Here is an 84,166-nt window from a genome sequence, read left to right on the forward strand (position 1 = left end):
GGCTGCTCGGCGGTGCCCTCCGAGCGCGGGAAGAACTCGTACCAGGAGCCGTACAGGGCGCGTTCCCGCTCGACCAGCAGCGGCATCGGATCGGAGGCCGTCACCAGCTCCCGCAGCGGATACCGGGCGAGGACCGCCTCCACCTCCGGGGCCAGCGCCGCCTTCAGACGGTCGTTCACCGACAGGGAGTCGTCGCCGAGCGCGTGCGCGGCGGCCAGCACCAGGTTCCGCTCCGGGCCCTTGGGCACTCCGGCGGCCGCCCGCTCGTACAGCTCCGCGCCCTCCTCCAGGACCAGGCCGGTGTCGATCCCGGCCGGCACCTTGACGGACGCGGTGTGCCGCCAGGTCGCCAGCGGATGGCTCCACGCCTCCACGCGGAACGTCCAGCGGCCCGTCGCGTCCGGGGTGATCTCCGCTCCCCAGCGGTCGCTGCCGGGGGACAGCTCCCGCATCGGTGTCCAGGGGCCACGGCGGCCCTTGGGATCGCGCAGGACCACATTGGCGCCCACGGCATCGTGCCCTTCACGGAACACGGTGGCCGTGACCTCGAAGGTCTCCCCGGCCACCGCCTTCGCCGGGCGCCTGCCGCACTCCACGGCCGGCCGGACGTCACGTACCGGTACACGGCCGATGGCCGGGGTCCTGCGCATGTATCTCACCTCCGCCGTGCGCAAAGCCGGGCACGGGGCCCGGCTTCGCGATCCGTGTGGGGGCCGACCGCGTCGGTCCCCCGGGGGAACGCCTTGTACGGTGCCAGGTCAGGGGCTTGGCGCCGTGGATCGCCGCTCCGGTGGCGACGTTCTTCTGGCCGCCCGGCGTGGCTGCGGCCGTCCGTCCTGCTCGCGCAGGTAGGTGACCAGGCTCGTGCGGAGATAGCGCTCGGCGGCGTCCGCGGCCTCGCGGGCGCAGCGTTTGCCCATCAGAACGCACAGCGTGTACCCCGAGTCCTCGAAGGTGGCCCGGACCGTGCGGTCGTGGGGCGAGGCGAGCATCGCGCGCTCCCAGGCCCGGTAACGCCGCAACTGCCGGGCCACTTCGGCCTTGGCGGGTAGCAGCATCGCCCTCTTCACCCTCCACGCTCTCGACTGGGCGCGTTCCCGACGGTCGGGTGGTGTCCGCGCACGGGGAGGCGCGGCACCGTTACGGCGATCGAGGCTTTCACTTATGGTGCACGTACGATGACGCAGCGTCTTGTTGGAGCTTCAACCATTGCGGGTGTCGGGTGCTCGTGTTGCACGAATGGCGTAGCGGCCTCACCGTGGAGGTGACTCAGAAGCGATCAACGCTCACGCTATGTGTCCGGGATCCCTCCCGGCCGGGCGAGGGGAGCGAGAGCTTGGCCGGTGAGGAGCAAGCGACGATGAAGACCGCAGTGCCCTGCTACTACCACCTCGATGTGGAAGTCAGCCCGGAACGGGTGGTACAGGTCAGCCGCATCCTGGCCGCCCACCTCCGCTACTGGGACCTCGAGAACCTCACGGATCCCGTCTGCCGCGGCGCGGAACTGCTGCTGCGGGCGATCGACGAGCACGCCAGCGACAAGCACACCTCCATCGAGATGTGGTGGAACGGCCAGCACCTCATCACCGCGTTCGGTGACGACGACCCCGATCTGCGCCCCGACCAGGATCTGCGCGCCTGCCTGGCCGACATCGCCGCGATGAGCGACGGCTGGGGCTGCTGCGCCTCGGACACCGGCAGCAAGATCATCTGGTTCTCGCAGCGGGCCCGCGCCGGCGAGCGCGTCCCGTTGGTGCCCCTCGCCCCCGACCCCGCCCTGCGCACGGGTCTGAAAGTGCCGCGCGCGGAGCCGGTCGCCGTACTGGCCGCGCCGGCGCCCGCCGGTGACGACGCCCTGGAGGGCAGCCGGTGACCGCGCGCAAGAGGCGCAAAGGGGTGCCCGTGTGGAGCGGGCACCCCTACCCGTTGGGTGCCGTGTTCGACGGACAGGGCACCAACTTCGCCCTGTTCAGCGAGGTCGCCGAGCGGGTCGAGCTGATCCTGGTCGACGACGCCGGCACCGAGACCTCCGTCCCGCTGCACGAGGTCGACGGCTTCGTCTGGCACGGCTGTCTGCCCGGCGTCGGCCCCGGCCAGCGCTACGGCTACCGGGTGCACGGACCCTGGCAGCCCGCGCTCGGCCACCGCTGCAACCCCGCGAAGCTGCTGCTCGATCCGTACGCCCGTGCCGTGGACGGCCAGATCGACAACCACGCCTCCCTGTACGAGCGCGCCCCCGACGGCCCCGCCCCGGCCGACAGCGCCGGCCATTCCATGCTGGGCGTGGTCACCGACCCGTACTTCGACTGGGGCGACGACCGCCCGCCGCGGACACCGTACGCGGACTCGGTGATCTACGAGGCCCATGTGCGCGGCCTGACCCGCACCCACCCGGACGTCCCCGAGCGGCTGCGCGGCACCTACGCAGGCCTCGCCCACCCCTCGGTGACCGGGCACCTGACCTCGCTCGGCGTCACCGCGGTGGAGCTGATGCCGGTTCACCAGTTCGTGCAGGACGGTGTGCTGCAGGACCGCGACCTGTCCAACTACTGGGGCTACAACACCGTCGGCTTCTTCGCCCCGCACAACGACTACGCCGCCTTCGGCAGCCGGGGCCAGCAGGTCGACGAGTTCAAGGCCATGGTGAAGGCGCTGCACGCGGCCGGCCTCGAAGTGATCCTCGACGTGGTCTACAACCACACCGCCGAGGGCAACGAGATGGGCCCCACCCTCTCCCTGCGAGGCATCGACAACGCCTCCTACTACCGCCTGGTCGACGGCGACTGGGCGCACTACTACGACACCACCGGCACCGGCAACAGCCTGCTGATGCGGCACCCCTACGTGCTCCAGCTGATCATGGACTCGCTGCGGTACTGGGTCACCGAGATGCACGTCGACGGCTTCCGCTTCGACCTCGCGGCCACGCTGGCCCGGCAGTTCCACGAGGTCGACCGGCTCTCGGCGTTCTTCGACCTGATCCAGCAGGACCCGGTGATCAGCCGCGTCAAGCTGATCGCGGAGCCCTGGGACGTGGGGGAGGGCGGCTACCAGGTGGGCAACTTCCCGCCGCTGTGGTCGGAGTGGAACGGCAAGTACCGGGACGCGGTACGGGACTTCTGGCGGGCTGAGCCCGGCTCGCTCGGCGAGTTCGCCTCCCGGCTGACCGGCTCCTCCGACATCTACCAGCACAGCCGGCGCCGGCCGCGTGCGAGCGTCAACTTCGTCACCGCGCACGACGGTTTCACGCTGCGCGACCTGGTGTCGTACAACGACAAGCACAACGAGGCCAACGGCGAGGACAACCGGGACGGCGAGAGCCACAACCGGTCCTGGAACTGCGGCGCCGAGGGCGACACCGACGATCCGGCCGTCCTCGAACTGCGGTCCCGCCAGCAGCGCAACCTGCTGGCCACACTGCTGCTCTCGCAGGGCATCCCGATGCTGTGCCACGGTGACGAACTCGGCCGCACCCAGCGCGGCAACAACAACGCCTACTGCCAGGACAACGAGATCTCCTGGATCGACTGGGAGCTGACCGACGAGCAGCGCAGCCTCGCCGACTTCACCCGGCGCGTGATCGCCCTGCGCGCCGCGCACCCGGTGCTGCGCCGCCGGCGCTTCTTCCGCGGCGAGACGGTGACCCACGCGAAGCAGCCGCTGCCCGACCTGCTGTGGCTGCGGCCCGACGCCCGCGAGATGACCGACCGCGACTGGCAGCGCGGCGACGCGCACTCGGTCGGCGTGTTCCTCAACGGCGACGCCATCGCCGAACGCGACTCCCACGGGCGCCGGATGGTCGACGACTCCTTCCTGCTGCTTGTCAACGGCTACTGGGAGCCGGTCGTCTTCCGGCTGCCCGACCACTCCTTCGGGGAGCGCTGGACCACGTTGATCGACACCGCCGAGCCGGACGGCGTCCCCGACGAACGCGAACGCAAGGCCGCCACGAAGGTCCGCGTGGAGGCCCGCGGCCTGATCCTGCTGTCGCGGCCGTCACGTGCCGCGCGGTAGCCGGCCGGCCACCGGGGGCGCCGGCTCCCGGCGGCCGGCCGGCGCCCCGCGCCGTTCGCGCGGACTCAGCGGATGCGTCGTGACGTCACCGTGAACTGCGCCCCGTCGGCATCCCGCAGGATCGCCTCGGTCTCGTCCTCCTGCAGCACACTGCCACCGTGCTTCTCCGCGGTGCGGGCACAGCCCGGCACGTCGGCCACGGCGAAGTGGATCTGCCAGTGCGGGCGCACGGACGGGTCCGGGGCGGCCTCCACCGCGCCCGAGTCGATCCGCGCCACGATGTCGCCCTGGCTGCGCAGCACCACCTCGCCGCCGTCGTACTCGACCTCGCAGCACCCCGGCTGCCCGGAGGCCCAGTCGAGGATCTCGCCGTAGAAGATCGCGGAGTCGAAGGCGTTGCGGGTGTGCAGCCGGATGAACGTCGGCGCGGCCCGCCGCCACGCCTCCCAGTTCGAGACCAGCTCGCCCTGCCAGATGCCGAAGGTCGCCCCGTCCCGGTCGGCGAGCAGCGCGGCCCGGCCGGGCGGGAAGGACAGCGGGCCGACGGCCGCCGTGCCGCCGCGCTCCCGGGCCCGCGACACGGCCACGTCCGCGTCCGGCACGGCGAAGTACGGCGTCCAGGCCACCGCCATCTGCCACATGGCGGCGACCGCGGCGATCCCGGCCACCGGAACCCCGTTCGCCAGGGCGATGCGGAAGTGCTCGCCGAGTTTGGCACCGCGCCAGCGCCAGCCGAGGACGGCCGAGTAGAAGTCCTGCGTGGCCTGCAGATCGCGGCTGGTCAGGCTCACCCAGCACGGCGCACCGAAGACGGAGTCCGTGGAGACGACCTCTCTTCGCCTCGGTCCCGCCGGTTCGTCGGCGCTCGGTCCGCTGACAGGCGTGTCTTGGTTCATGGCAGTCGCGTCCTGCTCTCGGGGCCTGGCGGCCACCGGTCTCGACCAGTGTCCGACCGGAAGGGGGTCGGGTGCCTGTCGAGTACCCCGGGTGGCAGATGTCCAGGCCGCTCGCGCACGATGGAGGCATGGCAGAGAGCGAACCGGACCGGATCGCCGAGTTGCAGACACAGATCGACCAGCTGAAGGAGGCCGTGACCTCCCACGCGGTCGTCGACCAGGCGATCGGGATGATGGTGGCCCTCGGCCGGGTGACCCCCGACCAGGGGTGGGAGGTGCTCAAGGAGATCTCCCAGCACACCAACATCAAGCTGCGCAACATCGCGGAGCTGATCCTCATCTGGGGGCGCCGGGGCGACATCCCGCCCGAGATCCGCGCCGCGCTCGAGGACGCCCTGGACCGGTACGGCCCCACTCAGGTGCCCGGCACCGCGGAGGACTGAGACGCGACGGGTTGCGAGAGGGCCGCTCGGAGGCGCCACAGGGGTGGCCGGAGCGCCGCTCAGCGGATCTCCGCCAGCAGCTCCTCGCGCAGCCGGTCGAAGCAGCCGCTGAGCAGCCGCGAGACGTGCATCTGCGAGATGCCGAGCTGCTCGGCGATCCGGCTCTGCGTCATGCCGCGGAAGAACCGCAGATAGAGGATGACGCGCTCGCGCTCGGGCAGCGCCTCCAGGCACGGCTTGACCGCGGCCCGGTCGACCACCAGGTCGAATCCCGGGTCGGAGGCGCCGAGAGAGTCGCCGAGGGCGTAGCCGTCCGTACCGGCCACCTCGGCGTCCAGCGACAGCGCGGAGAAGCACTCCAGCGCCTCCATGCCGGTGCGCACCTCCTCCTCGCTCAGCCGGGTGTGCGCGGCGATCTCGGCGACGGTGGGGGCCTGGCCCGACGTGGTCTGCGCCAGCTCCTTCACGGCGGAGCGGACGCGGTTGCGCAGGTCCTGGACCCGGCGGGGCACGTGCAGGGTCCACATGTGGTCACGGAAGTGGCGCTTGATCTCGCCGGTGATCGTGGGCACGGCGTACGCCTCGAAGGCACGGCCGCGCTCCGGGTCGTAGTGGTCCACGGCCTTGACCAGGCCCAGTGCGGCCACCTGGTACAGATCCTCCAGCGACTCCCCGCGGCCGCGGAAGCGTACGGCGATCCGCTCGGCCATGGGCAGCCACAGCTGGACCAGCTCGTCCCGCAGCGCCTGGCGCTCGGGGCCGTCGGACAGTTCCGCGAGCCGCTCGAAGGACTCCACCGTGTCGGGGGCGTCGTCGTGCGGGTGCGGGTGGGACTTGGTGCTGCCGCTGACACGCATCGTGCGCACCTCTCTCAGCAGGTGCTGGGTGGACAGACACCGTGGGAGGTGCGCTCGGGACCTGGGAACGGACAGGGGCGCCCGGCGATGCCTGCTCCCGCGGACGTGCCTCCTGTCCGAAGCACACGGGTTCGTTTTCCCATTCTAGGTCGTCTCAAAACAAATGAGGACATAAGGGGCGGACTCGAGGCGTGGAGGGGACGACGGGTGACAACGCCGGCACGCCCCGGACGCCTCGCCCGCCGATCTAGCCTCGGACGTGATGTGCGGCACGCGCGCGCACCCGTTGCGAAGGGGCCCTGAACGGATTCTTCCTGCGCAGCGCTTGATCACCGATCAAAGCGGGTGAATCCCCTGGCCACAGCGCATTCTGCTCATTTGACAGTGCGCTCGGCGCACAGATAGACAGCACCTCTCGAAGGTCGAGAGGGGCACTGTGTACGAGCCGAACGTGGTCGGGGACTGGCACGAGTACGACGAACATGCCGGTCTGCGGGTCCGCGTCCACCGCCTGGAGGCGGCCGAGCCGCCGCGCGGACGCGACGACGCCGCCGTCGGGCTGACGTACTTCAGCGTCCGGGTCACCGTCGAGAACCGCGGCACGCGGCACTACGGCATCCATCTGGAGGACGGCCAGATCGACGTCCGGGTGGGCCCCGACGGCGAGGGCGCCTTCATCGACTGGCGCAACTCCCAGTTCATCGAGGGCTTCGACGTCTACCCGCTGCGCCGGGCCACCGCCGTCGTCTACGCCGCCGCCCCCGAGGCCGCCCTCACCCACGTGGACGTGCAGGTGCAGCTGCGGGTGGACGAGGAATGGGCCGACCGCCGAGTGTGGGCGGGCGGCATCGGCGTCCTGGAGGCGACCTCCGCGCCCGCCCCCGCCGGCACCGGCCAGGGCGGCCTGGCCCACCAGGTCAGCGCCTTCCTGAAGGAACAGACGGAGCCCGGCACCGCCTGACGCGAGCGGCTTCGCCGCCGCACGACCGGTGCGGCGGCCGCTCAGTGCGGGATGCCGTCGATGATCTCCCGCGCGCCCTGGCGCAGCAGCGCCACCGCGACCGAGGTGCCGAGCGTGGCGGGGTCCAGCCGGCCCGCCCACTCGTGGGCGTTCAGCCGGGTCTTGCCGTCGGGTGTGAAGACGCAGGCCCGCAGCGAGAGTTCCCCGCTGCGGTCCACGCGTGCGTAGCCGGCGATCGGGCTGTTGCAGTGACCTTGCAGCACGTGCAGGAACATCCGCTCGGCCGTGGCCTCGCGGTGGGTGGCGGGGTCGCCGAGCCCGCCGACCGCGTCGATCACCTCGGTGTCGCCCTCCCGGCACTGCAGGGCGAGGATGCCCGCGCCGATCGGCGGCATCATCGTCTCCGGGGAGAGCACCTCGCTGATCACGTCCGTGCGGCCGATGCGCTCCAGACCGGACACCGCCAGCAGCAGCGCGTCCGCCTCCCCGGCGGCCAGTTTCTCCAGCCGGCGGTTGGCGTTGCCGCGGAACGGCACGCACTCCAGATGCGGGTGCGTGGCGGCCAGCTGGGCGACCCGGCGCACCGAGGAGGTGCCGATCCGGGTGCCGGCCGGCAACTCGTCCAGGGTGAGCCCGCCCGGGTGCACCAGCGCGTCACGGATGTCGTCCCGCCTCAGGAACGCGGCGAACACCGTCCCGGCGGGCAGCGGCCGGTCGGCGGGCACGTCCTTGACGCAGTGCACCGCGAGATCCGCCTCCCCGGCCAGCAGGGCCGCGTCCACCTCCTTGGTGAACGCCCCCTTGCCCTCGACCTTGGACAGATCGCCCATCCACTTGTCACCGGTGGTCTTCACCGGGACGACCTCGGTGCGCACGCCCGGGTGCAGTACGGCCAACTCGGCGCGGACCCGCTCGACTTGGGCCAGGGCCATGGGTGAGTCGCGGGAGACGATACGGATCAGTTCCGGCACAGACATGGGGGACACGATAGACCCTGGGACCGCACGATCCCGCGACCTGTCACAGCATGACGTGCTTGACCTGGGTGTAGTCGAGCAGACCGGCGAGCGACAGGTCGCTGCCGTAACCGGAATGCCGTACGCCCCCGTGCGGCATCTCGGACACCGTGGTGCCGTGGGTGTTGACCCAGACGATGCCGGTGTGCAGCGCCCGGCTCGCGCGCATCGCCCGGTCGTGGTCCCGGGTCCAGACACTCGCCGCGAGCCCCTGGGGGACGTCGTTGGCCAGCTGGAAGGCCTCGGTCTCGGTGGTGAACGGCTGAACGGTGACGACCGGGCCGAAGACCTCGCCGCGCACGATCTCGTCCTCCTGCCGCACGCCGGCGACCACCGTCGGCTGGTGGAAGAACCCGGGGCGGTCCAGTGCGGCGCCGCCCGTGACGATCTCGGCGTGGTCCGGCAGGCCGTCCAGCACGCCGCGTACACCGGCGAGTTGGCCCGCGTGGGCGAGGGGGCCGAAGTCGGTGCGCGCGTCGTCGGGGGAGCCCGGCCGCAGCCGGGCGGCCCGGTCGGCGAAGTCGGTGACGAAGGCGTCGTGGATCCGGTGGTGCACCAGGAGCCGGGTGGCTGCCGTGCAGTCCTGGCCCGCGTTGTAGAAGGCCAGGGACGACAACCGCTCCACCGCGTCCTCGAGATCGGCGTCCTCGTGCACCAGCACCGGTGCGTTGCCGCCGAGTTCCAGGTGCAGCCGCTTGAGGTCGGCGGCCGCCGCGGCGGCGATCTCCCGCCCGGCACGGACACTGCCGGTGACGGCCACCAGCCGGATGCCGGGATGGGCGACCAGCAGGCGCCCGGTGTCGCGGTCGCCGCACACCACGTTGAGCACACCGGGCGGCAGGTGCTCGGCGGCGAGCCGGGCCAGCAGCGCCGCGGAGGTGGGTGTGGTGTCGGACGGCTTCAGGACGACCGTGTTCCCGGCGGCCAGCGCCGGGGCCACCTTCCACACCGCCATCATCAACGGGTAGTTCCAGGGCGTGATCTGCGCGCAGACCCCGACCGGCTCGCGGCGCAGCACGGAGGTGCGGCCCGGCGTGTACTCGGCGGCGGCGGCGCCCGGCAGGTTCCGCGCGGCCCCGGCGAAGTACCGCACCACGTCGGTGATCGCGGGCAGCTCGTCCGCCAGGAACAGGGCGCGCGGCTTGCCCGTGTCGGTGACCTCCGTGCGGGCCAGGGCGTCGGCGTTCCGCTCCAGGGCGTCGGCGATCCGCAGCAGCGCGGACTGGCGCCCCGCCGGGGTGGTCGCCGACCAGCCGGGGAAGGCGTCGCGCGCCGCGCGCGCGGCGGCGTCGACGTCCTCGGCGCCCGAGAGCGGCGCGGTGCCGTGGACGCGTCCGGTGGCCGGGTCGACCAGGCGCAGGACGGCTCCGGAGGCGGCCGGCACGTCCTCGCCGCCGATGTGGTTGAGCACGGGGGACGACGGAAGGTGTTCAGCCACGGCGCAGGGCCTCCTCGGCGGCGGCACGGCCGGTGCGGACGGCGCCCTCCATGTAGCCGGCGACCCACTGGTCGGAGCCGCAGACGTAGAACGGGGGTTCGTGGGTGCCGTGCAGCGGGCCCACCGCCATGACCTCACCGGGCGGCCACTGGGTGACATAGCCCCGGGTCCACGGGTCGGTGCCCCACAGCCGCAGATGGCAGGAGACCGGGCGGCGGGCCGCCTCGCCGAACATCGCGGCCATCTCGCCGAGCAGTTCGGGGGTGCGCAGGTGCGGCGGGATGCCCAGCAGGACGCCGTAGCGCTCGGGCGGTACCAGCGCGGACAGGACGCCCTCGCTCTGCGGCCAGGTGCTGCCGAGCACCCCCTCGGCCTCGGACAGGCCGTTCAGCCCGCCCGCGCGCCAGAAGGGCGTGCCGTAGACCGCGGCGAACTTGGCCGCGACGGCGTGGCGTTGCCGGTGCAGGGAGGCGAGACGTTCCTCGCTCACGCCGGTGACGGACACCGACCGCAGGGGCCCCACCGGCAGGGCGCTCACCACGGCGGCAGCGGTGAGGGTCTCGCCGGTGACCAGACGCACGCGGCAGTGGCCGGGCCGGATGCCGACACCGGCGACGGGCGAACCGAGGCGGATGCGCCCCTCCAGCTCGCGGCCCATGACCTCGGCGAGGGTCGCCGAGCCCTCGGCGATCCGCAGCCCCTCCCAGTCCTCGTAGTCGTAGTCGCCCGTGCCGGAACCCGGTACCGCCGCGCTCTTGCGCAGCGCGGCCAGCAACGAGATCCGCTCGTACGATCCTCCGGCCAGGGCGAGCTGGCCGATGTCCCACAGGCGTACGACGGCGGGCGTGGCGTGCCGGGAGCGCAGCCAGTCGGCGACGGACAGCCGGTCCAGGGCGGTCGCCTCCGGGTGCGACCAGGGGTCGTCCGGGTCGACGGTGGCGGCCAGTGCCGTGAACTCGGCGCCGAGCCGGTCGTGCACGGCCGGGTCGCCGGGGCCGAACCAGTGCGGAGGGTCACCCGCCGACCGCCCCTCCGGGGTGGCCCGGGTGAGGAGACCGGGTTCCTCGACGTAGCTGGGTACCAGCTTCAGGCCCAGTTCGTCGGCCAACCCGAGGTAGGCGGTGTGGGCACGGCCCACGACCTCGCCGCCCAGCTGGACGGTGCGGCCGTCGGGCGTGCGGATCTGCTCGACCCGGCCGCCGACGCGGTCCCGGGCCTCCAGGACGAGCACGTCGGTGCCGGCGGCCGTCAGGTCCCGGGCGGCGGCGAGCCCGGCAAGACCGGCGCCGAGCACGATCACGTCGTGATGCATCAGCTTCGCTTTCGTCGGGGGCGGGGGTCAGGCCAGGACCAGGCAGTGTTCGGGCCGCCAGCCGAACTCGACGGTCTCGCCGCCGCTCCAGCGGTCCTCCATGCGCGCGCGGGCCGTGTTCTGCTCCAGCACCGACAGGGTGACGCCGGGGGCGAGTTCGATGAGATAGGTCGTGGTCGGGCCGCTGTAGACGGTCTCGCGGACCACACCGCTGAGCATCGACATGCCCGGTTCGAAGTCGGACAGCCAGATCTTCTCGGGGCGTACGGAGACACTGACGGCGGTGCCGTCCTTGATGCCGGTCCGGGGCCCGACCGGGAGCGCGGGGCCCTGGTCGAGGGCGACCTCGCCGCCGCGGTAGGTGCCGGCCATCAGGTTGGAGGTGCCCATGAAGGAGGCCACGAAGCGGGTGGCCGGGTGCTCGTAGACGTCCTCGGGGGTGCCGCACTGCTCGACGCGGCCGGCGTTCAGCACGGCGATCCGGTCGGACATGGTGAGCGCCTCGTCCTGGTCGTGGGTGACGAAGACGAAGGTGATGCCGACCTCGCGCTGAATCTGCTTCAGCTCCACCTGCATCTGCCGGCGCAGCTTCAGATCGAGGGCGGCCAGCGGTTCGTCGAGGAGGAGCACGGCGGGCCGGTTGACGAGGGCGCGGGCGAGGGCCACGCGCTGCCGCTGGCCCCCGGAGAGGGTCCGGGGCCTGCGGTCGGCGAGGCCGCCGAGCTGGACCAGGTCCAGCATCTCGCCCACGCGCCTGCGTATCCCGGCCCGGTCCACGCCCTTGCGTCTGAGGCCGAAGGCGATGTTGTCGGCGATGCTCAGATGGTCGAAGAGGGCGTAGCTCTGGAAGACGGTGTTGACGTTGCGCTTGTCGGGCGGCAGCCCGGTCACGTCCTCACCGGCGAGCAGCACCGAGCCCTCGGTGGGGTCGGTGAACCCGCCGATCATGCGCAGCGAGGTGGTCTTTCCGCAGCCGGAGGGGCCCAGCAGCGAGAAGAAGTGGCCGGCCTCGATGTCGAGGTCCAGGTCGCGTACGGCGTAGGAGTCCGCGTACTGCTTGGAGACGCCGTCGAGCCGGACGGCCGGGGTCGCGTCGGTCACGTCCATGGAAGTCACTCTCCGGAGAGGATGTCGAGGCCGCCGCGGCGGCCGAAGAGGCGCGGGATGAACAGCGCCAGGGCGATCAGGCAGACGGAGCCGGCGAGCATCAGGGTGCCGACGGCGTTGATGGTGGGCTGCACCCCGAAGCGGATCGCGGAGTAGATCCGCACCGACAGCGGCTGGGGGTCCACGCCGGTGGTGAAGTAGGCGAGCACGAAGTCGTCGAAGACGAGCGCGAAGACCAGCACGGCACTGGCGAGCACGGCGGGCAGCAGGGCCGGCAGGGTGACCAGGCGGACCGCCTGCCAGCGGGTGGCGCCCAGATCCATCGCGGCCTCCTCCACCTCGGGGTTCAGCGCCGCGACCCGGGAGCGGAGGATGACGGTGACGTAGGAGATGGAGAAGGTGATCTCCGACAGCGTCACCGTGACCGTGGACAGGGCCACGCCCAGGCCCTTGAAGAGCAGCATCGACGCGACGCCGGTGACGATCTCCGGGGTGATCAGCGGCACGAGCATGACGAGGCCCGCGAGCGAGCCGAGCCGGGTCCGGCAGCGCACCAGTCCGAGCGCGAGGGCCACGCCCAGCAGGACGGAACCCGCCATCGCCACCAGGGAGATGCGCAGGCTGGTGCCGAGCGAGGAGAGGAGCACGTCGTCATGGGCGAAGGCCCGGTACCAGCGCAGGCTGAACCCGCCGAAGACGGTCAGGGACTTCTTGGAGTTGAAGGAGAACAGCGCGACGACGGCGATGGGCAGGTAGAGCAGCGCGAAGAAGAGGGCGGTGACGGCTATGAGGACGCGGGGCTTGCGGTCGGCCCGGCCGCGCCGCGAGCGGGAGCGTACGGCGGGCCGGTCGGGGGCGGGGGCGGCGGCCGAGGGCAGACGCGGCCGGGTCATCGGCGGGCCTCCGCCTCGTCCTTGCGGGTGCGCCGCAGGTAGCCGAACATCCCGACCAGCAGCACCCCCATCAGCAGCATGGTGAGCGCCGAGCCGAGCGGCCAGTTCTGGCCCTGGAAGAACTTGTCCTGGATGAGGTTGCCGATCATGATCTGGTCCGGGCCTCCCATGAGCTGCGCGCTGACGAAGTCGCCCATGGCGGGCAGGAACACCAGGACCAGTCCGGCCGCCGCGCCCTGCCGGGTGGCGGGCAGGGTGACGAAGAGGAAGGTCCGCACCGGGCCGCCGTACAGGTCGCGGCCGGCCTCGATGAGGGAGACGTCCAGCCGCTCCAGGGCCGCGTACAAGGGGATGATCATGAAGACGACGAAGCCGTAGACGAGTCCGGCGATCACGCCGAAGCCGGTGTTGAGGATCTTCGTGTCGCCGTCGGCCAGGCCGATCGCACGCAGCGCGCGCAGCACGGGCCCGTCGTCGGAGAGGACCACCGACCAGCCGTACATGCGGACCAGGTAGTTGGCGAAGAACGGCACCACGATCGCGGCGATCAGCGCGTTCTTGTACCGGCCGCCGTACAGGGCGATGGTGTACGCCACCGGGTAGGCGATCAGCAGGCAGACGACGCAGGTCAGCAGGGCGTAGCCGAGGGAGCGGGCCAGGACCTCGGTGTAGGCGGGGTCGGCGAGGGCGCGGATGCAGGCGAGGTCGAAGCCGAAGCGCGGGTTGCCGAGTTCGTCGGTGGTACCGACGGCGAGGACGGCGACGAGCACCAGTGAGGCGATCAGGAACCCGGTCATCCACAGGGTGCCGGGCAGCATGAACCACGCCCACATGCGGTTGCCGTCGCTGTCCGTACCGCGCGGCCGGGTGCGCGAGGAGTGGCGGAGCAGCGCCATGGCTCAGCCCGCCTTCACATGGGTCCAGGCGGTGTCGCGGGCGTCCTCCGCCGCGCGGCCGCCGTTGCGGAAGAACAGGTCGGCCTCGAGGTCGGCCTCGGTGACCAGGCACTCGGGGAAGGGCTCGACGAGGTCGGCATAGACCTTCTCGGACCCGGCCACCGGCATCGGATAGCCGATGTACTCGATGTTCTTCTTCACGTTCTCCGGCCGGAGCATGTAGTCGATGAAGAGCATCGCGGTGCCGGGGTGCGGGGCGTTCCAGGGGATGGCGTAGCAGTCGGAGTTGATCGGCGTGCCCTCCTTGGGGGCCTGGAAGCCGAAGACGGAGGGGTCCTTGGCCTGGTTGAGCATGGCGGCCATGTCGCCGCTCCAGGCCTGGGTCATGACCGCGTTGCCGTTGAGAAGGTTGTTGTAGCTGTCACTGGAGAAGCCGCGCAGCCGCGGGCGGAGGGTGCCCAGCAGGGAGGTGATGCGGTCCAGGTCGTGGGGGTCGCCGGTGCTGACGTCGAGGCCGAGTGCCAGGGCGCCCATGCCGAGGACCTCGTCGCGGTCGTCCAGCAGGAAGACCTTGCCCCGGGCCCGGTCGTTCCACAGGTCCCGCCAGGAACCGGTCAGTTCCCCGATCCGGTCGCGGCGCCAGCCGATGCCGGTCTTGTAGGCGGTGAAGGGGACGGTGTGCGCGGAACCGGGGTCGTACCAGGGGTCGGCGAAGTAGGCGTACGTACCGAACACGGCGTGCCCGTGGGCGAGCCGGCTGTGGTCGATGCGGCGCAGCCGGCCGCCGCGGACCAGGCGCTGGGCCCATTTGGCGGTGGGGAAGACGATGTCGTAGCGGTTGCCGGCGTTCAGTTTGGCGACCATGCCCTCCATGGAGTCGAAGTTCGACTGGACGACCCGGACGCCGTACTCCTTCTCGAATCCCTTGAACACGGAGGGGTCGACGAAGTCGGCCCAGTTGAAGTAGACGAGATCGCCGTCGACGCGGGGCCGGACGGGCGCGAGGGCCCTGGCGTCGGGTTTCTTCGCTGGCATGAAACCGCAGCCGGCGGTCGCGGTGCCCAGCAGGCCGCAGGCGCCGGCCCGGAGCACGGCGCGGCGGCCCGGTGGGGCGGACAGATCGGGGGACATGGAGCGTCCTCTCCGTCGAGGAACGGCACAAGTCCAGGGCGGACCGGCTGGTCGGCTCGCTACGGGCCCTGACGCCGTAGCGAAGACCGGTCTGGGGAGGGTGCGAACGCGGGTCAGCGGGGGAGGGGTAAGCCCGACGGGAGGGACACGGGGCTGGGGTGCGGTCCGGCGGGCGTCACCGGGCGTCCTGAGCCAGGTCGTCCCGGACCCGGCGGGCGAACCAGCCGACGGCGGCCTCGCGGCTGGAGAGCGGACCCGGCTCGAAGCCCGGCGTGGACAGGCCGGCCTGGACCCGCTCCACCAGCTCGGCGTCCTCGTCGTTGGTGACCCAGCCGATGTGGATGTTCAGCCGCCGGGCCAGCCGGGTGCGCAGGCCCTCGCCGTGCCGGGTGTAGAAGGCGCCGGGGATCGCCGCCCGGTCCTGGGCGGTGGGGAGCGCGGTCCACGCGAGCACGTGGTCAGGGTAGAAGTCGATGAGCGTGTTCGGATAGATCACGGCGTACCGCCACACCCGCCGGTCGGCCTCGGTCAGCCCCGGCATGGGGGTGGCGAGGCGCTGGTAGAGCCGCTCGGTCCAGTTCGAGGACGGCTTGTCGCGCAGCGGCGACTCGAACAGGACGTAGTTCTCCTGCACGTCCACCGTGTACGCCTGGTAGTCCAGCAGGCGCATCAGCGCGGGGTGGGCGACGGGGACGTGGTAGCCCTCGAGGTAGTTGTCGACGATCACCTTCCAGTTGGCGTGCTGCTCCTCCCCGCCGGCGAGGTCGTGGATGCGGTGCCTTCCGACCGGTACGAGACCGGGTCCGGCGTAGCGGCCGACGGCGTCGGCGAGTTGGGCGCAGGTCTCGGCGAGGGGTGCCGCCTCGAGGTGGAGGTTGACGAAGACGAACCCGAGGAACGACTCGACGTTGACGGGGTGCAGCCCGAGCCGGGGCTTGTCCAGGCAGGGGATCCGGCGTGCCTCGGGAGCGCCGACGAGCCGTCCGTCCAGCTTGTAGGTCCAGCCGTGGTACGGGCAGCGGATCGCCTTGCCCGAGGGTTCCGGGGCGGTGACCAGGCGGGTGCCGCGGTGGCGGCAGGCGTTGAGATGGGCGGCGAGGCCGCCGTCCTCGGTGCGCACGACCAGGACTTCCCGCCCGGCGACCGTGGCGGTCAGCCGGGCGCCCGGCCCGGGGAGGTCGGATTCGTGGCAGACGAGCTGCCAGGACCGGGCGAAGATGCGCTCGGTCTCGGCCTCGGCGAGGGCCGGATCGGTGTAGTAGCGCGCGGGCAGCGCTTCCCCGGGGTCTTCCGGGGGCGCCGCCGGCGGGGCGGCGGACGCGGTGTCCGCCCGGGTGGTCGAGGGATGCATGGGGTCCTCCTCCGCGCCGCGGCGACGGCGATGGGCGGTGAGGCTGCGGGCGGGACGGCGGGCTGGTGCCACGGGTGAGAGCCACGGCGTCCCGGCTGACTAATTGGTTAGTCAGAGTGAAGCCGACCTCGCGGCAAGTCAAGACTTGTGGGCTGACTAATTAGTTAGTTAGTCTGATGGCAGGTCGGACGCGTCGGCTCCAGCAGAGGGCTGCCCGGGCGCGTCCCGAGATTCCGCGGCCCCTGTCCGCCGCCCCGCTCCCCCCCCGCGACGGGCACCGGAGCACCTTCTCACCCACCATCGCCGCGCCACCCCGTTCCCCGAAACCCCGGAACGGCGCGCCCCCGGAGGCACGCATGAGCGCTCGCCGAAGTCTGGTCTGGCTCGGCCTCACCCCGGAGCCCGAGCAGGAGCTGCCCGCAGCGGTGGCCGCCCTGCGGGCCACGAAAGACCCCCCGCCACCGGCCCTCGTCGCCGCCGAGCGGCACCGCGTCGAGCGGCTGGTGCTGCGCGGCACCCGACGCGGCTGGCTGCGCTACCTCCGCGAGGTCACCGACCTGGTCGTGGCCGCCGCGGCGGGACCCGCGACCGCCGATCCCCGCCCGGCCCTGCTGGCCGGCGAGGTCGTCCTCGACCACCACCGCATGCTGATCGGCCTGCCCGGCACCGGCTACGCCCGCACCGCCACCCAGCGGCGAAACCTGGAACGCGCCCTGGCACGCCTGCGATCCGGCGACGGCACACCTGCTCCCGGCACCGCACACCCCTTCGGACACTCCGAGCCCAGGAGCACCGCATGACCGGCGTCTTCTCCCTCCTCCCCGACGGACGGCCCGGCCTCCTCGACCCGCTGCTCCGCGCCGCCCGGCTGCCCGGTGGCGGCGAGGACGCCCCCCGCTACCTGGCCGCGGGCGGTTACGCACCGCTGCCCGCGCCGGACCGGTTGCTCGACCGGATCGCCGCCGCGGGACTGCGCGGCCGCGGCGGGGCCGGCTTTCCCGCCGCCGTCAAGCTGCGGGCCGTCCGCTCCGCCCCGGGCCGGCCCGTCGTCGTCGCCAACGGCGAGGAGGGCGAACCGGGCTCCGTGAAGGACCGCTGGCTGCTGCGCCACCGGCCCCACATGGTCCTGGACGGTCTCCGGCTGGTCGCGGCCATGACCGGCGCCGCACACGGCTGCGTGTACCTCTCCGACGCCCCCGCCGAACGGGCCGTACGCCGGGCGCTCGCCGAGCGTCCCGCCGGGCCGCGCACCGACGTCGTACGGACGGAGCACACCTACGTCGCGGGCGAGGAGACCGCGGTCGTACGCCGCATCGACGGCGGTCCGGCGCTGCCCGCGTCGAAGCCTCCACGCCCCTTCGAAAGGGGCGTCGGCGGCGCGCCCACCCTCGTGGCCAACGTGGAGACCCTCGCCCGCATCGCGTTGATGCACGCGCGTCCCGAGGCCGCGGCCGCCGTCGCCGGGGCACACCTGGTGACCCTCTCGGGCACGAGCCGCGCGGGTACGGCCGCCGCGACCGGGGCAGCGCTGGCCGAGGTGCCCGCCGGGACCCGTCTGAAGGCCCTCGCCGACCTGTGCGGGCACGGCACAGCGGAGTCCGTGCTGCTGGGCGGCCTGTTCGGCGGACTGCACCGAGCGGGCTGGACGGACCTGCCCCTCGACCACGACCGCCTGAGCGCGGCCGGCGGGGCCCTCGGCTGCGGGGCGCTGCACTTCCTGCACCCGGAGGACTGCCCGGTCGCCGTGGCCGCCGAGGCCGTCGCCTACCTGGCCGCGCAGGCGCCCGGCAGTGCGGGGTGTGCGTCTCCGGCACCGGGGCGCTGGCCCGCACCCTCGCCACGGTCGCCCGCGGCGAGGCGGGCAGCGACACGTCCGACCAGCTGCACCGCTGGTCGCGGCAGCTGCCCGGGCGCGGGGCCTGCGGGCTGCTGGACGCCGCAGCCCGCATCGCCGGCAGCCTGCTCGCCCACTTCCCCGACCGCGTCGACGGCCACCGCCGCTCCGGCTGCCCCGCCTGCGCGGGCACGGCACCCGAGGACGGGCGCCGGTTCACGGTGCCGGTGCCCTGACCCGCCTCCCGGCCACCTCGCGCACCCTCACCCCCGCCGCACCGAAAGGACCGCACCATGAAACTCCTGCTGGACTCCACCCGCTGCCAGGGCTACGGCCTGTGCCAGGAACCCGCGCCCGAGCTGATCGACCTCGACGAATGGGGCTACGCGCGGGTGCGCGTGACCGACGTCCCGCAGGACGGCGAGGAAGCCGCCGCTGCCGCCGTCACCGCCTGCCCCAACACCGCCCTGCGGCTGGTGAAGTGACATGGGACGCGATCTCTCGGCGCTCTTCGACCCCCTGTCCGTGGCCGTCGTCGGAGCCAGTGACGACCCCGCCAAGTACGGCCACGCCATCGCCGCGCAGGCCGTCCGCGCGAACGGCCGCCGTCCCCTCCACCTGGTCAACCGGCGCGGCGGCACGGTGCTCGGACGCACTGCCGCCCCCAGCCTGACCGCGATCGGCGAGAGCGTCGACCTGGCGGTGATCTCCGTGCCCGCCGCCGGCTTCGAGGACGCCGTCGACGAGGCCCTCGCGTGCGGGGCCCGGGCGATCGTCGCCATCACCGCCGGCTTCGCCGAGACCGGCGACGCGGGCCGGGCACGCCAGCACGCCGTCGCCGAGCGGGTGCGCGCCGCCGGCGCCGTGATGGTCGGGCCCAACTGCCTCGGGATCGCCGACAACACCACCGACCTCTTCCTGGCCTCCGACACCTTCACCCCCGGCGGCATCGCACTGCTCAGCCAGAGCGGCAACCTCGCCCTCGAGCTCCAGCTCCGCTTCGGCCCGCACGGCCTCGGCTTCTCCCGCTTCGTCTCCCTCGGCAACCAGGCCGACGTCACCCTCGTCGACCTGCTCGCCGACTGCGCCCGGCACGAGGGCACCCGTGCGATCGCGGTCTACGCGGAGGACTTCGCCGACGGCCGCGCCTTCGCCGAGGCCGCCGCCGACGCCGGGAAACCCGTGGTGCTGCTGACCGCCGGACGCGGCGACGCCTCCGCGCGCAGCGCCCAGTCGCACACCGGCGCGCTGACCACGTCGGCCGACGTGGTGACCGCGGCCTGCCGCGACGCCGGTGTGCACCTGGTCGGCACACCCCGCGAACTCACCGTCGTGCTGGCCGCGCTGCACGGCCCACGACGGGCGGCGGGCCGGGCGGTCGCCGTGCTCACGGACGGCGGCGGCCACGGGGTCGTCGCCGCCGACTGCGCCGAGGCGGCCGGCCTGACCGTGCCCGAACTGCGGGAGCCGACCCGGCAGCGCCTGCGCGCGGCCCTGTGGGAGCAGTCGGCCGTCGCCAACCCGGTCGACCTCGCCGGCATGGGCGAACAGGACCCCGGCTCGTACGCGGAGACCGTCGCCGCGCTGCTGGCCGCCGAGGAGGCCGACGCCGTCCTGATGACCGGCTACTTCGGCGGCTACGCGGCCGCCGAGGGCGGGCTCGGCGGCGGGGGTACGGCGCTCGCGGACGGCGAACGGGCGGCCGCCCGCCGCATGGCGGCACACCACCGTGCCACCGCGAAACCGCTCGTGGTGCAGTCCATGTACCCCGAGTCGCCCAGCTGCCGCACCCTCGCCGAGGCCGGCATCCCGGTCTTCGCCGCCACCGAGGACGCCGCCCGCGCCCTCGCCGCCACGGCACCCGGCACCCCGCACACCGGCGTCACCCCCCTCCCCCCGCCCGCGTCACCGATCCGGGAGAGCGGCTACCTGGAGATCCGGACGGCCCTCGAAGCGGCCGGACTGGCCTTCCCCGCCGCCCGCGAGATCCACGACGAGACCGAACTGGTCGCCGTCGCCGGGGAGTTCCCCGGCCCCTACGTCCTCAAGGCCCTGCACCTGCTGCACAAGTCCGACGCGGGCGGCGTGGCACTGAACCTGGCCGGCCCCGGCGAACTGCTCGCCGCCTTCCGGGAGATGCACGCCCGGCTCGACGCCCCCTCCTACTCCGTGGAGGCCATGGCGGACCTCTCCGACGGCATCGAGCTGATCGTCGGCGTCAACCGCGACCCGCGGTTCGGGCCGGTGGCCATGGTGGGCCTGGGCGGAGTCCTGGCCGAGGCACTGCACGACGTCGCCTTCTCCCTGGCCCCCGTGCCCGCCGAACGCGCCGAGAGCCTGCTGCGCGGCCTGCGCACCGCCACCCTGCTGGACGGTGTGCGCGGCAGGCCGCCCGTCGACATCGCCGCGGCCGCGGCCGCCGTCGAGACGATCACCGCCTTCGCCGCCGCCCACCCCGAGATCGCCGAGATCGAGGTCAACCCCCTTCTCGTACGGCCCCACGGGGTCCTCGCCCTGGACTCCCGCGCCGTACTCGCCTGACCGGACCCCCACCCGCCGTTCCCCGACCGAAGAGGCCCCCATGGACATGCGCTACACCCGCGAGCAGGCCGACCTCAAGCGCCGTGCCGCCGACTACGCCCGGCTGCTGATGCGGTACGAGGACCAGTCCGAGCAGGCCGGCGGACCCCTGCCCCGGCACCTCGTCGACGAACTGACCCGGGCCGCCATGGACGCCGGTGTCTACGCCATCAACATGCCCGCCGAGTGGGGCGGTGCCGGGCTGAGCCTGCTCGACCAGGTCATCGTCGAGGAGGAGTTCGGCAAGGTCACCAACTGTCTGTGGGACATCCCCTGGCGGCCCGCCAACGTCCTGGCCCACGGCGACGAGCGGCAACGCGAGACGTACCTGCTGCCCGTGATCCGCGGCGAGAAGTTCGACGCGTTCGCCGTCACCGAGCCCGGCGCCGGATCCGACCCGTCCTCCGGCACCTCCACGGCCACCCGGATCGACGGCGGCTGGCTGCTGAACGGCGAGAAATGGTTCGTCACCTGCGGCGACGTTGCCGACTTCCTGCTGGTGCAGGCGGACGCCGGCCCCGAGCGGCTGCCCACGCTCTTCTTCGTCGACAAGGCCGCGCCCGGCGTCGAGCTGACCCGGCTGCCCCGCTTCATGCACTCCGCGGTCAACGGGCACCCCGAGTTCACCTTCACCGACGTCCTCGTCGCCGACGAGGACGTGCTCGGCGGCGTCGGCAACGGCTACGAGCTGACCAAGGAGTGGTTCACCGACGAGCGCCTGATGATCGCGGCGCGCACGGTCGGCGCGGCCGAGCGCTGCCTGCAGCTGGCCCGGGACTGGGCGGTGGAGCGCGAGCAGTTCGGGGCGCCGATCGCCTCGTACCAGCTGATCCAGGGGATGCTCGCGGACTGCGCCGTCGACATCGCCGTCAACCGCGCCTACACCCACCAGGTCGCCTGGGAGGCCGACCAGCCGCACACCGACCGCAAGACGCTGCACGCCAAGGCCTCCACCGCCAAGCTCGCAGCCAGCGAGGCCGCCGGCCGGGTCGCCGACCGCTGTCTGCAGATCTTCGGCGGTCGCGGCTACGAGCGCGGCCACCCCGTCGAGCGCATGTACCGCGAGCTGCGCGTCGACCGGATCTGGGAGGGCACCTCCGAGATCCAGCGGCTGATCATCGCCAACGAGCTGATCAAACGCGGCACCCGCGCCCTGGCACTGCCCACGCCCTGACCTCGTACCACCCGCCACGTCCTGCCCCCGTACGAGCCCGTCGCACCCCCATCACCTTCACAGCGAGGACTTCCATGGACTTCCGCCTCACCCCGCGCCAGGTACGCCTCAAGGCCGACGCGCGTGCCCTCACCGACCTCATCGCCGCCTACGAGCTGGAGTGCGAGGAGAACAACGGCCTGCCCGCCGAGGCCCACACGAGGATCCGGGACGCCGTCCTCGACTCGGGACTCCAGGCCGTCAACATGCCGGCCGAATGGGGCGGCGCCGGCCTCACCATCGCCGAACAGGTCACGGTCCAGGAACAACTCGGACGCCTCACGGGTGCCCTGTGGGACATGGTGTGGCGGCCCGCCAACGCGCTGCGGTTCTGCACCCCCGAGCAGCGCGAACGCTTCCTGGTCCCCGTGATCCGGGGCGAGCGGCGGGACTGCTACGCCGTCACCGAGCCCGGCGCCGGTTCCGACCCGCAGAATCTGGCCACCACCGCCACCAAGAACGACCGGGGCTGGATCCTCGACGGCGAGAAGTGGTTCGTCACCGTCGGCGACCACGCCGACTTCCTGATCGTCCTGGCGGCGGCCGGCCCCGAACGCGCCCCGACCCTGTTCCTCGTCGACAAGGACACGCCGGGCGTCGAGATGACGCGCATACCCCGCTTCATGCACACCTTCGTCTACGAGCACCCCGAGTTCACCTTCACCGACGTCCAGGTCGACGAGGACGCCGTGCTCGGCGGCATCGGCGAGGGCTACGACATCACCCGCTCCTGGTTCACCGAGGAAAGGCTGATGATCGCGGCCCGGACCACCGGCGCGGCCGAGCGAGCCCTTGAACTCGCCCGGGACTGGGCGGTGGAGCGCGAGCAGTTCGGGGCGCCCATCTCCTCGTACCAGCTGATCCAGGGGATGCTCGCGGACTGCGCCGTCGACATCGCCGTCAACCGCGCCTACACCCACCAGGTCGCCTGGGAGATCGACCAGGCCACGGCCGCGGACCGCAAGCGGCTGCACGCCAAGGCGGCCATCGCCAAGCTCTCGGCGAGCGAGGCCTCGGGACGGGTGATCGACCGGTGCCTGCAGATCCACGGCGGCCGCGGCTACGACCGCTCGTACGCCGTCGAACGGCTCTACCGCGAGCTGCGCGTGGACCGCATCTGGGAGGGCACCTCGGAGATCCAGCGGCTGATCATCGCGGGCGAACTCGTCCGGCGCGGCGCCGGAGTCCTCGACCTGCCCACCGCCTGACCCGCCGGCCGACACAGATCGAAGGGACGCTCGGATGACCGACATCGAACGCGTCGGAGTCGTCGGCTGCGGCCTGATGGGCGCGGGCATCGCCGAGGTCTGTGCGCGGGCCGGCCTGCCGGTGACCGTGGTCGAACGCGACGCGCGGGCGGCCCGGGCCGGCCGCCTGCGCATCGCCCGCTCGCTCGACCGGGCCGCCGCACACGGCAGACTCCCCGACGAGCGACGCGAGGCCGCATCCGGCCTGATCACCGTGACCGACCAGATCGAGGCACTGCACGACCGTGACCTGGTCATCGAGGCCGTGGCGGAGGACGAGCGCCTCAAGGCCGACGTCTTCACCCGCCTCGACGCCGTCCTCACCGACGACCACGCCCTGCTGGCGACCAACACCTCCTCCATCCCGGTCATCCGGCTCGCCGCCGCGACCGGCCGCCCCGAACGCGTCGTCGGTGTGCACTTCTTCAACCCCGTACCGGTCCTGCCGCTGGTCGAACTCGTCCCGTCCCTGCTCACCGCGGCCGACACCGTGACACGGGCCGAGACCTTCGTGACCGGCAGGCTCGGCAAGGAGGTCGTGCGCACCCGGGACCGGGCCGGGTTCATCGTCAACGCCCTCCTCGTGCCCTATCTGCTGGCCGCCGTCCGCATGGTCGAGGCGGGCGGCGCGAGCGTCGAGGACATCGACCGGGGCATGGTCCTCGGCTGCGCGCACCCCCTCGGCCCGCTGGCCCTGACGGACCTGATCGGCCTGGACACCACGCGGGCCATCGCCGAGTCGCTGTACGCCGAGTTCCGCGAGCCGCTGTACTCGCCACCGCCGCTGTTGTCCCGCATGGTGGAGGCGGGCCTGCTGGGGCGCAAGTCCGGGCGCGGGTTCCACACGTACCCGGCCGGGCCGCACAGCGGGACGGCCGCACCGGGGGAGCGGTCGTGAGGGAAGATGGTTCTGGCGTACGACCACCGAACGAGGGGAGCCGCAGGGTGTCGACCAAGGTGCGCAGCACGGCGGAGACGCGCGAGCGCATCCTGACCGCGGCATGCGAGGTCATCGCAGAGATCGGCTTCGAGAAGATCCGGATGCGCATGGTCGCCGAGCGGGCCGGGGTGTCCACCGCGCTGCTGCACTACCACTTCGACACGCGCGAGAAGCTGTTCACCGAGGCGATGACCCACTCCTTCGCCCACACCGCCCTGGACGCCGAACGTGACGCGGACACCGTGCCGGCGGCGGTCGTCCTCGCCCGCATCCTGCGCAACCTGCTGCCGACCGACCCCGAACTGCACCAGGACTGGCGGCTGTGGCAGGAGCTGTGGGTGCGGGCGCTGCGCGACGAGACGACCCGTGCCTTCGCCGTCGACCTGTACGCCCAGCTGCACGAGTGGGTGGCCGGCGCGGTGCGCCGCGGCATCGCCTCGGGCGAGTTCACCCCGACCGACGTGGACGATCTCAGCACCCTCGTGCTGTCCCTCAGCGACGGCTACGGCATCCGCCTGATGCTGCTCGACCCCACCGTCACCCTGGACACGGCGCTCACCGCCATCTGGCGTCACGTCGCGGCGGCGCTCGGCCTGCCGGAGGCTCTGCCGGCCGGGTGATCCCCGGCCGGCCGCCCCCGGGACACCGGCTCAGGCGTTGGGGTCGAACGGGATCCCGGACGGCTTCGCGGAAGCGAGATGGGAGGCGAAGCTGTCGTCCTTCAGGCCGAAGTGGGCGCTGCCGAAGTCATAGGCGCTCAACTTCTCGCGCACGCCCGCCGGATAGCCGTTCCAGCCGACCAGGGGCGGGTACTGCCAGGTGTGCTTGTGGTTCTCCGGCGGCTCGTCTCCCGAGTTGGCCAGCCGGAAGCAGTGCGTGCCGATGCCGTCCTTGTGGTACACGACCTTCGGGTGCGTGCCCTCGAAGCGGACCTCGGAGACCGGGTGCACGGTGAACGAACCGTGGTTGGACGTCGACACGTACCGGACCTGCCCGTCCTGCACCCACACCGCCACGTGCTCCCAGTCGTGCCGGTGCCCGCCGATGCTGCTGCCCGCCACCGCCTGGTCCTTCTCGAAGTACAGGCCGTACAGGTAGGCGCACCAGCCGTTGTTGCACTTGGCGCGCGAGTAGCTGTTGGTGTTGTCCAGGTCGGAGGCGTCGCGGCAGTTGCCGTTCAGGGCGCCCGTCGGCTTCAGACCTTCGTTGACGGTGCCGTCGGGGCCGATGGCGGGCGTCGCGTAGCAGCCGTCCGTGTCGTAGTCGAAGGCCGGCTGGTACGTCAGTTCGGCGGACTCGGCGTTCCGCGGCAGCGCCAGGGGAGGGGCGGCGAAGGCGGCGGTGGGGAAGGCGATGACGAGTGCGGCGGCACCGGCCAGTACGGCCGGCCATCTGCCGCGCCGGACGCGTGCGGCGAGTGGGGACATCGAACCTCCAACAGCGGTGGGGCGCAAGGGAGTTCAGCATCCCGGCTGTACGCGTCGCTGCCAAGGGTCACAGGGGTCACAGGAGTGAAGCGCGGCCGAACACCTGTGGCGACCTGCGTCGGTTGTGCGTGCCGGTGCGAATTCATCGGCGCGTCAGGGCGGTCGGTCATGCCTCATGTGAGTCCGGGCTACTCCGAGCCCTCCGGCAGATCCGCCGCCGACTCCTCAGGGGTGAGGTCCGGACGCAGGCGCAGCCAGGACGGCTGGCGCAGCAGCCCGGCCCGGGTACGGGTGCTGTAGCTGACCTCGCCCACCAGCCGGGGCAGCACCCAGCGGGCGTCCGGGATCCGCGGCACCGGCTCGAAGGGGCACCGGCTGCTCCCGGCGGCCCGCAGCAGCTCCGCCAGCTCCGTCCGCTCCGCCTCGCTCCAGCCGGTGCCCACCCCGCCGACGTACCGCAGCCTGCCCTCCGCCCGCTGGCCGACCAGTACGGCGCCCGGCAGCCCGGTCAGCCGCCCCTTGCCGGGCAGCCAGCCGCCGACGATCACGTCCTCGGCCCGCATGTTCCGGATCTTGATCCAGGCGCGGGAGCGCACCCCGGGTTCGTACACCGAGTCCAGGCGCTTGCACACCAGGCCCTCCAGACCGTGCTCCCTGGTGGCCGCGAGCGCCTCGGCGCCGTGCCCGGTCACGGCGCCCGGCGTCGACCAGTGCGGCCCGGCCAGGCCCAGCTCCTGCAGCCGGGCCCGTCGTCGCGCGTACGGCAGCCGGATCAGGGGTCCGCCCAGGAGCGGCACGTCGAACAGCACCAGGTGCACCGGAACCTGGCCGGCCCGGCGCGCGGCTCGCGCCGGGGAGTGCGCGAGGCCCATACGGCTCTGCAGCAGCTGGAAGTCGGCCCGGCCCCGCTCGTCCAGGGCCAGCACCTCACCGTCCAGGACGGCGGGCGTGCCGCTCAGGGCGCCGCCCAGGGGCCGGAGTTCGGGGTAGGCCGCGGTGATGTCCTCGCCCGAGCGGGCGCGCAGCAGCACGCTGCCGTCGCCCGGCAGGTAGACCATCACCCGCTGGCCGTCCTGCTTGGTCTCGTACGCCCACCGTTCGTCCTGGGCGGCGGGCGGCAGCCTGCCGGGGGTGGCGAGCATCGGCGGGATGAGCGGCAGGGTCACGGCGGTCACGGCTGAAGGTCTCGACCGCTCCCGGTGACCTCACGCGCCCCGGGGTGCCGGTTCGCCTGAACGGGCCTGCCGCGAGCGACGGCCGGCGGGGCGGACACCGAGAGTCGCCGGCCGGGTGCGCCGCGCGGACGCGCGCCCGGCCGGTGCCCGGCGAGGTCCGCCGCACAGCGCCGGGCGCGGCCGAGGCAGGCCCGTTCAGGCGACCGTCTCCGCCGACGGCTCGGCGGCCGCCGGGGCCGGCGCCGGGCCGGCCGGGCGGTGGCGGGGGAGGAAGGAGGCCAGCAGGAAGGCGAGCAGGGCCGCGCCCGCACCGATCGCCATGACGACCTTGAAGCCGTTCTCCGACGGCAGCGCGTGACCGCCGAGGCTGATCGTCATCTGCGCCAGGAGCACGCCCGTGACCGCGCTGGCCACCGAGGTGCCGATGGACCGCATCAGCGTGTTGAGGCTGTTGGCGGCCGCCGTCTCCGACGGCGGGACGGCGCTCATGATCAGGGCGGGCATGGCGCCGTAGGCGAAGCCGACGCCCGCGCCGATGACGCAGGACACCAGGACCAGGTGCCAGACCTCGCTCATCAGCACGATGTTCAGCCCGTAGCCGGCCGCCACGATCACCGCGCCGATCATCAGCGTGATCTTCGGCCCCCGTGACCTGGTGATCATGGCGGAGACCGGGGCCGTGGCCATCATCACCAGGCCCTGCGGGGCCATGACCAGGCCCACGGTGAGCATGGACCGGCCGAGGCCGTAGCCGGTCTGTGTCGGCAGCTGGAGCAGCTGCGGCAGGACCAGCGACATCGCGAACATGGAGAAGCCGAACGCGATGGAGGCCAGGTTGGTGAAGAGCACCTGACGGCGGGCCGTGGTGCGCAGGTCGACCAGCGGCTGCGCCGTCCGCAGTTCGAACAGGCCCCAGGCCGGCAGGACGACGACCGCGAGTGCGAACAGGCCGAGGGTGGTGCCGCTGCCCCAGCCCCAGTCGGCGCCCTTGGAGACGGCGAGCAGCAGCGAGACGAGCCCGACGGCCATGCCGAGCGATCCGACGAGGTCGAAGCGGCCGCCGGTGCGCACGCCGGACTCCGGTACCAGGCCCAGCACGAGCCCGAAGGCGACGACGCCGACGCTCGCGGAGGTCCAGAACAGCACGTGCCAGTCGAAGTGGTCGGCGATGAGGGCCGCGGCCGGCAGGCCGAGGGCGCCGCCGACGCCGAGCGAGGCGCTCATCAGCGCGGTGGAGCCGGCCAGCTTCTCCGGTGGCAACTCGTCGCGCATGATGCTGATGCCGAGCGGGACCACGGCGGCGGCGAGACCCTGGAGCGCACGGCCGACGATCATCGGGATCAGCTGGTCGCTGAGGGCGCAGACCACCGAACCCGTCACCAGCAGCACCAGGCTGACCAGCAGCAGCCGCCGCTTGCCGAACATGTCGCCGAGCCGGCCGGCCACCGGGGTGGCGACGGCGGCGGCCAGCAGCGTGGCCGTGACCGCCCAGGCGGCATCGGAGGCGGAGGCGTGCAGATAGCCGGGCAGCTCCGGGACGATCGGGATCACCAGGGTCTGCATCAGCGACACGGTGATACCGGCCAGGGCCAGCACCGCGACCACGGCACCCGGCCGGGACGGAGCGGACCGGCCGGCCTCGGCGGGCCTGGCGGGGGCGTCGGACATGAGAACGGAACCTTCCGAAGAGGGCGGGAGGGGCGGACCGGCCGGGAACCGGCCGTGTTTAAGTCAACTGCTTGACTTACTTTAGCGAGGCGGCGGGGCGGCTCTCGCGGGGCCTGTCAGAAGCGGGCGGGCGCGCCCCGTAGGCTTCCATGGCTGGACCTCGCCGCCCCGGTCGAGGACCTGGGGCGGTGCGCGGGACTGGCGCCCCGGGGCGGTGCGCAGTCCCGGAGCGGTGGTGAGCATGGCGCGCAGGACGGCGCGGGCCGAGCAGGTGAGCGCGACGCGGGGGGCGATCCTGACCGCGGCGGAACGGCTGTTCGCCGAACACGGCGTGTACGCCGTCTCCAACCGTCAGGTCAGCGAGGCCGCCGGGCAGGGCAACAACGCCGCGGTCGGCTATCACTTCGGCACCAAGGCCGACCTGGTCCGCGCGGTCGCCCGTCGGCACGCCGAACGCATCGAGGCGCTCCGGGAACGGGCCCTCGCGGCGGCCGGTGACTCCACGGACGTACGCGACTGGGTCGACTGCCTGGTACGCCCGGTCACCGAGCACCTGGCCGCGCTCGGCAGCCCCACCTGGTACGCCCGGTTCTGCGCCCAGGTGATGACCGACCCGGCACTGCACGACATCATGGTGGAGGAGTCCATGGCCTCGCCCGCGCTGCGCGGGGCCGTCGAGGGGCTCAACCGCACCCTTCCGGAACTGCCGCCCGCGGTCCGCGCCGAACGCGGTCAGATGGTCCGGCTGCTGATCCTGCACACCTGCGCCGAGCGGGAACGCGCCCTCGCCGAGGGCACGCCGACCCCGCGCGCCACCTGGAGCGAGGTCGCCACGGGGCTCGCCGACGCCGTCGTCGGCCTGTGGCTGGCACCGGTCAGCCCCACCCGCTGACACGCCCGCGTCGCCGAGGCGGCCAGGCCGTTGAACACGCCGATGCGGGCGGTTCCGGGCGGTTCCAGGGGGATCGGCGGCCGGTTGTCGCCGTATGCCCCGTGGGCCGGGCGCGGCGGCTTCACCGCGCCCGGGCCGGCCGGTTGCCGATGGCTCCGCGGCGGGAGCCGGCTCACGGGGACCGGGGCGATCTGGCCCACCCCAGGGACCGTTCGACGGCCCGCTGCCAGTTGTCGTACTCCGACTCCCGCAGCGCGGGGTCCATGTCGGGCAGCCACTGGGCGGCCCGGTGCCAGTTGCGGCGCAGCACCTCCAGATCGGGCCAGTAGCCGGCGGCGAGACCGGCCGCGTAGGCGGCGCCGAGGGAGACCGTCTCGGCGACCATGGGCCGCACCACGGGCACGTCGAGCACGTCGGCCACGAACTGCATGAGCAGGTTGTCCGCGGTCATGCCCCCGTCCACCTTGAGCTGCTGCAGGGAGACCGAGGAGTCGGCGTTCATGGCGTCGACGACCTCTCGCGTCTGCCATCCCGTCGCCTCCAGGACGGCACGCGCCAGATGCCCCTTGGTGATGTACGAGGTGAGGCCGACGATGACCCCGCGTGCGTCGCTGCGCCAGCGGGGCGCGAACAGCCCCGAGAAGGCGGGGACGATGTAGCAGCCCCCGTTGTCCTCCACCGTCCGCGCGAGGGTCTCGATCTCCGGAGCGCTGCTGATCAGGCCCAGGCGGTCACGGAACCACTGGACGAGGGCGCCGGTGATGGCTATCGACCCTTCGAGGGCATAGGCCGGCTGCTGGTCCCCGATCTTGTACGCGACGGTCGTGAGGAGTCCGTGCCGGGACCGCACGAGGTCGCTGCCGGTGTTGAGCAGCAGAAAGCTGCCCGTTCCGTAGGTGCACTTGGCCTCGCCCGGGGAGAAGCAGGTCTGCCCGAAGAGCGCGGCCTGCTGGTCGCCGAGCGCGGCGGTGATCGAGACACCCGGCAGCAACGAGCGGGCCTCGCCGTACGTCTCGGCGGACGACCTGATCTCGGGCAGCATCGAACGGGGCACCCCGAAGAAGGCCAGCAGCTCGTCGTCCCAGGCGAGCGTGCGGATGTTCATCAGCATCGTGCGGCTGGCGTTGGTGGCGTCGGTGATGTGCAGGCCGCCGTCGGCGCCCCCGGTGAGGTTCCAGATCAGCCAGCTCTCCATCGTGCCGAACAGCACCTCGCCGTCGTGCGCCCGCTGCTCGACACCCTTGACATGGTCGAACAGCCACCGGATCCGCAGGGCCGAGAAGTAGGTCGAGGGCGGCAGCGCGCACCGTTCCAGGAAGAACGCCTCTCCGGGGTGCTGTCCGAGGTCCTCGACGAGCGGCGCGGTGCGGGTGTCCTGCCAGACGATCGCCCGGCTCAGCGGGGTGCCGGTCCGCCGGTCCCAGAGCACCGTCGTCTCACGCTGGTTGGCCAGGCCGATGGCGGCGACCTGACTCGTGTCGACGCCGGCGTCGGACAGGGCCTCGGGCACGACACGTCGTAGGTTCTGCCAGATCTGCATGGCGTCGTGTTCGACCCATCCGGGCTTGGGGAAGTGCTGCTGGTGCTCCTTCTGCGCGACCGAGACCAGCCGCCCACGGTGGTCGAACAGGATGCATCGGGTCGAGTTGGTGCCCTGATCGATGGACATTACGTACCGTTCGGCCATGATCGGGTCTGCCTTCCGACAATTCGAGGGGCGGCTGTCCTGGCCTACCAGCGGGCGGCTCCCAGGTCTCTGGAGATCGCCCGTGAGGCTTCACGGATCAGGGTGATCAGACTGTGGCGGGGGCGGCCGTGGCCGTCGCAGATCCGTTCGACCGGTCCGGACAGCCCGATGGCGCCGACGACGAGGCCGCCGTGCCCGCGGATCGGCGCGGCGAGCCCGGCCTCGCCCATGCTCATCTCCTGGATCTCGGCGGCCCACCCGAGTTCCCTGATCTCGGTGAGCGCCCGGGCGAGCTGCTCGGGATCGACCAGGGTGTGCCGGGTGTACGCCTCCAGGCCCGGCTCGGCGGTCGCGGTCCCGTAGGCCAGCAGTACCTTGCCGAGCGAGGAGGCGTGCAGGGGCAGCAGCGCGCCCACGTCCAGGGTCTGGAAGGTGTCGTCCGGCCGGAACACGTGGTGGACGATGAGGACGCTGCCCTCCAGGGGGGTCCCCAGGCGTACCGCCTCCCCGCTCCGGGCGGCCAGGGCATCGGCCCAGTTCAGGGAGCGCGAGCGCAACTCGTTGACGTCCAGGTAGCTGGTGCCGAGGTGCAGCAGGGCGGCTCCGAGCTGGTATTTCCCGGTGGCCGCGTCCTGCTCCACGAAGTCCACGTGCTGGAGCGTGCGCAGAATGCCGTGGGCGGTGCCCTTCGCCAGCCCGAGCGAGGCCGCCACCTCGCCGAGCCCGAGCCGCCGGGGCCCACCGGCGAGCAGGCGCAGGATCGCCGCCGCCCGTTCGATCGACTGGACTGGGCCGGTCATGAAGCGAGCCTATTACCGCCACGGAGGCTTTGCCCCGCGGACGGAGGGGCGCTCAGTCTCGAGGGCGTTCGGTAATGCCGACCGCTGTTCATTGACCGGCCCGATTTGTCTTCATAACGTGCATGGGAGTCAGGTATGCGCCGGGACATCGGCGGCGGGACCGGCAGTACACACGGATCGGGAGTGAACATGGCGGCACAGCTGAACACGCTGCTTCGGGCGGCCTGCGAACACGTGTGCCCGGTTCCGCCCGTCGCAGGCGCCGTCTCGGCCGTACGGCGACGAGTGGCCGCGGTCCTCGCCGAGTGGAGCGTGGGTCCGGAGATCGCCGAGGAATCGCTGCTGGTGGTGTCGGAACTCGTCACCAACGCGATCGTCCACGCCCGGCCTCCGGCCGTGCTCCGGCTGTCGTGGGTGAGGGGCGACGCCGGCGGCACCCTGCGCGTCGAGGTCACCGACGCGGGACCCGCGCTTCCGATGGGCCGGCCCGTCGTCGGGATCGACCCGGACGAGCACGGCCGCGGCGAGGCGATCGTCCATGCCCTGGCCACGCGTCACGGCATACGCGTCCACCCCGGCGGGATCACCCGGTGGGCGGAGCTGGCCGCGGTCCAGGTCTGACAGTACGAGGACTTCCGCCTTCCGCCTAGCGCCTTCCGCCCGGCACGCCGAGAGCACGCACCGGACGCCGCGGGGCCGCCCTCCGGGCGGCGACGGGAATGTGACGGCAGGCCCTGGAAAGCACCCGGCACGCGTGTCACCGACGTCCCGGGACAGCACACCTAGAGCGCGGCCTGCGACCGGGACGGCACGCAGAGCGGCGCGTCCGCGGTCTTCTTCCGCAGCAGGAGCAGGGCGGCGTCGTCGTGCAACCGGCCGCCCACATGGGCCAGCAGCTCGTCATGGAGCGCGGTGAGCGTGCGGGCCGGTTCGTCGGACACATGACGGGCCACGCCGTCGGCCAGCGGATAGAACGCGCGCGCGTGATCGCGGGCCTCGGTGACCCCGTCGGTGTAGAGCAGCAACTGGTCTCCCACCGTGAAAGGCAGCCGCTGGAGGCGTGGGGCCTGGCCCGAGAGGGCTCGCAGCCCGAGGGGCGGAGCGGGATGGACGGGCTCCACCGCACCGACCTCTCCGGACGCGGATATCAGCAGCGGAGGCGCGTGTCCGCAGTTGACGACCTCCAGATGACCCGAGGGGTGACATCCGGCGACCACGGCGGTGACGAAGTCGTCGGGGCCGAGGTTGCGCGCCAGGCTCCGCTCGATACGGCCGACGACGGCGAGCAGGTCGGGCTCGTCGTAGGCGGCCTCGCGGAACACCCCGAGCACGAGTGCGGCGGTGCTCACGGCGGGCAGCCCCTTGCCGCGCACGTCGCCTACGATCAGCCTGATCCCGTGCGGGGTGGGCACCAGGGCGTAGAGATCTCCGCCGATCCGGGCCTCCGCCGCCGCGGCGCTGTAGCGGACGGCCACCTGGAACGAGCCGACGGTCTCGGGGACGGGCTGGAGCAGGGCGTGCTGGGCCGCCTCGGCGACCGAGCGGACGGCCGCGAGGACCCGTTCGCGACGGCCACGCAACGCGCTGGCCAGGCAGCTCGCCGCGGTGACGGCCAGCAGGGCGGAGACCACGGCCGCCGGCTCGCGGGCGGGAGCCGCGTGCCCGATGGCCAGCGCCAGGCCCATCGCCACGGCGAGGAGGCCGACGCAGACCACACCGCGCGGCCCGTTCGTGGCGGCCGCCAGCGCGGGGCCGGCCGCCAGCAGCGGCAACCAGGGCAGTCCCGCCCCGGCGACGACGTCGATGAGTACGACGACGGCGACGACCACGACGGGCAGCAGAGGCATGCCCGCGGCCAGCCGCCCGGCGGCACGTCCGCGCACCGAGCCCCGGGCGCCGGCCGCCGCACGGTCCCTGAACAGCCGTATCGGTGCGTGGGCTCCGCCATGGTGTCGGGCCTGGCTCATGTCTCGTCCGCAGTCCTCGCCTGTAGGGGGTGCATACCCGGAACGTCCGTTTCATCCAGCAAACGGGGTGGGCGAGGCAGCCACAAGGAGAGCTATTTCAGATAGTGAGCGACAGACTCCTGGTCACGCGGCTCGCGATCGGGAGCAGCCGGGCCCGGACCTCCTGGAGCCGGGCCTGCCGCTCCACGGGCAGGGAGACGCCGAGCGAGCCGAGCGTGTCCCCGCGGTAGACGGGCACGGCGACGCACACGGTGCCGAGCGCGTACTCCTCCAGGTCCGTGACGGCCGGAGCCAAGGGGGGAGACTCGAGCCTGCGGAGCAGCTCCGGAAGACTGGTGATCGTCCGTGGCGTGAGATCGGCGAGGTCGTGCCTGGACAGGTAGTCCCGGCGGGCCTCCTCGTCCAGCTCGCGCAGCACGGACTTGCCCAGCGCGGTGGCGTGTCCGGCGTCCTCGAACCCCACCCAGAGATCCACCCGTGGTGTTCGGGGACCGTCCACGATCTCGGCGACCGTGATCTCGCCCTCCTCGTAGAAGGTGAGGTAGGTGGCGGTGGACAGCTCGTCCCGCAGCGCGGTCAGCGCCGGACGGACGCGGCTGAGCAGCGTCTGCGCGCGGCCGGCGCCGGCGGCGTGCAGAGAGTTCAGTTTGTCGCCCAGGACGAAACCGCCGTCGTCCAGTTTCCGCACGTAGCCGTCGTGGACCAGGGTCCGCAGCAGGTGGTACGCGGTGGCCAGGGGCAGCCCCGTCTCGCGCGCCAGCTGTTTCGCCGGCGCGCCGTTCTCGTGCGCGCTCACCGCCTCCAGCAGACGGAACGCCCGCTGCACGGATGTGATGAGGGTGGGGCCGTCCTGAGCGCCCATAGCACCAGAGTGCGCCGGGCCGCCGACACGGGCAAGACCGGAATCGCCACGCCGGGCCCGACCCCACGGCACGCTCGGGAGCCACGAAGACGCCGGTAGGTCCGGGGCATGGGGCATGCAGCGGTGCGATGGGCCGATGGTGTGTCGGCGGTCCCTTGGGCCGGGGGGTGCCGGTGGTGCCGGGGGCCGGGGGTGCTGGTGGTGCCGGTCGTGGTCGATGGTGCCCGTTGTGCTGGTGGTGCCTGTTGTGTCGATGGTGCCCTGTTGTGCTGGTGGTGCCTGTTGTGTCGATGGGGCTGGTGGGTCGGGTGCGGGGAGCGAGTGGTGCCGGTGGGCCGGTGGGCCGGTGGGTCGGGGGTGCCGGTGGTGATGATGGTGCCGTTGGGCCGGGGCGCCGGTTGCCGGTCGTGCTGGTGGGCCGGTCGTCCCGGCGGTGCCGGTGGCCCCGCGGGTGCGGTGGGCCGGGAACGGCGGCTGCGTCGGGGGTCCGTCGTGGTGACCGGGACGCCCGGCCCCCTGGCCCCGGCACGACCGGGACGCCCGGACCGCCTGACTACCGGTCCCGACCGATACCTTCACACCGGCGGCGCCACCGGACGGCCGGACCACCCCGGCCCACTGGACCGCCGGGCCCACCGGCACGACGGAGACTGCCTGTACGACGAAGACCACCAGCACGACGGAGACCACCGGCACCATCGGACGACCGGACCGCCATCCCGGCCCACCGCACCGTCGGGCCCACTGCACTGCCGGACCGCCATCCCAGCACACCGCACCGCCGGGCCTACCGCACCGCGGGACCACCGGCACAACGGCGACCACCGGCACCACCGACAGGCCCGGCACCACCGCCATGGCCCGCCAGGTCGTCGTCAGTGGCGTCCGGTCGCGAGGCTCACCGCGTTGGCCGCCACCACCGCACCGATGCCCGCCCACTCGGCGCCGCCCAGGCTCTGGCCGAGCACCACCTGTCCGACCAGGGCGGCGAGGACCGGGTTGACACTCATGAACAGGCCGAACGCCTGGGCGGGGACATGCCGCAGCGTCAGCAGGTCGGCCAGGTACGGCACGGCGGAGGACAGGACACCGGCGGCCACCGCGCACAGCACCGCCCCGGCCGTCGGCGGGTGGCGCAGCGCGACGCCGATGCCGAGGGGCAGGAAGGCCAGCGCCGACACGGCGGACGCCGCCGCCGCTCCCTGCGCGCCCGGGACGCGCTGCCCGACAAGGCGATTGAGCAGGATGTACGACGCCCAGCAGCACGCGGCGACCAGGCCGAGGGCCATCCCCGTGTAGTCGGCCGACGGGCGCGGCCGCATCAGGACGACGACCCCGGCTCCGGCGAACACCGCGCATCCGGCGTCCAGCCGGCGCCGCGACGCGGCCAGCGCGATCGTCAGCGGTCCCAGGAACTCCAGGGTCACGGCGAGGCCCAGGCCGATCCGGTCGACGGCGCTGTACAGGCTGAGGTTCATCGTGCCGAACACCCCGCCCAGCAGCACTACGGGCCACCACTGCCGCCAGGTGAAGCCGCGCAGCCGCGGCCGGCCGACGGCGAGCAGGACGAGTGCGGCGACGTACTGCCGTATCGCCACCACACCGAGCGGACCGAGGACGGGGAAGGCCAGCGCCCCGACGGCGGCGCCGGTCTGGTTGGAGAGCCCGCTGCCGACCATGGTGGCCACTGCGGCCGCCCGCCCGCGTCGCGGCGGGGGTGCGGTCGGGGCCACGGGCCCGGCCGCGGCCGGGAGTTGGAGAACGCGTCGCATGGCCGGATCATGTGCCGCCCGTCCTCTTGCGCAAAATGCATGGAGGACTTGATCTATACGCTCAGCGTATGCACGACATCGATCTGCGGCAGCTGCGCTGTCTCGTGGCCATCGTCGACGAGGGCACGTTCACGGACGCGGCGATCGCCCTGGGTGTCTCCCAGGCCGCCGTCTCCCGCGCCCTCGCCTCCCTCGAACGCGCCCTGGGGGTGCGGCTGCTCAGGCGCACCTCCCGCGAGGTGACCCCCACCGCGACCGGACTGCGCGTGGTGGCACAGGCCCGCCGGGTGCTCGCGGACGTGTCCGACCTGGTCCGGGAAGCCGGCTCCGGGTACACCCGGCTCCGCGTCGGGTACGCGTGGTCGGCGCTCGGCCGGCACACGGTCGCCTTCCAGCGGCGCTGGAGCGCGGCCCACCGGGACACCGACCTGCATCTGGTGCGGGTCAACGCACCCTCCGCCGGTCTCGCGGAAGGCGCCTGCGATCTCGCCGTCGTCCGCCGGCCGCTGGAGGACCGCCGCTTCGACACCGCCATCGTCGGCCTGGAGCGGCGGCTGTGTGCCCTCGCCGCCGACGACCCGCTGGCCCGGCGCCGTTCGGTCCGGCTCGTCGATCTCGCCGGCCGTGTCCTGCTCGTGGACCGTCGTACCGGTACGGCCACCCCCGAGCTGTGGCCGCCGGACGCCCGCCCTGCCACCGAGGAGACGCACGACGTCGACGACTGGCTCACCGCCATCGCCGCCGGACGCGGGATCGGGGTGACGGCCGAGTCCACGGCGCACCAGTACCGCAGGCCCGGGGTCGTCTACCGGCCGGTGCGGGACGCCGAGCCCGTCGCCGTACGGCTCGCCTGGTGGCGCGACGACCCGCACCCGGTGCTCCGCTCCGTCCGTGAACTGCTCATCGAGCTGTACCGCACGGAGTGAGAGAGGGGTGCGGCGCAGGCCCGTCTCATCGCCGGGCATCCGGCTCGACGTCCAGCCCCGTACACGCCAGCTCCCCGTCGACCTCGGCGCACGCCTCCACGCCCCGGGGCGAGGACACCGAGAGCATCGGGCTGCTGTCGCCGGCGGAGTCGTCGGCCGGGTAACTCGCCGAGAGCACGTCCTGGCCCGCCCGGACCGACACCTCGCGGGCCCGCCGGGAACGGGTCCGCACCTCGGACCAGGCCGTGCCGCAGGCCGGCGAGTAGCGCAGCCGGACGGCGTAGGCCGGGTCGGTGACCGTGCTGCGGGTCTGCGCGTCCCGGGCGCATGCCGAGGCGTCGGGCAACACGCCCTGGCAGGAGTGCCCGTGGCAGCGGGGGGCCGTCGGCAGGGTCCGCGCGGCGGGCACCGCCCCCCGGCCCCCGGACAGAGCGAAGGCGGCGGCGAGCGCCGCCGCCGCGCCGCACACCACGAGCGCCGACAGCGGAAGCCAGGCCCGCCCGCGGTGCCGGACCGGCGCCTCCTCGGACGGTTCCGGGCGCGGCCGTGCGGCGGCGGCGTCCCACAGAGCCAGTACGGCACCGGGGTCCGCGCCGGCCAGACGGCACAGCGCCTCCACCGCCGGCCGGGGCGGCCGGTGGGCGCCGGACAGATAGCGGTGCCAGGCGGACTTGCTGTACGGGGTGCGCGCGGCCAGCGCCGCGAGGCTCAGCCCCGTACGGTCCTTCAGTTCGCGCAGTCCCACCGTCAGTGGCTCGTCCGGCGCGGTCGATCCTTGGGGGTGCCGCATCGTGCGTTCCTCGACTCCCGATCCGCTATAGGCCATTTCGCCCCTGTTGCCGGAATGGCTTCCCGTGCGGGCGGCGCCCGGAACGCCGGTGAGGTAGGAGAAAGGTGAGGCAGGGGTGTACCGAAGGCCCGTTCGGTGGTTGTCGAACGGGCCTTCGGCGGTCAGGACGGGCGGTGGTGAGGGGCCGTCAGCACCAGGGGAGGACGCGGCCGGCGCGCACGTAGCGGGCGGAGACGTAGCCCCGGTGGTGCGGGAGGCGGTACCAGATGTGGTTGCCGAACACCCCGGAGCCGCGCGTCCGGCACGCGAGCCTCAGGAGCCGGTGGGCGTGGCGGTGGCCGATCACCCGGTAGCCGGTGCCCGGACCGGAGCGGACGTTGAGCCGGACGCGGTGCGTGACGACGCGGCCGGTGGCGGGGGCGACGACACGGTGCGGCGCTCGGTACGCGGTCAAGCGCGACGGAACCCCGAGTACGGCGAAGCGCGGCGGCACTCCGGGCGTGGCGACGCGGTACGGCATTGCGAGCGCGGGAAAGAGGTGCCGGCGCCGGTGGCTGACGAGATGGACGGCGCGGTGGGCCTGGTGCGTGCGGTGCGTGCGGTGCGTACGGTGACGGATGGGGCGGGTGCGGTGCTGGGTGTGGCGGTGGTGCGCGGTGGTGCTGGGCGCCGGCCGCGGGGCCGCGGCGCTCGCCGAGGCGGCCCCGGCCGCCGTCGGCAGGAACGCGAGCACCGCCACCGTGGCCAGCAGGCCGCCCCTGAGAGTCCGTCGGATCATGGAAACCTCCGGCTGTCGTTCTCGTGACCACGAGCAGTGATCACGACAGCCAGCGTTGCCACGACGGGCCGCCGGAATGCCGTTCCCGCGTCCCCCGGGACGCCCGGGACGTCCCCCGGGACGCGCGCCGAAGCCCCGGTGAACACCGGGTTCAGGATCCGCGGCCGCGTGTCCCCCACGGCGCGATCGCTCGCGGACCGGGGGACGGGCCACCACGGCACCTACCGTCGAGTAATATCCGGCGGCAGGTCACCAGAGGAGGAACCGTGTCCCGGTCCGAACGCTCACCCCTGCTGCTCGCCGGCCTCCTGGCCGCCGCCGGGGTCGCCCACTTCGCCGCCCCACGGCAGTTCGACGCCACCATCCCCCGGAAGCTGCCGGGCTCACCCCGGGCATGGACGTACGGCAGCGGCGCCGTCGAACTGGCCCTGGCGGCCGGGATCGCCGCGCCCCGCACCCGCGCGGTGGCCGCGAAGGCGGCGGCGGCCTTCTTCGTCGGGGTGTTCCCGGCCAACGGCCAGATGGCCGTGGACTGGCGGCACCGGCCCGCGCCGCTGAGGACGGCCGCCCTGGCGCGGCTGCCGCTCCAGGTGCCGTTGGTGCTGTGGGCCCGCGGGGTCGCCCGGAACGGGGAGGGACGGCCGTGACCGAACGCATCGAGACCGGGGACAAGGTCGAGGACTTCGCCCTGCCCGACGAGACCGGCACCAGCCGCCGGCTCACCGAGCTGCTGGCCGACGGACCGGTGGTGCTCTTCTTCTACCCGGCCGCCCTCACCCCCGGGTGCACCGCCGAGGCCTGCCACTTCCGTGACCTCGCCGCCGAGTTCGCCGCCGTGGGCGCCCAGCCCGTCGGGATCAGCGGTGACAGCGTCGAGAAGCAGCAGGAGTTCGCCGGGCGCCACACCCTCGGCATGCCGCTGCTCTCGGACGCCGACGGCGCGGTCCGCGAGCGCTTCGGCGTCAAGCGGGGCTTCTCCCTCGCCCCCACCAAGCGCGTCACCTTCGTCATCGCCGAGGACCGCACGGTCCTGGAGATCGTCCGCAGCGAACTGCGCATGAACACCCACGCCGACCGCGCCCTCGCCGCCCTGCGCGCCCACCGGGGCTGATGCGGGCCGGTTCCACGCTCCGGGCACCGGCTGACCCGGACGCCGCAACCCGGTGGTCCGGGCTCAGCCGGCCGCACGCTCCGCCACCCCGGTGAGGACGCGGAACCTCACCGCGCCCCGCCGGCCGCCGCGACCTGGGCGAGGGTGCGTCCGGTGCGCACCGAGCGGGCCCGCCGCGGGTCCGGTGTGCCGCGTCCCTCGGACCGGGCCGGTCCCTTGCGCACCAGCTGCCAGGCCTCCTCGTCGTCCTCGCCCGCCCGGAAGCGGGTCAGGGCATACTCGCCGTGCAGCTTGGTGCCGTGCAGCCGGAACGTGGCGTGTCCGCGCTCCAGCGACTCCGCGAAGTCCACCGGGCGTCCCCGGCGGTCGTGGCTCAGCGGCTCGTAGGTCCCGTGGTCCCACACGATCACGGTGCCGCCGCCGTACTCGCCCTTCGGGATCACGCCCTCGAAGTCCTCGTAGTCCAGCGGATGGTCCTCGGTCGGCACGGCCAGCCGCTTGTCCCCGGGGTCGGAGGACGGCCCCTTGGGGACCGACCAGGACTTCAGCACGTTGTCGACCTGGAGCCGGAAGTCGAAGTGCATCCGTCGCGCGTCGTGGATCTGCACCACGAACCGGGGCTCGTCACCCCCGGCTCGTCACCCCCGGCCCGGGCCGCCCGGCCCGACGGCTCGCGGGTCCGTTCGAAGTCGCGCCTGCCGCGGTACGTCCGCAGCCGGTCCTCCGCTGCCACGTGCGGCTCCTTCCCTGCCTCCGCCTCGGGGGCCCCGAGTACCCCGCACAGCGGCGCTCAGCCCGCGATGCCGTCCAGCTCGGCCCTCGCGTCGTCCGGCAGGACCAGACTCGCGGCGGCGATGTTCTCCCGCAGGTGCTCCGGCGACGAGGTGCCGGGGATGAGCGCGATGTTCGGCGAACGGCGCAGCAGCCAGGCCAGCGCCACCTGCTGCGGCGAGGCCTCCAGCCGGGCGGCGACCTTCGCCAGCGTCTCGGACTGGAAGGGGGTGAAGCCACCGAGCGGGAAGTACGGCACGTAGGCGATGTTCTCGGCCGCCGTGCGCTCCAGCAGAGCGTCGTCCTGCCGGTTGGCGAGGTTGTACAGGTTCTGCACGGTCACCACGGGCGCGATCGCCCGGGCCTCGTCGAGCTGGGCGGCCGACGCGGTGCTGAGTCCCAGGTGCCGGATCAGGCCCCGCTCGCGCAGTTCCGCCAGGGCGCCGAACTGCTCGGCGATGGAGTCCTCGTTCGGGGTGTCCATATCGCCGAGCCGCAGATGGACCACGTCCAGCACCTCCACGCCGAGGTTCCGCAGGTTGTCGTAGACCTGCGCCTTCAGGTCCTCGGGGTGGCGCGACATGATCCAGCCGCCGTCGGCTCCCCGGCGCGCACCGACCTTGGTGACGATGTGCAGGCCGTCCGGAAAGGGGTGCAGAGCCTCCCTGATGATCTCGTTGACGACGACCGGCCCGTAGAAGTCGGCCGTGTCGATGTGGGTGATGCCCGCGTCCACCACCGCGCGCAGCACCGCCACCGCCCGGTCCCGGTCCCCGGGCGGCCCGAAGACGTGCGGCCCGGCCAGCTGCATGGCGCCGTAGCCCATGCGGGTCAGGGTCAGGCCGTCGGCCGGGGTGATCGTGCCACCGAGCTGTGCAGTCATGGCGTACCTCGCGTCGTCTCGTCGTCTCCAGGCCCCGGAACCGTTCCGGTGGCCCTCGGTCTCCACCCTGCGCCCCCCGCGTCCGACGTGGCAGAGCCCCGGCGATCCTGGGAGTGACAGGGCCAGTCACCGGCTCCCGGACGGCCGTACGGTGGGGCCATGGACGCAACCAACGCGCTCGGTGAGTTCCTGCGCGCCCGCCGGGCGCTGGTACGGCCCGAGGACGTGGGGCTCCCCGGCGGCGGACTGCGCCGGGTGCCCGGGCTGCGCCGCGAGGAGGTCGCGCTGCTGGCCGGCATCAGCTCGGACTACTACCTGCGGCTCGAGCAGGGCCGCGACCGCAACCCCTCCGTGCAGGTCCTCGAGGCCATCGCCCGGGTGCTGCGGCTGGACGCCGACGCCACCGCCCACCTCGTCGGCCTCGCCCAGGAGCGGCCCGGTCCCGGTGCCCGGGCCGGGCGCCGACCGCAGCAGGTCCCGGCGAGCCTGCTCCAGCTCATCGACGGCTGGCCGCGCAACCCCGCCTACCTCCAGAACCGCTACACCGACTGCCTGGCCGCCAACGCCCTCGCCGCCGCGCTCACCCCGAACTACGCGGCCGGCGTCAACCTGCTGCGGGCCGTCTTCCTCGACCCCGCGGAGCGCGAGCTGCGCCGGGACTGGGAGGACCTCACCGCGGAGGGCGTGGCCGCGCTCAGGTCCGAGGCCGGTGCGGACGCCGAGGACCCGCGGCTGCGCGACCTGGTCGGCGAGCTGTCCCTGCGCAGCGAACGCTTCCGCACCCTGTGGGCCCGGCACGAGGTACGGCCCCGGCGCGGCAGGGTGAGCCATCTGACCCACCCGCAGGTCGGCGACCTCGACCTGCACTCCACCAAGCTGTCCGTCGACGGCACCGACGGCCTCACCCTCGTCGTCTTCCACGCCGAGCCCGGCAGCCGCAGCGCCGAACTGCTGGACATACTCGGCAGCCTCAACGCGCCCGAGGGAGGCGCCGGCCGGCAACGCGTCGAGGAGCAGTAGCCACACCTCCCGTCCCGACCCGCCCTCGCCCATGTCGTCGTCCCGGCGTCCCGGATAGGGTGAACAGCGATCAACGGGACCGGTGGGGACGAGGGCGGCGGACGGCATGGGCGGCGGCGCGGACAGGACCGGCGTGGGCGGCGGGCGGCCCACCTCACGGGACGTCGCCCGGCTCGCCGGCGTCTCGCACACCGCCGTGTCCTTCGTCTTCAACGGCCGTGCCGAGGGCAACCTCTCGCCCGCCACCCAGGAACGCATCCGGCAGGCCGCCGCCCAGCTCGGCTACCGGCCCGACCCGGTCGCCCGCGGCCTGCGCCGCCGCCGCACCGCCGTGATCGGGCTGGTCACCGACGAGATCGCCTCGTCGCCGTTCGCCGGGCGGCTGCTGCGCGGCGCGATGGAGACCGCCTGGGACAGCGAACACCTCGTGGTCACCGTGGACTCCGGCGGCGACCCCGCCAAGGAGGACGCGGCCGTCGCCGAACTCCTCGACCGGCGAGTGGACGGCATCGTCTACGCCGCGATGTCCCTGCGCCGGGTCCGGGTCCCCGAAGGCCTGCACCGCATCCACTCCGTGCTCGCCAACTGCCTGCCCGAGGACGACTCGCTGCCCGCCGTCGTCCCGGCCGAGCGGGCCGGCGGGCGTACGGCCGCGCGGCTGCTGCTGGAGGCCGGGCACCACAGGATCGCCCTGGTCGGCGGCCAGGACGACATCGCCTCCGTGGAACGGCTGCGCGGCTTCCGGGACGCCCTGCGCGCCGAGGGCATCACGGTGCCCAAGGAGTGGATCGTGCGCACCGGCGGCGAGATCACCGGCGGCTACGAGGGCGCCGGACGGCTCCTCGAGGGAGCCGATCCGCACCGCCGCCCCACAGGGATCTTCTGCTACAACGACCGGGTCGCAGCAGGCGTCCTGCACGCCGCGACCCGGCTCGGGATCGCCGTCCCCGACGCGCTGTCGGTGGTCGGCTACGACGACCAGGAACACATGGCCGCCTTCCTCACCCCGGCCCTCACCACGGTGGCGCTGCCGCACCGGGCCATGGGCGAGGCGGCGGTCCGGCTGCTGCTCGACGCCATCGACACCGGCCGCACCCCGCCCGCGACCGTGCGGCGGCTCGCCTGCCCCGTGGTCAGCCGTGCCTCGGTGGCACCTGCTCCCACGCGCTGACCTCGGCGTCCCCGTCGACCGTCAGCTCGGCCAGGTCGTCCGGGCGGCGGTAGACCCGCTCGGTGACCATCGCCCGGTCCTCGACGAAGAGTTCGAGGAGCGAGCCGTCGACGAGGACGCGCACGCCGAGGCGCGGGCCGGGCGGCACGCTCACCGTGATCGGGGCCGAGCCCTCGGCGCCCGCCCGGGGCCAGCCACCGCGGTCCAGGACGGCCGAGCCCGTGTCCGGGTCCAGGCGGAGCGTGAGCGCCCGGTTCTGCGCCCGCAGCAGGGTGACGGCCGTGGGCCCGTGCGCGGTGACCGAGAGGTCGTACGACACCGGAAGCGGCGCGCTTCCCGGACCCGTCGCGAACGGCGCGGGGGCGCGCAGGAGTTCCAGCTCCGGGGCCGGTGCGACCCGCAGGCTCCCGTCGGGGTGGACGTCGACGACCCGCGGCGCGGTGAGCGTGCCCGCCCAGCCCGCCTCGAGGACCGCCGGCGTGTCCCGCGCCTCCCACGACCAGCCCCACAGCACGGCCCGGTCGGGTTCCTGAAGGACGGCGGGCGCGTAGAAGTCACGGCCGTGGTCGAGCCGGCCGCCGGCGCGGGCGGAGAAACGCAAGCCGCCCTCGGCACCGACCGCGAGACGGCCCGTCAGATATCCGGTGGTGCAGGGACTGCCGTCCCACAAGGACACCACAATCACATGGTCGCCACCGTGCGTCTCGAACAGGTGCGGGCACTCCCAGCCGACCGCCTTGTCGCCGAACGCGTCCGCGGCGACCGGATCGCCGCCGTCCAGCAGGACGCCGGCGAACCGCCAGTCCGTCAGCTCGTCGCAGTCGTACAGCAGGACCGACGGGGTGCCGTCGGCGTGGCCGGCGCCGACGAGGGCCCAGCGCCGGCCGGCGTACCGGAAGACGAAGGGATCGCGGAACATCGCCACGTCGAGTCCGGCGGGAGGTGCCGCGACCACCGGCGTGGGCAGGGGACGCCACTGGACGAGCCGGTCGTCGCCGGGGTCCGCCGCGCGGGCCAGACAGATGGCGCCCACGCCCCGGTGCGTGTGGTCGACGCCGGTGTACACGGCCGTGGGCACGCCGTCGTCGTCCACCACGCAGCCGGACCAGCAGCCCGCCTCGTCGGGGCCGCCGGGTGTCGGGGCGAGGGCGATCGGATGGTGCTCCCAGTGGACCAGGTCCGGGCTGGAGGCATGGCCCCAGTGGACGTCGGCGTGCACCGGGGCGGCGGGGTTGTACTGGTAGAAGAGGTGGTGACGGCCGTGCCAGCGGAAGGGACCGTTGGGGTCGTTGATCCAGTTGGCGGGCGGGCGGACCCGGAAGCGGGGCGCGGCCGGGTCCGGGGCGGGAACGGCGGGACTCAACGGTTGACTCCTGCGGAGGTGATGCCCTCGCGGAGAGGGCGCTGGCCGACGACGAAGACGGCGACGGCGGGAATCATCGAGAGGACGACACCGGCGAGGACGACGGAGATGGAGCCGGTGCCGAGGTTGCCCTGCAGGGAGACCAGACCCAGCGGAAGGGTGTAGTTCTGGCCGGAGGTCTCCAGGATCAGCGGGCGGAAGAACTCGTTCCAGTGGTAGTTGAAGGCGAGGACGCCGACGATCGCCAGGCCCGGCCGGGCCAGCGGCGCGTACACGGACCGGAAGATCCGCCACGGTCCGGCGCCGTCCAGCATGGCCGCCTCGCCCAGATCCTTCGGCATGCCGAGGAAGTACTGGCGCATCAGGAAGGTGCCGAAGGCGGTCGGGAACGCCGGAACGATCAGGCCGAGCAGGGTGTCGGTCAGACCGATGGACTTGAGCACCAGGAACACCGGAACGATCGTGACCTGCAAGGGGACCATCATGGTCGCCAGGACCAGACCGAACAGCGGCTTCTTGAAACGGAAGTCGAGACGCGCGAACGCGTAGCCGGCGAGCCCCGCGGTGATCATCTGGCCGACCGCGATCAAAGCGGTCACCAGCGTGGAGTTGAGGGCGAGCAGCCACACGTCGATCTGGTCGAAGACGCCGTGGTAGGCGGCCGTGCTCGGATGGGCCGGAATGATCCGCGGCGGCAGGCCGAAGGAGTCCGCCGGGGTGCGCAGCGAGGTGGAGACGGTCCAGACGACCGGGCCGAGGGTGAGCAGGGCGCACACGGTCAGCCCGGCGATCCGCGCCCAGGGCCCGAGCGCGTGCCGGGCGCGGCCGATGGTCAGGGATGCTTGGCTCAAGGGACTCACCCGGCTCACTGGTAGTGGACGAAACGCCGGCTGAGCCGGAACTGGGCGGCGGTCACCGCCATGATCAGTACGAACAGCAGCACACCCACCGCGGACGCCTCGCCGAAGCGGAGCTGCTCGAAGGCCTTCTCGTAGATGACCATCACCACCGTGCGGGTGGAGTCACCGGGCCCGCCGTCGGTGAGCACGTACGGCTGCTCGAAGACCTGCAAGGCGTTGATGATGCCGACCACCGACGCCACCAGCAGGGTGGGGGACAGCAGCGGCAGGGTGACGGCCAGATGCTTGCGCAGGCCGGTCGCGCCGTCGAGGGCGGCGGCCTCGTGGATCTCCTTCGGGATGTTGTTCAGCCCGCCCACGAACAGCAGGAAGGAGAAGCCGAACTGCTGCCACACGTACACGATGACCACCGTGGCCATCGCGCCGTGCTCCGAGGTCAGCCAGGGCACCGGAGCGATCCCGAGCAGACCGATCAGCCAGTTGACCACTCCGAAGTCCTGATTGAACAGGTACTTCATCACGACCGAGATGGACGCCGCGGACAGGACGAGCGGGAAGAAGAAGGCCGACCGGAAGACCGATCGCAGCCATACAGGCATCCGGCCGTTCAGCGTCAGCGCGAGCGCCAGCGCGATCAGCAGTTGCGCGGCGACCGCGAAGACCATGAAGACGAGCGTGTTGCGGAAGGACACCAACACGGTCCGGTCGGTGAACACCTCGCGGTAGTTGGCCGTCCCGGCGAAGCCGGGCGCATCGATCACGTTCCAGTGGAAGAGGCTCAACACGACCGAGCCGATGATCGGTACGACCGTGAAGACCACGATCCCGACCACGGTCGGCGCCAGGAACAGCGCGGCCAGCAGGCGCGTGCCCCGCTCGCGCGCCGAGGGCCGCGCGGCCGCCACGGGCGGGGTCGCGGCCCGGGGCCGCACGGCGGTGATCCGGGTGTCCGTCATACGTCACGCTCCATGGCCTTCTCCAGATCGCCCTGCATCCGGCGCAGCGCGGGCCCGACCGAGCGAGGGCTCGCCAGGGCCGTCCCGGTGTGCTTGAGCAGCACCTGCGTCACCTCGGCGACCTGCGGCGGCGCCGGGATGGGGCCGGTGTCGGGGAACTTGTCGAGGGTGTCGTAGAACACCCGCCAGTGCGCCGGTCCGGAATCCCGGTACCGGGCGGCCGTCAGCATCGAACGGCGGGCGGGGGTCGTCTGGTTGGTGGTGAACAGCTCGGTCAGCGTGTCCAGGCGGGCCGAGTACTTGATGAACTCCCAGGCCGCGTCCTGCTTCTTCGACGTACGCAGCAGCGCGTATCCGGCCGCACCGAACTGGTGCCGCTGGGTGTGCCGGCGCGGGAAGTACTGCACGTCGAAGCCGTCGGCCCGCATCCCGGCCAGATGCAGGCCGCCGGCCCAGAAGCCGCCCGCGGGCGTGACGCCGACCCGGCCGGTGGAGAACACCCCGATCAGGTTCTGGCCGTTGCCGCCCTCGGGGCGGGTGCACAGCCCCTCCTGGATCAGGGCGGCGAGATAGTCGTACGCCTCGGCCACCCGGTCGTCCGTGGCCTGCGGGGTCGTCCAGCGGAAGCCGCCGCCGCGCCCCTGCCGCTGGGCGGCCGGATAGAAGGCGTCCCACAGCCAGGAGCCGCCCGGTGCCTTGGACTCGGCGAGCAGATTGGTGCCGCCCGCGAACAGCCAGGGCATCACCCCGCCCCACAGCCGGTTGGTCCAGAAGTACGGGGTGAAATGGTCGCCGCCGGTCCGCTTCATCCGGCGCAGCAACGCGGTGAAGTCGTCCCGCGTCCAGTCGGCCGCCGGGAAGCCGGCGCCCGCCCGCTCCAGTACCCGGGTGTTGAGGTACATGTCGGCGGCGTTGAACTCCACCGGCAGCTGGTACAGGCTGCCCTCGTACATCATCGACTCCACCAGCGAGGGATGGACGTCGGCGAAGTACTCCTTCAGTTCCGCCGCGTCCCGCTTCACCCAGCGGTCCAGCGGTACGCCCAGGTCCCGGGCGAACAGCTGAACGCCCTCGGTCGCCACATAGACCAGGTCGGGCGCCGTGCCCGCCGCGATCTGCGTGAGGATCTTCGCGAAGAAGTCCGACCAGTCCACGGCCTGCACCGCATTGACCCGGACCCTGATGTCCGGATGCAGCCTCTGGAAGCCCTCGACCAGGGCGCGGACACCGGCCGGTGAGAACGCGGAACCCAGGGTGGCGACGACCAGCGAGCCGTCGTCGCGGCCCGGGATGTCGGCGCCCGTGAGCCGGTCCCAGCTCGCGGCGGTGCCGGCGAGCGCCGCGGCACCCGCGCCGTAGGCGCCGTACCGCAGCAGTGCGCGGCGGGGGAGATGCGAGTCGGTCATCATGTGCCTAACTCGTGTTAGTAAAGGTTCGACGCCCCAGATGATGAGAAGCGGCTCACGGCGCTGTCAAGGTGCGGGAACGCTTGACCTTTAACGAGTTAGGTCTACAGTCCTGGTGCCATGATTCGTCACGAGAGGGTCGATGTGTGATGCGTGGCCTGTCCAGAAGAGCCCTGTTCGCCGGCTCCGCCGCCGGAGCCGGCGCCGCACTGCTGCCCGCGGTCCCCGCCGTTGCCGGACCGAGGCGCGAACCGGCGGCGGCATGCGCCCGCTACCGTGCCGGGTACCACTTCACGGTCCCCGACCAGTGGAAGAACGATCCGCAGCGCCCCGTCTGGATCGACGGCGAGTACCACTGCTACTACCTCTACAACGCCGACTACCTGGCCGGTGAGGAGGGCACCGCCTGGCGTCTGGCGACCAGCACCGACCTGGTCTCCTTCACGGACCGGGGCATCGCCGTAGCCAAGGACACCACGGTCAACGGTGACGTCTGGTCGGGCTCGGCGGTGGTGGACACCCGGAACACGGCGGGCTTCGGCGCGGGCGCGGTGATCGCCGTCGTCACGATGTCGCCCGGCGGCGGCACCGACCACCAGGAGCAGTTCCTGTACCACTCCACCGACGGCGGGCGCACCTTCACCCCCCACGGCACCGAGCCGGTCCTCGCCAACCCCGGCGTGCTCGACTTCCGCGACCCCAAGGTGATCCGCGACGACGACCGCGACCGCTGGGTGATGGCGCTCGCCGAGCGCAACAAGATCGGTTTCTACCACTCCGCCGACCTCAAGTCCTGGACGTACGCGGGTGGTTTCGTCAAGGACGGCATCGGCGTCCTGGAGTGCCCCGACCTGTTCCGCATCACCGCCGACGACGGCACCGCACACTGGGTGCTGGGCGCGAGCGCGGACGGCACCGGGTCCGGACAGCCCAACACCTACGCCTACTGGACCGGTTCCTTCGACGGCAGCGTGTTCACCGCCGACTCCGCCGAGCCGCAGTGGCTCGACCACGGCTGGGACTGGTACGCGGCGGTCACCTTCGAGAAGCGGAAGCCGGACGGCTCCGTGGACCCCGCCGCACGGTACGCGATCGGCTGGCTGAACAACTGGGCCTACGCCCACACCACACCCACCATCGACGCCGACGGCTTCAACGGCACCGACTCCGTGGTCCGCGAGGTCACCCTGAAAAAGGCACCCTCCGGCGCCTTTCACCTCGCCTCCCGTCCGGTCGCCGCGCTCGACTCCTACGTGTCCCGCACGGTGCGCCTCGGCGACCTGACCGTCGACGGCACCCGCCTCCTCGACCACACCGGCATCTCCTACGAGCTGACGACCGAGGTCACCTGGTCCGCGATCACCGGCGCGGGCGTCCAGGTGCGCCGCTCACCCGACGGTGTGAGGCACATCGACGCCGGGATCTACGGCGACTACGCCTTCCTCAACCGGCGGGGCACCGTCAACCCCGACGCCCGCGGGAACCGGCAGGAGAGCCACAGCCCGTTCGACCGGTCCGCCGGCCGGGTGCGGCTGCGCATCCTCGTGGACCGCACGTCCGTCGAGATGTTCGTGGACGACGGCCGGTACGTGCACTCCACGTCGGTGTTCCCCTATCTGGTCGACGACCGGCTGGCGCTGTTCTCGATCGACGGCCCGGCCGTGTTCCGGAACACGGTCATACGGGAGTTCGCCGTCTGAGGGCCGGGAGTGCCAGGATCGCTGCGGAGCCGGTACGGACGAGCATCGGAGCGCGCATGACGACGCACAGGGCCACTGCGGATCAGACGGAGCGGGTCGCGGGCGTGGAGGTGAAGCCGGTCGCCGGGCACATCGGGGCCGAGATCACCGGCGTCGACCTCGCCGGGCCGCTCGGCGACGCCGTGGTGGCCCTGATCCGGCAGGCCGTGCTCCGCTGGAAGGTGGTGTTCTTCCGCGGGCAGGAACTGGACCACACCGGGCATGTCGCCTTCGCCCGCCGGTTCGGGGAACCGGTCGTCCTCGGCCGGCGGGGCAGCGCCTCACCGGCCGGCTTCCCGGAGGTGGAGACCACCGCGGACCGGCTGGAGCTGGGCGGCAGGTTCGGCATGGAGCACGAGGAGTGGTTGCGGCGCCGCCGGCACACCCTGCTGCGCGGCTGGCACTGCGACCACGGTGCCCGGATCGACCCGCCGGCCGCGACCGTCCTGCGCGCCGAGACCGTCCCGCCCTACGGCGGCGACACCACCTGGGCCAACCTGGCCGCCGCCTACGCGGGGCTGTCGGCGCCGGTCCGCGCCTTCGTGGACGGGCTGCGCGCCGAACACCGGCTCGGTGTCGGCTATCAGTCGCGGCCGGGCGACGACGCGTACCTCCGTCATCTCCTGGACCACCAGGTCGCCTCCGTTCATCCGCTGGTGCGGGTGCATCCGGAGACGGGCGAACGGGTGCTGTTCGTCAACGGCTACTACCTCGAGCAGATCGTGGACGTCTCCCGCCCGGAGAGCGCGGCGCTGCTGGAGATGCTGCTCGAGCAGGCGGTACGCCCCGAGTACACGGTCCGCTTCCGCTGGGAGCCCGGCAGCGTCGCCTTCTGGGACAACCGGGCCACCATCCATCTCGCCCCCGGCGACAACGCCCACCTCGGCTTTCCCCGGACCATGCACCGGGTGATGCTCGCCGGTGACGTGCCCGTCGGCGTGGACGGCAGGCCGTCCGAACCGGTCACGGGAACGGAGCCGGGCCGCTGGTGAACGCAGGCGGGCGGCCGTCCGGGAGGAACGGTCAGCCCGCCGGCCGCCATCCCAGCGCCGGGCCCAGCTTCGTCGCCATGTCCGTGAGGATCTGGACGTAGTCCGCGTGCTCGAAGGTGAACGGCAGCGCGAACGCCACCTCGTCGACCTCGCGGAACGCGGCGTGCGCGTGCAGCCGTTCGGCCAGCTCCGCCGAGGTGCCGACCAGGTCCGGCGCGAACAGCAGCCGCGCCGGGCCCTGGGGGGAGACCGTCCGGGGCAGGCGCCTCGCCGCGTAGTCCGCGTACTTGGCCCGCTGCTCCGGCGTCGCCGAGTCCGTGGGTATCACCACCAGGCCCTGGGAGACACGGGCCGCCTCGCCGTCGGGGTGGTGGGCCCGGAACTCCTGGATGTGGGACAGCTGGATCCGCGCGAAGTCCAGCGGCCCGTCGCCGCCCCCGGTGTCCTCGGCCTTGACGACGCTGCTGGTCAGGAGGTTCATGCCGTGCTCGCCCGCCCAGCGCGCCGAGCCGAGGCTGCCGCCGCCGTACCACAGCCGCCGGCCGAGGCCGGGGGAGTGCGGCTGGACCACGTCCGAGAAGACCTCGAACCCCTCGATCCCGCTGAAGTCGGTGGCGGGCTTGCCGCGCACCAGGTCCAGCAGCCGCCGCACCCGCTCGTGGCCGAAGTCCTCCAGGTCGGCCGTGTCCGGGTACAGGGCGCCCTTGACCTGCTCGTAGTGCGTCGGCGGGCCCACGCTGACGCCCGGGTTCAGCCGGCCGCCGGACAGGATGTCGACGGTCGCCAGATCCTCGGCGAGCCGCAGCGGGTTCTCCCAGCCCAGCGGTGTCACCGCGGTGCCCAGCTCGATACGGCGGGTGCGCTGTGAGGCGGCCGCGAGGACGGCGACCGGGGACGAGATGCCGTACTGCAGATGGCGGTGGCGGAGCCAGGCGCTGTCGAAACCGAGCCGCTCGCCCAGTTCGATGATCTCCAGCGTGGACGCGTGGCCGCGGGCCGGGTCCGCCGCGTCGAACAGGCCGATCGTGAGGAAGCCCAGCTTGCGCAGGGGGCGAGAGGTGGACGGCACGGGCTCCTCCAGCGGTCGTACGTCGGTCCTGTCGCGATTGTGGCAGGCGAGTGTGACAACCGTGTGATCAGTCGGGCGTGATCGGCTGTGCGCGCTCAGGTGCGGGTCGTTCCAGCGGGATGGTGACCTCGTCCTCGACCGGCGGGTCGAGTTCCTGCGCGCGGTTTCCGGTCGCGGCGAAGCAGCGCAGCCTGACCGCCTCCTCCGTGACGTCCAGCCGCAGGAAGCACTTGAAGAACGGCGGGCTGTAGGTGGTGGAGGACGGCGAGAACAGTTGGGTGTAGATCTTCCGCACCGGCAGCCGGAAGCGGGAGGGGCGCTCGGGGCGCCGCCCGGTGCCGAGGAGGCCCGCGACCAGCCGGGTGCGCCGGGTGACCCGGGCGTCGGGGTGCGGCGCGCGTCCCGGCTCGATGCCGAGGCGTTCGGTGACGACCGCGGTCGCCTCGGCCTCGGTCAGGGTGAAGAAGCGGCGCAGTCGCAGCCGGCGGCCGTAGAGCCGGCTGTAGAAGGCCAGTGAGTCGCCGCGCAGCGGATAGCAGCGGAAATCGCGCTCGGTGACGCCGGCGACCGACACCCGCGGGATGGTGTGCGTGGCGTGCATGAACGCGCCGCCGCCGCCCGCGACCACGTACTGGATCGTGCGGCCGTCCACGTCGACCGGATACCGCTGGTAGTTGTGGATGTCGCCGCCGATCGCGGCCACGTAGTGGTGCTCCGGGGCCCGGACGATCTCGTCCACGGTACCGCCGCCCTCGATGGGGCAGGGGTGGTGCTCGCCGTCGACGTACAGCGGTGACCCGGTGATGAGGATCTTCGGCTTCGGGCCCCGCGACACCTCGCGCAGCCAGGCGCCCTGTTCGGCGTCGATCGTGCCCAGCAGGCCGGTGTCGATGCCGACGATCCGGACCGGCCCGGCGTCGATCGCCCAGTAGGGGCCGGGCTGTTCGGCCTGCTGGGCCGGGGCCGAGCGCAACTTCCGTGCGTCCGTGAGGCGTTGCTCGTCGACCGGACCGGGCCGGTGCCACAGCAGGCCCCGCCACCAGGCGCGGCCGAGCGGGCGGGGCCGGGGTTCGGGCTCGAGCGGGGGTGTGTCGGCGCAGAAGACGCGCATGAAGGCGCCGAGGTCCTCGTACCAGTCGTGGTTGCCCGGTATCGCGTATATCGGCGCCGGATAGTCCTGGTACGGCCGGAAGAACTTGTCGCCGTAGTCGCCGGCGGCGCCCACCGGGTAGATGACGTCGCTCGCGATCACCGCGAACTCGGTGTCCCGACCCGCCTTCAGCAAGCCCGGCACGACGGCGTACTGGGAGGCGTCGCCCTCCCCGGTGTCCCCGATGACCAGGAAGGAGAAGCGGTCCGCGACCTCTCGCCGGACCACCTTGTCGGCGGGTGCCCCCGCCGCCTCCCGCCGTGCGACCCAGCGGCCGCGGGTGCGGCCGGTGGGATCTCCGAACCAGGACGCCAGCACGCCGTTGCGTGCGGCCCACAGGATCCTCGGGTTCAGCCACGACAGCTTCTCGACGTGGTCCGGCATCAGCTGCTGGTAGGCACCGCGCTCGGCGGCGCCCCAGCCGGCGCCCTGTGCGGTATCGCGTGAGGAGTCAGACACGCGGTGCACCGTAACAACGGGCCGGTCAGGACCGGGATGCGGGGCCCGTCCCCATCAACGCACGTACCTGCGGGGGGACTTCGCCCGGAGTTAGGCTGAGGCCGATCACCCCCTGGCCCTCCTCCGGGAGCGGCCCCCCGGAAACGGAGCCGACCTGTGCAACTCGCTTTCAGCGGCCGGGTGTTCGAGTGGCGAGGTCCTTCGCCGTACTATTTCGTCGCCGTACCGGACCAGGAGTCCGCGGACGTCCGCGAGGTGGCGGCCCTCGCCACGTACGGCTGGGGCGTGATCCCCGTGGAGGCCCGGATCGGCGGGACCGTCTTCACCACCTCGCTCTTCCCCAAGGACGGCGGGTACCTGCTGCCCCTCAAGGCCGCGGTGCGTACACCGCACGGCCTCTCGGCGGGGGACGAGGTGGCCGTGACGATGACCGTCCGGCTCTGAGGCCGCCCCTGCGCGAGCACCCGGGATCCCCCTCGGCACCCAACCGGCATAGGGAAAACCCTCGGATGACCTCGACGTGAATGACATGCCCGGGACAAAGCTGGAATCCTTCCCCCGCACACCCCCACCTGAAGGTGTGCGGACGCATCACGGTCCCGCACAGCTCAGCTCACCCGGGCAGCAGACCCGTCTGCCCGGTCTGTCACCGGCCGCGACCCGGCGGCCGCAGCAGGAGGAGTACGAGTGAGACGCTCTCCCCACAGACCCCTTCCCCACAGAGGTCACAAGCGGGCCACGGTCGGAGCCGCCCTGGTCTCCACCGCGGCCCTCTTCGCCGTAGGCATGCAGGCGGTCCCGGCGACCGCCGCACCGGCCGCCCCCCACCCCGGTGCGCTGCGCACCGGCGGCCTGGAGGCCAGGCTCAGCCCGGCGCAGCACCAGGCGCTGCTCAAGAGCGCCCAGCAGAAGACCACCGCGACCGCCCGCACCCTCGGGCTCGGCGCGAAGGAGAAGCTGGTCGTCAAGGGCGTCGTCAAGGACAACGACGGCACCGTGCACACGCGATACGAGCGCACGTACGCCGGCCTTCCCGTCCTCGGCGGCGACCTCGTCGTGCACACCCCGCCCGCCTCGCTGGCCGCGGGAACCGTGAGCACCACGTACAACACCAAGCACCGGATCAAGGTCGCCTCCACCACCGCGACCTTCACCAAGTCGGCCGCCGAGACCAAGGCCCTCAAGACCGCGAAGGCCCTCGACGCCAAGAAGCCCGCCACCGACAGCGCCCGCAAGGTGATCTGGGCCGGCGCCGGCACCCCGAAGCTCGCCTGGGAGACGGTGATCGGCGGCTTCCAGGACGACGGCACGCCCAGCCGGCTGCACGTCGTCACCGACGCCACCACCGGCAAGGAACTGCACCGGTACCAGGCGATCCAGACCGGCACCGGCAACACCCAGTACAGCGGTACCGTCACCCTGAACACCACGCTGTCGGGCTCGACGTACCAGCTCTACGACACCACGCGCGGCGGTCACAAGACCTACAGCCTCAACCGGGGCACCTCCGGCACCGGCACCCTGATGACCGACGCCGACGACGTCTGGGGCGACGGAACCGGCTCCAACACCCAGACGGCCGGCGCCGACGCCGCCTACGGTGCGCAGGAGACCTGGGACTTCTACAAGAACACCTTCGGACGCAGCGGTATCCGCAATGACGGAGTCGCCGCCTACAGCCGCGTCCACTACAGCAGCGGGTACGTCAACGCCTTCTGGGACGACAGCTGCTTCTGCATGACCTACGGAGACGGCTCGGGCAACACCCACGCCCTCACCTCGCTGGACGTGGCCGGCCACGAGATGAGCCACGGCGTCACCTCCAACACCGCCGGGCTCGAGTACAGCGGTGAGTCGGGCGGCCTGAACGAGGCGACCTCCGACATCTTCGGCACCGGCGTGGAGTTCTACGCCGACAACGCCAAGGACGTCGGCGACTACCTCATCGGCGAGAAGATCGACATCAACGGCGACGGCTCGCCGCTGCGTTACATGGACAAGCCGAGCAAGGACGGCGGCTCGGCCGACAGCTGGTACTCGGGCGTCGGCAACCTCGACGTGCACTACTCCTCGGGCCCGGCGAACCACATGTTCTACCTGCTGTCCGAGGGCAGCGGCACCAAGGTCATCAACGGTGTGACCTACAACAGCCCGACCTCCGACGGCGTCGCGGTCACCGGCATCGGCCGGGCCGCCGCGCTGCAGATCTGGTACAAGGCGCTGACGACGTACATGACGTCGAGCACCAACTACGCGGGCGCCCGCACCGCCGCCCTCAACGCGGCCGCCGCCCTGTACGGCACCAACTCCACGCAGTACGCCGGGGTGGGCAACGCCTTCGCCGGCATCAACGTCGGCGGCCACATCAACCCGCCGAGCAACGGGGTGACGGTCACCAACCCGGGCAGCCAGTCCGCGACCGTCGGTACGGCGGTGAGCCTGCAGATCCAGGCGAGCAGCACCAACAGCGGCGCGCTGACCTACAGCGCCTCCGGTCTGCCGGCGGGCCTGTCGATCAACAGCTCCACCGGTCTCATCACCGGCACGCCCACCACGGCGGGCACCTCCAGCACCACCGTCACGGTGACCGACTCCACCGGGGCGACCGGCACCGCCACCTTCGGCTGGACGGTCAGCACGACCGGCGGCGGCTGCAGCTCCACCCAGCTGCTGAGCAACCCCGGCTTCGAGTCGGGCAGCACGGGCTGGACCGCGAGCAGCGGTGTCATCACCACCGACAGCGGTGAGGCCTCGCACGGCGGCTCCTACAAGGCCTGGCTGAACGGGTACGGCTCCTCGCACACCGACACGCTCTCGCAGTCGGTGACGATCCCCGCGGGCTGCAAGGCGACCCTCACCTTCTACCTGCACATCGACTCCGCGGAGACCACCACCAGCACCCAGTACGACAAGCTGACGGTGACCGCCGGTTCGAAGACCCTGGCGACCTACTCGAACCTCAACAAGGCCTCGGGCTACAGCCAGAAGTCCTTCGACCTGTCCTCGCTGGCGGGCTCGACGGTCACGCTGAAGTTCAACGGCGTGGAGGACTCCTCGCTGCAGACCAGCTTCGTCGTGGACGACACGGCCCTGACGACGAGCTGAACCGTACGCACGACCGCGGTCCCGCACCCCGCTCGCCCGGGGGTGCGGGACCGCGTCATGTCAGCTCAGCGGATCCAGCGTCAGATACGCCTGCTGCGGATTGCCGTCGTGGACCAGTGACTCCTGATTGCCCACGTCGTCGAAGGCGAACGCGTAGGCCTTGCCGTCGGCCATCTGCGCGTGGATCTTGCGGGCGTAGTGGTTGGTCACCGAGTCCTGGTAGAAGTTCGCCGTCGTGTTGTCCGGCTGGTTCGGACTGGTCAGCAGCGTCGAGCGGTTGTAACCGGCGCACAGTGTCCGGGAGATGGGGCCGCGGACGTTGTCGTTGGGCGCGTCCAGCAGCTTGTGACAGCCGAAGACGCTGGCGGCGTCCGGCTTCTGGAAGCTGGTGACGACCGCGCCGGAGGAGTTGGTGAAGTTCATGACGTTGCCCGAGACCCGGCCGTAGTACTTGGTGTTCGGCTGGTCGGTGAACGGCGTGACCGTCAGCGTCGACGTCGTGTACTTCTGCCAGACCCGGTTCACATAGTCGTCCATCACGTTCGCCGGCAGCGCGCCTGTCTCCACGCCGTACAGCGGGGACAGGGCGCGCAGCACGGTGCCGTCGGCACGTGTCTGGATCAGCTTGGCCCAGCCGCCCGGCTGTCCGCGCAGGGCGTCGAAGAAGCCCGTGTAGCCGCCCGGCTTGAGGTGTCCGGTGGTGCCGACCTGGCCGTCGGCGCGCTGGACGCCGACCGCGTACGGCGCCGAGAACATGTCCACCTGGGTGCTGTTGAGCCACAGCCCGGAGTCGTTGAGCGTGTACTCCGACCAGTTGAAGAGGATGTCCCGGTTGGGGTCGGACGGGTTCTGCACGGCCGGCTGCACCAGTCCGCCGGTGGTCAGTCTGAAGTCGAGCTTGCGGCCGTAGGAGAAGTAGATCCGGCCGGAGAACTTCGGTATGCGGATGGTCTTCGACTGTCCGGAGGCCGGTCCCGCGATCGCGGCGTCCGGTGCGGGGGTCGGGGGATTCCCGCCCGCCGGCCAGGCGTGGAAGGTGCCGTTCGCATCCGCCCACCCTTGGCGTCCGGAGGACAGCTGGGTTCCGAGGTCGTAGACGTACACGGGTTCGGAACGGCCCGAGTTGTTGGTGATCTTCAGTGGGATGGTGTCCGGGACGGCGGCTTCGGCGCGGTCCGGCGCGCCGAGCGCGAGCAGTCCGCCGACCAGGGCCGCCGCGGCCGCCAGGGGCAGCGCGGGGCGTGTGAGCCTGTGAGGCACTCTCCACCTCCGTGTGGGGGTCGGGGCCGTACGGATATTGGTCCGTACCTGTTTGAGAGCGCTCTCAGGGTCGTGCCGGGCTGCGTTCATGTCAATGATTCGGACGGGATCGGCCCGGCGCCCGCCGTGCGACGGACGCCCTGAGCCGGTGTCAGACCGGCCGGGCGGACCGGTGTCGGGCGGCGCGGTGAGCGGGCCCGCCACGCCGCAGGGCCGAGCGGGCGTCAGAAGGTGCGTTTCAGCAGGTCCAGCAGCGCCGACCAGTGCTGCTCGGCCGCCTCACGGTGGTAGGCGGTCGTGTCCGCCTGCGTGTAGCCGTGCGGGGCACCCGGGTAGACCTCGCAGGTGTGCCGTACCCCGGCGGCGGACAAGGCCTCCTCGAAGCGCGCGATCTGCTCCGGGGGCAGGGACGGGTCGTCGTCGGCATGCCCGAAGTACAGCTCCGCGGTGATGTCCGGCGCCCCCAGGTGCGGGCTGCCCGGATCGTCGGTGGCCAGACGCCCGCCGTGGAACCCGGCCGCCGCCGCGACCCGGTCCGGATGGGCGGCCGCCGTCCACAGCACGAGCCTGGCCCCCATGCAGTATCCGGTCAGCGCCACCGGACCGTCCGCCGCGAGCGGACTCTCCGCCAGCCAGCGCAGATAGGCGTCCGAGTCCCGCCTGATCAGATCCGGCGTCATCGAGGACACGACCGGGCCGAGCCGTTCCCAGATGGTCGGGTCCGCGTCCGGGTCGATGAACTCGGGCAGGTCCACGACCGGGGCACGGCCGAGCCGGTAGAACACGTTCGGCACCAGCACCGTGTATCCGGCGCCGGCAAGCCGGTCCGCCATCGATCTCAGGTGCGGGCGCAGGCCGTAGGCATCCTGGTAGAACAGCACGGCCGGGCGGGGGCGTCCGTCGGCCGGGTGGACGACGTAGGCGTCGGCGACGCCGTCCTCGGTGGCGATGTCGACGGCGGATCCCTGTACATCGGACATGGGGGAAGGACCTCCCTCGGGAAATGGGTCGGGGACGCGGCCTCGGCCGGCCGCGGCCGCCCCGGCGCCGCGGCTACGGCCCATGCTGTCACGCAAGATCCAGATCGCCGCACCCGGCCGCCGCGTCCTCACTCGAAGCGGCTGGTGTCTCCCGCACCCCGCCGGACGATCTCCGCCTCGCCGCCGGAGAAGTCCACCACCGTCGTCGGCTCCGTACCGCAGTCGCCGGAGTCGACCACCGCGTCCACCACGTGGTCGAGCCGGTCCTTGATCTCCCAGCCCTGGGTCAACGGCTCCTCCTCGTCCGGCAGCAGCAGCGTGCTGGACAGCAGCGGCTCGCCCAGCTCCGCCAGCAGCGCCTGGGTGACCACATGGTCGGGGATGCGCACCCCCACCGTCTTCTTCTTCGGGTGCAGCAGCTTGCGCGGCACCTCGCGGGTGGCCGGGAGGATGAACGTGTAGCTGCCGGGTGTGGAGGCCTTCACCGCCCGGAACACGTCGTTGTCCACCCGCACGAACTGGCCGAGCTGCGCGAAGTCCCGGCACATCAGCGTGAAGTGGTGCCGGTCGTCGAGCCGGCGGATGGAACGGATCCGGTCCATGCCGTCCCGGCTGCCCAGGCGGCAGCCGAGCGCGTAACAGGAGTCGGTCGGGTATGCGATGAGTGCCCCCGAGCGCACCGCGTCGGCGACCTGGCCGATGCTGCGCGGCTGCGGGTTCTCGGGGTGCACGTCGAAGTACTTCGCCATCCGCCGAGCTTATGCCGTCGCCGGACGTGGTGCGCGCAGGCCGGGCGGCGGGCCGTACGCGCCTGATCGCCCCCGTCCCGCCGCCCCTCGGAGCGTCCTGGAATTCCCGGGTGTACCGCGTGTACCGCGGAGATTCCGGGGCAACCGACCTCTGAGCCGCCCGGGGCCTCCCCCCGCTCCGGGCGCGGCGTCTCCGCCGGCGGCCCACCCCCCCGGGCTGCCGGCGGAGCCATGTCCGGCCGGCCAGGGCGCGGGGGCGGCCGCGTCGGGTAACGTCCTGGGACGCATGCCCAGGTCGTCGCGGATACGAGGAGCAAGGCACGTGGCCGGCCGAACGGACGGGGGCCCGGCGTCCCAGCAACGCCACGGCGGCGATGCCGGCCGGCAGCGCCGCGGCAGCGGCATGGACCAGCAACGTCACGGCGGTACCACCGGCCGGCAGCGCCTCGGTGGCGACACCGACTGGGCGCGGGAGCTGCTGGGCCATCTGCGTCCCGCCGGACGCGACCTCGACCGGCTCCTCGCCTGGCTCGCCCGGACCGCCTCCGCGTCGGTCTGTCTCCAGGATGCCGGCGGCACGCTGCTCGGCGGGGAGCGGATGCCGCTCGACACCGCGGTGGCCGCCGACGTCGCCGCCGGCCGGGTCTCCGCCGCGGCCCTGCAGGACGGCGCACGCCATGTGCGCCTGGTCGGGATACGGCCCCCCGGGCCCGGCGCGGCCGTAGGGGCCGTCCTGGCCGTCGCCCGTACCGCCCCCTTCGACCGGCACACCGCCGACGTCCTCGGCCACACCGCCGGAGTGCTGGAACTGCTGCTCAGGGAACGGGAGCTGGCCGACACCGGTCACCGGCTGCGGCGGGTCACGGCCGACCTGCGGCTGGCCATCCTGCAACTGCTGATGGTGGAGGACACCGTCTCCGCCCGCCGGGTCGCCGCCGGACTGTGGCCCGGCCTGCTGGAGCAGGACACCGCCCGCGTGTACGTCGTGGAGTGCGCCGCCGCCCGCGACCGGCTCGCCGACGCCTGTGTGGACGCCACCGACGGCCTGGCGCTCGTCGTGCGCTGTCCCGCGATGGACCAGCACGTCATCGTCGTCGGCCCCTCCGGCGAGGTGGAGGAGCGGCTGCGGTCCCTCGTCGCCGGCCGGCCGGACACCTATCTCGGCGGCAGCCCCCGGCAGCGCCTCGCGCTGACCGCCACCGCCTACACCCAGGCCGTCACCGCCCTCGCCGTGGCCCGCTTCCGGCCGGACCGGTCCGCCGTCTACGCCGAGCGCACCCGCCCGGAACGGCTCATGGACCCCAACGCCCTGCGGACCTGGTCCGCCGACGTGCTGCGCCCGCTCGACCGGCTGCCGCACCATGTGCGCGCCGAGCTGCTCGCCACCACCCGGCTGGGCCTGGAGTTCACCGCCGTGAACGCGGCCAAGGTGCTCGGCGTCAGCCGCAACACCGTCCGCGCCCGCATGGACCGGGTCGCGGCGCTCATCGGCGCGGACCTCTCCGCGCTGGCCGTCCGCGCCGTCGCCCGGTTCGCGCTCAACACCGAGGCGGCGAACGCCCTGTCGGACCCCGACGGCACGGCACCTCACCCGCCGGTCCCGGCCCGGCTCGCGGACCTGCTCGGTACGGGTGCGCTCCGCTCCTGGGCCGAGGGGCTCCTGGGCCGCCTCGACGAGGACGGCCGGGACCTGCGCGGCACCCTGCGCGCCTGGATCGCCGCCGACGCCAACGCCGAACGCGCCGCGGGCGCACGCGGCGTGCACGCCCAGACCGTACGGGAGCACGTCCGGGCCGCCGAACCCGTCCTGGAGCGCCGACTGCTGACCGGCGGCACCGACCTGTACGAGGTGGTCCTCGCCCATCTGATCACCGGTGAACTGGCCGCACCCGCGCTCGGCCCGCAGAACCCGGACCAACCGGACTCACCTGTGCACCGGTGAGTGCCGTGCGGGCCGTGCCGGGCACCGGTGCGCTACCCCGCGCCCGGTACCGCACGTACCTTCGGCAGTCCGCGGGGCACGACCGGAACGGGGGACCGGTCGGGGCCCCGCGGACCGCCTCGGCCGGCCGGGCCGTCGCCTCACCTGGCCGCCGGCTCGGCCGGCAGGTCGAAGACGTGCGCCGGAGAGACGATCTTCGTGATCTCCTGGCCGAACAGCGTGCTGGGCTCCTGGTCGTCGTGGTCGATGTCGGTGTTGAGGACCACCACGACGGTGGTCCTCGTCTGCGGGAGGTAGATGGTCAGGGACTCGTAGCCGGGCAGCGAGCCGTTGTGGCCGATCCACCCCTGTACGTCGAAGATGCCCAGCCCGTACCCGGCGCCCGGGATCGGCGTCGCCGGGGTGATGAGCCGCTGCCTCTGGGTGTCGGGGCTGATCATGCGCTTCCCGTCCGGCAGTTCGCCGGTGGCGACGGTGGGCGCCCAGACGCGCAGGTCGTCCAGCGTCGAGATCATCGCTCCGGCGGCCCACCCCCAGGAGGGGTTCCAGCCGGCCGTCTCGGCGACCTTCCCGTCGGCCGTCTGGTCGGTGTAGCCCTGCGCATGGGGCCTCGGGAACTCGCTGCCCGTCGGCAAGAGCGTGTTCTTCATTCCGGCCGGGTCGAGGATGTGCTGCCTGAGGTAGTCCCCGAGGGGCTGACCGCTCTCCCTCTCCACCACCAGGCCGAGCAGGATCAGGTTCGTGTTGGAGTAGGAGAACTTCTGCCCCGGCTCGAAGAGCACCGGATGCCTGAAGGAGTAGTCGAGCAGCTGCTGCGGCGTGAACGGGCGCCGGGGATCGGATGTCAGGGCCTTGAAGAAGTCCTCGTCCTCGGAGTAGTTGAACAGCCCGCTGCGCATGCCGGCCAGCTGGCGCAGCGTGATCCGGTCGCCGTTCGGGACGCCGTCGACGTACTTGCCGATGGGATCGTCGAGGCCGACCTTGCCCTGGTCCACCAGCTGCAGCAGCGCGGTCACGGTGAACGTCTTGGTCTCGCTGCCGATGCGCGTGTACAGGTCCGGCGTCATCTTCCGGCCGCTCACCTTGTCGGCGACACCGTACGAGCGGACGTAACTGGGCTGCCCCGGGGTCCAGATGCCGACGGTCACGCCGGGCACGTTCGCCTCGAGCATCACGCGCCGTATCGATGCGTCGAGTTGGCGGGCCACGTCGGGGGTGAGGGCGCGGACGTCCGACTCCGAGGGGGAGGGACTGGGCGACACGGTGGCGAACGCGGCCGGTACGGAGGCGGGTACGGCCCCCGCGGCGATCGGTGCCAGCAGCGTTCCCGCCGTCACGGCGACCAAGGTCCCCCTGCGCAGACGTGCCGATGGATGCGACATGGGCTGACTCCCAGCACGTGGGACAAGACCGTGCGACGAGCGGACGCCGGAGCCCGGACCTTCCCAGCATAGGAGCGCCCGTCCCGCCGTGCCCGTCGGACCGCAGCGGCCTGACGGAACGCTCGTCCGGAGGGCACGGCGCACCGCCCGGGCGACGGCGTGTCACGAGCGTCGCCCCGGCATGAACGGCTCGGACCAAAACGAGCGCCTGACCGGGCTCGCCGGGCGGATCGGACGTGTCGGGTGGACCGGGCCGGGGGGTCCGTCACGCCCGGCTCGTCGTGGAGTGGCGGGCGCAGGGCGTACCGTCCCCGCCGAACCGGACCTGCTGTGGCCCCCTTTCCCCGGGCTCGCCCTGCGTACGCGAGCCGAGTCCGAGCGCACCCGACCGGCTACCGCCCGCACAGCGGCGCCAGGACGGCCAGGGCGCCGTTGGCCTCTCGCAGTGCTTCCTCGAGGGTGCCGGGAGCGTGCAGCGCGCCGGTGCCGTCGGGCGGCACGAGCCACTCCATGGAGCGGGCGGGCCGGTAGGGCGGCGGTACGGCGACCCAGGACCCCTTGCCGACGTACCGCAGCCCGGCGCCCACCCAGCCCCCGGACGGATCCGGCGGCAGGAAGAACCCCACCCGGCCCGCCGCGGTGTCCACCAGGGTCGGGCCCGGTACCGGCAGCGAGGGCCGCCACAACAGATCCAGCGTGAGCAGTCCCAGCCGCTCGGGAACGCTCAGCACGTCCCAGAAGCGGCCCGCCTCCAGCAGCGCGATGCCCTCCCCGTGGTCCCACTCCCATTTGCAGGAGCGCGGGTCGGCCGCCGCCGCGGCCAGCCACTCCACGCCCCGCATCCACATCGTGTTCGTCATGCACTGCTCCGGATGTCCTCGCTCGCCTGCTCTGGGCGCAGGGAACGGCCGAGACCGGGCACTCCGTGCGCCTGCACACCAACCCGGCATATGCATGCTCGTAGATATTTCTACCTGGCGGAAGGGGTGGCGCGGCCTGGCGTTTGAGGCGGGGTGTTCGAACTCCGCTTGCTGGTTCGTCAGTTGAGGAAGAGGGGATGCGTCACTCTTCCGGTCGCCGGGCGCTCACCTCGCAATCGATTCGTTCGTCCGGACGACTGTTTCGCGCGTTGTCTCTTGAGAGTGTCGCTGTTCCAGTCGTACAGTCACGGCATTCGTCATCGTCCGGAGCGAGGTACTCCATGGACCGCACGCGTCTGCACGCCCTCCTGGCCCGCGAGAGCGCCGAGGCCGAACGCCGCAACCCGCGTTCCCGTGCTGCCTACGCGCGGGCCGACCACCTCTTCGGCCGTGTGCCGATGACCTGGATGAACAAGACGGCCGGTGCCTTCCCCCGCTATCTCGCCGGAGCCCGCGGCGCCCGGGTCACGGACGTCGACGGGCACGAGTACATCGACTTCTGCCTCGGCGACACCGGAGCGATGGCCGGCCACTCACCGGCCCCGGTCACCGAGGCGGTGCAGCGGCGGTACGCCGAACTGGGCGGGGCCACCGCCATGCTGCCCACGGAGGACGCCGAGTGGGTCGGCGCCGAGCTGACCCGCCGGTTCGGCCTGGCCCGCTGGAGCTTCTCACTCACCGCGACGGACGCCAACCGCTGGGCGATCCGGCTCGCCCGGGCCGTCACCGGCCGCCCGAAGATCCTCGTGAACAGCTACTGCTACCACGGCAGCGTGGACGAGTCGCTGATCGTCGTCGGCCCGGACGGCGAAGGCACCGCACGCCCCGGCAACGTCGGCGCGCCCTGCGACGTGACCCTGACCAGCCGGGTCGCCGAGTTCAACGACCTCCCCGGACTGGAGCGCGAGCTGGCCCACGGTGATGTCGCCGCCGTCCTCATGGAGCCCGCCCTCACCAACATCGGCATCGTGCTGCCGGAGCCCGGCCACCTCGCCGGCGTCCGCGAGCTGACCAGGCGGTACGGCACCCTGCTCATCAACGACGAGACCCACACCTTCTCCGCCGGCCCCGGCGGCTGCACGGCCGCGTGGGGCCTCGAGCCCGACCTGCTGACCATAGGCAAGGCGATCGGCGGCGGCATCCCGGCCGGTGCCTACGGGCTCTCCGCCGAGCTGGCCGAGCGGCTGCTGGCCCGCACCGACCTCGACCTGGTCGACATGGGCGGCGTCGGCGGCACCCTGGCCGGCAACGCGCTGTCGGTCGCCGCGACCCGGGCCACCCTGGAGCATGTCCTCACCGACGACGCGTTCGCCCGGATGGCCACGCTCTCCGAGCGCTTCGAGGCGGGGGTGCGGGCCGGTATCCAGGAGCACGGACTGCCCTGGTCCGTCAGCAGGCTCGGCGCCCGTACCGAGTACCGCTTCCTCTCCCCGGCGCCGCGCACCGGCACCGAGTCCGCGGCGGCCTCCGACGAGGAGGTGGAGGACTTCCTCCACCTCTACCTCGCCAACCGGGGGATCCTGCTGACCCCGTTCCACAACATGGCGCTCATGTGCCCCGACACCACCGAGCGGGACGTCGACACCCACACCGAGGTCTTCGCCGCCGCCCTCGCCGAACTGCTCGGCTGAGGCACGCAGTCGGCCGAAGCCGGTACGAGAAGACGGTACGAAAGGAAACCCGTGGACGAGATCGACCGGGCCATCCTGCGCGAGCTGCAGACCGACGGCCGCATCGCCTACGCCGACCTCGGTCCGAAGGTCGGCCTCTCCGCCTCGGCGGCCCGCCAGCGGCTGCAACGGCTGCTGGACTCCAAGGCCGTCCAGGTGGTCGGCGTCACCGACCCGATGGCCATGGGCGGGCAGGCGATGGCCCTGCTCGGCATCGCCGTGGACGGCGATCCCCGCGGCGTCGCCGACGCCCTCGCCGAACGCCCCGAGGTCGTCTACTCGGTGCTGACCTCGGGCGGATTCGACCTGTTCGCGGAGGTGGTGGCCGCCGGCCCGAAGGCCCTGCTGGACTTCGTCAACGACGTGGTCCGCCCCGTCGAGGGCGTCCGCGAGATCCAGTCCTTCCCCTATTTCGGCATCCACACCCACCGCTTCCTGTGGGACGTGGGCTGACGCGGCCCGGCGGCCTCAGACGACCGGCGCCTCGGGCGTCAGCACCAGCATGGCGGCGTCGTCCCGGACCTCGTAGCGCAGCCGCAGCAGGTCCTCCCAGACCGCGCCGGGCAGCTCGGCGGAGGCCGTGCCGGTCAAGGTGGCCAGCCGCTCCGTCAGCGGGTAGAAGGTGTCGCCGGCGTCCCGGGCCTCCCACACGCCGTCGGAGGCCAGGAACAACCGGTCGCCCGGACCGAGCGCCACGGTGATCTCCTTCGGCGGATCGACGCCCACCAGCCCGAGCCCCAGCGGCGGGCCGGGCGCGACGGTCACCTCGCGGGCGTGTCCCTCGCGCAGCAGGACGGGCGCCGGATGCCCGCAGGCCACCACCTGCACCGCACACGCGTCCGGCGAGAACTCCAGCAGCACCCCGGTGGCGAACAGCTCCGCGTGGCGCACCCCCGCCGAGTCGACCCCCAGCCTGCGGTCCATCCGCGCCGCCACCGACTCCAGGCCGGGCTGGTCCAGCGCCGCCTCCCGGAACGCCCCCAGCAGCGACACCACCGTGGCGAGCGCCTGCAGTCCGTGCCCCTGCACATCGCCCATCACCACCCGCACGCCGAACGGCCCCTGCCGCACGTCGAAGAAGTCGCCGCCGACCAGCGTCCCGTCCTGTGCGGCCCGGTAGAAGCCCGCGCACCGCACGCGCCCGACCCGCTCGGGCAGCGGCGGCATGACGGCCCGCTGCACGGCCTCGCCGATCGCCCGTTCCGTGTTCAGCTGGGCGTCCCGGTGGCTGCGTACATAGGACACGAACACACTCAGCAGGGCCACGAACATGATGGTGAGCAGATCGGTGTTGCCGGGGCGGTTCAGATGAGTGGTGGGGAGATTCAGCACCACGATCACCCCCACGCCGAGGACCGCGGTCGCCAGCGGCCCGTAGGACAGCACCGCCAGCGGCGGAATCGCCCCCAGCAGGAAACCGAGGTCGCTCGCGTGGGGAGTGACCAGAGACGCCGTGGTCACCGCCGCGAGCAACAGCACGGGCAGCACCCGCACCCACCACGGCGGTGGCGCGCCCCGCAACCAGCCGCGATCCTCCCGGCGCCCACGCGACGCCCCGCCGCGCCCCGATTTCACATCCCCACGCTACGCCGCCGGACACCGGCGGGCCTCCTCCCGGACGCTCCGGGCGCGGGGCCGGGAAACCGGACGCTCCGGGCGCGGGGCCGGGAAATACGGTGGACGCCCGATCGACGACCGGCATAGTGTCTGACCGCACGCCCGAGACCGACGGAAGGAGGCGAGTGTCATGGCCACTGTCATCATGCGCTCCCCCCTCCCCGTCGCCCGGGTGTGCCACGCCTGACCGGGAGCGCGCACGCAAGCCGTATCCCGGAGGATCCGTGACCGACCTGGTCATCCGCACGCTCGACGAGAGCAGTGCGCACCTTTTCGACACCATGCCCGACCCGCTGGGCTTCCGCGAGAAGCACCGGCGGACGCGCTTCCGCCCCGACTGGCAGCGCGTCGCCCTGCGCGACGGCCGCACCGTGGCCCGCGCGGCCTGGTGGGGCCGGCCCGAGGACACCGAGCCGCTTCTGATCAACTGGTTCGACGTCGCCGAGGGCGAGGAGGAGGCCGGAGCCGAACTCCTGCGGACCGCGCCCTGGCAGCCCGACGAGATCGACCTCGACCTGCCCCCCGGCTGGCGCGACACCCCGCAGCAGCGGGCCGCCCTCCACACACGCGATGCCGCCGCGCGCAAAGCCCGCTACCAACCGCTCGTGGAGCGCTTCATCTACCGATGGACCACGGACCAGGGCCTGCCCGAGCGGCCCGGACGCCTCGTCTTCGGCGCTGAACCGGACGACGCCGTCTTCTTCGACCTGCTGCGCCGCATCCACTCCGTCACCCTCGACGCCCACGCCCGCCGGGCCATCGAGCAGGGCGGAGTGGACAAAGCCGCACAGGAGGAGATCGACATCTTCCACTGGATGCCGTCGCCGCGGACCTGGTGGCAGATCGCCCGCACACCCGAGGGCGAGCCGGTCGGCATCCACATCCCCGCCCGCAATCCCTCCGGACCGTGCATCGGCTTCATCGGCGTGGTGCCCGAGCAGCGCGGCCACGGCTACGCCTACGACCTGCTCGCCGAGTGCACCCATTTCCTCGTCGAACAAGGCGCCGGGTTCATCGCCGCCGCCACCGACCAGGGCAACTTCCCGATGGCCGCGCACTTCACCAAGGCGGGCTACCCGGTTGTACGGGAACGCATCAACTACTGGGCGGTCCGCACCCACGAGGCCGGGTGACGTGCTGATGGTGCGGTGATCGACAGCCGGCCGCACCGGCCACACAGGTGACCGGGCGCCGGGGCACGGGCCCCGGCGCCCGTGTCCCGGGGGAAGGGCGCCGGCGCTCGTGCACGCCTAGTCCGCTTCGCCCGCCAGCCGGGCCTGCGCCGCCGACAGGATCTCCGTGACGCGCAGGCCGAAAGCGGCGTCACAGGCGTGCGGGCGGCCCGTGCGGGCGGCCTTCACCAGGGCGTCGGTGGCACGGGTGAGCGCGGGGACCGCCCCCTCGGAACTACCCGGCAGGAGCGACACCCCCGCCTCGCCCCTGAGTTCCACATCGGCTCCGGCCGCCGCGGGCGGGGCCGTCAGGCTCAGCGTGAGGGTGCTCGACGCGCCGGTGGCGTGGTCGAGGACGAGGTGGACGGTGTCCGCGGGACCGTGCGCGGCCGCCACGACCTGCCGGACGTCACCGAGCACCGGCAGCAGCACCGACAGGGCGTGGGGGCCGACGTCCCACAGCGCGCCCTTCTCCCGACGCCACGGCGAGGCCGCGAACGGGCTGTCGGTCGTGAAGGCCGCACCCAGCCACTGCGCCCGCGCCGTGAACCAGCCCGACACCGCGGCCTGTTCCTCGATCCAGGCCTCCGGCTCCTTCTGGAAGCGGGCGGTGAAGAAGACCACCGACGCCACACCGGAGCGCTCCACCGCCTCCGCGACGGCCCGGCCCTCGGCGACCGAAACCGCCAGCGGCTTGTCCAGCAGCAGATGGCGACCCGCCCGTGCCGCGCGCACCGCCAACTCCGCCTGCACGGACGGCGGCAGGGCCACCGCCACCGCGTCCACGTCGGCCAGCAGCGCGTCGACGTCGGCATAGGCGGCGACGCCGTACTGCTCCGCCAGCTCGGTGGCCGCCTCCGGCCGCCGCCCCCACACCCCGGCGAACTCCACGCCGGTGTGCCCGGCGAGAGCGGGAGCGTACGCCGACCGGGCCCACGGGCCCGTTCCCAGCAGTCCGATGCGCATGTCGCGTTCCTTCCTCCGAGCCGTTCCCCGCACCCTCACGATGCTGCGCTCCGATCGCCCCGCACACACGTGCCGCCTGTGTCCCCCGGCCCCCCGAGCCAGTCGGCGATGGTGGCGGCGATGGGCTGTCCGGTGTCCATCTCGACGAACCCGAACTGGCCGGACTGGTTGCACTCCAGGAACCACCAGATCCCGTCGGCGTCCTCCGCGAAGTCGAAGGCGCCGTAGGCCAGTTCGGCGTCTCTCAGATAGCGCAGCACACCCTCGGCGATCCGCGGGGGCACGTCCGCGGGCACCCAGGGGGAGACGGAAGGGGCGAAGCGGACGTCCACGTCGTCCGGATGGGCGTCCGGGTCGGCGGGCTTGCGCGCGGCCAGCAGCGTGTCGCCGACGACGGTGAGCCGGATGTCGGCCCGCTTGCCGACCCGCCGCTGCAACAGCGTGGGACCGAAGGCCACCGCCGCGAAGTCGGCGTCCGGGGCGACACGGCTGGTCGGCACCGCACGCGGCGGCTCCTGCGGATGCGCGCCGGAGACCGGCTTGACCACCAGGTCCGGGAAACGCTCAGCGAACTCCCGTGCGGCCTGCGGGAACGTGGTGATCAGCGTGGCCGGCACCGGCAGCCCGCTGCGCTGGGCGAGGTGCAGCTGCCAGGGCTTGTGGCGGGCGCGGCGGGCCGCGTCCGGGTGGTTCATCCAGCGCGCGTCGGTGGCGCGCAGCATGCCGTACAGCGCCTGCGACGACTCCTCCGTCAGCCAGGCGGACGGCTGGGCCGCGCGGGCGGCCGCGTCGCCGGGTCTGCGCACCCAGATGGAGCGCAGGCCGTTCATGCTCACCAGGCGTCCGCCGACGGACAGATGTCCACGGCAGGCGCCCCGCACGTACTCGGCCGACAGCGCCACCCCGTTGGTGAGATCGGCGGGGTCGAGCCGGACGACGGGCACGCCGGCCTCGCCCAGCCGGAGGACCACCATGTCCGCCGTCACGTCCTCTTCGCTGGTCAGGATGAGCACGGTCATCTTCCGAAGCCCGTGGTTCAGTCGTCGAAGTGCGTCTTGGAGCCGGCGGTCGACGTCGTCGTTCCGAGTGCTCTCAAGGTCGCGTGGTCGGTGGCGGCGATCCGTCCGTCCGGGAGGACGTTCAACTGCAGTCCGGAGTCGTACGAGTACGGAGTGGTGACGTCCAACTGCACTGCCGGGCGTGCGTAGTTGAGCGTGAACGGTTGCATGGTCTCTCCCTGATTCGGCTTTCACGTCCTTATACGAATCGAACGGGTGATTGGTTTCCTCACGCTGCGTGACCATGGCGCGGAAATCGGCCTCTACGGTGCCGGAGTGCCGGATGTCACAGTCGACGACACGCAAGGCGCGGACGGGCCGGTGACGCCGAGTCACCTCGCGAGTGCGTCCCGCGCAGCCGCCAGGGCCTGCTGCACGTATCCGTGCCCGAACAGCACCACGTGCACCAGCAGCGGAAAGAGCTGGTGCGCCCCGACCCGGTCCCGCCAGCCGTCGGCCAGGGGCGCCGCCTCCTGGTACCCGTCGAGCACCCGGTCCAGGTGCGGGCAGCCGAACAACCGGAGCATGGCCAGGTCGGTCTCCCGGTGGCCGCCGTGCGCGGCCGGGTCGATGAGCCGGACCTCGCCGTCGGCGCCCCACAGCACGTTCCCGTTCCACAGATCGCCGTGCAGCCGCGCGGGCCGCTCGGCGGCCCCCGCCAGCTCCGGCAGTCGTGCGCAGGCCCGCTCGATCACGGCGGCCTCGGCCGGGCGGAGCGTGCCGCGGTCGACCGCGGCACGCACGTACGGCAGCACGCGGTGCTCGGCGTACCAGCCGGGCCACTCGGTCCCCGGCGCGTTGCGCATCGGGGCGAGGCCGATGTACGCGTCCTCGGGGCCGCCGGGCGGCGGTGCCCCGAAGTGGGGTGCGCCGGCGGCGTGCAGTGTGGCCAGCGCCTGGCCGAAACGCGACGCCGCCTCAGGGTCGGGACGCCCGGTCGGCACCCGCTCGGTCACCATCCAGCGCTCGTCGTGACCGAGCACCGCCGGCACCGCCACCGCCTCCGCCGCGGCCAGCCAGCGCAGACCTGCCACCTCGGCGCGTACCGCCCCGGGAGCGTCGCCACGCTTGACCATCACCGGCGTCCCGCCGTCGAGCGTCACTTCGGCGGGCCACCCGGACGCCGGCCGGGCATCGGTGACCGGGCGTCCGGTGAGCCGGGACGCCACCTTTCCTGGATCCTCGTCTCGGTCGACCACGGCCCAAGGGTACGACCCGCAACAAGGGCGCACCGTCGGGTGCTTCAACGATTACTACGACTGTTTTCAGCCAAACCCCTGTAGTTACTACCCGTGCTGATCCCGTACGACTAGCGTGAGCACGCCGCAGCGCCACACCAGGGGCACCGGGCCCCGCCGGGACTTGCGCGCGGCGGAGGATCTCCCCCGTGACCACAGCATCCGTGCTGATGGCCGACGTCTTCGAAGTCCAGCCGTACACCCCCCACTGCGAGGTCATCCTCGGCGAGGGCGCACACGCCGTCATCGGTGTGTCCCCGGGCAACAGCTACTTTTCCGCCCGACGCCTGCACGACCTCGCCCGCTGGGGACTGGACCACTTCGACAGGGTCGACTTCGTCTACACCGACCTGTACGTGGCCGAGATGTACGCGGCTTCCGGCTATCCGCCCGACGAGGCGCGCCGCAAGGCCGTGAAGAACCTGCGCGGTGTACGCGCCAAGGTCCGTGACGCGGTGTCGGCGGCCGACCCCGAGGGCCTGCGGCTGGACTGGCATCCGATGTCGGAATTCCGTACCAACCCCGCCTACCAGGAGATCCACCGGCAGCTGACGGCGCGACTGGCGTCCGACGGTGCCTTCCGGGCCGTCTGCGACGCTCTGGTGAATCGTTTCCTCGCGGCGCGTGGCGAGACACCGACCGAGCGGCAACGGGCCGTGTGCCTGGAGTACGTGTGTGCCGAGGCGCCGCTGTTCCTGGACACCCCGGCGATCCTGAAGGTGCCCTCCTCGCTCAACTGCTACCACCAACTACTGCCGATGGCCGAGCTGTTGTACTCCCGCGGGGCCGGCCTGCGCGCCTCCCGCAACCAGGGCCACGCCGTCGTCACTCCCGCCGCCCTGGAAGGAGCCGCGCCATGACCGCCGCCCCCGGTGTCCGCGCCGACCACCCGCCCCTGCTCGACTTCCCCTTCTCCTGGGACGGCACCCGCGTGCCCGCCGAGGTCGAGGCGCTGCGCGCCACCGCCCCCGTGCGGCGCGTGCGGACCATCGCCGGCGACGAGGCGTGGCTGGTGTCCTCGTACGAGCTGTGCCGGCAGGTACTCCAGGACGACCGGTTCTCCCTCAAGGACACCTCCGCCCCGGGAGTGCCCCGGCAGTACGCGCTCACGATCCCGCCCGAGGTCGTCAACAACATGGGCAACATCACCGGAGCCGGGCTGCGTCGCGCGGTGATGAAGGCGCTCAGCCCCAAGGCGCCCGGCCTGATGGAGTGGATGCGCCAGGAGGCCCACCGTCTGGTGGACCTGATGGTCGCCGACGGCCCGACGGCCGACCTGCGCGGGGCGTTCTGCGAGCCGTACTCGGCGAATACGCACTGCCGGATCCTCGGCATCCCGCAGAGCGAGGCCCCGGCCTTCCTGCGCAGCCTCGACATCGCCTTCATGAACTCCGCCTGCCCGATCACCGGCGCCCGGATCAACTGGGACCGGGACATCGCGCGGATGACGGCCCTGCTCGACGATCCGGCCACCCACGGCCTGCTGGGCGAACTCGCCGCCCTGCGCGACGACCCGGACTACGCGCACCTGACCGACGAGATGATGGCCACCGTCGGCGTCACCCTGTTCGGTGCCGGCGTGATCTCCACCTCGGGCTTCCTCGCCATGGCCCTGGTCCACCTGCTCATCCACCCCGCCGCCCGCGACCTCCTCAGGGACCGGCCCGACCTGATCGGCCCCGGCGTGGAGGAGCTGTTGCGGGTCAACCTCTCCATCGGCGACGCGCTGCCCCGCATCGCCCTGGAGGACGCCCGGCTCGGCGATGCCGAGGTGCGACGGGGCGAACTCGTGCTGGTGCTGGTCGAGGGCGCCAACCTCGACCCGGAGAAGTTCCCCGACCCGCACCGCTTCGACCCGCACCGCGACAACACCGCCGACCATCTCTCCTTCGGCGGCGGCGCCCACTACTGTCCCGCGACCGGGCTCGGCCGTACCCACGCCCGCATCGCCCTGGAGGTCCTGCTCGACCGGATGCCGGAGCTGACGCTCGCCGTACCCCCCGGCCAACTGGTGTGGCGCACCGGCTTCATGAAACGCCTCCCGGAGCGGCTACCGGTGGCCTGGTAGCCCCGGCGTCCCCTTCCCCGGAGGACGTCCCCGCCCCTGTGCCCAGGGTGCGTTCACGGGGAGGGCGCACGGTGCCGTCGCCGGCCGTCGGGGTGTCCTCCGGAGGAGGGCGCAGGGTTCGGCGGGCGTATGCGGTGTTGCCGTCGCCGGCCGTCCGGGTGGGTGCCTGGGTCCGCCGGGGTGGCGCGGTGCCGTCGCCGCCCGTAGCGGTGTGTTCGCCGGGAGAGGGGATCGGGTTCGGGGGGCGGTGCCGTCAGTGGTCGACGGGGTGGGGCCTTCGGGTCAGGCCCACCGGGTTGCCGGGCGGTAGCAGGCCCGCGGACTCGACGGTGTGGGCCAGGGGCTCCAGCAGCTGGGCCAGGCGGGCGGTGCGGTCGGCGCCGAGCGCGGTCCACGGTCCCTCGGCCGCCGCGTCGGTCAGCGCCTCCACCTCCGTCCGCAGGGCCGAGCCGGCCGGGGTGAGCGACCCGTCCGCGGCGAGCAGGCCGCGCTCACGCAGCCGTGACTCGGCCGCCGCCCAGTCCGCCTGCTCCCACTTCCGCGTCTCGCGCAGAAACCGCCCGTCGGACTCACCGGCCGCCGCCTTGAGCACCATGGCGTCGACCGGCCCGAGCCCCTGGCTCACCAGCACCGCGACATGCCCGTCCCCCCGGTGCTCGCGCAGAGTGGTGAGGCCCTGCCACAGACGCGCGGCGGGCCGCTCCGGGCGCTCCAGCGCCTGGTTGGCGGCGGCCAGCACCCGGCCCGGGGTGGCCGCGGCCGCCGCGGCCCGCCATGCGAGGTCCGCGGCCTCGGCGAACCCGGCCGAGCCGACGACGTCCGCCCCGAACAGGCGGGTCATCGCCGCGTCCATGGCCTCCAGACGCGCCGCCAGCACTTCCGCCGGAGCCGCGTACCCCCAGGCGTCCGGCAGCGCCCGGCTCACCCGGTCGGGGTGGAAGACGTAGAAGGAGCCGGTCACCACGGACGGGGAGACCGCACCGAGCGGCGCGGCCCGCAACGCGAAGTACCCCATCCAGAAACCGCGCATCCCCAGCGTGTCCGCCGCCCGGTGCGCCTCCGGCGCGAAGTACACGAGGTCGTGCACCGGCTCGTACCGCTCCCACAGGGCCCGCGCCATCCCGTCCGCCACCGCTTCCTCCCACCACGTCCGCCTGCCGTGCCGTCGGGCACCAGCCTGCGCTATGACAGCGGTCATAACAAGGGGGGTTCGATGTGCCGTCGGTCGCCCTCGGGGAGGCGAGGCGTGCGCCGGCCGCCAGGGTCAGGACACGGCCCCGGCCCGCTCCACGGCCGGCTCCGGTGCCCGCCGGACGCGATCCCGCCGCTGTGCCCGGCGCACCGCGGACGGTGCCAGGAGCCCCGTCACGGCGAAGAGGGCGCCGACGACGTACCAGCCCGGCCGTCCCCACTCGATGCAGAGGGTGATCAGCAGTGCCGGACCGAACGCCTCGGCCAGCCCGGCGCCCAGCCCGAACACGCCGAGGTACTGGCCCGTGGCGTGGTCCGGGGCGAGCGCGAACGACACCTCGAATCCGGCGGCCGCGTGCCACAACTCCCCGACGGTGTGCACCACCACCGCGACGACGAGCACCACGGCCGCGGCCCACCCGGGGATCCCCGCCGACAGCGGGATCAGCGCGCACGCGGCGAGGAAGGCGAACCCCGCCCGGCGGTAGGCGCGACCGCCGGCCCCTGGGGAGTCGACCCCGCGCCCGGCCCGCACCTGAAGGGCGATCACCATCACGGTGCCGGTCAGCATGGTGCCCGAGATCATCCAGTGCGGCGCGGACGTGGCACCGACCAGCCACAGCGGGACGGCGACGGTGAGCACCTTGAACTGGACGGCCATCACGCCGTCCAGGGCGGTGAGCAGGAGGTAGCGGTGGTCGCGCAGGGCGATCCAGCGCGGGCCGTCGGGCGCGGGCGAGGGCGCCACCGGCGGCAGCAGGGCGAGGACGGCCGCCGAGGCCGCACAGCACAGCGCCAGTCCGGCCACCAGCACCTGGTAGGCGGTGTGGGTGCCCACCTGCACGGCGCAGCCCGCCAGCAGGGCGCCCACCGATACACCGACGTTCGTCACCGCACGCAGGTAGCCGCGGAACTCCTGCGGCCGGGAGCCGCCGTAGTGCCGGACGAGCGGGCTGCGCGCGGCCACCCCCGCCCCCTTGGCGCCCATGGCGGCCGACACCACGAGCACGAACGACCAGAAGCCGTGCGCCAGCGTGAAGGCGGCCGTCGCCAGGGCCTGCGCCACCAGCGTGGCCGCGTAGACGCCCCGCGCCCCACGCCGGTCCGCGAGATGGCCGACGGAGATGCCCATCGCCAGCGCGAAGCACCCGGCGATGCCGAGGCCGAGACCGACCTGACCGGCGGGCAGGTGCACGGCCTCGGTGAAGTACAGCACTCCGGCGGTCAGATACAGGCCGCTGCCGATGGTGAACACGAGGTTCGAGGCGGCGAGGACGCGCTGCGGACCGGTGTCCGGCAGAAGTCGAGGCATGGCGGGGCTCCGCATCCCGAGAGGGAGAAGTAAGGACTGCCCCAGCTTGTTGCTTATTACTCGCAAGAGCAAGTGGTTTGCGCCGATCCCGGAGGGCCGTCCGACGCGCACGCCGATTCGCCCGGACGAGGGGGAGCGGGGGCGGCTCACTGGGTCAGACGGGTGGTGCGGTGCCCCGGCTGGGCGGCTCGGATGGTGGGAGCCAGGTCCCTCACTGACGGTGGTTCATGTCGGGGCCGGGTCTGTCCAGCTGATGAGGTATCCGCTGCCCGGTCGCGTCGGAAGGACATCACTATGCGTTCTGCCCGCATGCTTCTGGCCGCGGCGGCCGCCGGTGCCGCCATCGCCATCGCCACGCCGGGCGCCGCGCTCGCCTCCCACGGCGGCGACGACGGAGGCCGTGACGACTCCTCATACAGCCGGGACTCCGACAGCGACCGCGACGAGGGATCCGGCAAGGACCACGACAAGGATTACGGCAAGGAGCGCGACGACGACGGCGGGCGCGACGCGCCGCGCGGCGGAATGCACACGGGTGGCGGAGCGCTCGCCGCGGTGCCGCGCAGCGACGACTGGGGCTCGGGTTCCGGCTCCGGCTCGGGTCGCGACGACAGCCGGTTCGACCCCGAGAGCTACAAGGACAAGGGGCGCGACGGCGGCGGCAAGGACGAGTGGGGCGACGACGAGGAGAAGGAGAAGCCGCGGGGCGGCATGCACACCGGCGGCGGCGCGCTCGCCGCTCCCGGTGTCACCGCGGGCGGCCTGGCCGTGCTCGCCGTAGGCGCCACCGGCATGTACGCACTGCGCCGCAAGAAGGCCGCCGCGCCCGCGTCCTGACGGGGCGACACGTTCCAGGGGCTGCGGGCGCCGTCGGCGCGCCCTGCGTGTCGGCGGCCCGCGCCCCCTGCGAGCCGCCCGGTACGCCGGTTCCGGCACCCCGCCTCCTGCCCTGATCCCCGTGCTGCCGTGCCCGAGTGAGGTGATGCCCGATGGCAGCAGTCCCGTCCTCCCCGGCCCCCGCCGAACCGGCACCGCGCGAGCCGGAGTCCGGCCGCGGTGGGCGGCTGGCGCTGTGGGGCGTGGCGATCGTCGTTCTCGCCGCCGGCGTGTTCGGCGGCCACCACGGGTCCGGCGACGCGTCGGGCGCCCCCCGCGCCCCGGGCGCGAGCGCCGCCGTACAGACCGAACCGCACCAGGCCGACGACGCGCTGCCCCGCTCCGCACCCACCCGCCTGCTCATCCCCAAGATCTTGGTGGACGCACCGTTCACCTCCCTGGAGATCGGCGCCTCGGGCCAGCTCCAGCCGCCGCCCGCGGATGACACCAACCTCGTCGGCTGGTACGCCAAGGGCGCCTCGCCCGGCGAGCGGGGCACCTCGATCATCGCCGGGCACGTCGACACGGCGACCTCTGCCGCCGTCTTCGCCGACCTCGACCGGCTCGAGAGCGGCGACAGGTTCTCCGTGGAACGCGCCGACGGGCGGACCGCGGAGTTCGTGGTCGACAGCTCCGAGTTCTTCCCGAAGGACGACTTCCCCAGCAAGCGCGTGTACGCCGACGGGACACGCCCCGAGGTCCGGCTGATCACGTGCGCCGGTGACTACGACCACTCGGTGCGGGACTACACCGAGAACCTGGTGGTCTTCGCCCATCTGGCGTGATCCGGCCGGTACGGCCCGGTCGCATGTGCCCACAGGGGCCGCCGCGCGGTTCAGCGGGCCGTGGACTCGCGGGCGATCACGGAGAAGGGGCCGACGAACTCCTCCTGTTCGGCCGGAACGCCCTGGCGGCCCATCCGCGCGACCAGGAGGGCGACCGCCCGCTCGGCCATCAGGTCGTGGTCCGGGTCCACCGTGGACAGCGAGGGGACGAGGAACGCGCTCTCGTCGACGTTGTCGAAACCGATCACCTTGACCTGTTCCGGCACCCGCACCCCCGCGTCGGCCAGGCCGCGCAGCACCCCCGTCGCCACGGTGTCGGTCACACAGAACACACCGTCGAAGTCCAGCCCGTCGGCCACCATCTCCCGTGCCTGCCGGGCGGCCGCCGCCATGGTGAGCGCCGGCAGGCTCCGCACCAGCCCGGGGTCCGCGGACAGGCCGGCGGCCCGCAGCGCCTGGAGGTAGCCGGTGTGCCGGAGGCTGGAGACGTCGACCTCGCCGCACACCAGGGCCACGCGCCGGCAGCCCCGCTCGATCAGGTGCCGGGTGGCGGCGGCGAAGGCCTCCACGTTGGGCATGGCGACATGGTCCACGGGACCGCCGAAGATCCGCTCGCCGAGGATGACCACCGGGTGGTCCACCTCGAGCGCCTCGACGTCGGCCTGCCCCATGCCGACCGTGCTGAGGATGAGCCCGTCGTAGAGCCGGTTACGGGACTGGGACAGCGCGGCCAGCTCGTTCTCGCGGCGGGCCCCGGTCTGCTCGATGCCGACCCGGAGACCGTGCCGGGCGGCCGCGGTGATGATGGCGGCGGCCAGTCGGCCGTAGTAGGGGCGGTTCACCTCCGGGACCGCGAGGCCGATGGTCCCGGTGGGGCCCTTGCGGAGGTTGCGGGCGGCGACGTCGACCCGGTAGTCGAGCCGGGCCATCGCCTCCAGGACGCGTTCCCGGGTGGCGGGGCGGACATGGGGGGCGAGATCCTTTGTATCGATAGAAAGTCGCATCGAGGCACGGGTGCGTCAAGGGGGGCGGGAGCCTGGAGCGCTTGCGCTCCCGTCCCGAACACCCACTTTTTTGTGGGTACTTGGCAGCCCCGCCCCGTCGGGAGAGGCTGTTCCACGAGGTCAGGGGCCCACCGGGACGGGACGGAGGTGACAGTGGGCGTGGCTCAGGATGCCGCTTCGCGCGCCGCCTCGCGCTCGCGGAGCCGTTCCAGACGGCGGTGGCCCCAGTCGGACACGGGGCCCAGGGCGTCGGCGAGATCGCGGCCGAAGCCGGTCAGCGAGTACACGGTCTTCGGCGGCAGCACGTCGTGCACCTCCCGGTGCACCAGGCCGTCCTCCTCCATCTCGCGCAGCGCCTGAGTCAGTACCTTCTCGCTCAGCCCCGGCAGCCGGCGGCGCAGTGCGCCGGGCCGGTGCGGGCCGGACTCCAGCACCCACAGCAGGGACGTCTTCCACTTGCCGTCGATCACCGCGATCGCGGCGGTCACTCCGCAGACGTCGGGGTCCTGGGCACGGCTGCGCGTCATCGGCGACCTCTTCGTTTCTCCACCGGCCGTTCGGCCGTTCTTCCTTCGCACCTTCAGGAGTTCGAACATGTCCACATCCGCGAATCTTCCTGCCGTCACCGTGCTCGGCCTCGGTCCGATGGGCCGCTCGCTCGCCGGCGCCTTCCTGAAGGCGGGGCTGCGCACCACGGTCTGGAACCGCACGCCCGGCAAGGACGGCGAGCTGACCGGGCAGGGGGCGGCCGGCGCCGGATCGGCCGAGGAGGCCGTCGCCGCCGGTGACGTGATCGTCGTCTGCGTGGTGAACTACGACGCCGCCGACGCCGTCCTGCGGCGCGACCCCGTCGCCCGTGCGCTGAAGGGCCGCACCGTGGTGAACCTGACCGCCGACACCCCGGACCGCGCCCGCGACACGGGGGAGTGGGCGGCCGCGCACGGCATCGGCTACCTGGACGGCGCGATCATGACCCCGGCCCCCAGCATCGGCACACCGGAGGCCGTCTTCCTGCACAGCGGACCGAAGGCCCTCTACGAGGAGCACCGGTCCGTGCTGGAGGCGCTGGGCGGGACGCACACCCACCTGGGCGAGGAGATCGGGCGTGCCGCCACCTTCGACATCGCCCTGCTCGACATCTTCTGGACCGCGATGGGCGGCTACGCGCACGCCGTGGCGGTCGCCCGGGCCGAAGGCGTCACCGCCCGGGAACTGGCCCCCTTCGCCCAGGGCATCGGCGCGATCCTGCCGCCGCTCTTCGAGGAGTTCGCGGAGGACGCCGACAGCGGCACTTACTCCGGGGAGATCAATCCCATCACCTCGGCCGTCTCGACCATGGCCCATGTCGTCGCGGTCTCCGAGGCCCACGGCATCGACGCCGGCGTCATGCGGGCGGTGGAGGGCATGGCCCGGCGCGTCATCGGCCTCGGCCACGGCACGGACGGCTTCATCCGCGTCGCGGAGGTACTGGGCCGCCACTGAGGGGCGGCGGCCGGGGTCGACGGGCGTCGCCGGGAAGGGCGGTCGGGCGGCTCGATGCGCCGGGGTGGTGAGTCCCGGTGCCGGCGGCCCGGCCGGCCTCGGTGCCGGTGCGCCGCGCGCGTTCTCCGGCGCGCGTTCGCCCCGGCGCATCGGCGTTCCGGCGTTCCGGCGTTCCGGTGTAATGGCACACCGGTGCGCGTGCGCGGCGGGTGGGTGCGCGCAGGACGGCGGACCCGTGACTTGTGCGGGCGGGGGCACAATGGAACGCTTCGGTCCGCCGGGCGCGACCAGGGTCGGCGGTGGCTGTGAGCACCGGTTTCACGAGTGGCGCGCGCTCGGGGGACCGGTCGTGGGACGGAACGGGGAGTGGACGGATGGAGCTGGAGCTTCGGCACCTGCGGGTGCTGTGCGCGATCGCCGACGCGGGCAGCGTGGGCCGCGCCGCCGCGCAGCTCGGGTATTCGCAGCCGGCCGTCAGCACCCAGCTGCGGCGCATCGAGCGCCACCTGGGCGAGCCGCTCTTCGAACGCGGCACGAGCGGGGTGCGGCCGACCCGCTACGGCGCCGAGGTGGTCGCCCAGGCCCGTGACGTCCTGGCCCGAGCCGACGCCATCGGGCACCGCCCGGCGGCCGAGCGCCCCCGCCGTACCCTGCGCGTGGCCGCGACCAACTCGCCCATGCTGTCCGGCACCGCCTCCCGCGTCCGCACCCGGCTGCCGGAACTGACCCTGGCGGTCCACAGCGTCTACGCCTCCTCGCGGATCGTGGAACTCCTGGAGGAGGGCACGGCGGACATCGCCATCGCCGCCGACTATCCGGGCATGGAGCTGCGCCACTCGAGCGCCGTGCGCCACCGTGGCATCGTCACCGAGCCGACCTTCGTCGCCCTGCCCTCCCGGCACCGGCTCCGGCAGTCCCCCCAGGTCCAGCTCGCGGATCTGGCCGAGGACGCGTGGTTCGTGACCCCGGACGACGGCGCCGGCTGGCCCGGGGTGTTCTACGACGCCTGCGAGAGCGCGGGCTTCACCCCGGTCACCGTGCACGAGTTCCTCGGCGACCAGACCCAGCTGCAGAGCATGATCGCCGACGGCCTCGGCGTGTCGCTCGTGCAGCCGACGCTGCGGCCGATCCCGCACGTCGTCGTGAAGCCCCTGGCCGGCTCCCCGTTGTGGTGCCGCTATGTACTGGCCTGGCGGCCCGGGGCCGTCACCGACGACGTGGTGGAGACGGTTCTCCAGTCCGCCACGGCCGCGTACCGCGATCTCGTCGCCCAGGCTCCGCACCTGCGGAGCTGGGCCTCGCGGACCTGGAGCGCGGCCGGGGCGTAGGGGCCATGGCACGGCCGTGCCGCGATGTTATGAGCGGTGTGTGTCATGTGCTATGTCACACACCATTGTTGGGGCGGGTGGCGCACTGGGACAGTGCCTCACACGCCTCAACACCCCACCGAGGCGCATCCCTTCGTGGAGGAACCCCAGATGCGCTATCGCTTCGCGCTGCCCGGGCGCGGGTCCGGCCGGACGGCCAGACGTACGGCCGGCGCCGCCGCCGTCTGCGTCACCCTGGCCGGCCTGCTGTCCACCCCCGCGCTGGCAGCACCCCAGCAGCACCCCGGCAGGCCCTCGGCCGCACCCCGGCAGGCCGCGCCCCCGCCGTCGCCCACCGGTGCGGCGACCACGGCCACCGAGCGCCCCACGAGCCCGTCCCGGCGCCTCAGCCCGGCCCAGCTTCCGCCCCGGGCACCGACACTGACGCGCCCGCACCGTGTCCACCGCGACGCCACGGCGGCCTCCTGCACCCCGGCCGACTTCGGCGGCCGCAGCGGATCCGCCCTCGTCTCCTTCGTGAAGGCCTCGTCCCCGGACTGCGTCAACACGCTCTTCCAGGTCATGGGCAAGGACGCGCACGACGTCTTCCGCGAGGCCCAGATGCTGACCGTGGCGAAGGCGTTCCGGAGCACCGCGGGCCAGTACCGCGGTGACAACTCCGGCAGCCTGGAGCAGCTGGTCCTGTTCCTGCGCGCCGGCTACTACGTGCAGTTCAACCACTCCGGTGACGTGGGCGCGTACACCTCCCGGCTCACCACCGCCGTCACCGACGGCCTCGACACGTTCTTCGCCCGTTCCCACTCGCGTGACGTCAGCGCGGCCAACGGCGACATCCTCGGCGAGACGGTCATCCTCACCGACAGCGCCGACCAGCAGGGCCGCTACCTGTACGTCTACCGGCGGCTGCTGAACGGCTACGACAGCTCCTACGACTCCGTCGACAGCATGGTCAGGGCGGTCAACGACGTCTACACACCGCTGTGGCGAGGCAACTGGAACCCGGCGTACGTGAAGGCGGTCGAGGCCGACCCGCGCATCATCGACACCCTGTACGACTTCGCGCTGGCCCACACGGACCGGCTCGGTACGAATCTGGCCTTCCTGGACTCCAACGCCGGGATGAACGTGGCCCGTTACGTCGAACATCCGGAACTGCGCGACACCATACGCCCGTTGGCCAAGGACCTGCTGGACGAGACGGAGATCGCCGGTCCGACGGCCGGTCTCTGGGTGGCCGTGGCCACGCAGGCGAACTACTACGACGGCGCCAACTGCTCGTACTACGACGCCTGCGACCTGCCGGACAAGCTCACCGGGGCCGTGCTGCCCACGACCCACCGCTGCGACGCGTACGTCACCATCCGCGCCCAGGCCCTGACCGCGGCCGACTTCGACGCGGCCTGTGCGAGCGTCCTGCGCCAGGACGCCTTCTTCCGTTCCCTGGTGAAGGCCGACGGCCCGGTGCCCGGCCAGTACGTCTCGACGATCCGGCTCGTGGTCTTCGCCAGCCGCGCCGACTACCAGACCTACGCGGGCGCCATCTACGGCATCAGCACCGACAACGGCGGCATGACCCTCGAGGGCGACCCGTCCGACCCGGCCAACCAGGCCACCTCGATCATGTACCAGAAGGACTACGACGACGGCTTCGTGGCCCGGATCTGGAACCTCAACCACGAGTACACGCACTTCCTGGACGCCCGCGACGACATGAAGGGCGACTTCACCCGGCAGACCTCCGTGCCGGACGTCTGGTGGATCGAGGGCCTCGCCGAGTACGTCTCCTACGGCTACCGGGGCCTCGTCGACGAGCAGGCGGTCCAGGAGGCCGGGAAGCACACGTACCGGCTCAGCACCCTGTTCGAGAACACGTACGACAACAGCGACGTGACGCGCACCTACCCGTGGGGCTACCTCGCCGTGCGCTACATGGCGGAGAACCACCCCGACGACATCCAGCGCGTGCTCGCCCGCTTCCGCGTCGGCGACTACGCCGGCGGATACGCCGTCTACCACGACGGCATCGGCACCCGCTACGACGCCGACTTCGACCAGTGGCTCACGGCGTGCGCCGCGGGCGCGTGCGCCAGGCCGGTGAAGGCCTGACCGTACGCGACCCCAGCCGGGGGGGGGGGGGGGGGGGGGGGGAGGGGGGGGGGGGGGGTGGGGGGGGGGGGAGAGGGGGGGGGGGGGGGGGTGGGGGTGGGGGGGGGGGGGCCCCCCAAGAGACGGGGGGAA

77 protein-coding genes and 2 pseudogenes are annotated in these 84,166 nt (G+C 72.7%); 35 read left to right on the forward strand and 44 right to left on the reverse strand.

Annotation, left to right across the window (positions count from 1 at the left end; all coding sequences use genetic code 11):
• A partial coding sequence (locus tag ACZ5CW_RS26710; RefSeq protein WP_468605603.1) for a maltotransferase domain-containing protein occupies positions 1-650 on the reverse strand: 650 nt, incomplete at its 3' end.
• Between the two features lie 108 nt (positions 651-758).
• Positions 759-1,058 (reverse strand): DUF5133 domain-containing protein, encoded by a 300-nt coding sequence (locus ACZ5CW_RS26715; protein WP_468605605.1) that lies wholly within the window; start codon positions 1,056-1,058, stop codon positions 759-761.
• Between the two features lie 302 nt (positions 1,059-1,360).
• Here ACZ5CW_RS26715 and ACZ5CW_RS26720 point away from each other — a divergent pair, with 302 nt between their 5' ends.
• Together ACZ5CW_RS26720 and glgX are read left to right on the forward strand one after the other, a co-directional pair.
• Positions 1,361-1,873 (forward strand): pep a2, encoded by a 513-nt coding sequence (locus ACZ5CW_RS26720; RefSeq protein ID WP_468605607.1) that lies wholly within the window; start codon positions 1,361-1,363, stop codon positions 1,871-1,873.
• Positions 1,870-4,014: a glycogen debranching protein GlgX gene (glgX, locus tag ACZ5CW_RS26725; RefSeq protein ID WP_468605609.1), complete on the forward strand. Its 2,145-nt coding sequence runs from the start codon at positions 1,870-1,872 to the stop codon at positions 4,012-4,014. The genes ACZ5CW_RS26720 and glgX overlap by 4 nt, the downstream gene beginning before the upstream one ends.
• 65 nt (positions 4,015-4,079) lie before the next feature.
• Here glgX and ACZ5CW_RS26730 read toward each other — a convergent pair whose 3' ends face one another.
• Positions 4,080-4,910 (reverse strand): VOC family protein, encoded by an 831-nt coding sequence (locus ACZ5CW_RS26730; protein ID WP_468605611.1) that lies wholly within the window; start codon positions 4,908-4,910, stop codon positions 4,080-4,082.
• Positions 4,911-5,038: 128 nt separating this feature from the next.
• Here ACZ5CW_RS26730 and ACZ5CW_RS26735 point away from each other — a divergent pair, with 128 nt between their 5' ends.
• Positions 5,039-5,353, forward strand: a complete 315-nt coding sequence (locus ACZ5CW_RS26735; protein ID WP_468605613.1) for an ANTAR domain-containing protein — start codon at positions 5,039-5,041, stop codon at positions 5,351-5,353.
• A gap of 59 nt (positions 5,354-5,412) precedes the next feature.
• Here ACZ5CW_RS26735 and ACZ5CW_RS26740 read toward each other — a convergent pair whose 3' ends face one another.
• Positions 5,413-6,210: an RNA polymerase sigma factor SigF gene (locus ACZ5CW_RS26740; protein WP_468605615.1), complete on the reverse strand. Its 798-nt coding sequence runs from the start codon at positions 6,208-6,210 to the stop codon at positions 5,413-5,415.
• 436 nt (positions 6,211-6,646) lie between these two features.
• On the opposite strand from ACZ5CW_RS26740, the gene ACZ5CW_RS26745 reads away from it, so the two are divergent.
• Complete coding sequence (locus ACZ5CW_RS26745) at positions 6,647-7,171, forward strand: hypothetical protein (protein ID WP_468605617.1); 525 nt, start codon at positions 6,647-6,649, stop codon at positions 7,169-7,171.
• A 41-nt stretch (positions 7,172-7,212) separates the two neighbouring features.
• On the opposite strand, the gene hemC is transcribed toward ACZ5CW_RS26745, so the two are convergent.
• The 8 genes from hemC to ACZ5CW_RS26785 all read right to left on the reverse strand — a co-directional run bounded on the left by hemC (position 7,213) and on the right by ACZ5CW_RS26785 (position 16,315).
• Positions 7,213-8,148 carry a hydroxymethylbilane synthase gene (gene hemC / locus ACZ5CW_RS26750; RefSeq protein ID WP_468605619.1) on the reverse strand — a complete coding sequence of 312 codons (936 nt, stop codon included), beginning with the start codon at positions 8,146-8,148 and terminating at the stop codon, positions 7,213-7,215.
• Positions 8,149-8,191: 43 nt separating this feature from the next.
• On the reverse strand, positions 8,192-9,625 hold the full coding sequence (locus ACZ5CW_RS26755; protein ID WP_468605621.1) for an aminobutyraldehyde dehydrogenase: 1,434 nt from the start codon (positions 9,623-9,625) through the stop codon (positions 8,192-8,194).
• Positions 9,618-10,937, reverse strand: coding sequence for a flavin monoamine oxidase family protein (locus ACZ5CW_RS26760; protein ID WP_468605623.1), 1,320 nt, complete (start codon positions 10,935-10,937; stop codon positions 9,618-9,620). Before ACZ5CW_RS26760 ends, ACZ5CW_RS26755 begins: the two co-directional genes overlap by 8 nt.
• 27 nt (positions 10,938-10,964) lie before the next feature.
• Positions 10,965-12,044, reverse strand: a complete 1,080-nt coding sequence (locus ACZ5CW_RS26765) for an ABC transporter ATP-binding protein (RefSeq protein ID WP_468605625.1) — start codon at positions 12,042-12,044, stop codon at positions 10,965-10,967.
• Positions 12,045-12,049: 5 nt separating this feature from the next.
• A complete protein-coding gene (locus ACZ5CW_RS26770; protein WP_468605627.1) occupies positions 12,050-12,937 on the reverse strand; it encodes an ABC transporter permease in 888 nt (295 codons plus the stop codon).
• A complete protein-coding gene (locus ACZ5CW_RS26775) occupies positions 12,934-13,833 on the reverse strand; it encodes an ABC transporter permease (RefSeq protein ID WP_468605629.1) in 900 nt (299 codons plus the stop codon). Before ACZ5CW_RS26775 ends, ACZ5CW_RS26770 begins: the two co-directional genes overlap by 4 nt.
• A 3-nt stretch (positions 13,834-13,836) precedes the next feature.
• Positions 13,837-14,964, reverse strand: a complete 1,128-nt coding sequence (locus tag ACZ5CW_RS26780) for a polyamine ABC transporter substrate-binding protein (RefSeq protein WP_468605631.1) — start codon at positions 14,962-14,964, stop codon at positions 13,837-13,839.
• 175 nt (positions 14,965-15,139) lie between these two features.
• Positions 15,140-16,315: an aromatic ring-hydroxylating oxygenase subunit alpha gene (locus tag ACZ5CW_RS26785; protein WP_468605633.1), complete on the reverse strand. Its 1,176-nt coding sequence runs from the start codon at positions 16,313-16,315 to the stop codon at positions 15,140-15,142.
• A gap of 356 nt (positions 16,316-16,671) precedes the next feature.
• On the opposite strand from ACZ5CW_RS26785, the gene ACZ5CW_RS26790 reads away from it, so the two are divergent.
• The 9 genes and pseudogenes from ACZ5CW_RS26790 to ACZ5CW_RS26830 all read left to right on the forward strand — a co-directional run bounded on the left by ACZ5CW_RS26790 (position 16,672) and on the right by ACZ5CW_RS26830 (position 24,749).
• Positions 16,672-17,115 carry a hypothetical protein gene (locus ACZ5CW_RS26790; RefSeq protein ID WP_468605635.1) on the forward strand — a complete coding sequence of 148 codons (444 nt, stop codon included), beginning with the start codon at positions 16,672-16,674 and terminating at the stop codon, positions 17,113-17,115.
• A pseudogene (locus ACZ5CW_RS26795) lies at positions 17,112-17,678 on the forward strand (NADH-ubiquinone oxidoreductase-F iron-sulfur binding region domain-containing protein); the annotation flags it as partial. The gene ACZ5CW_RS26790 and the pseudogene ACZ5CW_RS26795, both read left to right, overlap by 4 nt.
• A gap of 434 nt (positions 17,679-18,112) precedes the next feature.
• The gene (locus tag ACZ5CW_RS26800; RefSeq protein WP_468605941.1) at positions 18,113-18,385 is read left to right on the forward strand and encodes an NADH-ubiquinone oxidoreductase-F iron-sulfur binding region domain-containing protein; all 273 of its coding nucleotides are present in this window, start codon (positions 18,113-18,115) and stop codon (positions 18,383-18,385) included.
• Between the two features lie 57 nt (positions 18,386-18,442).
• Positions 18,443-18,634, forward strand: a complete 192-nt coding sequence (locus ACZ5CW_RS26805; RefSeq protein ID WP_468605637.1) for a ferredoxin — start codon at positions 18,443-18,445, stop codon at positions 18,632-18,634.
• 1 nt (position 18,635) lies between these two features.
• Positions 18,636-20,690, forward strand: a complete 2,055-nt coding sequence (locus ACZ5CW_RS26810) for an acetate--CoA ligase family protein (protein ID WP_468605639.1) — start codon at positions 18,636-18,638, stop codon at positions 20,688-20,690.
• Positions 20,691-20,730: 40 nt separating this feature from the next.
• Positions 20,731-21,903 carry an acyl-CoA dehydrogenase family protein gene (locus ACZ5CW_RS26815; RefSeq protein WP_468605641.1) on the forward strand — a complete coding sequence of 391 codons (1,173 nt, stop codon included), beginning with the start codon at positions 20,731-20,733 and terminating at the stop codon, positions 21,901-21,903.
• 74 nt (positions 21,904-21,977) lie between these two features.
• On the forward strand, positions 21,978-23,150 hold the full coding sequence (locus tag ACZ5CW_RS26820; protein ID WP_468605643.1) for an acyl-CoA dehydrogenase family protein: 1,173 nt from the start codon (positions 21,978-21,980) through the stop codon (positions 23,148-23,150).
• Between the two features lie 34 nt (positions 23,151-23,184).
• A complete protein-coding gene (locus ACZ5CW_RS26825; RefSeq protein ID WP_468605645.1) occupies positions 23,185-24,087 on the forward strand; it encodes a 3-hydroxybutyryl-CoA dehydrogenase in 903 nt (300 codons plus the stop codon).
• A 47-nt stretch (positions 24,088-24,134) separates the two neighbouring features.
• The gene (locus ACZ5CW_RS26830; RefSeq protein WP_468605647.1) at positions 24,135-24,749 is read left to right on the forward strand and encodes a TetR/AcrR family transcriptional regulator; all 615 of its coding nucleotides are present in this window, start codon (positions 24,135-24,137) and stop codon (positions 24,747-24,749) included.
• A 30-nt stretch (positions 24,750-24,779) separates the two neighbouring features.
• On the opposite strand, the gene ACZ5CW_RS26835 is transcribed toward ACZ5CW_RS26830, so the two are convergent.
• The 3 genes from ACZ5CW_RS26835 to ACZ5CW_RS26845 form a co-directional block, all read right to left on the reverse strand.
• Positions 24,780-25,556, reverse strand: a complete 777-nt coding sequence (locus ACZ5CW_RS26835; RefSeq protein WP_468605649.1) for an NPP1 family protein — start codon at positions 25,554-25,556, stop codon at positions 24,780-24,782.
• A gap of 188 nt (positions 25,557-25,744) precedes the next feature.
• Positions 25,745-26,722, reverse strand: a complete 978-nt coding sequence (locus ACZ5CW_RS26840; protein ID WP_468605943.1) for an ATP-dependent DNA ligase — start codon at positions 26,720-26,722, stop codon at positions 25,745-25,747.
• 204 nt (positions 26,723-26,926) lie between these two features.
• Positions 26,927-28,399 (reverse strand): MFS transporter, encoded by a 1,473-nt coding sequence (locus ACZ5CW_RS26845; protein WP_468605651.1) that lies wholly within the window; start codon positions 28,397-28,399, stop codon positions 26,927-26,929.
• Positions 28,400-28,640: 241 nt separating this feature from the next.
• Between ACZ5CW_RS26845 and ACZ5CW_RS26850 the strand changes: the two genes are divergently transcribed.
• Positions 28,641-29,291: a TetR/AcrR family transcriptional regulator gene (locus tag ACZ5CW_RS26850; RefSeq protein WP_468605653.1), complete on the forward strand. Its 651-nt coding sequence runs from the start codon at positions 28,641-28,643 to the stop codon at positions 29,289-29,291.
• A 172-nt stretch (positions 29,292-29,463) separates the two neighbouring features.
• Here ACZ5CW_RS26850 and glpK read toward each other — a convergent pair whose 3' ends face one another.
• Positions 29,464-30,978, reverse strand: a complete 1,515-nt coding sequence (gene glpK, locus ACZ5CW_RS26855) for a glycerol kinase GlpK (RefSeq protein WP_468605655.1) — start codon at positions 30,976-30,978, stop codon at positions 29,464-29,466.
• Between the two features lie 44 nt (positions 30,979-31,022).
• Positions 31,023-31,778: an IclR family transcriptional regulator gene (locus ACZ5CW_RS26860; protein WP_468605657.1), complete on the reverse strand. Its 756-nt coding sequence runs from the start codon at positions 31,776-31,778 to the stop codon at positions 31,023-31,025.
• 189 nt (positions 31,779-31,967) lie between these two features.
• On the opposite strand from ACZ5CW_RS26860, the gene ACZ5CW_RS26865 reads away from it, so the two are divergent.
• Positions 31,968-32,399, forward strand: a complete 432-nt coding sequence (locus tag ACZ5CW_RS26865) for an ATP-binding protein (protein WP_468605659.1) — start codon at positions 31,968-31,970, stop codon at positions 32,397-32,399.
• A gap of 161 nt (positions 32,400-32,560) precedes the next feature.
• Here the strand turns inward: ACZ5CW_RS26865 and ACZ5CW_RS26870 are convergent, their stop codons facing one another.
• From ACZ5CW_RS26870 to ACZ5CW_RS26880, 3 genes are all read right to left on the reverse strand, one after another.
• On the reverse strand, positions 32,561-33,745 hold the full coding sequence (locus tag ACZ5CW_RS26870; RefSeq protein WP_468605661.1) for a PP2C family protein-serine/threonine phosphatase: 1,185 nt from the start codon (positions 33,743-33,745) through the stop codon (positions 32,561-32,563).
• 97 nt (positions 33,746-33,842) lie between these two features.
• Positions 33,843-34,607 carry an IclR family transcriptional regulator gene (locus tag ACZ5CW_RS26875; protein WP_468605663.1) on the reverse strand — a complete coding sequence of 255 codons (765 nt, stop codon included), beginning with the start codon at positions 34,605-34,607 and terminating at the stop codon, positions 33,843-33,845.
• A gap of 875 nt (positions 34,608-35,482) precedes the next feature.
• Positions 35,483-36,295 carry an EamA family transporter gene (locus ACZ5CW_RS26880; protein ID WP_468605945.1) on the reverse strand — a complete coding sequence of 271 codons (813 nt, stop codon included), beginning with the start codon at positions 36,293-36,295 and terminating at the stop codon, positions 35,483-35,485.
• Positions 36,296-36,447: 152 nt separating this feature from the next.
• Between ACZ5CW_RS26880 and ACZ5CW_RS26885 the strand changes: the two genes are divergently transcribed.
• Positions 36,448-37,305 carry a LysR family transcriptional regulator gene (locus ACZ5CW_RS26885; RefSeq protein WP_468605665.1) on the forward strand — a complete coding sequence of 286 codons (858 nt, stop codon included), beginning with the start codon at positions 36,448-36,450 and terminating at the stop codon, positions 37,303-37,305.
• A gap of 25 nt (positions 37,306-37,330) precedes the next feature.
• Here the strand turns inward: ACZ5CW_RS26885 and ACZ5CW_RS26890 are convergent, their stop codons facing one another.
• Both ACZ5CW_RS26890 and ACZ5CW_RS26895 read right to left on the reverse strand, forming a co-directional pair.
• Entirely contained in the window at positions 37,331-38,095 is a 765-nt protein-coding gene (locus tag ACZ5CW_RS26890; RefSeq protein WP_468605667.1) for an XRE family transcriptional regulator, read from the reverse strand.
• Between the two features lie 187 nt (positions 38,096-38,282).
• Positions 38,283-38,873 carry a hypothetical protein gene (locus tag ACZ5CW_RS26895; RefSeq protein ID WP_468605669.1) on the reverse strand — a complete coding sequence of 197 codons (591 nt, stop codon included), beginning with the start codon at positions 38,871-38,873 and terminating at the stop codon, positions 38,283-38,285.
• Between the two features lie 266 nt (positions 38,874-39,139).
• Here ACZ5CW_RS26895 and ACZ5CW_RS26900 point away from each other — a divergent pair, with 266 nt between their 5' ends.
• The gene (locus ACZ5CW_RS26900; protein ID WP_468605671.1) at positions 39,140-39,520 is read left to right on the forward strand and encodes a DoxX family protein; all 381 of its coding nucleotides are present in this window, start codon (positions 39,140-39,142) and stop codon (positions 39,518-39,520) included.
• On the forward strand, positions 39,517-39,984 hold the full coding sequence (locus tag ACZ5CW_RS26905; RefSeq protein ID WP_468605673.1) for a peroxiredoxin: 468 nt from the start codon (positions 39,517-39,519) through the stop codon (positions 39,982-39,984). The genes ACZ5CW_RS26900 and ACZ5CW_RS26905 overlap by 4 nt, the downstream gene beginning before the upstream one ends.
• Before the next feature lie 107 nt (positions 39,985-40,091).
• Here the strand turns inward: ACZ5CW_RS26905 and ACZ5CW_RS26910 are convergent.
• Positions 40,092-40,717: pseudogene (locus ACZ5CW_RS26910) on the reverse strand (DNA polymerase ligase N-terminal domain-containing protein).
• A gap of 57 nt (positions 40,718-40,774) precedes the next feature.
• Positions 40,775-41,638: an oxidoreductase gene (locus ACZ5CW_RS26915; protein ID WP_468605675.1), complete on the reverse strand. Its 864-nt coding sequence runs from the start codon at positions 41,636-41,638 to the stop codon at positions 40,775-40,777.
• A 159-nt stretch (positions 41,639-41,797) separates the two neighbouring features.
• Here ACZ5CW_RS26915 and ACZ5CW_RS26920 point away from each other — a divergent pair, with 159 nt between their 5' ends.
• Positions 41,798-42,658, forward strand: a complete 861-nt coding sequence (locus ACZ5CW_RS26920; protein ID WP_468605677.1) for a helix-turn-helix domain-containing protein — start codon at positions 41,798-41,800, stop codon at positions 42,656-42,658.
• Between the two features lie 106 nt (positions 42,659-42,764).
• The gene (locus tag ACZ5CW_RS26925; RefSeq protein WP_468605947.1) at positions 42,765-43,829 is read left to right on the forward strand and encodes a LacI family DNA-binding transcriptional regulator; all 1,065 of its coding nucleotides are present in this window, start codon (positions 42,765-42,767) and stop codon (positions 43,827-43,829) included.
• Here ACZ5CW_RS26925 and ACZ5CW_RS26930 read toward each other — a convergent pair.
• Genes ACZ5CW_RS26930 through ACZ5CW_RS26945 form a run of 4 tightly spaced genes read right to left on the reverse strand, consistent with a single transcriptional unit; the run spans position 43,792 to position 48,414 of the window.
• Positions 43,792-45,192, reverse strand: coding sequence for a glycoside hydrolase family 32 protein (locus tag ACZ5CW_RS26930; RefSeq protein ID WP_468605679.1), 1,401 nt, complete (start codon positions 45,190-45,192; stop codon positions 43,792-43,794). The genes ACZ5CW_RS26925 and ACZ5CW_RS26930 overlap by 38 nt on opposite strands.
• Positions 45,189-46,043 carry a carbohydrate ABC transporter permease gene (locus tag ACZ5CW_RS26935; protein ID WP_468605681.1) on the reverse strand — a complete coding sequence of 285 codons (855 nt, stop codon included), beginning with the start codon at positions 46,041-46,043 and terminating at the stop codon, positions 45,189-45,191. Before ACZ5CW_RS26935 ends, ACZ5CW_RS26930 begins: the two co-directional genes overlap by 4 nt.
• A gap of 14 nt (positions 46,044-46,057) precedes the next feature.
• Positions 46,058-47,008 (reverse strand): carbohydrate ABC transporter permease, encoded by a 951-nt coding sequence (locus tag ACZ5CW_RS26940; protein WP_468605683.1) that lies wholly within the window; start codon positions 47,006-47,008, stop codon positions 46,058-46,060.
• Positions 47,005-48,414, reverse strand: a complete 1,410-nt coding sequence (locus ACZ5CW_RS26945; RefSeq protein WP_468605949.1) for an extracellular solute-binding protein — start codon at positions 48,412-48,414, stop codon at positions 47,005-47,007. Before ACZ5CW_RS26945 ends, ACZ5CW_RS26940 begins: the two co-directional genes overlap by 4 nt.
• A 149-nt stretch (positions 48,415-48,563) precedes the next feature.
• Here ACZ5CW_RS26945 and ACZ5CW_RS26950 point away from each other — a divergent pair, with 149 nt between their 5' ends.
• Both ACZ5CW_RS26950 and ACZ5CW_RS26955 read left to right on the forward strand, forming a co-directional pair.
• Positions 48,564-50,114 carry a glycoside hydrolase family 32 protein gene (locus ACZ5CW_RS26950; RefSeq protein ID WP_468605685.1) on the forward strand — a complete coding sequence of 517 codons (1,551 nt, stop codon included), beginning with the start codon at positions 48,564-48,566 and terminating at the stop codon, positions 50,112-50,114.
• A 56-nt stretch (positions 50,115-50,170) separates the two neighbouring features.
• Positions 50,171-51,145 carry a TauD/TfdA dioxygenase family protein gene (locus ACZ5CW_RS26955; protein ID WP_468605687.1) on the forward strand — a complete coding sequence of 325 codons (975 nt, stop codon included), beginning with the start codon at positions 50,171-50,173 and terminating at the stop codon, positions 51,143-51,145.
• Positions 51,146-51,176: 31 nt separating this feature from the next.
• Here ACZ5CW_RS26955 and ACZ5CW_RS26960 read toward each other — a convergent pair whose 3' ends face one another.
• Positions 51,177-52,214 carry an LLM class flavin-dependent oxidoreductase gene (locus ACZ5CW_RS26960; RefSeq protein WP_468605689.1) on the reverse strand — a complete coding sequence of 346 codons (1,038 nt, stop codon included), beginning with the start codon at positions 52,212-52,214 and terminating at the stop codon, positions 51,177-51,179.
• A gap of 67 nt (positions 52,215-52,281) precedes the next feature.
• Positions 52,282-53,823 (reverse strand): metallophosphoesterase family protein, encoded by a 1,542-nt coding sequence (locus ACZ5CW_RS26965; RefSeq protein WP_468605691.1) that lies wholly within the window; start codon positions 53,821-53,823, stop codon positions 52,282-52,284.
• Between the two features lie 156 nt (positions 53,824-53,979).
• Here ACZ5CW_RS26965 and ACZ5CW_RS26970 point away from each other — a divergent pair, with 156 nt between their 5' ends.
• Positions 53,980-54,267, forward strand: a complete 288-nt coding sequence (locus tag ACZ5CW_RS26970) for a DUF1905 domain-containing protein (protein ID WP_468605693.1) — start codon at positions 53,980-53,982, stop codon at positions 54,265-54,267.
• 342 nt (positions 54,268-54,609) lie between these two features.
• The gene (locus ACZ5CW_RS26975; protein ID WP_468605951.1) at positions 54,610-56,928 is read left to right on the forward strand and encodes a M4 family metallopeptidase; all 2,319 of its coding nucleotides are present in this window, start codon (positions 54,610-54,612) and stop codon (positions 56,926-56,928) included.
• Positions 56,929-56,988: 60 nt separating this feature from the next.
• Here ACZ5CW_RS26975 and ACZ5CW_RS26980 read toward each other — a convergent pair whose 3' ends face one another.
• The 3 genes from ACZ5CW_RS26980 to ACZ5CW_RS26990 form a co-directional block, all read right to left on the reverse strand.
• The gene (locus ACZ5CW_RS26980; RefSeq protein ID WP_468605695.1) at positions 56,989-58,188 is read right to left on the reverse strand and encodes a glycoside hydrolase family 64 protein; all 1,200 of its coding nucleotides are present in this window, start codon (positions 58,186-58,188) and stop codon (positions 56,989-56,991) included.
• A gap of 224 nt (positions 58,189-58,412) precedes the next feature.
• Positions 58,413-59,168, reverse strand: coding sequence for a dienelactone hydrolase family protein (locus tag ACZ5CW_RS26985; RefSeq protein WP_468605697.1), 756 nt, complete (start codon positions 59,166-59,168; stop codon positions 58,413-58,415).
• 128 nt (positions 59,169-59,296) lie between these two features.
• Positions 59,297-59,917 carry an L-threonylcarbamoyladenylate synthase gene (locus tag ACZ5CW_RS26990; RefSeq protein ID WP_468605699.1) on the reverse strand — a complete coding sequence of 207 codons (621 nt, stop codon included), beginning with the start codon at positions 59,915-59,917 and terminating at the stop codon, positions 59,297-59,299.
• Positions 59,918-60,320: 403 nt separating this feature from the next.
• Here ACZ5CW_RS26990 and ACZ5CW_RS26995 point away from each other — a divergent pair, with 403 nt between their 5' ends.
• On the forward strand, positions 60,321-61,859 hold the full coding sequence (locus ACZ5CW_RS26995; protein WP_468605953.1) for a helix-turn-helix domain-containing protein: 1,539 nt from the start codon (positions 60,321-60,323) through the stop codon (positions 61,857-61,859).
• A 140-nt stretch (positions 61,860-61,999) separates the two neighbouring features.
• Here the strand turns inward: ACZ5CW_RS26995 and ACZ5CW_RS27000 are convergent, their stop codons facing one another.
• Positions 62,000-63,241, reverse strand: a complete 1,242-nt coding sequence (locus ACZ5CW_RS27000; RefSeq protein WP_468605701.1) for a serine hydrolase domain-containing protein — start codon at positions 63,239-63,241, stop codon at positions 62,000-62,002.
• Between the two features lie 392 nt (positions 63,242-63,633).
• Complete coding sequence (locus ACZ5CW_RS27005; protein WP_468605703.1) at positions 63,634-64,101, reverse strand: hypothetical protein; 468 nt, start codon at positions 64,099-64,101, stop codon at positions 63,634-63,636.
• A gap of 341 nt (positions 64,102-64,442) precedes the next feature.
• Between ACZ5CW_RS27005 and ACZ5CW_RS27010 the strand changes: the two genes are divergently transcribed.
• Positions 64,443-65,792: a transaminase gene (locus tag ACZ5CW_RS27010; protein WP_468605705.1), complete on the forward strand. Its 1,350-nt coding sequence runs from the start codon at positions 64,443-64,445 to the stop codon at positions 65,790-65,792.
• Positions 65,793-65,843: 51 nt separating this feature from the next.
• Positions 65,844-66,284, forward strand: coding sequence for an Lrp/AsnC family transcriptional regulator (locus ACZ5CW_RS27015; RefSeq protein WP_468605707.1), 441 nt, complete (start codon positions 65,844-65,846; stop codon positions 66,282-66,284).
• 15 nt (positions 66,285-66,299) lie between these two features.
• Here the strand turns inward: ACZ5CW_RS27015 and ACZ5CW_RS27020 are convergent, their stop codons facing one another.
• Positions 66,300-67,352 (reverse strand): PP2C family protein-serine/threonine phosphatase, encoded by a 1,053-nt coding sequence (locus tag ACZ5CW_RS27020; protein WP_468605709.1) that lies wholly within the window; start codon positions 67,350-67,352, stop codon positions 66,300-66,302.
• Between the two features lie 320 nt (positions 67,353-67,672).
• Between ACZ5CW_RS27020 and ACZ5CW_RS27025 the strand changes: the two genes are divergently transcribed.
• Positions 67,673-68,581, forward strand: coding sequence for a GNAT family N-acetyltransferase (locus ACZ5CW_RS27025; RefSeq protein ID WP_468605711.1), 909 nt, complete (start codon positions 67,673-67,675; stop codon positions 68,579-68,581).
• A 117-nt stretch (positions 68,582-68,698) separates the two neighbouring features.
• Here the strand turns inward: ACZ5CW_RS27025 and ACZ5CW_RS27030 are convergent, their stop codons facing one another.
• The 4 genes from ACZ5CW_RS27030 to ACZ5CW_RS27045 all read right to left on the reverse strand — a co-directional run bounded on the left by ACZ5CW_RS27030 (position 68,699) and on the right by ACZ5CW_RS27045 (position 71,813).
• Positions 68,699-69,586: a Gfo/Idh/MocA family protein gene (locus tag ACZ5CW_RS27030; RefSeq protein WP_468605713.1), complete on the reverse strand. Its 888-nt coding sequence runs from the start codon at positions 69,584-69,586 to the stop codon at positions 68,699-68,701.
• A 35-nt stretch (positions 69,587-69,621) separates the two neighbouring features.
• Positions 69,622-70,605 carry an ATP-grasp ribosomal peptide maturase gene (tgmB, locus tag ACZ5CW_RS27035; protein ID WP_468605715.1) on the reverse strand — a complete coding sequence of 328 codons (984 nt, stop codon included), beginning with the start codon at positions 70,603-70,605 and terminating at the stop codon, positions 69,622-69,624.
• Between the two features lie 17 nt (positions 70,606-70,622).
• Positions 70,623-70,814: a putative ATP-grasp-modified RiPP gene (gene tgmA / locus ACZ5CW_RS27040; protein ID WP_468437637.1), complete on the reverse strand. Its 192-nt coding sequence runs from the start codon at positions 70,812-70,814 to the stop codon at positions 70,623-70,625.
• 162 nt (positions 70,815-70,976) lie between these two features.
• Complete coding sequence (locus ACZ5CW_RS27045) at positions 70,977-71,813, reverse strand: fructosamine kinase family protein (protein WP_468605955.1); 837 nt, start codon at positions 71,811-71,813, stop codon at positions 70,977-70,979.
• Positions 71,814-72,031: 218 nt separating this feature from the next.
• On the opposite strand from ACZ5CW_RS27045, the gene ACZ5CW_RS27050 reads away from it, so the two are divergent.
• Complete coding sequence (locus ACZ5CW_RS27050; protein WP_468605717.1) at positions 72,032-72,742, forward strand: cyclodityrosine synthase; 711 nt, start codon at positions 72,032-72,034, stop codon at positions 72,740-72,742.
• Positions 72,739-73,950, forward strand: a complete 1,212-nt coding sequence (locus ACZ5CW_RS27055) for a cytochrome P450 (RefSeq protein ID WP_468605719.1) — start codon at positions 72,739-72,741, stop codon at positions 73,948-73,950. The genes ACZ5CW_RS27050 and ACZ5CW_RS27055 overlap by 4 nt, the downstream gene beginning before the upstream one ends.
• A 253-nt stretch (positions 73,951-74,203) precedes the next feature.
• Here the strand turns inward: ACZ5CW_RS27055 and ACZ5CW_RS27060 are convergent, their stop codons facing one another.
• Positions 74,204-75,082, reverse strand: a complete 879-nt coding sequence (locus tag ACZ5CW_RS27060) for an SCO6745 family protein (protein ID WP_468605957.1) — start codon at positions 75,080-75,082, stop codon at positions 74,204-74,206.
• Between the two features lie 132 nt (positions 75,083-75,214).
• Positions 75,215-76,453 (reverse strand): MFS transporter, encoded by a 1,239-nt coding sequence (locus ACZ5CW_RS27065; RefSeq protein ID WP_468605721.1) that lies wholly within the window; start codon positions 76,451-76,453, stop codon positions 75,215-75,217.
• Between the two features lie 294 nt (positions 76,454-76,747).
• On the opposite strand from ACZ5CW_RS27065, the gene ACZ5CW_RS27070 reads away from it, so the two are divergent.
• Together ACZ5CW_RS27070 and ACZ5CW_RS27075 are read left to right on the forward strand one after the other, a co-directional pair.
• Positions 76,748-77,290 (forward strand): hypothetical protein, encoded by a 543-nt coding sequence (locus ACZ5CW_RS27070; RefSeq protein WP_468605723.1) that lies wholly within the window; start codon positions 76,748-76,750, stop codon positions 77,288-77,290.
• Between the two features lie 152 nt (positions 77,291-77,442).
• On the forward strand, positions 77,443-78,114 hold the full coding sequence (locus ACZ5CW_RS27075; protein WP_468605725.1) for a class F sortase: 672 nt from the start codon (positions 77,443-77,445) through the stop codon (positions 78,112-78,114).
• A 50-nt stretch (positions 78,115-78,164) separates the two neighbouring features.
• Here the strand turns inward: ACZ5CW_RS27075 and ACZ5CW_RS27080 are convergent, their stop codons facing one another.
• Together ACZ5CW_RS27080 and ACZ5CW_RS27085 are read right to left on the reverse strand one after the other, a co-directional pair.
• On the reverse strand, positions 78,165-79,118 hold the full coding sequence (locus ACZ5CW_RS27080; RefSeq protein WP_468605727.1) for a LacI family DNA-binding transcriptional regulator: 954 nt from the start codon (positions 79,116-79,118) through the stop codon (positions 78,165-78,167).
• 164 nt (positions 79,119-79,282) lie between these two features.
• Positions 79,283-79,645, reverse strand: a complete 363-nt coding sequence (locus tag ACZ5CW_RS27085) for a winged helix-turn-helix transcriptional regulator (RefSeq protein WP_468605729.1) — start codon at positions 79,643-79,645, stop codon at positions 79,283-79,285.
• A 67-nt stretch (positions 79,646-79,712) separates the two neighbouring features.
• Here ACZ5CW_RS27085 and ACZ5CW_RS27090 point away from each other — a divergent pair, with 67 nt between their 5' ends.
• The 3 genes from ACZ5CW_RS27090 (at position 79,713) to ACZ5CW_RS27100 (ending at position 84,034) form a co-directional block, all read left to right on the forward strand.
• The gene (locus ACZ5CW_RS27090) at positions 79,713-80,600 is read left to right on the forward strand and encodes an NAD(P)-dependent oxidoreductase (RefSeq protein ID WP_468605731.1); all 888 of its coding nucleotides are present in this window, start codon (positions 79,713-79,715) and stop codon (positions 80,598-80,600) included.
• Between the two features lie 374 nt (positions 80,601-80,974).
• Positions 80,975-81,928 carry a LysR family transcriptional regulator gene (locus ACZ5CW_RS27095; protein ID WP_468605733.1) on the forward strand — a complete coding sequence of 318 codons (954 nt, stop codon included), beginning with the start codon at positions 80,975-80,977 and terminating at the stop codon, positions 81,926-81,928.
• Between the two features lie 150 nt (positions 81,929-82,078).
• Positions 82,079-84,034, forward strand: coding sequence for a collagenase (locus ACZ5CW_RS27100; RefSeq protein WP_468605735.1), 1,956 nt, complete (start codon positions 82,079-82,081; stop codon positions 84,032-84,034).
• Positions 84,035-84,166 lie beyond the last annotated feature (132 nt).

The organism is Streptomyces sp. NPDC031379, from assembly GCF_055569615.1.

Bases quoted from the DNA above. Each gene is read 5' to 3' on its own strand.
- ACZ5CW_RS26890 (WP_468605667.1), bottom strand. From the start codon at position 38,095: ATGCGGCACCCCCAAGGATCGACCGCGCCGGACGAGCCACTGACGGTG.
- ACZ5CW_RS26985 (WP_468605697.1), bottom strand. From the start codon at position 59,168: ATGTCCGATGTACAGGGATCCGCCGTCGACATCGCCACCGAGGACGGC.
- ACZ5CW_RS26915 (WP_468605675.1), bottom strand. From the start codon at position 41,638: ATGACTGCACAGCTCGGTGGCACGATCACCCCGGCCGACGGCCTGACC.
- ACZ5CW_RS27080 (WP_468605727.1), bottom strand. From the start codon at position 79,118: ATGCGACTTTCTATCGATACAAAGGATCTCGCCCCCCATGTCCGCCCC.
- ACZ5CW_RS26790 (WP_468605635.1), top strand. From the start codon at position 16,672: ATGAGCGCTCGCCGAAGTCTGGTCTGGCTCGGCCTCACCCCGGAGCCC.
- ACZ5CW_RS26805 (WP_468605637.1), top strand. From the start codon at position 18,443: ATGAAACTCCTGCTGGACTCCACCCGCTGCCAGGGCTACGGCCTGTGC.
- ACZ5CW_RS26715 (WP_468605605.1), bottom strand. From the start codon at position 1,058: ATGCTGCTACCCGCCAAGGCCGAAGTGGCCCGGCAGTTGCGGCGTTAC.
- ACZ5CW_RS26920 (WP_468605677.1), top strand. From the start codon at position 41,798: ATGGACGCAACCAACGCGCTCGGTGAGTTCCTGCGCGCCCGCCGGGCG.
- ACZ5CW_RS26945 (WP_468605949.1), bottom strand. From the start codon at position 48,414: ATGACCGACTCGCATCTCCCCCGCCGCGCACTGCTGCGGTACGGCGCC.
- ACZ5CW_RS27055 (WP_468605719.1), top strand. From the start codon at position 72,739: ATGACCGCCGCCCCCGGTGTCCGCGCCGACCACCCGCCCCTGCTCGAC.
- ACZ5CW_RS27075 (WP_468605725.1), top strand. From the start codon at position 77,443: ATGGCAGCAGTCCCGTCCTCCCCGGCCCCCGCCGAACCGGCACCGCGC.
- ACZ5CW_RS27005 (WP_468605703.1), bottom strand. From the start codon at position 64,101: ATGACGAACACGATGTGGATGCGGGGCGTGGAGTGGCTGGCCGCGGCG.
- ACZ5CW_RS26765 (WP_468605625.1), bottom strand. From the start codon at position 12,044: ATGGACGTGACCGACGCGACCCCGGCCGTCCGGCTCGACGGCGTCTCC.
- ACZ5CW_RS26860 (WP_468605657.1), bottom strand. From the start codon at position 31,778: ATGACCGGCCCAGTCCAGTCGATCGAACGGGCGGCGGCGATCCTGCGC.
- ACZ5CW_RS26760 (WP_468605623.1), bottom strand. From the start codon at position 10,937: ATGCATCACGACGTGATCGTGCTCGGCGCCGGTCTTGCCGGGCTCGCC.
- ACZ5CW_RS26850 (WP_468605653.1), top strand. From the start codon at position 28,641: ATGGCGCGCAGGACGGCGCGGGCCGAGCAGGTGAGCGCGACGCGGGGG.
- ACZ5CW_RS27070 (WP_468605723.1), top strand. From the start codon at position 76,748: ATGCGTTCTGCCCGCATGCTTCTGGCCGCGGCGGCCGCCGGTGCCGCC.
- ACZ5CW_RS26735 (WP_468605613.1), top strand. From the start codon at position 5,039: ATGGCAGAGAGCGAACCGGACCGGATCGCCGAGTTGCAGACACAGATC.
- ACZ5CW_RS26785 (WP_468605633.1), bottom strand. From the start codon at position 16,315: ATGCATCCCTCGACCACCCGGGCGGACACCGCGTCCGCCGCCCCGCCG.
- ACZ5CW_RS26730 (WP_468605611.1), bottom strand. From the start codon at position 4,910: ATGAACCAAGACACGCCTGTCAGCGGACCGAGCGCCGACGAACCGGCG.
- ACZ5CW_RS26780 (WP_468605631.1), bottom strand. From the start codon at position 14,964: ATGTCCCCCGATCTGTCCGCCCCACCGGGCCGCCGCGCCGTGCTCCGG.
- ACZ5CW_RS27100 (WP_468605735.1), top strand. From the start codon at position 82,079: ATGCGCTATCGCTTCGCGCTGCCCGGGCGCGGGTCCGGCCGGACGGCC.
- ACZ5CW_RS27000 (WP_468605701.1), bottom strand. From the start codon at position 63,241: ATGTCGCATCCATCGGCACGTCTGCGCAGGGGGACCTTGGTCGCCGTG.
- ACZ5CW_RS26825 (WP_468605645.1), top strand. From the start codon at position 23,185: ATGACCGACATCGAACGCGTCGGAGTCGTCGGCTGCGGCCTGATGGGC.
- glpK (WP_468605655.1), bottom strand. From the start codon at position 30,978: ATGGCCGAACGGTACGTAATGTCCATCGATCAGGGCACCAACTCGACC.
- ACZ5CW_RS27030 (WP_468605713.1), bottom strand. From the start codon at position 69,586: ATGCGCATCGGACTGCTGGGAACGGGCCCGTGGGCCCGGTCGGCGTAC.
- ACZ5CW_RS26740 (WP_468605615.1), bottom strand. From the start codon at position 6,210: ATGCGTGTCAGCGGCAGCACCAAGTCCCACCCGCACCCGCACGACGAC.
- ACZ5CW_RS26815 (WP_468605641.1), top strand. From the start codon at position 20,731: ATGGACATGCGCTACACCCGCGAGCAGGCCGACCTCAAGCGCCGTGCC.
- ACZ5CW_RS26975 (WP_468605951.1), top strand. From the start codon at position 54,610: ATGCAGGCGGTCCCGGCGACCGCCGCACCGGCCGCCCCCCACCCCGGT.
- ACZ5CW_RS27065 (WP_468605721.1), bottom strand. From the start codon at position 76,453: ATGCCTCGACTTCTGCCGGACACCGGTCCGCAGCGCGTCCTCGCCGCC.
- ACZ5CW_RS26845 (WP_468605651.1), bottom strand. From the start codon at position 28,399: ATGTCCGACGCCCCCGCCAGGCCCGCCGAGGCCGGCCGGTCCGCTCCG.
- ACZ5CW_RS26820 (WP_468605643.1), top strand. From the start codon at position 21,978: ATGGACTTCCGCCTCACCCCGCGCCAGGTACGCCTCAAGGCCGACGCG.
- ACZ5CW_RS26770 (WP_468605627.1), bottom strand. From the start codon at position 12,937: ATGACCCGGCCGCGTCTGCCCTCGGCCGCCGCCCCCGCCCCCGACCGG.
- ACZ5CW_RS27085 (WP_468605729.1), bottom strand. From the start codon at position 79,645: ATGACGCGCAGCCGTGCCCAGGACCCCGACGTCTGCGGAGTGACCGCC.
- ACZ5CW_RS26885 (WP_468605665.1), top strand. From the start codon at position 36,448: ATGCACGACATCGATCTGCGGCAGCTGCGCTGTCTCGTGGCCATCGTC.
- ACZ5CW_RS26835 (WP_468605649.1), bottom strand. From the start codon at position 25,556: ATGTCCCCACTCGCCGCACGCGTCCGGCGCGGCAGATGGCCGGCCGTA.
- ACZ5CW_RS26720 (WP_468605607.1), top strand. From the start codon at position 1,361: ATGAAGACCGCAGTGCCCTGCTACTACCACCTCGATGTGGAAGTCAGC.
- ACZ5CW_RS26950 (WP_468605685.1), top strand. From the start codon at position 48,564: ATGCGTGGCCTGTCCAGAAGAGCCCTGTTCGCCGGCTCCGCCGCCGGA.
- ACZ5CW_RS26955 (WP_468605687.1), top strand. From the start codon at position 50,171: ATGACGACGCACAGGGCCACTGCGGATCAGACGGAGCGGGTCGCGGGC.
- tgmB (WP_468605715.1), bottom strand. From the start codon at position 70,605: ATGACCGTGCTCATCCTGACCAGCGAAGAGGACGTGACGGCGGACATG.
- ACZ5CW_RS26990 (WP_468605699.1), bottom strand. From the start codon at position 59,917: ATGGCGAAGTACTTCGACGTGCACCCCGAGAACCCGCAGCCGCGCAGC.
- ACZ5CW_RS26775 (WP_468605629.1), bottom strand. From the start codon at position 13,833: ATGGCGCTGCTCCGCCACTCCTCGCGCACCCGGCCGCGCGGTACGGAC.
- ACZ5CW_RS27095 (WP_468605733.1), top strand. From the start codon at position 80,975: ATGGAGCTGGAGCTTCGGCACCTGCGGGTGCTGTGCGCGATCGCCGAC.
- ACZ5CW_RS27010 (WP_468605705.1), top strand. From the start codon at position 64,443: ATGGACCGCACGCGTCTGCACGCCCTCCTGGCCCGCGAGAGCGCCGAG.
- ACZ5CW_RS26870 (WP_468605661.1), bottom strand. From the start codon at position 33,745: ATGAGCCAGGCCCGACACCATGGCGGAGCCCACGCACCGATACGGCTG.
- ACZ5CW_RS26865 (WP_468605659.1), top strand. From the start codon at position 31,968: ATGGCGGCACAGCTGAACACGCTGCTTCGGGCGGCCTGCGAACACGTG.
- ACZ5CW_RS27090 (WP_468605731.1), top strand. From the start codon at position 79,713: ATGTCCACATCCGCGAATCTTCCTGCCGTCACCGTGCTCGGCCTCGGT.
- ACZ5CW_RS26925 (WP_468605947.1), top strand. From the start codon at position 42,765: ATGGGCGGCGGCGCGGACAGGACCGGCGTGGGCGGCGGGCGGCCCACC.
- ACZ5CW_RS26895 (WP_468605669.1), bottom strand. From the start codon at position 38,873: ATGATCCGACGGACTCTCAGGGGCGGCCTGCTGGCCACGGTGGCGGTG.
- tgmA (WP_468437637.1), bottom strand. From the start codon at position 70,814: ATGCAACCGTTCACGCTCAACTACGCACGCCCGGCAGTGCAGTTGGAC.
- ACZ5CW_RS26940 (WP_468605683.1), bottom strand. From the start codon at position 47,008: ATGACGGACACCCGGATCACCGCCGTGCGGCCCCGGGCCGCGACCCCG.
- ACZ5CW_RS26875 (WP_468605663.1), bottom strand. From the start codon at position 34,607: ATGGGCGCTCAGGACGGCCCCACCCTCATCACATCCGTGCAGCGGGCG.
- ACZ5CW_RS26995 (WP_468605953.1), top strand. From the start codon at position 60,321: ATGGACCAGCAACGTCACGGCGGTACCACCGGCCGGCAGCGCCTCGGT.
- ACZ5CW_RS26810 (WP_468605639.1), top strand. From the start codon at position 18,636: ATGGGACGCGATCTCTCGGCGCTCTTCGACCCCCTGTCCGTGGCCGTC.
- hemC (WP_468605619.1), bottom strand. From the start codon at position 8,148: ATGTCTGTGCCGGAACTGATCCGTATCGTCTCCCGCGACTCACCCATG.